This is a genomic window from Phreatobacter stygius (assembly GCF_005144885.1).
GTDB classification, from domain to species: domain Bacteria; phylum Pseudomonadota; class Alphaproteobacteria; order Rhizobiales; family Phreatobacteraceae; genus Phreatobacter; species Phreatobacter stygius.
This window is the reverse complement of the sequence record NZ_CP039690.1, coordinates 5,483,148-5,594,856: the sequence shown is the minus strand read 5'-3', so window position 1 is coordinate 5,594,856 and position 111,709 is coordinate 5,483,148. Positions and strand designations below refer to the sequence as shown.

Sequence of the window (111,709 nt, the reverse complement as noted above, 5' to 3'; positions counted from 1 at the left end):
ACCGCTCGCCCGGCGGCACCGGCACCAGCGCCATGATGGCGATGTATGAGGCGCGCGGGCTGATGAAGCTGCATCAGCCGATCCGTTCGGAAGGCCTGCTCGGCAGCGGCACCTTCGAAGGCTGCCTGATCGGCGAGACCAGCCTCAACGGCACCCGTGCCGTTCGCCCCACCGTCAAGGGCACGGCCGGCCTGCTCGGCACGGCGCGCTGGGTGATCGATCGCAACGATCCGGTCGGCGCCGGCTTCCTCGTCGCCTGATCGTCAATTGTACGTCTCGGTCTCGGCCGGGACAGACGCAAGCGGCGGGCAGCCTCTGCTCGCCGCCTGCGGCGTTCTCGCCTGCCGATCCATTCCGGCTTCGCATGATGCCATGCCGGAACATCGCTTTTCGTGGCGGCAGCGGCCCGATAAGCGCTAGGATCGGACGCGCGAACCGGCCCCTCCGTCCAGGCCGGCACGGCGAAACTCACGCGACGCAGGAACGCTCCATGACTCAGCAAGCAGCAGTGAAGCCGGCCGAGAACGGCCTCGCGCAAGCGGTCGCCCAGATCCTTTCATCGCTCGGGGTCGCGCCTCACGTCTATTCATCCGGTGAACGCCTCGTCCGTTCGCCGCTGACCGGCGAGACCATTGGCCGGGTCAAGGACACGACGCCGGCGGAAGCCCGCGCGGCCATTGCCGAAGCCCATGACGCCTATCTTGCCTGGCGCGCCGTGCCGGCACCCCGCCGCGGCGAATTGGTGCGGCTGCTCGGCGACGCCCTGCGCCAGGACAAGGAAGCGCTTGGCCGGCTCGTCACCATCGAGGTCGGCAAGATCGTCTCCGAAGGCCTCGGCGAGGTCCAGGAAATGATCGACATCTGCGATTTCGCCGTCGGCCTGTCGCGCCAGCTCTACGGCCTGACCATGGGCAGCGAGCGGCCGGACCACCGCCTGATGGAGCAATGGCATCCGATCGGCCCGGTCGGCGTCATCTCGGCCTTCAATTTCCCGGTCGCGGTCTGGTCGTGGAACGCCGCCCTGGCGCTGGTCTGTGGCGACAGCGTCATCTGGAAGCCCTCGGAAAAGACGCCGCTCACCGCCATCGCCGTCACCGCGCTGTTCGAGCGGGTGGCGGCCAAGTTCGACGGCGCGCCGAAGGGTCTCGCCACGCTGTTGATCGGCGGCCGCGACGTCGGCGAGATCTTGGTCGACGATGCGCGCGTGCCGGTCGTCTCGGCCACCGGGTCCACCGCCATGGGCCGCATCGTCGGCGAACGGGTCGCCAAGCGTTTCGGCCGGGCGATCCTCGAGCTCGGCGGCAACAATGCCTCGATCGTCTGCCCCTCGGCGGATCTCGACCTGGCGCTCCGCGCGATCGCCTTCGGCGCCATGGGCACGGCCGGCCAGCGCTGCACGACGCTGCGCCGTCTCATCGTGCACGAAAGCGTCTATGACAAGCTCGTGCCGCGGCTGAAGCAGGTCTATGCCAATGTCTCGGTCGGCAACCCGATCGCAAGCGATGCCCTGGTCGGCCCGCTGATCGACGAGGCGGCCTTTGCCGGCATGCAGAAGGCGCTTGCGGCCGCTCGCGATATCGGCGCCACCGTCCATGGCGGCGAGCGCCATACCGCCGGCCATTCGGCTTCCGCCTATTACGTGCGCCCGGCCCTGGTCGAGGCGCCGGAGCAGACCGGCCCGGTGGTCGAGGAGACCTTCGCGCCGATCCTCTATGTGCTGAAATATTCCGAGTTCGAAGAGGCCATCCGCCTGCAGAACGGCGTGCCGCAGGGCCTGTCCTCGTCGATCTTCACCACCGACATGCGCGAAGCCGACCGGTTCCTGTCGGCCACCGGCTCGGATTGCGGCATCGCCAATATCAACATGGGTTCGTCGGGCGCCGAGATTGGTGGCGCCTTCGGCGGCGAGAAGGAGACCGGCGGCGGCCGCGAATCCGGCTCGGATGCCTGGAAGGCCTATATGCGGCGCATGACCAGCGCGGTGAACTATGGCCGCGCCATGCCGCTCGCCCAGGGCGTCAAGTTCGACATCGACTGAGCCGGCGGCGGGGGGCTCAGGCCCCCTCGCCTGTCCGGCTGCCGTAACGATCGATGTGGTAGGGCTGCCGCGCCAGGCCCACGCAGAACGAGCCGACCGCATCCTGCAGCTTTTCAGCCAGCACCCGCATGGGCTCGTTGGCGGCTGCCAGGCGCTCGCGCGCGGCTTCGGCCTTACCGGCCAGGGCGCGGATGTCGACGGTCAGGAGCTTGCGGTCCTCGACCACGAAACGCCCGCCGATCATGACGCTGTGGACCGCAGTGCCGTCCTCGACATGAACGATCTGGTTGACCGTGCGATTGTGCGGCAGCCAGTTGATGTGGTCGAGGTCGACGAACACCAGGTCAGCCTTGTAGCCGGCCTCGATGCGGCCGATCAGGCCCTGGAAGCCGAGCGCGCGGGCGCCGCCCTCGGTCGCCGCATGCAGCGCCTCCGGCGTGGTCACCCATTCGGTATAGTCGGGGCCGCGCACCTTCGAGGCGAAGGAGGCAAGCCGCACCGCCTCGTACATGTTCTGGTTGTCGCCGCTGTTGGAGCCGTCGGTACCGATGGCGACATTGACCCCGGCCTTCAACATCGCGCGCATGTCGGCAATGCCGCTGCCGAGCCGCATGTTGCTGCCGGGATTGTGCGCTACCGAGGCGCCATGACCGGCGAGCCGCCTCATGTCGTCTTCGTCGAGCCAGACGCCATGCGCCACGGTAAAATGCGGGCCGAGCAGGCCGAGTTCGTCGAGATGTGCCGTCAGGGTGCGCTTGTAGCGCTTCAGGCCGGAGAGCGCCTGGACCTTCGATTCCGCCACGTGGCTGTGCAGGCCGAGACCGAACTGGCGGGCGCAATCCCGGCAGGCGCCGAGAAACCCGTCGGAACAATGCAGCGGAATGGTCGGAGCAAGCGCCAGCTTCAACCGGTCGCCGTCGAAACGCTGGCCTTTCATGAAGGCCTCGACGTCGCGCAGCGTCGCTTCGTAGGGCTGCATGCGCATCTTGTCGACTTCGCGCTGCAGCGCCTCCGGCAAGGCTTCATAGAGCCCGGGGATCGCCTGATAGAGCGACATGTCGGCCACCATGGGTGCGATGGTCGCGCGCATGCCGACGTCGCCATAAGCGCGCGCCACCGCCGCCATGCCGTCGAGGCTCGGCGCCGGCACTTCGAAGAACAGGTCGTAACAGGCGGTGGTGCCCTTCAGCACCATCTCCGCGGCGTTCAGGGAGGCGCTGAGATATTTGTCCTCGAGGCTGCGATTGCCGCTGATCCACGGACCCGCGGCAAGCAACAGCTCGAGCGACCAGCGATCGCCCATGGCCTTGGCGAGCGCGCCGTGGCCATGGGTGTGGGCGTTGACGAGGCCTGGATGGACCAGCCGGCGCGCGCCGTCGACGACGGCCGCCTCCTCGGGCGCCGCCAGGCCCCGCGGGCCGACGTCGCGGATCGTGTCGCCCTCGACCAGGATGTCGAGGGGCTCGGCCTGAAGCTGGCCCGGCCGCAACACCAGCGCGTTGCGAACCACCTGGTAACGTCGATCTTGGCTCATGACTGATATCCCCGTCGATTGCTGTCGCGCGGTCCGTTCAGGTCCGCGGTTCCTCGGCCGCGGCCCAGGGAAAGAACACCCGCTCGACCACCACGATGGCCTGGAACAAAACGATGCCCAGAATGGCCAGGATCAGCATGGCGCCGAAGGCGACCGGCACCTTGAAGAAAGCGGTGGCCGAGGTGATGAGATAGCCGAGCCCTTTTTCGGCGGCGACGAATTCGCCGACCACCGCACCAACCACCGATAGCGCGATGGCGACCTTGAGGCCCGAAAACAGGAACGGAATGGAATAAGGCAGGCGGATGCGTATGAGTTCCTGCAGCTTGCTCGCCCGGCACGAGCGCGACAGCTCGACCAGTTCGGAGGGCACCGCCATCAGGCCCGCGGTGATCGAGATGACCAGCGGGAAGAACGCGACCAGGAAGGTGACGATGACCCGCGGCAGCTCATTGGGGCCGAGCATGACCACCAGGATCGGTGCGATCGCCACTTTCGGCACGGATTGGGTGAGCACCAGAAGCGGATAGATCGCATCGGCGAACAGCTTCGACGAGGAAATCAGCACGGCGAGCGGCAAGCTGACCGCGATCGACAGCAAGAAGCCGAACAGGATGGTCCTGAGCGTCGCCATGGTGTGATCGCCGACCACCCAGCCCATCGCATAGGTGTCTTCGAAGATCCGGCTCGGCGCCGGCAGCAGATATTCCGGGACGGCGAAGAACCGCACGCTCGCTTCCCAGATGACCATGAGAATGACCAGCGCGACCAAGGGAATGACGAATTCCCGGCTGGAATTGAACAGGCGGCGCAAGTCAGTGCTGGACATCGAACCGGGCCCCCTGGTCGCCGAAAATGAGATTGCGGATGCGCTCGGCGCAACGCTGGAATTCCGGGTGCCCGGCCAGCGCGAAATTGCGTGGCCGCGGCAGGTCGACCTCGATGATCTCGGCGATCCTCCCCGGGCGTGGCGACATCACCACCACCCGGTCGGCCAGGATCACCGCCTCGGGGATCGAGTGGGTGACGAACAGGATGGTCTTGGGTGTCGCCGTCCAGATCCGCAGCAGCTCGATGGTCATCACCTCGCGGGTCAAGGCATCGAGCGCACCGAAAGGCTCGTCCATCAGCAGGATCGAGGGATTGTGCACCAGCGCCCGGCAGATGGCGGCGCGCTGCTGCATGCCGCCGGACAATTGCTTCGGCCGCCGATCGGCGAAATCGGCGATGCCGGCGACGCGCAGGAGCTCATGGGCACGCTCACGCGCCGCCGCGTCGTCGCGCTTCATGATGCTCGACGGGAACATGACGTTCTCGAAGATCGTCGCCCAGGGCAGCAGGGTCGGCGCCTGGAACACGATGCCGGTGTCCTGGCGCGGCGCTGTGACCTTGTCGCCATTGATCCGGATGGCCCCTTCGGATGGCGGGATCAGCCCGGAGACCAGGCGCAGAAGGGTGGACTTGCCGCAGCCGGACGGGCCGACGAGCGTGACGATCTCGCGGTCGCGGATGGTCAGGTTGATGCCGTCGAGCGCGCGCACGCCGCCCTCGCCGGCGGGCCCGAAAACCTGGCCCGCATTGCTGATTTCGATCATGGAATGTCCTTGCCCCCACCTCGGCGCAGTGCCTTCGGCAGCGGCTGTTGGTCAGGGGGAGGTCGGCAGCAGGCTCATGTCGACGGCGGTGCGCGGATTGAGGCGGGTGTCGAGGCTCTGCGATGCCGCGACCACCTCGTAGGTCTTGCCCAGGCGCTCGTCATTGATGCCGCCGAGGCCGACCGAGGCCGAGTGGTCGGTGAAGATGAAGCCGAGCGTGGCGTTGAGGCTGCCCAGGCAATCGTCCAGCGCCACTTCCGGCACCAGCTTGACATGGGCTTCGCAGGTCGCCTGCGGATTGGCGCGGGCCGCAACCCAGGCTTCGCGGGTGGCTTTCAGGAAGTTGCGCAGCATCGCGGCGCGGTTCTGGATAGTCGCCTCGGTCGCGTGGAACGACAGCGAATAGATCGAGAAGCCGGCTTCGACGAAGGGCAGGAAAGCCAGTTCCCGGCCGGCGCGCATGGCCTGTTTGTTCTGATAGTAGAAATTGGTCGAATAGAACGGCGCGGCGTCGATGCGGCCGCTGATCAACAGCGCGGCCATGGAGGAACCATCGACCGTCACCCATTCGATCTTGTTCGGATCGGTACGGGCGGCCGCGGCCACGGCCGGGAAGTAGAGCCTATGGCTGTTGCCGGGCGTGATGCCGATGCGCCGCCCCTCGAGCCCGGCGAAACTGGTGATGCCGGAATCCTTGCGCACGAACAGCGAATGCGGCGAATGGGCATAGACCGAGGCGATCATCTTGACCGGCATGTTGCCGCGCTGGCGCGCGGTGAACAGCGCCGAGATGTCGGCCATGCCGATATCGGCGGCGCCGCCGGCGAGCTTGCTCAAGGTATCGCCCGAACCGTTGCCCTTGACGATCCTGAGCTCGATGCCGTTGCGCTGATAGATGCCCGACGCGATCCCCGCATAATAGGGCGCGTAGTCGCCGGTCGGAATCCAGTCGAGCATCAGCGTGACACGTTCGGCGGCCCCGGCAGGCGCGATCGCGGCCAGCGCCAGGCTGGCGGCGACGGCAAGGATGGATGTTTTGAGGCCCGGCATGTTTCTCTCCCATTGCGTTCCCGGCAGGACGCTGGGGCAAGGAGAGATGTAAAATCAAATACCAAGATCAGCCGAAGCTATAACACCTTGTTATGAGGTGAAGGGAGATGTCCTGATAAACCCAGAAAATGCGCGCCGGAGCCACGGCGTAAGGTTGACGAGCCATGTCCTGCGTCAGCCCCTGCCCGGCGGTTCCGCTGGATCGGCGAGCAATTCCTTGAGGTTTGCGACGAAGCTGCGGGCGATACGCGACAGCGGTTCGACACGCGCGGTCAGCAGATGCACCCGGGTGGTCGTCTTCGGCACCAGCGGCCGCGACTGGATATTGGGCCAGGCTCCGTCCATCAGCACGAAATCGTCGACGATGGCGATGCCGGCGCCAGCCTGTACCAGGCTGCAGGCATTCGGCGTGAAGCGCACCTGGGTGTTCACGCGGATAGGCTTGGTGGTGCTCATCAGCACGCGGTTGACGATCATGCCGTAAGGCGTCTGAGGGCCGTAGCTGATGATCGGATAGGGCGCGAGATCCGCTGGCTTGATGATGCGTTTTTCGCCAAGCGGATGGTCGGCCGGGAAAATCACCTGCAGCCGCCCCTCCCCGATGGAGACCGAGGTCACCGTCGGCTCGTCGACGGCAATCGAGGTGACCGCCAGGTCGACTCGGTTGCTGCCGACCTTGGCGATCAGCTCGGACAGCGTCAGGATTTCCAGTTCGATGCGCACTTCGGGAAAGCGCGCACGGAAACGCGCGATCGCCTTGGGCACCAGGACATGGCCGACGCTCGGGCTTGCCACCATGCGCACCGAGCCGGTGCCGCCGCGCCGCAATTCGTCGGCCAGTTCGTTGACCCGCGCCACCCCCTGGTGAACCTGGTCGACCTCGATGAACAGCCGCCGCGCCTCCGGCGTCGGCTGCACCCGCCCCTTGACCCGCTCGAACAGCGTCAGGCCAAGGCGATCCTCGGTATAGGCGAGCAGCCGGCTGATCGCCGGCTGCGACACCGACAAGAGCCGCGCTGCGCCGCTGATCGAGCCGGTCATCATGACCGCGCGGAACATCTCGATCTGCCGAAGATTCATCGTCACGGGCATAACCTCGGATTATAGATGCTCGGAGAATTAGCATGTCCTGGTCTTGACACCAGCCCGCTATGGTCGCGGCCGGAACCGAACCGTCGACCGGTCCGGACGGCAGCGAGCAGACGACCATGAGTGATTTCGACCTCGTTCTCCGGGGCAATATCGTGCTTTCGGATCGCGTCATCGAGAACGGCCACGTGGCGGTGCGCGACGGCAAGGTCGCACTGATTGGCGACGGGACTCCGCCGGGTGCCGACAAGACCGAGGACTTTCGCGGCCAGTGGATCATCCCCGGTGTCATCGACGGACAGGTTCATTCCGGCAGCCAGGCCGGCCAGGAAGGCATTGGCATGGCCTCGCGGGCGGCGGCGGCCGGCGGCATCACCGTGATGGTCGAGATGCCCTATGACGAGCCCGAGCCGGTGACCGGCCGCAGCCAGTTCGAGGCCAAGCGCGCGCGGGTCGAGAGCGAGGCCCAGGTCGATGTCGCGCTTTATGCCACCATCGCCATCGAGAACGGCCTCGGCGCCATTCCCGGACTGATCGAAGCGGGCGCCTGCGCGTTCAAATTCTCGATGTTCGAGGCCAATGCGACGCGCTTTCCGCGCATCGCCGACGACACGCTGTTCGAGGCCTTCCGCCTGATCGCGCCGAGCGGCCTGTTGTGCGGCGTGCACAACCAGGACCAGGCGATGACGCAAGCCCGTATCGCGCGCGCCATAGCCGCGGGCGATACCGGCTGGGACGCCTTCGGCCGCGCCCATACCCCATTGATCGAGAACCTTGCGACCGCCCGCATCTACGAACTCGGCGCGGAGACCGGCGCGCGCGCCCATGCCGTGCACGTCTCGACCTCGCGCGGTTTCGAGATCTGCAACATGTACCGGCAGGCCGGTCACCAGGCGACGATCGAAACCTGCGTGCAATATCTGATGCTCAACGAGGAAGAGCATGTCCGCCGCTTCGGCGCGCGGGCGAAACATTATCCGCCGATCCGGCCCAAGGCCGAGATGGACCGGCTGTGGACCCATATCGCGCGCGGCGAATGCGATTTCGTCTCATCGGACCATGTCTCCTGGGGCCTGGAAAAGAAGGGCAATCCCAATGTCTTCGCCAATGTTTCGGGCGGACCGGGCCTGGAGACCCTGCTGCCGGCGCTGTGGACCGGCTGCGCCGAGCGCGGCATCGCGCCGACCATGGCAGTGAAGCTCCTGTGCGAGGGTCCGGCGCGGGCCTTCCAGCTCGCCGACAAGGGGCGGCTTGCGCCCGGCGCCGATGCCGACGTCGTCGTGCTCGAACCCGGAGCCTTCCCGTTCGACCCGTCGAAAAGCCTGTCGGCGGTGCAGTGGAGCTCGTTCGAGGGCCGGGTCTTCTCGGTGCGGGTGGCGGCAACCTATCTACGCGGCGCGCTCGCCTGGGACGGCACCCGGATCCGCAACCAGGCCGGCGACGGCCGTTTCGTCCCGCCCGCGTCAGCAGGATCACGCCGCCATGCCCATTGACCGCGACAGGTTGTGGCGCCGGATCGAGGCGCTGGCCGGGATCACCGATCCCGACCGGCCCTGGACGCGCCGGTCGTTCAGCCCGCGCTTTATCGAAGGACGGGCCTGGCTCGCAGCGGAATTTAGGGCGAGCGGCCTTGCGACCTCGATCGATGCCGGCGGCAATCTCGTCGGCGAATGGGCCGGCACGGATCCGGCGCTGCCGCCGATCGTCGTCGGCTCGCATTCCGACACGGTGCCGGCGGGCGGCCGTTTCGACGGCATCCTCGGCGTGATCGCCGGCCTGGAAGTCGCGCAAGGCCTCGCCGAACGCGGCGAGCGGCTGCGCCATCCGCTCAAGGTCTATGACTTCCTGGCGGAGGAGCCGAGCGAGTTCGGGCTCTCCTGCATCGGCAGCCGCGCCTATGCCGGCAAGCTCACGCCGGACATGCTGGCACTGAAGCGCGCCGACGGGGTGACCCTGCGCGAAGCCATGCTCGCTGTCGGCGGCCGCCCGGACGAACTCGGCAGCCGCGCCGCGGCGGCACCTGTTGCAGCCTATGTCGAATTGCACATCGAGCAGGGCCGCATCCTGGAGAGCGCCGGCTGCGATATCGGTGTCGTCACCGATATCGTCGGCATTCGCCGCGAGCGCATCACCGTCACCGGCCGCGCCGATCATTCCGGCACCACCCCGATGGCCTATCGGGCGGACGCGCTGGTCGGCGCGGCCGCGATCATCGAGGCGGTGCATGCCAAGGCCCTGGCCTTGCAGGCGGCAGCCCGGCCGGTGATCGGCACGATCGGCCATCTCGTCGTCGTGCCCAACGCAGCCAATGCGGTGCCCGGCGAAGTGGCCCTGTCGCTGGAGGTTCGCTCCGCCGACGAGGATGCCATCGACCGTTTCGGCGCCGAGCTCTTGGAGACCACGCGGGAGCGCACCGAAGCGCTCCGCCTGACGGTCCGGCGCGAGCTCGTCTCGCATGTCGCGCCAACCGCCTGCGCCGCCCTGATCCAGCAGGCGGCGGCCGATGCGGCGCGGCTCGCCGGTTATTCCAGCCAGCCGATCGCCAGCGGCGCCGGCCATGACGGCGTCTTCGTCGCCGCCACCGGGCCGATCGGCATGATCTTCATTCCCTGTCGCGATGGCCGCAGCCACACCCCCGAGGAATGGACCGAGCCGGCCCAGGCCGAAGCCGGCGCCCGCGTGCTCGCCGAGACCGTGCGTCTGCTCGACCACAGGCTCGCCGCTCCGGGACCCATCTCACCCGCCCTTTGACCAGGACCATTTTGCATGCCTCGCATCGTCACCATCGCCGCCGCCCAGCTCGGCCCCATCCAGAAGGCCGAGAGCCGCGCCGATGTCGTCGGCCGGATGATCGCGCTGATGGACGAGGCGCATGCCAGGGGCGCGAATTTCATCGTCTACCCGGAACTGGCGCTGACCACCTTCTTCCCGCGCTGGTACCATGAGGACCGCGCCGAGGCCGACAGCTGGTTCGAGGCCTCCATGCCGAATGCGGCGACCGCGCCGCTGTTCGACAAGGCCAGGGCGCTCGGCATGGCAATGAGCTTCGGTTATGCCGAGCTGACGCCGGAGGGCCGGCACTTCAACACCTCGATCCTGGTCGACCGTTCCGGCAAGATCGCCGGCAAGTACCGCAAGGTCCATTTGCCTGGACATGTCGACTATGACGACACCCGCTCGCACCAGCATCTCGAGAAGCGCTATTTCGAGCCGGGCGATCTCGGCTGGCCGGTGTGGAATTTCGAGGGCGGCCTGGTCGGCATGGCGATCTGCAACGACCGCCGCTGGCCGGAGACCTACCGCGTCATGGGCCTGCAGGGCGTCGAGATGGTGGTGCTCGGCTTCAATACGCCCTCGGTCAATTCACAGCGCAGCGACGAAGGCCTGGAAGACCGGCTGTTCCACCACCGCCTGTCGGTCCAGGCCGGCGCCTATCAGAACTCGACCTTCGTGGTCGCGGTGGCCAAGGCCGGCACCGAAGACGGCCATCACCTGACCGGCGGCACGCTGGTGGTCGATCCCAACGGCAAGATCCTCGGCGAGCTCGACCACGAGCACGACGGTGTGCTGGTGGTGGCCTGCGACCTCGACGACACCCGGTTCGGCAAGGAGACGATCTTCGACTTCGCGCGCCACCGCCGGGTCGAACATTACGGCCTGATCACCGAGCGCACCGGCGCGGGCGAGCCGCTCGGCCGCTGAGCCGACCGCCGCCCGCCTCTTCCGCGCCTCACGCGCGGAGCAGCACCTTGCCCTTGCGGCCGGGCTTGGCATTGGCGGCCGCGGCCTTTGCCGCATCGGCGAGGTCGAACACCGCCTCGACCGGCAGCTTCAAGGCACCGGTCGCGGCCAGGCGCAGCAATTCGCCGATCATCCGCATCTTGTCGGCCGGCGACAGCGCGGCGCCGATCTTGCTGGCCCAGAAACCCTTGACCGTCGCCTGCTTGAAGATGACGTCGCCGGAGCCGATCTGCATGGGCTCGCCGGTCATCGAGCCGAAAGAAACGAGCACGCCGCCCTCGCCGAGCAGCGCCATGAGATCGCCGCTGGCCTTGCCACCGATGGAATCGACCGCCCGGCCGATCGAGGTCTCGCCGACAATGGCGCGCACCTGATCCTGCCAGCCCGCCGCCGCGGTGGACACCGCATTGGCGATGCCGAGTTCGGCCATTTCGGCGACCCCGGCGTCACGGCGCACCAGGTTGATCGTGTTGATGCCGCGCGCCTTGGCCAGCATGGCCAGGGTCTTGCCGACCGCACCATTGGCGGTGTTCTGGATCAGCCACTGGCCCGTTTCGAGCTGCAGGAAGTCGAGCAGCATGACCGCGCTCATCGGCATGGCGATCAGCTGGGCGCCGGTCTGGTCGTCGATGGCGTCGGGCAGCGGTACGACGACCTTGGCCGGGGCGACGAAATATTCGGCCCAGGTCCCATTGACCCCCGCGACCACCACACGCTGGCCGACCTTGACGGTGTCGACCCCTTCGCCCAGCGCGTCGACCACACCGGCGGCTTCCGTGCCGCCAATGGCCGGTAGTTTCGGCTTGTAGCCATAGCTGCCCAGCACGGTCCAAAGGTCGTGATTATGGATCGAGGCGAAGCTCGTCTTGACCCGGATCTGGCCCGCGGCCGGCTGCGGTACCGGCCGGTCGGCCAGGACCAGGACCTCGGTCGGGTCGCCGAAGGTGGAGTGAATGACGCTGCGCATGATTTTTTTCCTCCTGAAAGACCAAATGTTCTGATCACAGTGACGCGCCCCTCCATGGAGGAGTGGAGCTCATGGGATGCTTCGGCGCTCTCCCTTGCGGCCATGCCCCGTCACGGCGGCGGCGTGGCCGATGCCATCATGACAGCACTTCCCGTCCCGGCCGGGGCGGCGCCGAGCAAACGCCGGATCGAAGCCAGCGCCTGATCGAGCGCGCTCCGGTCGTCGCGCAGCCGGTTCAGCATCGCCGCGCCGAGGCCGATGTGATGCAGCATCTGCGCCGTCTCGCGCGGCGGCAAGCCGGCCGGCAGCGAACCGTCGACGAGGCCCTGGCCAAGCACATCGGCGAGCCAGCCGATCCGGCGGTCGATAGCGGCCGCCAGGATGCCACGCATGGCTTCGGAGACATCGGCAACCTCGGCCGCCAGCTTGACCATGAGGCAGCGGTCGGCCCAGCAGCGGCCGTCCACCTCGCCGAGCCAGGCCTGGGCATAGGCAAGCGCACGGTCGCGGCCGGTCCGCCCGTCGGGGGCGAAGGCCAGCGTAATGCCTCGCTCGGTCTGCGCCACATAACGCTCGAACAGCGCGCAGCCGAACTGCTCCTTGGACCGGAAGTAGTGATAGAATGAGCCCTTAGGGACATTCGCCGCGCCGAGGATCTCGTTCAGCCCGGTTCCTGCGAAGCCCTTCCGCAGGATGATCGATTGCCCACAGTCGAGGATGTGGTTGCGGGCGTCTTCGAAGCGTTCGGCCATGGGTTTGTCTAGCGTCAAATTAGACCGGTCGTCTAGTGCCTGTCGCGCGGAGCCGTCCGATATCGGGTTGGACGTGCATCGGCGGCCCGGCGCGCCGGCCCTCCCTGGCTTCGCCGGACAAGGAGTGACGGCGCGCCGGTTCGGGGCGGCGGGTGAATCGGTTAGCTGCGCAGCGGCCGGAAGAATTCCCTGAGATCGCCGGCGAGTGCCTTGGGCTGTGCCATTGGCGCGAAATGCCCGCCGCGCTCTATCACGGTCCAATGGCCGGCATCCCCGACGGCGCGCGCCACCGCCGGCTGCGGCCGCGCATTCTCCTTGGCCGGCCTGGCCTCGCCGGCGGCGCCAGGCACCGGCGCCCCGTGATGGTGGGTGTAATGGGGCCAGAACGACGCCTTGATCGCACCGGTGAACCAGTAGAGCGAAATATTGGCCAGGAGGTCGTCAGGCGTGACGGCCGCCTCGCCGTCCGGCAAGGCGGGGCATGCCCCGGCGATCCCCGCCGCGGGGTCTGTCGCGGGGTCTGCCGGTTCGAAGCCCGGCCCGCCAACCGAGGTTGGCGGCGGCGGCACCCGGACAAAGGCATAGGCCCGACCCTGGCTCTGCCATTCGCCGGTCTCGGCAAGACAGGTCTTCTGCTCCACCGGTGGTGTGCCGGACGGCCGCGCGCCGGCCAGCCCCGACAGCAGGCTCAGGTGCATGGCGACGCGCGGGTCCGGCTGGACATGGCCGAGCCGCGCGGTGACCGCGGCGCCCCAGCCGACGCCATGGGCGGCGAAACCTTGATAGCCCAGGACCTCGGTCATCAGGCGCATCAACAGCCCGGCGGTTTCATTGGCCGAGAAACATGGCTGGCCCGGCGCGTAGGACAGGCCGTAGCCGGGCAGTGACGGCGCGATCACCGTGAAGGCATCGGCGGGGTCGCCACCGAAGCGAGCCGGATCGGTCAGCCGCGGGATCAGGCCGAGGAATTCGAAGACCGAGCCTGGCCAGCCATGGCAGAGGATCAGCGGTGTCGGATCCGGCCCCCGGCCCGGGACGTGCAGGTAATGCAAGTCGACGCCGCCGATCGGCACCTTGAATTGCGGGAAAGCGTTGAGCCGTGCCTCGGCGCTGCGCCAGTCGAAATCATCGCGCCAGTAAGCGACCAGGCGCCCCAGCCCATCGGCATCCCCGTCATCGAAACGATCGGGCTGTCGATCAGGCCAGCGTGTGCGCGCCAGGCGCTCCTTCAAATCCTCGACCGCCCGATCGGAAATGCGCAGGGTGAAGGTTGCCGGTGTGATGCTCATCAAAGGCCCCGAAGTCGATGTTGATGGTCGAGGCGCCAGACGCTAAAACCTCAAGCAAAGTTGAGGTCAAGCGCCCATGGGCAGGATCGATCCCGGCGACTACGGCAAGGGCCTGACGGTCGGCGAACTGGCGGCACGCAGTGGCGTGGCGGTCTCGACCATCCATTTCTATGAAGCCAAGGGGCTGATCCGGAGCTGGCGCAACAGCGGCAACCAGCGCCGCTTTCCGCGCGAGGTGCTGCGCCGGGTCGCGGTCATCAAGGTGGCCCAGCGCACCGGCATTCCGCTCGCCGAGATCAAGCAGGCGCTCGGCGCCCTGCCCGCCGGCCGCACGCCCACCACCGAAGACTGGAGCCTGCTCTCGGCACGCTGGAGGGCCGATCTGGACGCGCGGATCGAGCGACTGACGCGGCTGCGCGACCGGCTCGACGACTGCATCGGCTGCGGTTGCCTGTCGATCAAGACCTGCCCCTTGCGCAATCCGCTGGATGAGTTGTCGGCGGCCGGTCCCGGACCGCGCCTGCTCGACCCGGGCTGAGTGGTATCCCAGACGCTTCGGCCGCGACCGAAACATCGGCGCTCCGCCCCATGCGAAAACGCCGTGGTCAGCTCCATCCACCGAGGCAAGCCATGACCATCACCGTTTTCATCCGCTACCAGATCGACCCGTTCAAGCGCGAAGCCTTCGAGGCCTATGCCAAGAACTGGCTCAGCATCATCCCGAAATGCGGCGGCAATCTCCTGGGCTACTGGATGCCGCACGAGGGCACCAACAACATCGCCTTCGGCCTGATCTCGTTCGACAGCCTGGCGGCCTATGAGGCCTATCGGGCGCGCATCCGGGCCGATGACGAAGGCCGCGCCAATTTCCGCATGGCCGAGGAAGAGCGCTTCATCCTGGGCGAAGAGCGGACTTTCCTGCGCATGGTGGCGTGACGGACCCGCCGGCGCTAGGCCGCATATCGCTTGGCGCCGGCGACGCAGAACACCACGGCCACCGTCACCGCCACCATTGGCCAACTGACCGGCTCGCCGAGCAGCGTCGCTGCGATGGCGAGGCCGAAGAAGGGCTGCAGCAATTGCAACTGGCCGACGGCCGCGATGCCACCCTGGGCAAGGCCGCGATACCAGAAGACGAAGCCGATGAGCATCGAGAACAGCGAGACGTAACCGAGGCTGATCCAGGCCGCGGGGGTGATGCCGGCCCATGTCGCGGGCCAGGCGTAGAGCGCCACCGGCGCCATGACCGGGATCGACAGGACCAGAGCCCAACAGATGACCTGCCAGCCGCCGAGCCGACGCGACAAGACGGCGCCTTCGGCATAAGCGAGCCCGCAGACGATGACGGCGGCAAGCATCATGAGATCGCCGAGGGGCGCCAAGGCGAACCCCTGGGCGAGGGCAAAACCCGCGACCGCCAGGCTGCCGAGACCTGAAAAGACCCAGAAGACGGCACCGGGCTTTTCGCCGCCGCGCAAGACCCCGAACAACGCGGTCGCCAGCGGCAGCAGCCCGATGAACACGATGGAATGGGCCGAAGTGACATGGGTCAGCGCCAGCGCGGTCAACAGGGGAAAGCCGACGACGACGCCGAGCGCCACCACGGCGAGCGAGGCGAGGTCGCGCCGTTCCGGCAGCTTCGTCGCGGTTCCGATCAGAAGCGCCGCCGCCAGCGCGGCCGCAAGGATGGTGCGAGCGCCAGTGAGAAACAAGGGATCGAAGCCACCGACCGCCACACGGGTTGCCGGCAGCGAGCCGCTGAAGATGAGCACGCCCAGAAAGCCGTTGAGCCAACCGCTCAGCGCACCGTTCATCCTGCCGTTTGCCGCCGTGTCCATGCCTGATAGCTCCTCGGATGACGCTTGTGGACCGGTACGGCTTTCCTCTCCAGAGACAGTGCAGTACAATTCGGCCAAACTGTATTGGTGGCTGGAACAGTACGGATGCGGCGCTTCACCCCTGCCCCGGTCGAAGACGGCACCCTGGTCTCGCAGGTCATGCGGACGATCGCCAAGCGCATCGCCAGCCGAACCCTGGAGGCCGGCGCGAAACTGCCGTCGATCCGCGTCAGCGCCGAGGCTCTGGGCGTATCCAAATCGACAGTGGTGGATGCCTATGATCGCCTCGCCGCCGAGGGCCTGATCGAACCGCGACGCGGTTCCGGCTTCTACGTGACCGGCCCCACGGCGCCTTTCTCGCTCGCCGATGCCGGGCCCCGGCTCGACCGTGCGATCGATCCCTTGTGGGTGTCGCGGCAAGCGCTGGAGGCCGGCGACGGGGTCTTGATGCCAGGCTGCGGCTGGCTTCCGGCCTCCTGGATGCCGGAGGCTGGCCTCAGGCGTGCCATGCGCGCCCTGTCGCGCCGTGATCCCGTCAACCTGACCGATTACGGGCCGCCGCTCGGCCTGGCGCCGCTACGCCAGCTGCTGGCGCGCCGCATGGCGGAGCACGGCATCGAGGCCCATCCGAGCCAGATCATGCTGACCGATTCGGGCAGCCAGGCGATCGACCTCGTCTGCCGCCTGCTGATCGAGCCGGGAGACGTCGTGCTGGTCGACGACCCCGGCTATTTCAACTTCCATGCCATGCTGCGGGCCCACCGCGCCAAGGTGGTCGGCGTGCCCTATACGCCCACCGGCCCGGACATCGGCCTGTTCGAGCAGGCGCTGAAGACCCATCGGCCGCGCCTCTACATCACCAATTCCGGGCCGCACAACCCAACCGGCGCCAGCCTGTCCGCGGTGACCGCGCATCGGCTGCTGAAGCTCGCCGAGGCCCATGACCTGACCATTGTCGAGGACGATATCTTCGCCGATTTCGAACATGAGCCGGCGCCCCGGCTTGCCGCCTTCGACGGGTTCGAGCGGGTCGTCCATATCGGCAGTTTTTCCAAGACCCTGTCGGCGGCCGTCCGCTGCGGCTTCGTCGCCGCGCGCCCCGACTGGATCGAGGGCCTGGTCGATCTCAAGGTCGCGACCGCTTTCAGCTCGAGCCCGGTCACGGCCGAACTGGTGCTGGCGCTGTTGACCGACGGCTCCTACCGCAAGCATGTCGAGGCTCTGCGCGACAAGCTGGCGCGGGCGCGCGGCCAGGTGGCGGCCCGCCTTCGGGACTTCGGCCTGACACCCTGGGTCGAGCCGCGCGCCGGCATGCTCCTGTGGATGAGCCTCGCCCCCGGCATCGACGCCGCCGACATCGCGCGGCGCGCGCTTGCCGAAAAGCTGGTGCTGGCGCCCGGCAATGCCTTCAGCCCGAGCCAGAGCGCCAGCGGCTATCTCCGCTTCAACGTGGCGCAATGTCTGGAACCCGCCGTGTTCACCGTACTCGCCGGGATATTCGACAGCTGAAGCCAGACGCCGTTATCGGCTGCTCAATCCACCGTTTCGGTCGCCGGGAAAAGGCCTGGCCAATAGGTTCCATCAGCCGTCGGGCGGCGGCCAAAGATCGCCTGACCGACACGCACGACGCTTGCCCCCTCGGCGATCGCCCATTCGAAATCCCCGGACATTCCCATGGAAAGTTCGTCCAGTGCGACGCCGGCGGGCGCCACATCACGCAGCCGGTCGCGCAGGGCCTTGAGCAGCCGGAAACAGGTGCGCACCCGTGCCTCCTCCGGGGTGAACACCGCAAGCGTCATCAGGCCGCGCACCTTGAGGCAGGAAAAGGTCGGCAGCTCGGCGACGAAACGCTCCACCTCGTCCGGCGGCAGGCCGTATTTGCTCGCCTCGCCCGAGGTATTGACCTGAACGAAGACGTCAAGGCTCCGGCCCTCCACCATCAGCCGCTCGTCCAGCGCGGCGGCGACCTTGAGGCTGTCGAGCGCCTGGAATTCGGACGCGAAGCGCGCGACATATTTTGCCTTGTTGGTCTGCAGGTGGCCGATCACGCTCCAGCTGACCGGCAGATCCGCCAGCGCCTCGGCCTTGAGGCGCGCCTCCTGCACCTTGTTCTCGCCGAATGTGGTGATGCCGGCCGCAACCGCCGACCTGAGCGCCGGGATCGCGACCGTCTTGCTGACCGGCAGCAGCCGGACGTCATCAGGGCGGCGGCCGGCCGCCGCGCAGGCCGCGTCGACGCGCGCCCTGACGGCGGCGAGATTGGCGCGGATCTCGTCGACGGCCATGGCGTCCATGCGGTCGGGGCGCGGAGGAAACATCATGCTTGAACCATTCTGCCGATCGGAGAGCTTTGGCGGGCCCGCGGAGTTTAACCGAAGCATCGGCCGCTCGGACGGCATGGCGGCGCGGCCCTGATTTGCGGTCAGCGAATTGGCCTTGTCCCGATCCGCGAAGCAGTCCTTTCCCAGACGGCCTCGGCAAGCCAGACTGGCCTTGCCCAGGAGACCGATTGCCGCATGCCCTTCAGTGTTGACCTTGCCCGACCGGCCGCGTCGCTGCGAACCGGCCGGGATCGTAATCGCCTTGCCGGCAGGCCGGGCCGGCCGTGCTGAACCGCGAGATCTCCCGGACCACCGCCCTCGTTCTTTTCGCCGTCGTGATCTTCGCCTGGGGTCTCAACTGGCCGGTGACCAAGATCATCGTCGCCGAGGTCACGCCCTTGTGGACGGTGGCGATCCGCACCGGCATCGCCTGCGCCGTGCTGCTCATGCTGCTGTGGTTCAGCGGCCAATTGGCGCTGCCGCGCCCGGGCGACATCCCGGTCATCGTGGCCATCGGCTTCTTCCACATGGTGGCCTTTTCCGCGCTGATGGCGGCCGGCCTCAAATATGTCCCGGCCGGCCGCTCGGTCGTGCTCGGCTACACCACGCCGCTATGGGTGACACCCGGCGCCTGGCTGTTCCTGAAGGAGGACATGCCGCCGAGCCGTCTGATCGGCATCGCGCTCGGCCTCTGCGGCCTCGTCGTCATGTTCAATCCGCTGGCTTTCGACTGGAGCGACCGCCAAGCCCTGATCGGCAACGGCCTGCTGCTCTTGTCGGCGCTCTCCTGGTCGGTCAGCATTCTCTATGTCAGGGCGCATGAGTGGATCTCGACGCCGTTCCAGCTCGGCCTATGGCAAACCCTGCTGGCGACCGTCGTGCTGACCGTCCTGGCGCTCCTTTTCGAGCCGCTGCCCGACATCCGCTGGACCACGCCCCTGGTGTTCGCCTTCGGCTATAACGTGCTGATCGGCACGGTGCTCGGCTTCTGGGCCATGGCGGTGGTCAACCGCAGCGTTCCGGCAACCACCACCTCGCTCGGCATTCTCGGCACGCCGGTCGTCGGCATTGTCGGGTCGGCGCTCTTGCTCGGCGAGACCATCGACCTGCCGCTGATCCTGGCGACCGCGATGATCCTCACCGGGGTGGCGATCGGAACATTCAGCCGGCGATAACCCGTCGGCGCACCCGGCCGTTATGCCGCAGTCGCCCGATCTCGCGAGGCTGGCGCCGGTGTGTAAGATCGCCCGTCCCGACAGGAGCAGCGACCATGGCCCAATCTCCGAGCGATTTTGTCTGGTACGAATTGATGACCACCGATACCGAAGCCGCCGAGGCCTTCTATGCCAAGGTGGTCGGCTGGGGCACCCAGGACGGGTCCAAGCCGGGCATGGCCTATACCCTGTTCACCCAGGGCGAGACCCAGGTCAGCGGCATGATGGAGCTGCCGGCAGAGGCCCGGACCATGGGCGTGCCGCCGCACTGGCTCGGTTATGTCGCGGTCGACGACGTCGATGCCGCAACCGAACAGGTCAAGCGCCTCGGCGGCGCCGTCCATGTTCCGCCGCAGGATATCCCCGACATCGGCCGCTTCTCCGTGGTCGCCGACCCGCAGACGGCGGCGCTCGCCTTGTTCAAGTCGGCCAACCCCGCCCCGATTCCGCCGGTCGCGCCGGGCACGCCCGGCCATATCGGCTGGCACGAGCTCTATGCCGTCGACTGGGAGAAGGAACTTGTCTTCTATGGCGACATGTTCGGCTGGCAGAAGGCCGAGGCGGTCGATATGGGGCCGATGGGGACCTACCAGCTGTTCGGCGCGGGCGGACCGCCGATCGGCGGCATGTTCAACAAGCCGGCGGAGGTTCCCGTGCCGTTCTGGCTCTATTATTTCAATGTCGCTGACATCGATGCCGCGACCGAGCGCCTGAAGACCGCCGGCGGCCAGGTTCTGAACGGGCCCATGGAGGTGCCGGGCGGCGACTGGATCGTCCAGGCGCTCGACCCGCAAGGCGCCATGTTCGCGCTTGCCGGCAAGCGAAGCTGAACGCTCCCAATGGCGCCCGCGTACCGGACACGCGGGCGCCGATATTCCGGTGCACGGCCCAGCGTTTCAGCCGCGCGCTTCTGATCCCTTAGAGGTCACGGCACGCCCGGCAGGAACCAGACGGCCTGCGGCTCGCGGGTTTCCGTAGGGCCAGGCTGCTCCACGAACCTCTCGGCGCGCTGGTCGGCCGGCAATTGCAGGACGGTCGCGCGCTGTCCCTCACGCAGCCGCGTGAGCAGCACGATCGTTCCGTCCGCAAACTCCAGCGCATCGTGATGCGCGCGCGGCACATTCTCGTTGATGTGCCTGAAGCGGGCTGCCCTGGCGCTGATCTTCAAGTTGAAGAGGAAGCCGAGAATGTTTTCCCGGACGACTTCCTTCTCGAAAACCAACTCCGTCCCCGGCAGCAGGCACACCGCCACATCAGGCTCACCGCATGAAGCAAAGCCGCGTGTGAGCGACAGGGCGAAGCGGGTCGAGATAAGCTCGTCGCCCACTTTTGCGGGCCGAGAGGCGACATGTTCAAGACTGTAATCGCACATCGATGCTCCTCCCTCTTCCATTGAATAGGCGGAACGATCACCGTCGGCCCAACACGATAAAGATGCAGAGCGGCGAACTTGAGACCAAGCTGCGCCAATGGCCTCGCCCCTGATCGGCGGTTATCTTGAAAGTTGTCTATATTTGGACTATGTCTAGATCAGGACATGGAGACCATCATGCCGGCCAGCGCCTTGTCATCGGCACAACCCACTCCGGCCGGCCCGCAGCGGCTCGACCCGAAACGTTTCGACACGGCCAGCCGCCGGCGCCTGAGCGCGCCGGGCCTGCGCGCCTTTCTTGTCATCAGCGACCTCTGGGGCCTCACCGAGGCGCAGCGCCGGCTGGCGCTCGGCCTGCCGTCGCGCTCGACCTATCACCACTGGGCCAAGGCGGTCAGGGAACATCGCGACATCACGCTGGATGTCGACGTGCTGCTGCGCATTTCCGCGGTGCTCGGCGTGCATCAGGCTCTCGGCGTGCTCTTTGCCGGCGAACACGATCAGGTCGCCTGGCTGCGCGGCCCGCATCAGGCGCTGGTGTTTGGCGGCCGGCCGCCGCTTGACCTGATCACCAGCGGCACCCAGGACGGCATTCTCACCGTGCGGCGCTTCCTCGATGCCGCGCGCGGTGGCTTCTACATGGCGCCGAACAGTATCGACCAGGGCTTCCGGCTCTATCAGGACGGGGACATCGTGTTCTCGTGAGCGACAAGCATGCCGCGGCACCGGCGCCCTGCCATCGCCTGATCCCGTCGCAATTCCCGCCCATCGGCCTGTTCGACACGGTGGCGACACCGGCCGATCTCGCCGCCGTCATGGAACTCGCCGGCTGGACCAATGACCGGCTGGTGGCCGAACGGCTGGTGCGGCTGCCGGAACGGGAATGGGTCTACGGCCGGCCGAATTCCAGCGTGGTGATGGCGTCGTTCCTGCATGTCGCGCCCGGCGGCATGCGCTTCAACGGCCCGGATCTCGGCGCCTGGTATGCCGCGGCCGAACTCGTGACCGCGGTCGTCGAGGTCAGCCATCACCTGCGGCGGGAGGCGGCGGCACGCGGCATCATCGGGACTGGCCGGCGATACCGCGCCTATTCCTCCGGCCTTGCCGGTTCCTATCTCGACATCCGCGGCGAGCAAGCAAGCCGCCCCGGCGCCTATGCCTTGGACAGCTATGCCACATCGCAGATCCTCGGCGAGGATGTGCGCGCAGCCGGCGGCGCGGGCATCATCTATGACAGCCTGCGCCATGCCGGTGGCGTCAATGTCGCCGCTCACCGCCCTCGCAACGTCGTCGACGTGGTCCAGACCGACCATTACGAGATCACCGTGGAGGCCGCCTCGAACCGGATCGAAGCGAAGAAGCTGGCGCTTTGACCTCGCCCTAGGCCGCGCTGCGCAGCACCTTGATCAGGGCGGCGTGTTCTTCGGCGCCATGGCCGGCATCGATCGCCCGGCGGAACAACCCGGCGGCAAAGCGCGGCAGTTCGGCATTGATGCCGGCCTCGCCCGCCTGCTGCACCAGCCGGCCGATATCTTCGCCGGCGGTCTTCAGCGTGCTTTCGGGATTGCCGTAGCGGCCGGTCTCGATGATCCGGCCCATATTGCGCGCATCCTCGCCGAGAATGCCGGAGAGATCGCCGAGCATGCCGCCGAACGAGGCGACTGAGATGCCTTCGGCCTCGCAGATCAGCGCGCCGTGGCAAATCCCGATCCAGCGCCCGGCGAGATAAGACAGCACCGCGGAGAACAGCGCCGCCGCCAGGCCGACCGGCGCGCCGAGATAGGTGAAATTGCCGGCAAGCGTCGTCAAGAGCGCCTCGTGGCGCCGAAACACGGCCTCGTCGCCGGAGGCGAGGATGGTGGTCGCGGCGCCACCGATCTGGCTCGGCCAGGCGAGGATTGCCCCGTCGACATAATCGGCCCCCTGCCCGCGGATCCAGGCCTCGGTGTCGCGCGCCTCCTGTGGCGTGCCGGTGCTGAGTTGAACCACGGTCCGGCCGGCGAGCGCGGCGACGACCTGCGATCCCTCGAGCACACGGCGCGTCGCCGCATAATCGGAGACGCAGATGACGATGACCGGGCTCGCGCCGACCGCTGCCGCAACGCTCGCGGCAAGCCTCGCGCCGTCTTGCACCAGGCCCTCCGCTTTCGCACCCGTGCGGTTCCAGACCGTCACATCGCGTCCGGCCCGAACCATTGCACCGGCCAGCGCCGATCCCATTTCTCCCAAACCGATGATCGTGACTTCGCTCATCTCGAGTGCTCTATCTGTCGTTGCGCCGTGGCCGGCCAGGTCGTCGCCACGCCGTTCAAATCAGACTATTCATAAATTAATTCAAGTACTTACAATTTTGTAGAGACATCTGAGGAGATCGAAAATGGGACGGGCTGCGAAAAAACCCTGGACCAGCCCCTGCGGCCTGTCGGCGGCGCTCGACGTTGTCAGAGGCAAGTGGAAGGCGGTCATCCTGTGGGAGCTGCATGCCGCCCCGCTCCGCTTCGGCGAGCTGAAGCGGCGCATGCCCGGCATCAGCGAGAAGATCTTGTTCGAGCAACTTCGGGAGATGGAGGCCGACGGCGTCATCCGCCGCGAAGCCTTCGACGGACTGCCGCTCAGGGTGGACTATTCGGTGACGCGGGCCGGCGCCCTGCTCAATGAGGCCGTGCATGCGCTGGCCGAATGGGGCACGGCCTATGCGGTTCCGGGCCAGCCGGCGGCCACGGCCGCGGAATAACAAGCCGGCCTTCTCTGGGGCGGTCCCGCGCTCTCAGCCGCCTTGCCCCAGGACTCCCAAGGCCGTACTTGCTCAGCCGCATGGCAGGCGCATGATGGAGCAAGAGGAGCCCTCATGGCGGAGCAACCGACCCAGGTCATCGTTTTCGGCGCAACCGGCAATATCGGCCGGCGGCTGCTTGCATCCGGCCTCCGCCAGGGTCATCAGGTCACCGCCTTCGTCCGCAGCGGGCAGAAGCTGCTGCAACAGTGGCACGGCATGCTGCCGGACGGCCTGCGGATCGTCGAAGGCGACGCGCTCGACCCGAGTGCTGTCGGCGAGGCGATCGAAGGTCATGACGCGGTGGTCAACGCGGCCGGCCATGCCTCGGAGCCGCAATTGCTCGAGCGCATCTGCAGCCTGATCGTCGGCCAGGCCGAGCGGGTGATGCCGGAGCCGCGGCGGGTCTGGCTGTTCGGCGGCGCTGCGGCCCTGGATATTCCGCAGACGCCCTATCTCGGCGCCGACCTGCCCGGCGTTCCGGCGATCTACCAGGTGCACAAACGCAATTGGCAGATGCTGAAGCGGTCGGCGACGGAGTGGTCGCTGATGTGCCCCGGTCCAATGGTGCCGGCATCCGACGACATGCCACAAGCGGGCCTGAGGATATCGACCGAGGTGCTGCCTTATCCGCTCGGCGCCTGGACGCGCTTTGCGCCACGCATTGCCCTGTCGCTGTCGATGAAGGTCCATCTGCCGGAGATCACCGTCACCTATGAAGATGTCGCCGACATCGTCATGGCCCATCTCGCACCGGGCGGCCCGTTCGCACGAAAGCGTGTAGGGGTGGCGCTGCCCGAGGGCCAGCGCCTGCAAAAGCAGGACTGGCGCCCGGGACGGCAAGGGCCGGAGCAGTGACGCGGGCGGCGCTTCACGTGCCGGTTCCGATCACCGCGCCAACCTGTTGGATTACCCCGATATCTTGCGCCGAAGGTCTTAATCCACCCTGGCTCCGGCGGCCTTGACCACCTCGGCCCAGCGCGGGATTTCGGCGTCGACGCGGGCGCGCAAGACCTCCGGCCCCTTCATGGTCGCGACCGCGCCCATCTGCTCGAAGCGGGCGCGGAAGGCCGGGTCCTGGCCGATCTTGATCAGCTCGGCGGTCAGCCGCCGGGCGATCGGTTCGGGCAGGCCCTTGGGCGCGATCATGCCCGACCAGGAGGTCACGTCGAAATCGGCAATGCCGCTTTCCATCATGGTCGGCACCTCGGGCAGGCCCGGCCAGCGGCGCGCGGTGGAAACCGCCAGCGGCCGGATCTGTCCGCCCTGGATCTGGCCAATGATGGTCGGCAGGTTGTCGAACATCACATCGATACGCCCGGCGATCAGGTCCTGCACCGCCACCGCGCCGGTGCGGTAAGGCACGTGCAGAAGCTCGAGCCCGGCCCGGCGGGCGAAGAACTCGGTGCCGAGATGTGCCGTCGTGCCGATCCCGGGCGTGCCATAGCTGACCTTGCCGGCACCGCGCTGCTTCGCCCAGGCGAGAAACTCCTGCATGTTGCGCACTGGGTTCTGCGCATTGACCACGAAGACGTTGGGGATCTCGTAGATGTCGGCGAGATAGGTGAAATCGGTCAAGGGGTTGAACGGCAGCCTGGCATAGAGCGTCACATGCGCCGACAAGGGCCCGATGGTGGAGACGCCAAAGGTATAACCATCGGCCTCGGCGCGCGCGATGGCGTCGACGCCGACATTGCCGGCGGCGCCCGGCCGGTTCTCGATCACCACCGGCTGGCCGAGGCCAGCGCCAAGCCGCTCGCCGATGACCCGGGCGAGCACGTCGGTCGAACCACCCGGCGGAAACGGCACGATCATGCGCAGCGGTCGATTCGGGAAGGCGTCCTGGGCGGCAGCGCTACGAAGAGCGGGCATGGCAAGCGCGCCGCCGAGGGCGGCGAGCACGGAACGACGGCTCGGCATTCGGGTTTCCTCATCTGCAGTCATTGAGCGGTCTTCTTGGATCGGTGATCAGCCGCTTGAACGCAGCATGGACGAGGCCCGCCGGCTCAGGCAAGCGCCATGGCGTCACGTCAGGCAGCACCGGCGCCGCAGGCTCGGCAATCGGGGCCTCTGCTCCGGGGCATGAGGCGCAAGCAGGTCCGGGATAAGTCCGGCCAAGCTCGCATTGACGACACGGAGCCAGGTCATGGCGCAGCCCGATGCCGCCGGTCGCCCCGCCGAATGCCGGGTCCGCTCGCCTCGGGACTTTCCATCCAACTCACAACCGGTTGCAAATAACAATCAGATAGACTAGAGCTGCCCGGGAGCGTCGCCCGGCGACGCGAAACGGCACGCGGAGGAAGCCACCATGACCACCGACGCCAAGACAACCGATGTCATGACCCAGCCGGCCATCGTATCGCGGGATGAGTGGATCGAGGCGCGCAAGGCCCTGCTCGCCAAGGAAAAGGCACTCACCCGGGCGCTGGACGCGCTGAGCGCCGAACGCCGGACGCTGCCCTGGGTGAGGGTCGAGAAGAGTTATGTCTTCGAGGGGCCGCATGGCCGCGAAACGCTCGCCGACCTGTTCGCCGGGCGCAGCCAGTTGATCATCCAGCATCTGATGTTCGCGCCCGGCGACGACCAGGCCTGCGTCGGCTGTTCCTTCTCCGCCGACCATGTCGATGGCGCGCGCCAGCATTTCGAGCATCACGACGTGAAATTCACCGCGGTATCGCTGGCGCCCTGGCCAAAGCTCGCGGCGTTCAAAGAGCGCATGGGCTGGCGTTTCCACTGGGTATCGTCGGCCGGCTCGCCGTTCAATTACGACTATGGCGTCTCGTTCACCCCTGACCAGGTGGCGACAGGCAATGTCGGCTATAATTACGGCACCTCGTCTTATGCCTATGCGGACCTGCCGGGTGTCAGCGTCTTCGCCAGGGATGCCGTGGGCGATGTCTTCCACACCTATTCGACCTTTACGCGCGGCGTCGACATTCTGCTCGGCGCGCATCATTTCCTGGATCTGACGCCAAAGGGGCGTGCCGACCAGGGCGAAGGCGCCGACTGGGTGCGCTTTCACGACCAGTATGGCGAAGCGCCCGGCACCTGCTGCCACGGCGGCACAGCCTCGGCGTGAGCGGGGCCGGCAGCGATCGTCCGGGCTCCCTCAAAAAAAATTCGCATGGCGTGTCGATCCGGCAAGACGGCCTTCGTCGTGTCATCAAAGCGATGGTTCCAATCCGGCCACGATGGCCCGGATGCCAGGCTTTCCAAACGAGAAGGAACAGGACGATGCGTTTCATGGTGATCGTGAAGGCGACCAAGGACTCCGAAGCCGGCGTCATGCCGAGCGAGCAGTTGCTGACCGAAATGGGCAATTTCAACGAAGAGCTGGTCAAGGCCGGGGTGATGCTGGCAGGCGAAGGCCTGCACCCGAGCAGCAAGGGCGCGCGCATCCGGTTCTCCGGCAAGACCCGCACCGTCATTGACGGCCCCTTCGCCGAGACCAAGGAACTGATCGCTGGCTTCTGGCTGCTGCAGGTCAAGTCGAAAGACGAAGTGATCGAATGGATGAAGCGCTGCCCCAATCCGTTCGAGGGTGAATCCGAGCTCGAGATCCGCCAGGTGTTCGAAGCGGAGGATTTCGGCGCCGAGTTCACGCCTGAACTGCGCGAGCAGGAAGACCGGCTGCGCGCCGAGGCCGCGAAGCAAGCCAACAAGGGCTGACAAACAAAAAACCTGCTGGCCGAAGGCGGCCCCCAGAAAGCAGGCAATTCAGTGGAGACAACCATGCGTTTCATGATGATGTACAAGCCTGCCGACATCAAGAAGCTCGAGGCTGGCCTGCCCCCGGCCCTCGAGGAAATAGCCGAGATGGGCAGGCTGATCGAAGACATGGCGAAGGCGGGCGTGCTGATCGCGACAGATGGTCTCATGCCGACCGCGCTCGGCGCACGCATCAGGCGCACGAACGGCAAGATCACCGTCACCGACGGCCCCTTCACTGAAGCCAAGGAGCTGATCGCCGGCTTCTGCATGGTCAAGGTCAAATCGAAGGACGAGGCCATCGCCTGGGGCAAGCGCTTCTTCGACGTGGTGCGCGAGGACGGCGAGAGCGAGATCCGCCAGATGTATGATGTCGACGATGCGCCTTGCGCGCCCCACCCGCGCGAAGCCGCGACGCCGGCGTAAAAGGCCGCCTGAAGACCTGCTGACAAGCGCCGCCAGGCCGAGGGTTGTCCCCACGTCCTGGCGGCGTTTTTTGCCGGCACCACCGACTTGCGCCACCGGGCCGAAGCTGGTCTGATCCGCCCCCGTGAAGGCACCTGATACGCATAACGCCATCGAGGCGATCTGGCGGATAGAGGCCGCGCGGCTCATTGCGGGCCTCGCGCGGGTGGTGCGCGACGTCGGTCTCGCCGAAGAACTCGCCCAGGACGCGCTGGTCATCGCGCTCGAGCGCTGGCCGGAAACCGGCGTGCCGGACAAGCCGGGCGCCTGGCTGATGGCGACGGCCAAGAACCGGGCCATCGACCGGATCCGCCGCAACAAGCTGTTCGCGCAGAAGCAGGACGAGATCACGCTCGAGATCGAAGGCCAGCTCGAAATGGCCGTTCCCGATATCGACGCAGCCCTCGACGACGATGTCGGCGACAATCTGCTCAGCCTGATCTTCACCGCCTGCCACCCGGTCCTGTCGACCGAAGCGCGGCTGGCGCTGACGCTACGCCTGCTCGGCGGGCTGACCACCGACGAGATCGCACGCGCCTTTCTGGTGCCGGAGCCGACGGTCGCCCAGAGGATCGTTCGGGCCAAGCGGACGCTGGCCGAAGCAAACATTCCCTTCGAGGTGCCGCGCGGGCTCGACCGGGCCGCCCGCCTGTCCTCGGTGCTGCAGGTCGTCTATCTCATCTTCAACGAAGGCTACACGGCAACCGCCGGCGACGACTGGATGCGGCCCCAGCTCTGCGAGGAGGCGATGCGCCTCGGCCGGGTTCTCGCCGGCCTCGTGCCGCAGGAGCCGGAGGTTCACGGCCTGGTGGCCCTGATGGAAATCCAGGCCTCGCGCTTCGGAGCGCGAACCAGCCCGTCGGGAGAGCCCATCCTGCTGCTCGACCAGGACCGCGGCCGCTGGGATCACCTCTTGATCCGCCGCGGGCTTGCCGCGCTCGCCCGCGCCGAGGCGCTGAGCGGAACCCGCGGCCCCTACCTGCTGCAGGCCGCGATCGCCGCCTGTCACGCCCGCGCCCGCACCGGACCGGAAACCGACTGGCAGCGCATCGCCGCGCTCTATGACGAACTCGCCGACAACGCGGGGTCGCCGGTGGTGGAACTCAATCGCGCGGTTGCCCATGCGATGGCCTTTGGCCCCGCCGCCGGCCTGGCGCTCGCCGATGCGCTGACCGACGAGCCGACGCTGAAAAGCTACCATCTGCTGCCGGGCGTGCGCGGCGATTTCCTGTTCAAGCTCGGCCGTTTCGACGAGGCCCGCGCGGCTTTCGAACGGGCGGCGTCGCTGACCCGCAACACCCGCGAGCGCGAGGTGCTGCTCGGCCGCGCCGCCGAAAGCGTCGGCGGGGCGCAAGCGAAGTAAGCCGGCGAGCCGCGCTTTGCTTTTCCCCGCTTGCCGACCCGGCCGCTGCGACGATCGCAGCAATAACCTCCAAGTCACGCACCACCCCCCGGTGCTAGCTTTTGTGCATGGCGCTTCGGCGGCCGCGGTGACCCCATCGGCGGGCTTTGGCCCGGAGATGGCGGCCCGCACGGCAATGGCCGGCGCCGCGACAAACCGGCACGTCGTTCCTGAGCCTGCCGGTGGCGGGGCAGCGTTCGCGCGCCCGGATGACGGCGTCTCATGACCTGATTTGGAGACCATGATGCAGGCCTATCAGCTGGAAACGTTCGGGCGCGTCGACGGCATCGTCCTGCGCCAACAGCCGCAGCCCGAGCCCGGCCCGACCGACATCGTCATCCGCGTCCGTGCCGCCTCGCTCAACCGGCGCGATACGATGATCCTGCAGGAGACCTATCCGCTGCCCGCCAAGCGCAACCTCGTGCCGTTGAGCGACGGCGCCGGTGAGGTCGTTGCCGCCAAGGTCGTCATTCTCGGCGCCTGACCCGGCAGCCCCGGCCGTCGCCCGCTCCCAGAACACCCCAATCAAAGGACCGACAATGACCATTCGTGAGGCCGATGCTGAGTGGCAGGGCTCGTTGAAACAAGGCGCGGGGCGCTTGCGCCTTGGCAGCGGCGCGTTCGAGGGCGCCTATTCCTTCCCGTCGCGGTTCGAGAACGGCCCGGGAACCAATCCCGAAGAGCTGATCGCGGCGGCGCATGCCGGCTGCTTTTCCATGGCGCTGGCCGCCATTCTCGAAGCGGCGGGCCACCCGCCGACATCGATCCACACCATCGCCCGGGTGCATCTCGGCGCCACCGAGGCCGGCCCGACCATCACGCGGATCGCGCTTGAAAGCGCGGGCGCCGTACCCGGCCTCGACGCCCTGGGCTTCCGGCAGCATGCCGAAGCAGCCAGGCAGCGCTGCCTGGTCTCGCGCGCTCTGGCCGGCGTTTCGACCATCACCCTCGAAGCCCGGCTGATCGAACCGGCTGCGTGATCACGACAGGGCGGCCATCCCGCGCCCCGCCGTCCCGGCACACCCTTGGAGCGGACCATGAATGACCACCAGGCCACGCAGATATCCGACCGGACCCGCGACATCATGCGCAGGTTCAACGACGCCTTTCAGCGCCACGACCCGGCCGCTCTGGCCGACCTGGTGGCCGAGGATTGTGTGATCGAGAACACCCAGCCGGCTCCCGACGGCTCGCGCCATGTCGGGCGCGCGGCCTGCCTCGCGGTCTGGCAGGGGCTCGCCTCCGCCGAGGGCACCGGTTTCGATCTCGAGGAGGTCTTCGTCGCCGGCGAGCGGGCGATCATCCGCTGGCGCTATCGCTGGGGCGAAGACGAGGCGAGCTCGGTGCGCGGCGTCAATCTCATGCGCGTCGAGGCCGGCCTCATCGTCGAGGCCATGGGCTACATCAAGGGGCCCTAGATGAGCACCTTACGGAGGCACTGCCGTCGGAGTAGCCTGCGCGCCATGGAATCGTCAGGGACGCTATCGGCGACGACGCTGGCTGAACACCGATCACTTGCGGTCGTCGATATCAGTTGCAACGCGCGGGTCGTCGCCCAGCATGACACGATGTCGCTCTGCTATGTGCGCAAGGGCAGCCTCACCTATCGCGCGGGTGGCGGAACCTTCGACCTCGTGGCCGGAGCGATCCTCGTCGGCCATGCCGGCCAGGACTATTCCTGCGCGCATGAGCACAAGGACGGCGGCGGCGAAGGTCTGGCGTTCCGGTTCTCGCCCGAGCTGATCGAGACGATCGGCGTCGGCCCGTCCTTCGGGCAGATCTCATGCGTGCCGCCGCTGGCCGAGCTGATGGTGGTCGGTGAGCTGGCCCAGGCCGCGGCCGACGGGACGAGCGACATCGGGCTCGACGAGATCGGCATGCTGTTCGCCGCCAGGCTCGTCGACGTGGTGTCCGGGCAAGCCAGGCCGGCAGGCGCGGGAACCGGCAGCGACCGTCGGCGCGCCGTGGACGCAGCGCAGTGGATCGACGCCCACGCCCATGAGGCGATCGATCTGGAGACCGCCGCCGGGATGGCGGGCCTCAGCACCTTTCACTTCTTGCGCATCTTTTCCGGCGTCCTCGGCGTGACACCCCATCAATACCTGGTCCGCTGCCGGCTGCGCCGCGCGGCGCGCCTGCTGGCCGACGACGTCACGCCGATCGGCGACATCGCCTTCGACGTCGGCTTCGGCGATCTCTCCAACTTCATCAGGACCTTCCGCCGCGCCGCCGGCGTCTCGCCGCGACGCTTCCGCCAGGCGGCCAGGGGCGATCGGGCGAAGCCGCGCAACGGCGGCGTGCCGATCGGGATCCTGGCAACAGCCGGTGCCTCGCCCATCGGCCGGCCGTCCGGGCTCAGTTCTCCATGGTCTTCAACAGCGCGGCGATCTTGATGGTCGCGAAGTTGGAGTAGGTATCGGAGACGGCATAAGGCAGGACGATCTGGTCGCCGTGCCGCATGGCCCCGCAGGTATAAACGACATTGGGGACGTAGCCCTCGCGCTCGGATGGCTCCGGACGCAGCAGCGGTTCGCGCGAGCGCGCCAGCACCTTGGACGGGTCGTTCTTGGCGAGCAGCGCCGCGCCGATCGAATATTTGCGCACCGGACCAACCCCGTGGGTCAGCAGGAGCCAACCTTCGTCCAGCTCGATCGGCGAACCGCAATTGCCGATCTGGACGAACTCCCAGGGGAATTCGGGCTTCAGGAGCAGTTCGCCGCCGTCCCAGGAATAGAGGTCGTCCGAGGTGATCAGATAGAGGTTCTCGTTGTCCTGCCGGGCGATCATCGCATAGCGGCCGCCGATCTTGCGGGGGAACAGGGCCATGCCCTTGTTCCTGGCGGCAGAGCCGCGCAAAGGCACCATCTTGAACGAGAGGAAGTCCGAGGTCTCGATCAGTTCGGACCGGATGCCCGTGCCGCTATAGGCCGTATAGGTCGCGTAAAAGGTCTTCCTGCCGTCATCGGCGAATTCAACGAAACGGGCATCCTCGATGCCGTTCGACTGGGCCTGGGTGACCGGGAAGATCACCCGCTCGCTGATATCTTCTTCGGACTTGAAGGCAACCTCGACATGGTCGCCTTCAGGACTTCCGACCCGCCTGACCACTTTCGGCATCGCGGCAAGACGCGCCGTCGGATCGACGCTGACGCTGCCGTCCGCCGCGATCGATCCGGAGCGGAAGGTCAGCGACGACACATGGCCCTCGCCGACCGCGCGCAGGCTGAGGATGAAGCGACGGCCGCCCTCCGGCGCCCCCGACTGATCGGGATGCGAGACGATGCTCGGATTGAACAGGGCCGAAGCCTCGAAGGAATATTCGTTGAGGAAATAGGCGCCGAGCAGTTGCCGTTGGGTCCGGCTGAACGACGCGTGGGCGATCAAAGCCTCTTCCATCTCGTCGGCGCGCGCCTCGAAGATCGCGAGCAGGTTGCGATGGCGGCCCTGGAAATTCTCCAGCACGTCCGCCAGCTGGCTGGCCGCTGCTTCCGGGTCGAGCCCGAGCACCCGGTCGACGATGTGGTTTGCCCGCGTCTTGTCGGTCGGCTTGAGGTCGCGCGGTTCGGTGGTCGGCTTGAACGGGCGAACGATGACCCTTGCCGTGTCGGGGCGCAGGTAGAGAGCTTGCCGGTTCAGGAATGTGACAGAAGACAAAGGGCCCTCGGTTGTTTCAGGTGGGATGTCAGGAGGTTCAGGCGCCCACCGCACGCAGCGGCGCGAGCGCGGCCCGATCGCCGGTCATGCGCGCCAGCTGGCGGATTTCGGCAAGGCTGAGCAGATAGGACACGACCGACTCGCCACCACGGTTCTCGTTGCGGCGATCGGGATGCAGGCCGTCACGGCAGCTGCCGGTGTCGAGGTCGACCAGCGGCAAGGACAGGTCGTTGCTGCCGAGGAACCACGCGAAAGCACTCGCCGCCCCTGCCCGCCATTGAGCGTCGCCATCGGCGCGCCAGGCCGCAAGGCAGGCCGAGATGGTCGCGGTGGCTTCCAGGGGCTGCTGGTCGAAGGGTCTTGGCGGTTGCCTGATATCGCCGAAGCTCTTCGAGCCGACCGGTCTGAACCGCCCCGCCGGCGTGGTCTGCAGTGTCATCAGCCAGCGCAGCGATCGCAGGCCGGCTTCGACCGTCGCCGGCATGCCGGTCGATCTGCCGGTTGCGATCAGCGCCTGCGGCAGGCGCGCATTGTCATAAGCGAGCCCTTCTTCGAACCAGACCCAATCGGCGGTCTCGACGGCAGCCAGGATCGACATCAGCCTGTCGGCGAGCAGCCGCTGGATGCGCAAGGCGACCGAATCCGCGGCGACCGCGGCGCAATAGGCGTCGAGGCCGAGCAGTGCGAAGGCCCAGGCGCGCGGCGAGGCAAAGCCTTCGACCGTCGGCAATGCCTCGGCGAACAAGGCCGCCGCCCAGCGCCGCCGCGACGGGCTGGCATCGCCCCGGGCGCACTCGCCCAAGGCCCAGAGGGTGCGGCCGTGGCTGTCCTCCGAACCCTGGTCTTCGAGCCAGCGCCGATCGAAGCCCATGAAATTGCGGAAGCGCCTGATGTCGGGGTTCCAGGCGTGCTGGATGAAGGCCGCGAAGCGGGTCGTCAGCACGTCGGGCAGGCGCTGCTCGCCCGGCTTGTTCAACGCGCAGGCCACCAGCAAGGCCCGGGCATTGTCGTCGACACAATAACCGTGATGGCGATCGGGCACGGAATGAACCGCATGCTGGAACAGGCCGGTATCGTCGCACATCGACAGAAGATGGCCGATCTGCATCTCCGGCGCGGCCTGGCTGTCGCGCAACGGCGGGCTCGTGTCGGGCCGGGTCACCACCCGCAGCTTGTGGCCGCGCCGGGCGGTTTCGAACACCGAGAGATAACGCTCGGCGGTGCGCTCCCAGGTCATCGACCGGCTTGCCGCATAGGCGCGCTTGCGCATGGCCTGGCGCCGGACATCATTGGTCAGCAGTCCCGCGATCTCCCGGCCGATGGCCTTGGCATCGCCGAACGGCACCAGAATGCCGCGCCCTTCCGACAGGAGTTCCTGGGCGTGCCAATAGGGCGTCGACACGACCGCCTTGCCGAGCCCGAAACTGTAGGCGAGCGTGCCCGAGGTCATCTGCGCCTCGTTGAGGTAAGGCGTGACATAGACGTCGCACATGGCGATGAACTCGAGCAGCGTCGCCTGGTCGACGAACCGGTCGAGAAACACCACGTGGTTCTCGACGCCGATGGCGCGGGCGCGGGTCACCAGGCTCTCGCGATAGGCCTCGCCCTGGTCCCGTACGAGATTGGGATGGGTCGCGCCAAGCACGACATAGACGGCATCGGGCCGGCTCTCGAGGATCGACGGCATGGCGTCGATCATCACCTCGATGCCCTTGTTGGGCGACAGGAGCCCGAAGGTCAGGATGACGGACCGGCCGGCGAAGCCGAGATCGGCCTTGGCCTGGTCCGGCTCGACGAAGGCGAAATCCGGAATTCCATGCGCGATGACCTCGATCTTGTCGGCCGGCACCCGATATCGGGTGCGCAGCAGGTCACGCGCCTTCTCGGCCATGACGACCACCTTGGACGAGGCATCGACGATCTGGTTCATGACGCCGCGCTGCGCCGGCGTCGGCTCGGCCAGCACGGTATGAAGCGTGGTGACCACCGGCATGGTCAGCCGCGAGATCAGCGCCATGATGTGACCACCAGCCTCGCCGCCGAAAATGCCGAATTCGTGCTGGAGGCAGACGACGTCGAATTGACCGGCATTCAGCACGTCGGCCGCCTGCTGGTAGTCCTCGATCAGGTCATCGTGGACCTGCAGGCGAACGGCGGAGGGATAATCGTAGGTCTGGCCGTGGTCGGTCATCGCCACGATGGCGGTCTCGACGTCGGCGCGTGCCTGCGAGACCGCCTGCTGCAGGTCGGTGGTGAAGGTGGCGATGCCGCAGCGGCGCGGCAGCGAATTGCCAACAAAGGCCAGGCGGGTCAGCTGGGTCACGGGCGCATCTCCGTCTTGGCGGCCGGCGGCCCCGCCTTTGCCGGTTGAAAAGGAGCTATCGGCGGCTGACCGGGAACCGGAAAACCGACATTCTGCCCATCGCGATTGTGCAGGAGGCCCGCAACGGGATCGGCGCCCGCATAGGCCAGCAGAGCCCGAAGGCCGTCGCCGCCAACCTGGATGCTGGTGGTCTCCGCCTCCAGGAAGATCGCCTCGCCGACAAAGGCATTCATCGGCCCGACCTGGGCGTGACCTTCCAGGACCAGCAGCCAGGTCTCCTGCCCGGCCGCGATGTCCCAGTTCGATTTCGGTGCGAAGTCGATCCGCTCCAGGACGAAATAGGGGCTGGCGACCAGCAAGGTCCTGGCGTCGGTCAGGCGCTTCGCGGCGGGTTGGCTTTCGGCGGCCGGCCCGGCGAATGCTGCCGCAACGGCGTTGTCGACATGCAGTTCACGGACACGGCCGTGATCGAACAGGCGGAATGTCGCGTCGCTTCGCTGCTGGATCTCGGCGAGCACCAGCCCGGGCCCGATGGCGTGAATGGTGCCGGCCGGGACATAGACGATGTCGTCCTTGCCGACCGCTCGCCATTGCACCAGCCCGGCGATCGAGCCGTCGTCGATGGCGCATCGCAATTCAGCCGCTGTCAGCTGTCGCGTCAGCCCGACGGCAACCTTGGCGTCGGGCGCGGCCGACAGGATATACCAAGCCTCGGTCTTGCCGTTGCCAAGCCCGATCGACTGCGCGAAGGCATCGTCCGGATGGACCTGGATCGACAGCGGCTCCTTGGTGAACAAGAGTTTCAGGAGCAAGGCCGGATCCGGCGCATTCATGTTGGCACGCTGGAACCAGAGTTCGCCGATCGCCGCGCCGTCATGCTGAACCTCGCTCCACGGCAAGAGGTCGGTGTTGCCCCACGGCTTCTGCACCACCCGCACGCAGGCATGTTCGATCGCCATTGACGTCTCCTGGTTCGTGCCGCGCGGATGGGATCGGCATGATGTCGGGCGATGCTCTCCAGAAACGCCGTCCAGCGTCACCGGGAGATCACGCACCAAGAGGTCATGCTGGTTTCGGCCGAGCGGATCGGCCGAGACGATCAGTTGTTTCGGGCAGAATGACGGACGGCGCCGAAAGCCGCGTTCAGTGACTGTTCAGTGGCTCCAGGCGCCGCCAGCGGTCGGCAATTCTCCCGTGACGTCCACATGAGCAACGTCGCTTGCGGTGCGCAGTTCCTTCTCGGAAAATTTGAGATCGAGCAGACGGCCGTCATCGGTGAGGAGTTGGACGTCGTTGCGCCCGAACACGCTCTTGAGCGCGCTGGGCGCCAGCTGGATCTCGCCGCTGCCGGTCACTCCAAGCGGCTCCTTGAAGAAGCCGTCGAAATCATAGGAGGCGCGGGCATGCGCCTTGCCGTCATATTTCAGCACGCCGCTCCCGGAAATTCCGCCGAGATATCGCATGATCGACCAGCCTTCCTGAGTTTGAGACGCGGGGCGCGCGGCTGCTCCTTGAAGCCGATGCAGCGGTCGACAAAATAAAGGCCCCGCGACCTTCACGAGGTGCGGGGCCAATCAAGGCGCCAAAACGCCTTGTTGGGCATCATGCTTGCTGCACCATCAAAACCAAAGCCGCCGGTACATCCGCGGTCGGCTTCATTTGGCGATGCAGAATGCCAGCCGGCTCAGAAAGAGCCGGCGGCAGTGCAATCAGTCCAGAGCCTTGAGATTGTCTGCGGACATCTTGCCGCTCTTGCGGTCGGAGACGAGCTCGAAGTCGAGCTTCTGTCCTTCGCGCAGATCACCGAGCCCGGCGCGCTCAACAGCGCTGATATGGACGAAGGCATCATTGCCGCCGTCATCCGGCTGAATGAAGCCGAAGCCCTTTTGGATATTGAACCATTTAACGGTCCCCGTAGCCATGGGAAACCCTTTCACATCTATAGGTTTTGCTTGCCCACGATGCCGCGGACCGTCGAAATCGCATTTTCGGGTTAGAAAATTATCAGCTTGGCGCGAAATTTCTTCTGCGCAAGGCCAAGTCATCTGGCCGTCTATCGACCTGCCTAATATGGGCGAATGCGATTGGAAATACAAGGCGTCATGATCATTTTCTTTGATCGACGATTTTTCTGCGCCAGCAATATTACCACCAATGCAGAATTGTCTGTCGGATTCATGTGGAAATTGGATGGCAATCTATCGCTCGACAAGGGCGCTCTTCGCTTGGAGCCGCACTGGACCGGCGCCGCGCCATGACCGCGACCGCTTTCGGGGCCTGCCGGCGGACCGTGCTCCTAACCGCTGTTGCGCAAGCCCGCCGAAATGCCGTTGATGGTGAGCTGGATGCCGCGCAGCACCTGCTCGTCGGTGCTTTCCGCGCGGTGCAGCTTGAGCAATTCGACCTGCACGTGGTTGAGCGGGTCGAGATAGGGGAAGCGGTTGCGGATCGAGCGCTCCAGCAAGGGATTGCCGTGCAGCAGCCGGTCGTGCCCCATGATGTCGAGCAAGGCGCGGATCGACGACTGCCATTCGGCGCGGATGCGCTGGAAGATGGTCTCGCGCAAGGTCTCGTCGGGCACCAGTTCGGCATAACGCGAGGCGACCGCAATGCTGCTCTTGGACAGCACCATGTCCATGTTGGACAGGAGCGTGCGGAAGAACGGCCATTCGCGATAGAGCTCCTGAAAGAAGGCGATGCCCTTGTCCGGATGCTCGGCGACCCAGCTTTCCACCGCGCTGCCGAAACCGTACCAGCCCGGCAACATGAGCCGGCATTGCGCCCAGCTGAACACCCAGGGAATGGCGCGCAGATCCTCGATCTTGCGTGTCTTGGTGCGCGAGGCCGGCCGGCTGCCGATGTTCAGCGTGGCGATCTCGGAAATGACCGTGGACGCCCAGAAATAGTCCTGGAACCCCTCGGTCTCGTAGACCAGCCCGCGATAGGCGGCATAGGCCGCGGCCGAGAGCGTTTCCATGGCGGCGAGATATTCCTCGCGCGGCGCGCTGCGCTGCGGTTGCAGCAGGCTCGCCTCCAGCGTGGCGGCGGCCAGGATTTCCAGATTGCTGCGGCCGACCTCGGGGTTCGAATATTTCGACGAGATGATCTCGCCCTGCTCGGTGATGCGGATCTGGCCGTTCACCGCCCCACCCGGCTGAGCCAGGATGGCGTCGTAGCTCGGCCCGCCGCCGCGGCCGACCGAGCCGCCGCGGCCGTGGAACAGCCGGAGCCGCACGCCGTGACGCTCGAACACTTCGATCAGGCCGATCTCGGCCTTGTAGAGCTCCCAGCCCGAGGTGACGAAACCGCCATCCTTGTTGCTGTCGGAATAGCCGAGCATCACCTCCTGGAGGCCGCCCCGGCTGTCGACCAGCCGGCGATATTCCGGCAAGGCCAGCAAGCGGTCCATCACGCCGGCGCAATTCCTGAGATCGGCGATGGTCTCGAACAGCGGCACGATGTTGAGCCGGCTCGACCCCTTCGGGTCGACGAGGCCGACCTCTTTCAGCAGCACCGCGATCTCCAGGAGATCCGAGACGCCCTCGGTCATCGATACGATGCTTTGCGGGATGACCGCCGGTCCGAAGACCCTGTGGGCTTCCGCCGCCGCACGCAGAACCGCCAGCTCGCCCTTGGTTTCCTCGCTGTAGCCAAGAAAGGGCGAGGCCAGCGGCCGGGCGGTCTTCAGTTCGGCCGTCAGCAGCGCAATGCGTTCATCCTCCGCCATGGCGGCATAACGCGTGCCGGGCGCCGCCGCTTCGAGCAGCTCCGCCACGGTGCGCTGGTGAACCACCGAGTTCTGGCGCATGTCGAGCCTTGCCAGATGGAAGCCGAAACAGTCGACCGCCCGGCGCAGCAGGCGCAGGCGGCCGCGGGCGACGACGCCGGACTGATTGGCGTTCAGCGAGCGGTGCAGCACATCGAGATCGGTCTTGAATTCGGCGGCCGTGGCATAGGGCGCGGCGTCCCCCACCGGGTGCCGGCTCACCTCCAGCCCATCGAGTTCGAAGGCGGTCGCCGCGAGCCGCGCATAGATGCCGGAGACGGCCAGCCGATAAGGCTCGCCGCGGCGATGCGGCGAGGGATCGGGCGAGCGCGCCGCGAGTGCCTGCAGATCGGCATCGACAGCGACGAGCTGGGCGGCGAGCGACAATTCGGCGCCGAGCTCGTGCAGTTCGTCGAGATAGAAGCGCAGCACCTGCGTGCTCTGCATGCGCAGCGTGCCGCGCATCACCTCGGCGGTGACGAAGGGATTGCCGTCGCGATCGCCGCCGATCCAGCTGCCCATGCGCAGGAACGAGGCGAGCTCCGCCTCCCCGTCCGGGTCGTCAGGCGGCCGGTCGGCGTTGAGGCGGTCCTCCAGCGCCGAATGCAGGCGGGGCACCTCGCGCAGGAAGGTATAGCCGTAGAAGGACAGGCCGTTGGCGACCTCGTCGAGCACGGTCAGCTTGGTGCGGCGCAGGAGGTTGGTCTGCCATAACGTCAGCACGGCGCGGCGCAACTGCTCCTCGTCGGCCGCGACCTCCTCGGGCGTCAGCCGGGTGCGCTCCGCCCTGTCGAGCAGGGCGGCGATCTCCATCTCGCGATCGATCGTGCTCTTGCGCCGGACTTCGGTCGGGTGGGCGGTCAGGACCGGGCTGACCAGGGCCTCGCCGAAGAACCGGCGGAGCGCCGCCTGGCCGATGCCGGCGGCGCGGGCGCGCGCCACGGCGTTGGCGAGCGTGCCGGCGCGCGGCGCCGCCCCGGCCAGGCTCTGCTGGCGCGTCCGGCGGATATGGTTCTGGTCCTCGGCGATATTGGCAAGGTGCGAGAAATAGCTGAAGGCGCGCACGATCAGCACGGTCTCGGCCGTCGACATGCCGTCGAGGATCGCCTCCAGCTCGCGCCGGGCCGGCTCGTCGTCGTCGCGGTGGAAACGGATCGAGGTCTGGCGGATGCGCTCGACCAGGTCGAACACCGCCTCGCCCTCCTGGTCGCGGACGGTATCGCCGAGGATACGCCCGAGCAGGCGGATATCCGTGCGCAGACGGGCATCCTCTTCGGATGCCGTCGCATCCTGCTCGCGATGGGTGGGTTCGCCTGCCTCGAATGCCATGGATCAGCGCCGCTCCTGGAGTGATGCCCATCCTTCCAGCCACCGTGCTGCAGCGCAAGAGAATGCGACAGCTTCTATGACAACATGGCGCCGTGGCGATGCCGTGGCGCGGCCGTCCGGGCATCGTGTCGCGGGCACTCCGCCGCGACCAACACGGTCCGTTTGAACGAAAGGTTGAGCAGCGCGAAAGTACAACGCAGCCGACATTGCCTGTCGTCTGCGATGGGCGCAATCTTCATTCAACCAAGCCGATCATCGTGCGGAAGTAGGAGGATATCATGCAAGCCATGACCACCGAAACCTTCATCGGCAACATGCGCGGCCCGGTGATTACGCGAATGGATGCCGATTATGACGCTGTGCGAAGCCTCTATAACGGCATGATCGACAAGAGCCCGCAGATGATCGCGCGCTGCACCGACGCGGCCGATGTGGTCACCGCGGTCAATTTCGCCCGTGAGAACGATCTCCGGATCGCCATCCGCGGCGGCGGCCATAGCGGGCCCGGTCTCGGCAGCGTCGATGACGGCCTGGTCATCGATCTCGCCATGATGAAGGGCGTGCGCGTCGATCCCGCCACGCGCACCGTGCGCGTCGGCCCCGGCTGCACCCAGGGCGATGTCGACCATGCCACCCATCTCTATGGGCTCGCCGTGCCCGCCGGTATCGTCTCGACCACCGGCATCGCCGGCCTGACGCTTGGCGGCGGCACCGGCTACCTCACCCGCAAATATGGGCTGACCATCGACAATCTCGTCGAGGCGGATGTCGTGCTCGCCGATGGCCGGATCGTCACCGCGAATGCGACGGACAATTTCGATCTTTACTGGGCGCTGCGCGGTGGCGGCGGCAATTTCGGCGTCGTCACCAGTTTCCTGTTCCAGGCTCATCCGGTGAACATGGTCTATGCCGGTCCGGTCTTCTGGGACATCAAGGATGCCCGCGCGGTCATGCAGGCCTATCGGGATTTCCTGCCCGGCGCCCCCGAGGATCTCGGCACTTTCGTCGGCCTGAAGACCGTACCACCGGTCGACCCGTTCCCGGCCGAGCATCAGGGCAAGCAGGCCTGCGCCATCATCTCCTGTTATGTCGGCCCTGCCGAAAAGGGCCAGGCGATCATGGCCAAGCTGCTCGAAACCCTGCCGCCGCCGCTGTTCAATTGGATGGGCGAGATGCCCTATCCGGCGCTGCAGTCCATGTTCGATCCGTTCTTCCCGAAAGGCCTGCAATGGTACTGGCGCGGCGATTTCGTGAAGGAGCTGACCGACGCGGCGATCGACGCCCATATTGCCGAGGCGCGCAAACTGCCGAGCGCGCTGTCGCTCATGCATCTCTATCCGATCGACGGCGCGGTCCGCCGCATCGGCAAGAATGACACCGCCTGGAACACGCGCGACGCGACCTGGTCGATGGTCATCGCCGGCATCGACGCCAATCCGCAAAACGCCGGGACGATCACCCGCTGGACCAAGGGCTATTGGGAGGCCGTGCATCCCTATTCGGATGGCGGCGCCTATGTGAACTTCATGATGGACGACGGTGACGACACCAGGCTGAAAGCCACCTATGGCGACAATTATGACCGTCTGGTCGCAGTCAAGACCAAATACGACCCGTCCAACCTGTTCCGCGTCAATCAGAACATCAGGCCCATGCACTGACGGAGGCCAGTCGAGCGTCCCGGTTCAGCCGCGAGGGTCTGATGGGGAGGGCCTTCATGAGGCCCTCCCGGTTTGCCGGTGTCGTTCCCGGACGATGCGACGCGGAACCCGGATGACCCGGACGAAACCCCGGGATTAAATTCGGGCGGGACCCGCAGCCAGGCCAGCGGCGGCCTCATTGCGGCGCTGGCGTCGTGTTCCGTTGTCCGCGGCACCAGCCGTCAAACCAGCCTGAGATCAACAAACAATGCGGCCGGCGCGGTCGGCGGTGCGCTGACCTGCGACCGAGAGAAGCCGCCGCGGGCTTCACCGTCCGGGCGGCTTTTTCTGGCGGCTCATTGTCGGCTCGGGGCATACTCGTTCGTCTTACACACGAGACGAGGAACACCCATGCTCTACGCCATCCTCTGCTACAACGATGAGAACGTCGTCGGCTCCTGGACCAAGGAAGAAGACGACGCGGTCATGGCCAAGCTCAATGTGGTCCATGAAAAACTGGCCAAGCAGGGACGGCTCGGGCCGACCGCACGGCTGCTGCCGACCACCGCCGCGACCACCTTCCGGAAAGAGCCGCCGCTGGTCATCGACGGGCCTTTTGCCGAGACCAAGGAACAGCTGCTCGGCTTCTACCTGGTCGACTGCGCTTCGCTCGACGAGGCGCTCGAGGTCGCCAAGGATCTCGCGCGCGCCAATCCGGGGACCGGTTCCTATGAGATCCGCCCGACCTCCATCTTCATTCCGGGGAGCGGCATAACGTGACGGACATCCGATGGATCGACCAGGCCCTGACATCCAGCCGTCCGCAGGTTCTCGGCGCATTGTTGCGTTATTTCCGTGACCTCGACACAGCTGAAGAAGCGTTCCAGGAGGCTTGCCTCCGGGCGCTGCGGACCTGGCCGCAGAACGGCCCGCCGCGCGATCCGGCCGCCTGGCTCATCCTGGTCGGCCGCAACGTCGCGCTCGACGCGACGCGACGGCTGAAGAAGCAGCAGCCGCTGCCGGACGAGGAGGCCATTTCGGATCTCGACGATGCCGAAGAGGCGCTGGCCGAACGGCTCGACGGCGCCCATTACCGCGACGACATCCTGCGGCTGCTGTTCATCTGCTGCCATCCGGACCTGCCCGCGACCCAGCAGATCGCCGTTGCGCTGCGCATCGTCTGCGGCCTGACGGTCAAGCAGATCGCCCGCGCCTTCCTGGTTGGCGACAGCGCCATGGAACAGCGTATCACCCGGGCGAAAGCACGCATCGCCGATGCCGATGTGCCGTTCGAAACGCCCGGCGCGGTGGAACGGGCCGAGCGGCTGGCGGCCGTCGCGGCGATGATCTACCTGATCTTCAACGAAGGCTATTCGGCCGCCGACAGCACGGAGGATCTGCGCCGGTCGTTCTGCGACGAGGCGATCCGGCTCGCCCGTCTGCTGATCCGGCTGTTCCCGGCCGAACCGGAGATCCTCGGCCTCGGCGCCTTGATGCTGCTGCAGCATTCGCGCACCCCTGCCCGCTTCGACGCGGCCGGCGCCATCGTGCTGCTGGAAGCCCAGGACCGCGGCCTGTGGGACCGGACGATGATCACCGAAGGGCTGGCCCTGATCGACAAGGCGACGCGCCACCGGCGCCCCGGCCCTTATCAATTGCAATCGGCGATCGCCGCGCTGCATGCCCGCGCCGCCAGGCCTGAGGACACCGACTGGGCCGGGATCGACCAGCTTTATGCCGGGCTCGAAAGGCTGCAGCCTTCGCCCGTCGTGTCGCTCAACCGGGCGGTGGCCATTGCCAAGCTCAACGGTCCGGAAGCCGCGCTCGCGATGATCGAGCCGCTGGCACCGCGACTATCGGGCTATTTCTATTTCTTCGGCGTGAAGGGCGCGTTCCTGCAACAGCTCGGCCGCATCCCCGAGGCCCGTATCGCCTTCAACCAGGCCATCGCGCTGGCCAATACGGCGGCGGAAGCCGCGCATATCAGGATGCATCTCGACCAGTTGCTGGAAGACGCGACACCGGGCGATGGCGCCAAGGTCTCGCATTAGGGTCCGGACCGGTGTCCCGCCAACCACCCGTCGGAAATATTTCAGCCGTCGTGTCGATCAGCCACAGCCTCGCTCGTCCTTGGGGCATGCCTTCGGGCGCCAAACCCCGCATGCAAACGAACCGCCCGGAGACTTCCCATGCCAGCCGAGACTGACGCTTCCCCGCTTGCGGGGACCATGGATTGGGCCGGCCTGTTTCGTCGCGATGAACGGCTGCATGCGCTGTTTCCCGTGCGAAACTAACATCGAACTTCATATCGGAGAGATCCATGTCCACTATCTCAATCATCCTGCTCGTCCTCGTCGTGCTCATCGCCGCCATCCTCATCTATGCCGCGACCAGACCGGACACGTTCCGCGTCGAGCGCACGGCCACCATCCAGGCGCCGCCGGAGAAGGTCTTCCCGCTGATCAACGATTTCCAGAACTGGGGCGCCTGGTCGCCCTGGGAGAACAAGGACCCGGCGATGAAGCGCAGCCGCTCAGGCCCGCCCGCCGGCAAGGGCACCGTCTATGAGTGGGAAGGCAACAAGCAGGTTGGCCAGGGGCGGATGGAGATCATCGACACCACGCCGCCGTCGCTGATCACCATCAAGCTCGATTTCCTGAAGCCCTTCGAAGCGCACAACACCGCGGAGTTCAGGCTGGAGCCGAAAGGTAACGCGACCCAGGTCACCTGGACCATGCGCGGACCGAGCCCGTTCATGTTCAAGCTCATGGGCTTGTTCATGAACATGGACCAGATGGTCGGCAAAGACTTCGAAGCCGGGCTCGCCAGCATGAAGGCTGCCGCGGAAGCCTGAGCGGCGGGAGGACGCCTTTTCGCCGGCGGCGCATGCGGTCCCGCAGGCCGCCGCCGGTGTCCCCAAAAAATATTCGACTCGCCCTGTCGAATGGCCGTCGGCCCGAACGTCCTTGGAACAGCGTTGGCAGCCGGAAGGCCGCCGCGCACCATCCGAGCGGGAGATCGCCATGGCAGCCGCAGCCCATGCCGGAACGTTTGACGGGTCCGTCGTCACCTTCACCCGTACCTTCAATGCTCCGCGGGACCGCGTCTTCGAGGCCTGGACCGATCCGCGCCATGTGGCCAGGTGGTGGGGGCCGCATGGCTCGATCAATCACGTGCGCGCCCTGGACGTCCGGCCAGGCGGCGCCTGGCGGATCGAGCAGCATGCGCCGGATGGCGCGGTCCACCACTTCAAGGGCATCTATCTCGAAGTCGTTGCGCCCGAACGGATCGTCAACACCTTCCACATGGAAGGTGTCCACCAGAACAAGCTGATGATCGAGACGCATTGTTTCGAGGCGCTCGACGGCCGGACCAGGCTCACCACGGTCTCGCGGCTCGAGGTGATCCCGGCCGGTGAAGCCGGCCCAATGACCGGCCCGTCGCGCACGGCGACGCGCGGCCATGATCGCCCGATGGCACCGGTCATGACGCCATGATCGGCTGGCTCGGCTCGCACCTGCCGGCCCGGGCGGAGGGCGCCGCGCGGTTCGCGTCGAACCACGTAACGATATCGATGGCAACGACATCGATGGCAACGACATCGCTGCAGGCTCCGATCGACGGTTTCAGGACCACGGCCATGTTGAGACGCACCTTCATCGTCAGCGCGGCGGCAGCGGGACTGTCGCTCGGCGCGCCGCGCCTTGGCCGCGCCGAGACGGCGCCGCGCCTGACGCTCGCGCCGGACGCCACGCCACCGACCGGCCCGGCTCCGGCGACCGGCTATGTCTCGGTCAACGGCCTGAAGCACTATTGCGAGAGCCACGGCAGCGGCGAGCCGCTGGTGCTGCTGCATGGCGGGCTCGGCACCATCGGCATGCTGTTCGGCCAGCTTCTGCCGGTTCTCGCCCGGACCCGGCAGGTCATTGCCGTCGAACTGCAGGCCCATGGCCATACCGCCGATATCGACCGGCCGTTGAGCTATGAGGCGATGGCCGACGATATCGCCGCGCTGATTGGGCAGTTCGGGTTCGAAACCGCCGACCTTTTCGGCTTTTCGCTTGGCGGCGGCGTTGCCCTGCAGGCTGCCATTCGGCACCCGGAGGTGGTGCGCAAGCTGGTGGTGGCCTCCACGCCCTACCGGCGCGACGGCTGGTTTCCCGAGGTGCTGGCCGGCATGGCCGCGCTGACATCGGACAATGCCGCGGCGATGACCGGCAGCCTGATGCACCAGTTTTATGTCGAGGTCGCACCGAAACCCGAGGACTGGCCGGTGCTGGTCGCCAAGACCGGCCAGTTGCTGGCCAGGGACTATGACTGGTCGGCGGCGGTCGCCGCGATCACGGCGCCGGTGCTGATCCTGACAGGCGATTGCGATCTCGTCCGCACCGAGCACGCGGTCGAGATGTTCCGGCTGCTCGGCGGCGGCGCCGGCGGCGGGCTCGGTGGCGGATCCGCCGCGGGACTTGGCGGCCTGTCCAGCAGCCGGCTCGCCGTGCTGCCGGACACCACCCATTTCAGCATGCTGACCTGCGGCGACCTGGTCGCGGCGATCACCCGGCCGTTCCTCGACGCGCCGATGCCGCTCTGACGCGAGGTGTCAGCGCTCGGCCGAGCGCTCGCTGCGCCGGGCGATGACCGCCTGTTCCAGGTCGATATCTTCGAGCACCTCGCGCAGGATCTCGTCGTCCAGCCGTTCGGCGTCGCGTTCGGCGATCAAGGCATGGCGCTGACCGGCCAGCACGGCGCGCGCGATCGTCAGGATCTTGTCGCGCCGCTCGTCCATCTTGGCCGTGCCGCCACCGGGCAGGTCCTCGTCATGGGCCTCGGCCGCGCGCCGTGCCCGCCGCAACATCTGGGCGGCGAAGCGGATGTCGACTTCCGGGTTCCGCTGCTCGCGCATGTCGGCCAGCACGGCGACCGTCGCCTCGTCGATCACCTTGCGGGCATAGGCCATTTGCGCCCTGACATAGTCGGCCTCGCGCGCGTCGCCGATGGCGAGCGTCTTGATCAGCCAGGGTAGCGTCAGCCCCTGCAGCAGCAAGGTGGCGATCGCAACGGTGAAGGCGACCGGCAGGATCGCTTCGCGACCGGCGAGCGGCTGGCCAGCGACAGTGAGGAGCGGCGTGCCGGCGGCGGCGGCGAGCGTCACGACGCCCCGCATGCCGGTCCAGGACAGGACCAGGTTCTCGCGCCAGCTCAGCGGCTCGGCCAAGGAACGCGCCATGGCGCGGGCTCTCGCGGTTCCAGCCAGGCGCGCCATCCGCCGCCTGTGACGCTGCCGCGCCAGGACCGCGGTCAGCATGACCCAGGCGATGCGCATGACGATGACCACGGCGAGCACCAGGCCGGCGGCGACCGAGAGTTTGGTCAGATCGAAGCCGCTGGCGCGTGCATCCTCGATCACGAAGGGCAGTTGCAGTCCCATATAGGCGAAGACGAAGGCCTCCAGCAGCGTGTCGATGACGCGCCAGACCTCGCGTTCCTGAATGCGGCCGGCAAAGGTCAGTTCGGTGGCGTTGTGGCCGAGCGTGAAGCCGGCGAAGACCACCGCCATGACCCCGGACGCGTGCAGTTCCTCGGCCAGCGCGTAAGCCGTGAAAGGCACGACGATCGCCAGGGCGGTGATCAGGGTCGGGTTGGCGAGCTGCCGCCTGATCCTGTGCACGACAAGGCCAAGGACGATGCCGACCGCGCTGCCGACGCCGGCGGCATAAAGGAAATAGAGCGTGGCATTGTCGATGAAGTTGTGCCGGCCGGTCGCGGCCGCGACGGCAACGCTGAACAGGGTCAGCGCGGCGGCGTCATTGACCAGGCTTTCGCCCTTGAGAATGGTCATCAGCCGGTTCGGCAGGCCGAGCTTGCGGCCGATCGAAACGGCGCTGACCGCGTCGGGCGGCGCGACCACCGCGCCGAGGATGAAGGCCGCCGGAAGCGACAGGGCCGGCAGCGCCCAACCGAGCGCCAGACCAGCGGCCGCCGTGGTGAGCACGACCAGGGCGACACCCAGATTGAGGATCGACCCGATCCGCTTCATGAAGCTGAAGAACGAGAAGTCGACCGCCGCCGAATAAAGCAGCGGCGGCAGGACCAGGCCGAGAATGATCCCCGGCTCGAGCTGCGTGCGCGGCAGTCCCGGGATGAACGAGGCCGCGAGCCCGACCGCCGCCAGCAGCAAGGGCGCCTGGATCCCGCGCTTGTCGGCGAAGATGGTCAGCGCGATGGCGGCGATGATGACGATGAGAATGTGCGAGGCGGCCATGCCCTGGTGTCTCGGAGATTTCAGGTTTTTTCGCGGGTGCTGGGGCGGCTCGCCCCAGCCTCAGCCTTGCGGCTGGGCGGCGGCGATCGCGGCGATGCCGCCCAGCGAAAAGCGGATGAGATGTTCGACCATGGCGTCCACCGCCTGCTCGTCGCGATCGAGGCCCGGAAACATCTGCGTCACCACCTGCCGGTCGCCGATCAGCAACACGACGAAGGGCGCGGCAATGCTGATGCAGGAGCGCGAGACCGCCGGGTGATCGGCCGGCAGCCCGAGCATTTCGGCAACCAGCCCGGCCAGAAGCTGTTTCTTCGGCAGAAGCTCGCGCTCGCGCAAGACGTGGAACATGGCGGAAGGCGCCAGGATCTCGCGGCTCAGCACGCGCAAGGCCCAGGACGAGCCTTTCGGGCCCATGATCGCCTTGACCACGACCCCGAGCAGCCGGCGCAGCTTGTCCTCCGGCCTGCCCTCGCCCTTGGCCACCGCCGCCAGCACGTCATAGGCGACAAGGCGCCGGTGGGCCTCCACCAGCACCTCGCCATAGAGCTCGTCTATGCCGCCGTAATAATAATTCACCGCGGCCGAATTGGCCTTGGCCCGTTCGGCGATTTCCTTGCCGGTCGCGCGGTCGACGCCCTTCTCGGCAAAGACCTCGCCGGCCACCTCCAGGATCTGCAGGCGCGTGGCGGCGCCGTCGTCGCGGCGCCCGCGCGGCCGCCGGCCTAGTCTCGTGTCATCGGTCATGATGCCAGGATAAGGGTCCAATGCGGATAAATCAAATCTATAATTGAAATTTGAATTTGACAATTATCACACATCGGCCCAAGCTCGGCCCATGAGCACGATCACCCCTGGCCGCATTGCCGTTCTCGTGGTCCTCGCCGCCGGCGCGGCCGGAGCCTGGTGGTTTGTCAAACGCCCGGCCGCCGAGGCCGAGTTCCGGCTTTACGGCAATGTCGACTTTCGCCAGGTGTCGCTGCCGTTCAACGGCAATGACCGCATCAAGGAAATCCTGGTCGAGGAAGGCGCGTCGGTTCGCCAGGGACAGGTGCTGGCCAGGCTCGACAGCGATCGCCTGAAGGCGCAGGTCGATCAGGCACAGGCAGCGGTCGCCGCCCAGCGCTCGGTGGTCGAACGCCTGCGCAACGGCAGCCGGGCCGAAGAGGTTGCCCAGGCCAGGGCCAATCTCGCCTCGGCGAAGGCGGAGGCCACCAATGCCCGCGGCCAATATCAGCGCCGGCGGGTGCTCGCCGACCGCGCCGCGGGAAGCCAGCAGGATCTCGACAGCGCCGAGGCCGCCGCGGCGGTTGCCGACGCCAAGGTCGAGGTCAGCCAGCGTGCGCTGGAACTGACCATTGCCGGCCCACGGCGCGAGGACATCGCGCAGGCCGAAGCCCAGTTGAACGGCAATATCGCGCAGCTCGCCCTGATCCAGCGCCAGTTCGCCGATACCGAGCTCGCCTCGCCGATCGACGGCATCGTGCGTTCCAGGCTGATGGAGCCGGGCGAAATGGCTTCGCCCACCCGCCCGGTGTTCTCGCTCGCCCAGATCCGGCCGAAATGGGTGAGAACCTATGTGCCGGAGACCCGGCTCGGCCAGGTCCGGTCCGGCATGCGCGTTCACGTCAGCTCCGACAGCTTCCCCGGGCAGCGGTTCGAGGGCTGGATCGGTTTCATCTCGCCGGTTGCCGAATTCACGCCGAAGACCGTGCAGACGGAGGATCTGCGCACCAGCCTGGTCTACGAGGTCCGCGCCTTCGTCGAGGATCCCGACGACCAGCTCCGCCTGGGCATGCCGGCGACCGTGCGGTTGACCGCCAATGGCGGAACCGCAAGCAATGAGGCCGCCCAGCGCCCGGCCGTTCCGGCGAGGCAGCCGTGAGCGCCCCGACCGATGACCAGACGTCCCGCCCCTCCCCGGTCATGGCACGCGACATCGCCAAGACCTTCAGGCGCGACACCGGCGAGATCGTCAAGGCGCTGGCCGGCGTTTCGTTCGAGGCCCGCGCCGGCAGCCTGACCGCCCTGGTCGGTCCGGATGGCGCCGGCAAGACGACCTTGCTCCGTCTCATCGCGGGTCTCATGAAGGCCGAGGCCGGCGCGCTCACCGTGGTCGGCATCCAGGTCGCCGCCGATCCTCAAGGCGTGCAGGACCGGATCGGCTACATGCCGCAGAAATTCGGCCTCTACGAGGACCTGACGGTGCAGGAAAACCTCGATCTCTACGCCGATCTGCATGGCGTCACGGCGGCGGCCCGCAGGGACATCTATCCCCGCCTGATGGAGATGACCCAGCTCGGCCGGTTCACCGAACGGCCGGCCGGCAAGCTGTCCGGCGGCATGAAGCAGAAGCTCGGGCTCGCCTGCACGCTGGTGCGCGCACCCGAGCTCCTGCTGCTCGACGAGCCGACTGTCGGCGTCGACCCGTTGTCGCGCCGCGAGCTCTGGGAGATCGTCCTCAAGCTGGTGCGCGAGGATGGGCTCACCGTCATCGTCAGCACCTCCTATCTCGACGAAGCGGAATTCTGCGACCATGCCGTGGTCATGCATGCCGGCCAGGTGCTGGCGCAAGGCGCGCCGGCGGAGGTGACGGCCAAGGCCGAGGGGACGACCTTCCTGGTCGATACGCCCAACGGCATGGCGGCGCGCTCGCTGCAGGCCCGCCTGTTCGTTCAATCCGGCATTGTCGATGCGGTACCCGAGGCCGGCCGGGTGCGGGTGGTGCGCGCCACCGCCAATGACCGGACACCACTCGCGGCGAACGGCGCCACGCTGACGCTCGAGCCGGTTCCACCCCGGTTCGAGGACGGCTTCATGCGGTTGTTCCGGGCGGTTGCCGGCGGCGGCGCCCAGGCTCATGCCATGACGCTCGACCGGCCGCGCGACACCGGCGACGGCGCGGCCGTCGAGGTCAAGGATCTGACCCGCCGCTTCGGCGATTTCATCGCGGTGAACCAGGTCAGCTTCAGCGTTGCCAAGGGCGAGATCTACGGCCTGCTCGGGCCGAACGGCGCGGGCAAAAGCACGACGTTCCGCATGTTGTGCGGCCTTTTGCCGGCATCGGCCGGAACCTTGCGGGTCGCCGGCCAAGATCTGCGCAGCGCCCGCGCCGAGGCCCGCCGCAAGCTCGGTTATGTCGCGCAGAAATTCTCGCTCTATGGCGATCTCAGCGTCGACGAAAATCTCGACTTCTTCGCCAGCGCCTATGGCCTGCGCGGCAGCCGCAAGGCCGGCCGGATCGCCTGGGCCAAGGAGCAGTTCGAGCTCGGTGCATTCTCGCGCCTGCCGAGCGGCCAGCTGCCCGGCGGCTTCAAGCAGCGCCTGGCCATGGCCGCGGCGCTGCTGCACGAACCGGAAATCCTGTTCCTCGACGAGGCGACCAGCGGCGCCGACCCGCTGGCGCGCCGGGAATTCTGGGGCCGCATCACCGCGCTGTCCGAACAGGGCGTGACCGTCATCGTCACCACCCATTTCATGGAAGAGGCCGAATATTGCGACCGGGTCATCATCATGGATGCCGGCGAGGCGCTGGCCGAGGGTACGCCGGCGGAGATCCGTTCGCGCGCCGCACGGCGTGACGACCGCGAGCCGACCATGGAGGATGCCTTCATCGCCATTGTCGAGGCCGCGCGCGAAGCGCGGGCCCAGGCCGACGCGAAGCCGGCCGACAGGAGAGCGGCATGATCGCGCCAGCCAGGTTCGCCGCGCTCGGCCGCATGGCCGCGCTCATCCGCAAGGAGACCTATCAGGTGTTCCGCGACCCGAGCAGCATCGCCATCGGGATCGTCATGCCGCTGGTCCTGCTGGTGCTGTTCGGTTACGGCCTGTCCTTCGACGTCAAGAACCTGCCGGTGGCGATCGTCACCGAGGAAAGCTCGGCGGAGGCCAGCGGGGCGGCGTCGGGCTTTCGCCTGTCGGGCTATTTCAACGCCGTGCCGGTGAAGACCATGGCGGAGGCCGAGCGGCTGATGCTGACGCGCGCGGTCAGCGCGATCGTGCGCATCCCGCCGGATTTTGCCCGCAACGCCGCGCTCGGCCAGGCCGAGATCCAGATTCTCGTGCACGGCACCGACGCCAATACGGCGCGCATCGCGCTCGCCTATGCGCAAGGCGCGGTGGCCAGCTGGCAGGCGCGCGAGGGCGCCCGCGGCAACCTGCAAACCGGTGCGACCATCGCCATCGACAACCGCATCTGGTTCAACGAGGCCAATAACAGCACCTATTTCCTGGTGCCCGGCCTGATCGTGCTGGTCATGACGCTGATCGGCGCGCTGATGACCGCGCTGGTGGTGGCGCGCGAGTGGGAGCGCGGCACCTTCGAGGCGCTGTTCGTCACACCGGTCCGGCCGATCGAAATCCTGGTCGGCAAGACCGTGCCTTATTTCGTGCTCGGCATGGTCGGACTGGCGCTCTGCGTTGCCGGAGCCAAGCTGCTGTTCGGCGTGCCGCTGCGCGGCTCGCTCGTGATCCTGATCGCCGTCTCGACGCTGTATCTGCTGGTGGCGCTGGGCATTGGCCTGCTGATCTCCTCGATCACCAGGAGCCAGTTCGTGGCGAGCCAGATCACCATGATCGTGACCTTCCTGCCGGCCATGATGCTGTCCGGCTTCCTGTTCGACATCGCCAGCATGCCCTGGGCGATCCAGCTGATCACCCACATCTTCCCGGGTCGCTATTTCGTCAGCCTGTTGCAGACGCTGTTCCTCGCCGGCGACATCTGGAGCGTCATCTGGCCCAATGCCGCGGTGCTCGCCGGCATGGCCGCGGTGCTCATGACCCTGTCGGTGCGGGCCACCCGCAAGGAGCTCGGGTGAGGCCATGATCGACACGCTGTTCCGCATCCTCGCTTTGTTCCGCAAGGAACTGCTCGCCATGCTGAAGGACCCGAAAAGCCGGGTCGTGCTGGTGGTGCCGCCGATCCTGCAATGCCTGATCTTCGGTTATGCGGCGACCTATGACCTGAACAACGTGCCTTATGCGCTGGTCGATCTCGACCGCAGCGCCTCGTCCCAGGCCTTCGCGGCCAGGCTCGACGGCTCCGGCGTGTTCGTCCGGGTCGCGACGCTGCTGCGGCCAGGCGACGCCGGCCCGCTGATCGACGACCGGCGCGCCCTTGTCGTGGTGACCATCGGCCGGGATTTCGAGAAACAGCTCTCGGCCGGGCTGGCCGCGCCGCTCCAGGTCATCGTCGACGGGCGCAATTCCAACACCGCCGGCACCGCCCAGGGTTATGTCGGCGCCATTGCCGCCGGCTTTGCCGAGGATTGGCGCATGGCGCGCGGCCTGCCCGGACCGCCGGTCCGGATCTCGACCCGGGCCTGGTTCAATCCGGGCCTGGAAACGCGCTGGAACATGATCCCGTCGATGATCGGCATGATCACCATGATGATGACCATGATGCTCACCGCCATGTCGGTGGCGCGCGAGCGAGAGGCCGGAACCTTCGACCAGTTGCTGGTGACGCCGTTCCGCCCGACCGAGATCATGATCGGCAAGGCCGTGCCGGCCATGCTGGTCGGGCTCAGCCAGTCGACCACCATCCTTTTGGTCGCCCAGCTGTGGTTCCAGATCCCCTTCGCCGGCTCCTACCTCATGCTCTATTCCGGCCTTCTCCTGTTCCTGGCGGCTGCCGTCGGCATCGGCCTGTTCGTCTCGTCGATCGCCGCCAACATGCAGCAGGCCATGATCATGTCCTTCGTGCTGATCATGCCGTTCATGCTGCTCTCCGGGCTCACCGCTCCGGTCGGCAACATGCCGCCGGCGCTGCAATATTTCACCCTGATCAATCCGCTGCGCTACGCCATCAGCATCACCCACCAGGTCTATCTGGAGGGCGCGGGCCTGCGGCAGCTGGCGCCGGAAATGCTGGCGCTGGGCGCCATCGCCTGCATCACCATGCCGATCTCGGCCTGGATGTTCCGCAACCGGCTGAGCTGACGGGCCAGGTTCGCAATCCAGTTCGAAATCCCTTGGGGCCGATCCGCCTCGGCTCAGGGGGAGAGACCGGGTGGCGCGGCTTCGCCCGTGCCACCCGGTTGCCATGATGCGAGCCGAGCCGGGGCGGCCCCCTGCCGGTCGGTGGAACCATGGCCGGGACCGCGGCGTTCGCGACTAAGACCGCGGCCCGCATCGGGCGCGTTCAGGAGGACCCCCATGGCCACGCTCGAAGCGCAGACGATTGCCTTCTTCAAAGCCTATAGCCAGCGCAGCAACGACGCCCTGCAGAGCCCGCCGAAACAGGACGTCGACGGCACCATCGCCGGCTTTGCACCGTTCTTCGTCGGCGCCAGCCCGAAGGGCGTGTTCGGCGGCGCCAGCGAGGCGACCTTCCGCAAGGCCATCCCCCAGGCTTTTCAGCGCTATCGCGACGCCGGCGGCAATCGCTTCGAAATCACCCATATCGCGGTGACCGAACTGGACGACTGCAACGTCATGGCGCGGACCGACTGGGAGTTCGGCTATCGACGGCCGAACGACGGCGTTGTCGGAACGATTGCCTTCCAGAACCTCTATTTCCTCAATTTCGCCGATGGCCGCCCGAAGATCTTCGCCTTCATCACGCCGGACGAAGACCAGGCGATGCGGGAGCACGGGCTGGTCTGAGCCCGGCCTGCGCCGGGCCCTGCCCCGAAGCGGGCTCGAACGGCCGGAGGACGGTAAGGCCGCCCTTCAGGTGCCGCCGCCGGCCTTGACCGGCGCGTTCATGGCCCAGGTGAAACCAAAGGGGTCGCGAAGCTGGCCGTAGCGGTCGCCCCAGAACATCAGCTCCACCGGCATGACCACTTCGGCGCCGGCCTCGACCGCGCGGGTCCACCAGGCGTCGATGTCGTCGACCACCAGCTGCAGCGAAAAGCCCTGCGGCTTCGCCAAGGGCTGGCCGTATTCCGGATAGGCGTCGCTCAGCATCAACGAGCTGCCGTTGATGTGGAGATGAAGGTGCATGGTCCGGCCCTGTGCGTCGACCGGATGCATGAAGACCTCTTTGGCGCCAAAGGCGCGCTTGTAGAATTCGCCGGCCTTCACCGCGCCATCGACCATGAGATAGGGCAACAGGCCACCAAGAACCTGCGGCTTCGGCGGCGTCACTTGGGTCTGTTCGGCTGTCGTTGTCATGAGTGCCTCCGTTTTCCGGCCTTCAGGTAACGCCCACGGCGTGGGCTATTCCGAGGACGAACAAGCGCGGCTTCATTCGACAGGCCCCGACAATTTTTTCGAGCCACACCTTGGTCGGTCGTCGGCCCACGCCCTCGAGCACCCCGTGTGCCGACCCGCCGGTTGACAGCCTGACGCGCTTGATCTTAAACTTAACTGATAAGTTAAGTATCTGACAGACGAGCGCGCCAGCCGCTCAAAGCTCCCAGAGGACCAGACGCATGAAAAGGCTTCGTCACGGCAGTTGCCATTGCGGCACGGTGCGCTTCGAATGCAGTGTCGACCTTGCGCCGGCCGGCCAGCGCTCGGAGCCGGAACGGCCTGGCGTCTGGTGGACCTCCACCTTCCGCTGCAACTGCACGTTCTGCCTGAAGACGCATTACTGGAAGGCTTTCGTGCTGCCGGCCGATCTGCGGGTCACCGCCGGCCAAGAGGCACTGTCGGACTACCAGTTCGGCGAACGGCAGATCCACCACTACTTCTGCAGCCGCTGCGGCATCCATCCGTTCGCGTCAGCCAGTTACGAGCCGATGGGCGGCGCATTCCACGCCGTCAACATCAACACGCTCGACGACGTGACGCCGGAGGAATTCGCCGCGGCACCGATCACCTACGAGGACGGCCGCAATGACGACTGGTCCTCGGCCCCCGCCGTCACCCGCCACCTCTGACGCCACCCGACCAAGGACATTCACCATGAAGCTTTATTATTGCGACACGCTGAACCCGCGGAAGACCTGCGCGGTGGCCCGCTATCTCAACTCCCCGGTCACTTTCGTCCCCGTCGACTTGGGCAAGGGCGAGAACCGGAAACCCGAATTCCTCGCCATCAATCCCAATGGCAAGGTGCCGGTGCTGACCGACGGCGACAGGACGCTGTGGGAGTCCAATGCCATCATGTGTTACCTCGCCGACAAGGTCGGCTCGGATCTCTGGCCACATGACGGCAGGCAGATCGAGATCATGCGCTGGCTGAGCTGGGATGCCCAGCATTTCACCCACCATGGCGGCGCGCTCTATTTCGAATATCTGATCAAGCCGCGTTTCGGGATGGGCGATCCCGACCGCGCCGCGGTTGATGAAGCGACCCGCTATTGGCGCAAATATGCCGGCATCCTGAACGACCACCTGACCGGGCGCGACTGGCTGGTCGGCGACGGCCTGACGGTCGCCGACTTCGCCGTCGCGGTAACCCTGCCTTACGCCGACCGGGCGCACATACCGCTCGGCGAATTTCCCGCCGTCGGCCGCTGGCACGACCGGCTGAACCAGATGGAGGCCTGGCGCATGCCGTTTCCGGCCATGACCGAGCCGGTGGCCTGAATCGCCGGCAGGACATGCCGTGCCGGCGGCGTCCTGGTAGAATGGCGCCATGGAGTCGCCGGACCTCGCAGCGGAGAAGCAACGCAAGATCATCCATGTCGACATGGATGCCTTCTATGCCTCCGTGGAGCAGCGCGACAATCCGGACTTGCGGGGCAAGCCGGTGGCGGTCGGCGGCGCGCGCGAGCGCGGCGTCGTGGCGGCTGCGAGCTATGAAGCCCGCAAGTTCGGCATCCACTCGGCCATGCCGCCCGTCACCGCCCGGCGCAAATGCGCCGAGCTGATCTTCGTCAAGCCGCGCTTCGAGGTCTATCGCGAGGTGTCGCTGCAGATCCGCGCGATCTTCGCCGACTATACCCCGCTGATCGAGCCGCTCTCGCTCGACGAGGCCTATCTCGACGTCACCGCAAACCTCAAGGGCCTGCCGACCGCGACCGCTGTCGCTGAGGAGATCCGCGCCAGGATCCGCGCCGAAACCGCGCTGACGGCGTCGGCCGGGGTGTCCTACAACAAGTTCCTGGCCAAGCTCGCCTCGGACCATCGCAAGCCCGACGGCCTCTTCGTCATTACCCCGAAAATGGGGCCGGCCTTCGTCGAGACGCTGCCGGTCGGCAAGTTCCACGGCATCGGCCCGGCAACCTCGGCCAAGATGAACCGCCTCGGCATCTATACCGGGCTCGATCTCAAGGCCCAGACACTCGCTTTCCTGCGGCAGCACTTCGGCAAGTCGGGGCCCTATTACCATTCCATCGCGCGTGGCATCGACGAACGTCCGGTGCGCCCGGACCGGGTGCGCAAATCGGTCGGCGGCGAAAACACCTTCTTCGACAACCTGCACGACCGGCAGGCCATGCATGAGGCGCTCGCCGGCATCATCGACAAGGTCTGGCGCCATTGCGACAAGGCCAAGGTCCGCGGCCGCACCGTCACCCTGAAGCTGCGCTACCAGGATTTCGAGCAGCTGACCCGCAGCCGCTCGCTGCCCCACGCCATCGGCAGCCAGGACGAACTGGAGCGGGTCAGTTTCGAACTTCTGGACGCGCTCCTGCCGGTCAGCAAGGGCGTGCGCCTGCTGGGCGTGACCCTGTCTTCGCTGGATGAGGACGGCCCGGAGCCGGATGTCCAGATGCAACTGGCGCTCTGAGGGCCAGGCCGGCGGCAGGCGCCCCCGGGTAGGCTCCATCGCCACGGCGCAACTCAGGATCGCGGGAAAATCCTGACCAGTTCCGGGAGATCACCCGATATCTCCAAGCTCCCCGCGCCCTTAATCCGGGCGGCGGGGCAAGGCGCCGCGCCGTCCGCGCCGCCGCCGCCGAGGCCATTGGCCCCGTCATGGCAGGAGCGACATCATGAAGCACAAGTCGCCTTTCGATCAGCTCTACGACCAGTTCAATCAAGAGGTGCCGGAAGACCATTTCCCGCAGGCCGGCATGTCGGCCTTCGCGGCCAAGGCAACGGTCAACAGCGAAGCCTGGATGGACGCCAAGCCCGAGATGAACCTGTCGTCCTTCGTGACGACCTTCACCGAGCCGGAGGCGCTGGAGATCGGCCGCAACAATTTCCTGAAGAACTACATCGATCACGACATGTATCCGCAGCTCTTCGCCATGGAAGGGCGCATGGTCCGCTGGCTGCATCAGCTGTGGAACGGCCCGAAGGGGGTCGAGCCCTATGGCACGGCAACCGTCGGCTCGTCGGAGGCCTGCATGCTGGCGGGGCTCGCCCACAAGTGGAACTGGCGGCAGGCGCGCGAGGCTGCCGGCAAGGACTCCGCCAAGCCGAACATGGTCACCGGCGGCAATGTCCAGATCGTCTGGAAGAAATTCCTGCGCTATTTCGACGTCGAGCCGCGCATCGCGCCGCTGAAGCCCGGCAATTACCGCCTGACGACCGAGCACCTGGACAAGCTCGTCGATGAGAACACCATCGCCATCGTCGCGATCGCGGGCCAGACCTTCACCGGCGAGGATGACGACATCCAGGAGATCCACGACTGGCTCGACGGCTATGAAAAGAAGACCGGTCGCAGCATTCCCATGCATATCGACGCGGCATCCGGCGGCTTCGTCAACCCGTTCCTCTATCCCGACTATGTCTGGGATTTCCGGCTGCCGCGGGTTCAGTCGATCAATGCCTCCGGCCACAAGTTCGGCCTGGTGCCGCCGGGGCTGGGCTGGATCATCTTCCGCGAGCGCAAGATCTTCAACGAAGACCTGGTCTTCTACGTCAATTATCTCGGCGGCGAGATGCCGACGGCGACCTTGAACTTCAGCCGCAACGCGGCGCAGATCGCTTATCAATATTACGCCTTCCTCCGGCTCGGCTTCGACGGCTACCGCGAGATCATGAAGCGCACGGTGGAGAATTCCGAGTTCCTGCGCCAGCGCTTGGTCGACAGCGGCTATTTCGAGATCATGAACAAGACCCAGCGCATCCCGGTCGTGGCGGTGACGTTGAAGGGAAAGCACAAGTTCAACGAATTCGACGTCTCGGCCAAGGTGCGCGAGCGCGGCTGGGTCCTGTCGGCCTATTCCATGCCGCCCAATGCCGAAACCGTGGTCAGCCTGCGCGTGGTCGTGCGCCCGCACCTCAACCACAACGTCATCAACGGCCTGGCCGACGACATCATCCATGCCTGCCAGTGGCTGGACGAACACGGCGGCACGGCCGCCGCGCCGACGTTGCACGCCGCCCACAAGGTCTCACCGAGCAAGTGCTGACAAGCACCGTAGCACGGCTGCCGCGAGCTTTCGGGCCCGCGGCAGCCGTGGTGGACGCGCGGACCTCGCAAGGAGCACGCCGGAATGACCTGGCTCATGCAGTTTCTCGGCAACAACCCTTTTGTCCTGCTGTTCCTGGTGGTCGGCCTCGCGGTCTGGATCGGCAGCTGGACGGTCAAGGGCTACGGGCTCGGAACGGTTGCCGCCGCCATCATCGTCGGCTGCGGTTTCGCCATTCTCGGCTCGCTGTTCGGTGTCCGCTTCCACCTCGACGATTTCACCAAGAGCCTGTTCTATTATCTCTTCATGTATGGCGTCGGCCTGCGCGTCGGCCCGTCCTTCGTCAACGGCCTGAAGGGCGACGGGCTGAAATTCGCCGGCCTCGCCGTGCTCTGCTCCTGCCTCGGCCTCGCCATCGTGGTCGCCGGCGTCCGCCTGCTCGGCCTGCCGGTCGGCGCGGCCGGCGGCATTCTGGCCGGCGCCATGACCATGTCGGCGGCCATCGGCTCGGCCGAACAGGCGGTGACCTCGGGCGCGGTGGCACTACCCGCGGGGACCTCGGCCGAGCAGGCCTCCGGGATGATCGCCCTGTCTTATGGCATCACCTATATCTGGGGCACGGTCGGCATCATTCTCATCTGCAAATATCTGCCGCGCTGGTGGGGCGTCGACGCCAAGGCCGCGGCCCGGCAATACGAGACCGAGCACGGCGTTCCCAATGTCGACGACGCCGGGCTGAGCGGCTACCAGCCGTTCGGCTGGCGCGCCTACCGGGTCGAGAGCGACCAGACCGCCGGCAAGACCATCGCGGACTTCCGCAAGGCCTATCCGGAATATCAGATCGACAATGTCGCGCGCGGCCCGGATCTGCTCGGCGCCGATGCTTCGCTGGTCCTGCAAAAGGGCGACGTCGTCGCTCTCGGCGGCGGCCTCGGGCCGCTGACCGACCACATGGGCATCATCGGGCCGGAAGTGCCCAATGCCCATGTGCTCAACATTCCGCTCGACCAGGCCGAGATCGTGGTCACCAGCAAGCAGGCGATCGGCCGCAAGCTCAGGGACTACCGTCAGACCCCGATCGCCGGCCAGGTGCAACTCACCCGCATCGAGCGTGGTGGCGTGCCGATTCCAATCGGCCTCGATACCGAGTTGCAGCGCTTCGACGTGCTGTTCCTCAGCGGCCTGAAATCGGCCATCGACAAGGCCGGCGAAATGGTCGGCCGGGTCGCCCGGCACAACACCTCGACCGATCTCCTCACGCTGTCCCTCGGCATGATCCTCGGCTTCCTGATCGGCCTGATCGAGATCCCGGCTTTCGGTGCGGCGGTCGGCCTCGGCAATGCCGGCGGCCTGCTGGTCTCCGGCATCATCGTGTCGTCGGTCGTGTCGCGGCTGCGCTTCTTCGGCAATACGCCGAATGCCGCGCGCAATATCCTGGAGGACATGGGCCTCATCGTCTTCGTCGCGATCGTCGGGGTGAATGCCGGCGCCGACCTCTTGTCGCAGCTGACCGGCGCGATCGCGCTGAAGATCTTCATCGTCGGCTTCCTCGCCTGCTCGGTGCCGCCCTTCGTGGTCTGGGCCATCGGCTTCCACGTCTTCAGGATGAACCCGGCGCTGCTGATGGGCGGGGTGGCCGGCGCGCGCAGCCATTCCGGGCCGGCGCGGGAGGCGGCCAAGGAGATCGGCAGCAATGTGCCCTGGATCGCCTTTCCCGTCGGCTATGCGGTCTCCGGCGTGCTGCTCACCGTGTTCGGTTATGTCGCGATGGTGCTGGCGCATTAAGGGGGAAGCGTCATGCCCGAACCGCTGCGCACGGTGGTCGCCTCGCCCGAGGCCATGCTGTTCCTGACCATCGTGCTCGGTGTCCTGTTCGGGCGGCAGAAGCTCGGCGGCTTCTCCTTCGGCAGCGCCGCCGGCACCTTGCTGGTCGGAACGCTCGTCGGCGCCCTGTTCGGTGCGGCCGTGCCCGACCTGTCGCCGACCTTGAAATCGGTCGCCTTCCTGCTCTTCGTCTTCGCGGTCGGCTTCCAGAGCGGGCCGCAATTTTTCGCCTCGCTCGGCCGGAAAACCCTGCCGCTCGCCATCGTCACCCTGGTGGTGGCGGCCGTCGGCCTTGCCGGCACCGTCGCGGTCGTTCGCCTGTTCGGGCTGGACCAGGGCACCGCCATAGGGCTCGCCGCCGGCGCGCTGACCCAGACGGCCATGCTCGGCACGGCCTATGGCGCGCTCGAAGGGCTGGGTCTCCCGGCTGCGGCACTGAACCGGATCCAGGGCCAGGCGGCCGTGGTCTTTGCCCTCACCTATATCTTCGGCACCATTGGCGTCATCCTGTTCTGCACGCAGATCGCGCCCCGCCTGATCGGCGTCGATCTCAAGGCTTCGGCTCGCGCGCTGGATGCCGGCGACGACGGCGCCGAACCCAAGGCGCCATTGCTCGATTTCCGCACGCTGGTCGCCCGGGTGTTCCGTGTCAGCGCCGCCGAGGGCATGACCATCGAAAGCCTCGATGCCGAGATCGGCCCGCTGGCCGCGGTGGCGCGCATCCGCAGGGGCGGCGTCGACATGGAACCCCATTCCCAGCTGGTGGTCAGACGCGGCGATCTCGTCGCCATCCAGGGCTATCGGCCCGCCATGGTCGCTGCCGCCGCCCGGATCGGCGACGAGGTTTCGGCTGACGACCTGGTCATCGACCTCACCGGTCCCGGCACCGAAGTCGTGCTGGCGTCCCGCTTCGCCGGCATGACCCTGCGCGACGCCGTCGCCGAAGTCGGCGAGATGGGCCACGGCCTGTTTCTGCGGCGGATCCGCCGGCAGGCGCACGACATTCCCGCAACCGCCACGACCGTGCTCATGCCCGGCGACGTGCTGACCCTTGCCGGCCCCGCCAATCGGCTTGCCGCGACCGCGCCCCTGATCGGCACGCTCGCCAGCCAGGGCAACCGGGCCGACATCGCCTTTCTCGCAGCGGGCCTTCTGTCCGGTGTGCTGATCGGCCTCGTCAGCCTGACCATCAAGGGCATTCCGGTGACACTGTCGGCCGGTGGCGGGGCGCTCATCGCGGGTCTCGCCTTCGGCTGGTGGCATGCCCGCCGCCCGGCCGCTGCGCCGGTGCCGCCCGCCGCGACCCAGATCATGTGGGATTTCGGCCTCGCCTCGTTCTGCGCCCTGGTCGGCCTGACCGCCGGGCCGCAAGCGGCCTCAGCGCTGGGTACGGCGGGCCTGACGATCCTTGTCGCCGGCGTCGTCGTCACGCTGCTGCCGCAGCTCGTCGGTCTCTATGTCGGGCATTACCTGCTGCGCATTCACCCGGTGCTGCTGGTCGGCGCGCTCGCCGGCGCCCAGACCCAGGACGCAGCCATGCTGGCGGCCTGCGATCTCGCCGAAAGCCCGGCGCCGACCCTCGGTTTCACCGTGCCTTACGCCATTGGCAATATCGTGCTGACCGTGCTCGGGCCGGCCATCGTCGCCCTGACATAGGCTTTTTTCCGGGAACCGGCTGCGCGGGTGACCTCCATCAGCCCCGATTCCGACCCGGCTTGCACCATCAAAATCATGCGCAACGAGTAGCGACCCTCACACTGCAATGCGGTGAAGCACCTGGTTGATACGGACGCGAACGGCATCGTTGCCGAACGGAAAGGCCTCGAAGAACGCCTCGCGCCCCAGGTCGGGCTGCCGCCTGAGCGCCGAGGCGAACCACCTGTTCGCCTGCTCGTCGTCGCCGTTCAGGCCGTGGCTGACCGCAGCGATCAATTCGATGAGGGGATGGGCCCTGGGAGCCCTTGCCGCGCGCTCGCCCCAGATCGCGGCCTCGGCAGTTTCGCCCTGTAGGATATGCGTGAACGCTCTGACGGCAAGCATGGCGTAGAGCAGCGGATCGAGCGGGCTCAACTCCATGGCGGCATCGACCAACCGCCGCCCCCTCGATCCTTCGCCCAGCAGCGTCCGTGTCCAGGCGCTGGCGTATTTGCCTTGGGCGTAGTTCGGGTTGAGCTCGATCGCACGGTCCAGCCAGGGTCGCGCGCCTTCGAGGTCGCCGATCAGCCAGGCCACGCGCCCCGTCACCAAATTGCAGAAGGGATCGAATGGGTCGAGCGCGACGGCCGTCTCCGCCGAGCGCCGTGCCTTGTCGATCGCGGCGGCCCGGTCGGCGGCGAATCTCTGGAACGCCCCCTGGAAATGCGCGAACGAAAGTCCGGCATGAGCTCTCGCGAAGCCTGGCTCCCGCTCGATCGCCTGCTCGAACCGAGCGGCGGCGCGCTCGGCTCCTTCGCGGTCGAATCGATACATCTCGGCAACGCCCAGATGGTAGGCGGCCCAGGCGTCGAGGTTCGACGGCGAGGAGAGCGCCCGGCGGGCCTCCGCGACTGCGATATGCAGATCAAGCGCGGAAGCGACCGAACTGGCGATCTCACTTCGGATTTCGTGCACGGCCCCCAGTGGGCGCCCGTACCTTTCGCTCCAGACCAGCGCGGCGGTGCTCGTGTCGCTGACCTCGACCGTTACGCTGATGCGCGGACCGTCGACTTCGACGTCGCCGGTGACCACATAGCGGACGCCCAGCGCCGCCGCGACCTTCTCCGGCGCCACTGCTGCGCTGCGGAACTGGAACGATGAGCCTCGGGCGATGACGGTCAGCCAGTGCAGGCGCGAGAGCTCGAGGATGAGGTCATGCGGCAATCCATCGGCGACGGCGGCATAGGCCCCGACCGCGCCCACCAGCTCGAAAGGCAGCACTGCAATGGAGGGGCGGGCGGAGGCAGCGCGTTCTCGTGCCTCGCCCACCGCAACGCAATGGTTCGCCATAGCGGATGGCGCGGCCATCGTCCCGACGAATCGGAAGCCGACGCCGTGATGCGTGCGGATCACGCCCTGGCGCTCGCCATCGTCGCCGACCGCCTGGCGGGCCGATTTGACGCGGCTCGACACAGCCGCGTCCGACACCGCGCGTCCATGCCAAATGCGCTCGATCAGTTCTTCTCGGCCGACAACCCTGTGGCGGTTCTCGACGAGCAAGCCGAGCAGGTCGAAGACTTGGGGTTCGAGCCGAACGACAATGCCGCCGCGACGAAGTTCGCGCGCAGCAATATCCATCTCACAGTCGCCGAAGGCGTAGATCATGGGGCGTCGAGGGTAACTCTCCAGCTCATCTTCTGCAAATCTCCACATGCTCTCCAAGCATGACCGCTCGGACCAGCCTACAACACCGGCATCGGCCCGCGGTGAGCCCGCCGGACGAAGAAGACCGAAATGCCGCTGGTGACGATCGATGTGATCAAGGACGTGTTCGCCCCGAAGCGAGACCTGATCGAGAAGGTCACCGTTCTATCGGAACAGAGGAGACTACATCATGTCAGCGACTGCCGTTCCGCAAGCCATGCCGATCCAACCGGACCTCATCGCCGTGAAGGCGCGCCAGCAGGGCGCGTGGTCGTCCGGCGACTACGCCATCGTCGGGACCACGCTGCAGATCGTCGGCGAGAGCCTGTGCGAGGCGCTCGACTTGCGGGCCGGCAGCAAGGTTCTCGACGTTGCAGCTGGGAACGGCAATGCGACGCTCGCTGCCGCGCGGCGCTGGTGTGATGTCACGTCCACCGATTACGTGTCCGCATTGCTCGAGCGCGGGCACGAGCGCGCTGCCGCCGAGCGACTGAAGGTCGACTTTCGCGAGGCGGATGCCGAGGACCTGCCTTTCGCCGACGGGAGCTTCGACGTTGTGCTCTCCACCTTCGGCGTCATGTTCACCGCGGATCAGGACAGGGCCGCTTCCGAATTGCTGCGGGTGTGCAAGAGCGGCGGCAAGATCGGCCTCGCCAACTGGACGCCGGAGGGTTTTATCGGACAGCTCTTCAAGACGCTCGGCAAACACGTCGCGCCGGCCGCAGGCGTCAAGTCGCCCGCCCTGTGGGGCACGCGCGTGCGGCTGGCCGAAATGTTCGGCGAGCATGCCGCCGACATCACGGCGGAGCCGCGGATGTTTGTGTTCCGCTACCGCTCGGCGCAACACTGGCTCGACGTGTTCAAGACCTATTACGGACCGATGTTCAAGGCGTTCGGCGCGCTCGATGCCGGAAAGCAGGAGGCACTCGCAGCCGATCTCATCGCACTCGCAGGCGAGTTCAACCGCGCCGGCAACGGATCGATGGCGGTGCGCAGCGAGTACCTCGAAATCATCATCACCAAGCGCTGAACGCTCAAGCAAGCGGAGGCCCCCATGAAGCACCCGACAGCCATGGCTCTCGCACTCGTCATCGGCGCCGCCACGGCGCCCCTCGTGCTGGCCCAACATCACGGCGCACATCGCATGATCATGTCCGGCGATTTGAGGTGGGGGCCGGTGCCCTCGCTTCCGCCCGGCGCGCAGATCGCCGTGATCGAGGGCCCGATGAACGAGGCCGTGCCCTTCACCATTCGCCTCAAGTTCCCCGCCAACTACGTGATACCCGCGCATTCGCACCCGGCGATCGAGCGTGTCACGGTGCTGTCGGGAACCTTCCACATGGGCACCGGCGACAGCTTCGACAGGGCGAAGACCCATGCGCTGACGCCGGGCGCGATCGGCATCATGCAACCAGGTACCAACCACTATGCCTGGACCGCGGAGGAGACGATCGTGCAGCTCAACGGCAACGGGCCATGGGGCATCACTTACGTCAATCCGGCCGACGATCCGCGCAGGAGGTAGCGGCCGACAGTGGTGGTGCGTACGGCATGCGTCCGTCGCTCATCTGGACGGCGCGTTCCGCTCCGAAGGCAAAGGTCGCACGCTCGTCTCCACGTGGTCCTGCGACGGTCGTTCCGCATGCCGAGGTAGAGCGCTTCGAGCAGGAGTTCGTGAGCCTCGCTGATCTCGTGAGAACCTCCCGGCTGAAGCGCAAGACGATCCAGGATCAACTGATGCATCGTGGGATTCAGCCAGCGTTGGACCAGCACGTTCCGGCGACCTTCTATTGTCGTTCCGAGATCGCCGGAGTCTTTTAGCGACTTTGTTGGCATCATGATTCAACCGAAAGGTCGGGCGCTCGCCCGGCCTTTTTGGTGCTTGCCGCTTCGTTTCTCGCAGGACAGCGAATTCTGGTCCCCAGGGATAGAGGTTTCGATCTGCCCCCGCTAACCCATTGAGATCTCGTTTCGCAGAAACAAAACATTGTGGCCGCCAGCACCGGCGACGTGCTGACCCTTGCCGGCCCCGCCGATCGGCTTGCCGCGACCGTGCCCCTGATCGGCACGCTCGCCAGCCAGGGCAACCGGGCCGACATCGCCTTTCTCGCAGCGGGCCTTCTGTCGGGTGTGCTGATCGGCCTCCTCAGCCTGACCATCAAGGGCCTTCCGGTGACACTCTCGGCCGGTGGCGGGGCGCTCATCGCGGGTCTCGCCTTCGGCTGGTGCCATGCCCGCCGCCCAGCCGATGCGCCGGTGCCGCCCGCCGCGACCCAGATCATGTGGGATTTCGGCCTCGCCTCGTTCTGCGCCCTGGTCGGCCGGACCGCCGGACCGCAAGCGGCTTCAGCGCTGGGTAGGGCGGGCCTGACGATCCTTGTCGCCGGCGTCGTCGTCACGCTGCTGCCGCAGCTCGCCGGCGCCCAGACCCAGGACGCCGCCCATGCTGGCGGCCTGCGATCTCGCCGAAAGCCCGGCGCCGATCCTCGGTTTCACCGTCCTTACGCCATTGGCAATATCGTGCTGACCGTGCTCGGGCCGGCGATCGTCGCCCTGACATAGGCTTTTTTCCGGGAACCGGCTGCACGGATGACCGGGGCGGAACCATGCCCCCGAAAACCGCCTAGGGCCGCGGCTCGCCAAGTAAAGGCGTGGCCATGCAATCATGCCATGCGCCCGCCCCGGCATTCGCGCATGGACGAGACCGCCAAGCTGGGGCCTAATCGACGCGCAAACGTTTGTTGGTGTTGCTGTTCGACTTTTTCGTCTGCGAGAGAGGCCAGGCAATGGGGCAGACCAACCGCGCGCTGAAGGCGCTGACCTTCGCGGCGCCCCTCTTGTTCCTGCTCATGGTCTGGGCCGTGGTCGTGCCGCTGTTCGGCGTCTCGCCGCAGGTCTTCCCCGATATCGTCTCGGTCGCCCAGGCCGGCCTCGACGGCATCCGCGACGGCTCGCTGATCCAGCATGTCGGGGCGAGCCTCTTGCGCGTCGTGCTCGGCACCGCGCTGGCCATCCTGGCCGGCGTGCCGCTCGGCATCGCCATGGGGGTCAGCCAGGGCGTGTCGAATTTCGTGACGCCGCTGCTCCGGTTCTTTTCGGTGCTGGCCGGCATTGCCTGGATCCCGATCGCAACGCTCTGGTTCGGCTATGGCTTCGGCGCGATCATCTTCGTCATCTTCAACGCGGTGTTCTTCGTCGTCGCCTACAACACCCTGCTCGGTGTCTCGACCATTCCGATGCCGCTGCGCCATGCCGCCGCCTCGCTCGGCGCCAAGCCCTTGGCCATGCTCACCGATGTGCTGCTGCCGGGCGCGCTGCCCAATATCGTCACCGGCATCCGCACGGGCCTGGGTTTTGCCTGGCGCGGCCTGATCGCGGCCGAGATGATCGCGACCAATGTCGGCCTCGGCTACATGCTGTTCGTCGCCCGCGACTTCTACCGGACCGAAGTCATCGTCTTCGGCATGATCGTCATCGGCCTGATCTGGCTCGCCATCGACCGACTGGTACTGGCGCCGCTCGAACGGGCGACGATCGAGCGCTGGGGCATGGTGCGGCCGGCATGACCCCCTTGCTCAAAGCCTATGGCGCCTATGTCCGCACGACCGCGCGCTTTCCGGTGCTGCAGAGCATCGTGCCCTTCGTGCCGCTCATCGTGCTCTGGGCCGTGGTCGCCGACGCCGGCCTGTTTCCGCGCGCCTTCTTTCCAGGCCCGATCGACGTCATCCGCGCGTTCGGCGACCTCATGTACAAGGGCATCCTGCCCGACTATCTCGCCGACAGCGTCGGCCGGCTGGTGGTCGGCGCCGCGGCCGGCATGGCCATCGGCATTCCGCTCGGCCTGCTGGTCGGGCTCAATGCGCGCGCCCATGCCCTGCTCTCGCCGATCCTTCTGTTCTTCCAGGCGATCGGCGACATTGCCTGGCTGCCGATCCTGATCATCTGGTTCGGTTTCGGCTTCACCACCATGACCTTCGTCATCGTCTATACCGTGCTGTTCCCGGTGGTGCTGAACACCGTGCTCGGCGTGCGCTCGGTCAAGCAGGACCTGACCCGCGCCGCCCAATGCCTCGGCGCCTCGCCGCCGCGCATCCTGTGGGAGGTGGTGCTGCCCGGCGCGCTGCCGAACATCGTCACCGGCCTGCGCAACGGCCTCGGTTACGGCTGGCGCGCGCTGATCGCCGCCGAGATGATCGTCGGCACCAGCGGCATCGGCTTTCTCATGTTCGACGCCCGGCGTGCCGGTTCGGTGGTCGAGATCGTGCTGGGCATGATCGTGCTCGGCATCCTCTGGTACATTGTCGACGCCTGGGTGCTGGCGCCCATCGAGCGGGCCACCGGACAGCGATGGGGGCTCGTGACGCCGTGAAGCGGTCATCATGAAGACACTCAGCCTGAAAGCCTTGTCGAAGACCTATTTCGATGCCTATGCCGGCGTCCACGTCACCGCCGTGCAGGACGTCAGCTTCGACATTGCCGAGGGCGAATTCGTCTCCATCGTCGGGCCGTCCGGCTGCGGCAAGTCGACCATTCTCAACATGATCGCCGGTTTCATCCCGGCCTCCGGCGGCGAGATCCTGGTCGGCGGCCGGCCGATCAGGGGACCGGGGCCGGACCGCGGCGTGGTGTTCCAGTCCTTTGCCCTGTTTCCCTGGAAGACGGTGATCGACAATGTCGGCTTCGGGCCGAAGATGCGCGGCGTTCCGAAACCCGAGCGCGACGCCATCGCCCGCGAATATCTGGCGCTGGCCGGCTTGACCGAGGCCGCCGGCCGCTATCCGAACGAACTCTCCGGCGGCATGCAGCAGCGCGTCGGCGTGGTCCGCGCGCTGGCCAACGAGCCCGACGTGCTCCTGATGGACGAACCCTTCGCCAGCGTCGACGCGCAGACGCGCATGACGCTGCAGGAGGAGCTGACGCGCATCTGGCAGGAGCGGCGGCCGACCGTGCTGTTCATCACCCACGATGTCGCGGAAGCCGTGTTCCTGGCGAACCGGGTGATCGTGCTGTCCAAGGGCCGGGTGAAGCAAGAGGTCGAGGTCGCCCTGCCCCGCCCGCGCGTCTGGGACGAGCTCGTCCAGAACGACCAGTTCAAGGACCTGTCGGCCCGGGTGCTCAGCCTGGTGAGGTCGGCGTGACCCTGGTGCGCGCCGCGTTGGCCTCGACCAAGGTCCGGATCCTCGCCGGGCTTCTGGTCCTCTGGCTTGTCTGGCAGGCCTGGCTCGCCATCGCGGCACCGGCCAAGATCGCCGAAGGCTTTCCCGAAAGACTTCGCGTCAACGCCCTGATCACCTTGCCGTTTCCGCCCGAGCGCTTCCACATCCTGGTGTTTCAGCGCCATGGCCGGGTGTCCGGCACGGAGGGCAATACCGTCGAACTGAGAGGCATCGCAAAAAGCGATCTCACCGCCATTGCCCGGCTCTATTGGGTCAGGCGGATAGCGCCACTGAGGGAGGGAGCATCATGATCACGCGCAGAACCATCGTTGCCGGCACGCTGATAGCGGCGCCGGGCCTGGTGCCGCATTGGGCGCAGGCGCAGACCATGACCAAGCTCAAGGCCGGCATGGTCACCGGCATCGACCAGATCGGCCTGCCGATCGCGCTCGAACGCGGCTTCTTCGAGAAGGCGGGCCTGGATGTCACCATTGCCCGGCCCTATGCCACCGGCGTCGACGCCTTGAACGCCCTGCAGGCGGGCGAAAGCGAGATCGTCCAGGTCGGCGTTCCCATGATCGGTGCGGTGCTGCGTGGCATGGACCTGGTGGCGCTGGGCAATTACAGCGGCAATGCCACACGGCGCGGTTCGGACGCCACAATGGCTCTGATCGCGCGCGCCGACAGCGGCATCGACAAGGGCAATCTCTCAAGCCTCAAGGGCAAGAAGATCGCCGCCTCCTTCGGCACGATCAACCATCTCTATATCCTGGCGCTCCTGGAAAAGGCCGGGCTGGCGCCAGCCGACGTGACGCTGGTCAACACCCCGCCGCCCGACATGACGGTGGCGCTGCTCGCCCGCGGCATCGATGCTTTCTCCGGCTGGGATCCCTGGCCGATCGTCGCCTTGAAGGACGTGCCCGGCGCCTATGAGGTGGTGCGCGGCGGCAATGTCATTTCTTATGTCGGCTTCAACGTCGCGCTGCGGCCATGGATCGAGCGCAACGGCCCGACGATCGAGAAATTCCTGGCGGCCGTGTCGGAAGCCGACCAGTGGATGCGCAAGAACTCAAAGGCCGCCGCGCAGGTCGCCACCCGCTGGATTCCCGGCCTGAAGGCGGATGTCGCGGAAGCGGCGATGGAGTTCAACATCCAGCAGGCCGACCGCCGGCTCTCAGCCAATAATTACCGCGCCTTGTGGAGCGCGGTCGATCGCCTGCACCGGCTCGGCTTCGTGCGGGCAACCTTCGACGTCAACAAACATATCGAGCCGCGCCACATGCTGAAGGTCATGGCCGAGCAGCCGGGCCTGTTCAGCGACCTGCCGGCGATTCCCGCAGATGCGGCGATCGGACCGGGCTTCGTGTTCACGCCGTAAGGGGAAACCGTTGCGGGGCGCATCGCGCGGTGCGTGTCGCGACGAAAAACGCCGTCGAATCAACCCTCTCCCAAATGGCTACCGGATTCACACATCTCGACAATCCATGTCTTGGCGCGGTGTTTCTCGCTTCGTCATGGCCGTGCTTGTCACGGCCATCCACGTCCTCCGCGGTCAAGGCAATGCGTGGATGGCCGGCACAAGGCCGGCCATGACGAAAAAGGACGGCGCATGCGCTATCCGTGGTTCTCGTGCGAAGCCTTGAGAGGTGGCGAATTCAGGCCCCTTTGAGAGATCTGTGAATGTCGTAGCCCAAACGGAGAGGGTTGTCGGGGCTTCGCAGGAGAGGGAGCGCCGCGCTGTCCGCGTCATCCCCATGCGCTATTCGCCACGCACTATTCGCCATTCAGGTCGGCGTCTGCGAGGTCGCGACCCTGAAGCATGACGCCGTGATCGAGCGCAGATTGTCGTCGACCTTGTATTTCTCGAGCCGGTTCCGCTCTTCGGCTTCACAGGCCTGCACCGATGCCATGCGATCCACCGTATGGACGTATTGCCCATCGGCGAACATCAGAAACATGAAAAGAAAAACCTGCCCTGTTGCCATTGCCACGCCTTCCCCTATCGCGCCGACCCGATTTCTACAGCATGAGCCCGCCATAGTTAATGAGTTCAAGGCAATAACCATGCCGGAGCTGTGGACATCCTTGCCGATACACGCCCGCGACTATGCCAGCCGCCTGGCTTTCAACCAGAGGAAGAGCGGCAGCCGTGTCCACTTCTGACGCGAATCATCATCGGCGGTCACCTGCGGCACCGGCTCGCGCAACCCGGTGATGGCAAGGCCCGCCCGCGTCAGGGCTTCGGCATAGGCCTCGAGCGGCTGCGACCAGCCGGCAAACTCCATGGTCAGGCCGCCGCGCTCTTCGCTGCCTTCGAACCGTTCACGGCCGAAATAGGACCCCTCGACCACGAAGGGCGCGTCCGGCTCGGGGCCGGCGAACCGGCCGCGGTCGCAGAACGGATGAACCAGCGAGATGACGACCTCGCCGCCCGGCGCCAGCACCCGGCTGATTTCGACCAGCGCAGCCGGCACGTCCTCGACATCCATCAGCACGTTATAGGCGACGATCAGGTCGAAGCTGCCGTCCTCGAACGGCAGCGACGCCGCGGGCGCGACGGCATAACGATCGGCCGACCGCGCGGCCGCCGCGGCATCGACCAGTTCGGCCACCGCATCGGTGGCGGTCACGTGATATCCAAGCTCCTTCAGGGTCCGCGACACCCGCCCCTCGCCGCAGCCGACCTCGAGAGCCCGCGCCTCGCCGCGACCGATGAAGGCCAGCAGCGCATCGCGATAGGCCCAGAACGCGTCATGGCCCGGCGCGCGCGCCCAGGCGGTCCATTGCGCGGCGACCCGCGCCCAATGCGCCCGGTCGACAGGCGTCTCGGTCATGGTGGCGTGCTCCTGGTAGGTGTCGAAAGCCGGCGGGCTCTGCATAACCCGATCGGTGGCGGATTCGAACCAGGACGCCCTTGCGGCGTTGTTCGCGCATGGCTGACCCCGCACAGGCTTCGACACCACCCGCCCCGCGCATCGGCGCGCACGCGCCTCACCCCGCGCCGGCGCACCAAACACCATCCGGCCACGGCAGCTTCCGCCTGGCGTTCAGCCAGGCGCTCGACGGCTGGTCGCCGCGCAGCCTCGCCCAGATGGCGGCAACCGTCATCGGCCTTTATCTCTGCTACCTGATCGCCCTGCCTTTCCTGTCGGCCCTGGCCTTTGCCCTGGCGCTGGCCGTGCTCGCGGCCCCCTTGCAGCGCCGGCTCGAAAGCCTGACGCACCGGCCCGGCCTTTCGGCGGCGCTGTCGGTCGCTTTGGTGATCATGGTCGTCGTCGTGCCGTTCCTCGCGGTCGGGCAAAGGCTGGCGGTCGAGGCCGCCAAGGGCGCCGGCCTGCTGCAGGCCGAGGTCCAGGCCGGCAACCTGCAGCACGCGGTTTCGATCCATCCCTGGCTCGGGCCGGTGGTCGCCTGGATCGGCGAGCAGATCGAGCTCACCACGATCCTCGGCAATGCCGCGACCTGGCTGACCAATGCCGGCACGTCGCTGGTCACCGGCTCGATGACCCAATTGCTGGTCGCGTTGGTCACCTTCTATCTGCTGTTCTATTTCCTGCGCGATCGTCGCGCCATCCTCGGCTATCTGCGCAGCCTGTCGCCACTGCGCGAGCCGGCGACGGAACGGCTGTTCCGCAGCGTCGACGACACCATCCACGCAACCGTCTATGGAACCTTCGTCACCGCCCTGCTGCAAGGCGCGCTGGGCGGTCTGATGTTCTGGTTTCTCGGCCTGCCGACACCGCTGCTCTGGGGCCTGGTCATGGCCATCCTGGCGATCGTGCCGGTGCTCGGCGCCTTCATCGTCTGGTTTCCCGCCGCACTTTATCTCGCTATCACCGGCGATTGGGGCAAGGCCGCCATTCTCACGCTTTGGGGCGGCATCGTCATCGGCGGCATCGACAACGTGCTCTATCCCTTGCTGGTCGGCGGCCGCATACGCCTCCACACGGTGCCCATGTTCATTGCCATGATCGGCGGCCTCGCGCTGTTCGGCGCGGCCGGGCTGGTCCTCGGCCCGCTGACGGTCACCATCACCTTGATGCTGATCGAACAGTGGCGGCCCGTGCCGGAGCCGGCCAATAGCCCGCCATGATCCGACGCCTCGCCGCATGCTTGCCCGTCCACATCGCAACCAGTTGCCTCCCGGACATACCGGTGCGATATTGCAAGCAGTTCTTGAGAAGCCATCATCAAGGGGATGATATGGACCACGCCCACCGGTCGGGCTGCCCGATCAATCTGTCGCTGGAAATATTCGGCGACAAATGGAGCCTGCTGATCATCCGTGACGTGATCTTCGGCAACCGGCGGCATTTCCGTGAGCTCATGCGCTCGGAGGAAGGCATCTCCTCCAACATCCTGGCGGATCGGCTGAAGATGCTGGTCGACATGGGCATGCTGACCAAGGCCGACGACCCGAGCCACAAGCAGAAGGCGATCTACAGCCTGACCGAAATGGCGATCAGCGTCCTGCCGATCCTGGCCCATCTTGGCGCCTGGGGCCGCCGCTGGCTGCCGGTGAGCGAAGAGCTGAGCATTCGCGCGCAGCTGCTGGAAGAAGGCGGGCCGGCGCTCTGGGAGCGGTTCATGGCCGAGTTGCGCCTGGAACACCTGGGCCTTCCGGTCGAACCGGACGCGCAAGCGCCACAAACCAGCGTTCGCGCGACCTTGCAGGCAGCCTATGAAGAGGTTGTCGCCCGGACCAGGCAGGCCAGTCCACCGGCCGACATCGTTCCGGCCGTGCTCTGAGCGCAAGGGCGCGTACTCATCTGGACGGTTCCGATGACGGCATTAAGCTCACGGCATGATGCTGGCCGGATCGGCGTCGATCGCGATCCGACTGCGGCCTTGAACCGGGAGCTTGTTCGACCGATGGCGCAGCTGATCAGACGTGAAGACTGGGCCTTCGAGCCCGGCCGCTGGCATGGCGAGTGGCAAGGCGCGGCAGCCGGCGCCGGTGTCTCGGTGATCTTCGTCAGCCAGACCGAGATCGGCGCGGGGCCGAAGCTGCATCGCCACCCCTATCCGGAAACCTTCATCGTGCGCACCGGCCGCGCCCTGTTCACCGTCGGTGAACGGGAGATCGAGGTCGAGGCCGGCCAGATCCTGGTGGCGCCGGCCAACGTGCCGCACAAGTTCGGCAATCTCGGGCCGGGCCTCTTGGAGACCATCGACATTCACGAAAGCGGCGGCTTCATCACCGAATGGCTCGAATGACGCCTGGCGTCCGCCACCGCCGGAGCCCCGCCGTCACGCGAGCGTCACCACCACCGGCTGATGATCCGAGGCCTTGGTGGCGAGGTCATAGGCGATCGCCGTGACCCGCTCGGCGACATCGCCGGTGGCGAAGACGAAATCGCAGCAATGGGCCGGGCCGTAGGTCTGGTCGTAGAGGCAGAACGACGGCGGATGCGGCTCGCCTGGATGCTTCGCCATCCAGAGATCGACCAGGCCCGGCGTGCCGTCCCCGAAAGAGGCTTCCAGCCGCGCCTTCGAGGGATCCGACGGCTTCATGTTGAAATCGCCGCAGAGAATGGCCGACGCGGTCACCGGCTGCGGCGCGAAGGGCGCGATGCCGCCTTCGAGCGGCGGACGCTTCACCCGCGCGGCAGCCTGGCGGTGGGCGTCACGAACGCTTTCCACCTGGGCCGCGCGCAACAGCGTGTGGGAATATTCGAGATGGGTGGTCATCACCCGCACCGGGCCGAACGGTGCCTCGATCATGGCATCGATCGTCAGGCGCGGCATCGAGCGGGCCTCGGCCGCCTCCCAGGCGAGGCTATGGCGGAACACCTGGCCGACCGGCAGCCGCGACAACAAGGCGTTGCCGAAACGGCGGCGGCCGCCCTCGCCGTCAGGCACGTCCACCGCGGCGCCCTCGATCAGGGTGAAGCCCGGCAGCAGCCCGGCCAGCACCGCGAACTGGTTCTCGCCGGAACTGCCTTCGAGCTGAGGGAAGTTGTCGGCCACCTCCTGCAGGCAGAGCACGTCGAAATCGGCGAGCTGGCGGGCATGGTCGACAATGCGCCGGAGGCTGAAGATGCCGTCGACGCCGAGGCCCCATTGGATGTTCCAGGTGATCAGTTTCATAGAATTGAGCTCGTCTGTTCCGGCGAAGACTGCATTGATCTCAATGCCTCGCTATCACTTGATTCCCGCCCGCATGAAGCTCTGCACGAACTGGCGCTGGAACAGCAGGAAGCCGATCAGCAGCGGCGCGGCGGTGAGCAGCGTCGCCGCGCAGATGATCGACCAGTCGACGCCCTGGTCGGTGGAGGAGAACACCTGCAGGCCAACGGTGAGCGGGCGCGCCTCGACCGAATTGGTGACGATCAGCGGCCAGAGGAAATTGTTCCAGTGATAGCTGACCGAGACCAGGCCATAGGCGACATAAACCGGCCGCCCGAGCGGCACATAGACGCGCCAGAGCACCTGGAGCGGGGTTGCACCCTCGACGCGGGCGGCATCGTCGAGCTCCCGGGGCACCGTCTTGAAGGTCTGGCGTAACAGGAAGATGCCGAAGGCCGAGGCCATGTAGGGCAAGCCGATGGCGGGAATCGAATCCAGGATGCCGATGCGGCCCATGGTCCGGTAGTTCTCGACGATCAAGACGTCGGGCATGATCATCAGCTGCGCCAGCACCAGGGCGAAGACCAGCGTCTGTCCGGGAAACGCATAACGGGCGAAGGCGAAGGCCGCGAGCGTGCAGAGCACCAGCTGGCAAGCCAGGATCACCGTCACCAGCACGAAGGTGTTGAGGAAATAGCGGGCGAAGGGAGCGGCTTCCCAGGCCCGGGCGAAGTTTTCGAGGGTGAGCGGCGCGAACAGCTCGAACCGGGTGGAAAATTCCGGCGGATGGAACGCCGTCCACACCGCATAGGCCAGCGGCGCGATCCAAAGCAGCGCGAGCAGCCAGGCGCCAGCCGTCTCCAGGATGCGGGCGAGGCCGCGCGGGGCGTAGACGTCACTCATCGCAGGACTGACTCATCGCAGGACTGACTCATCGCAGGACTGACTCATCGATAATGGATCCGCCGTTCGAGCAGGCCGTATTGGACGAGCGCGATGAGGCCGAGAAGAGCCAGCAGCACGACGGTGAGCGCCGCGGCATAACCGGTGTCCCAGAAGCTGAAGCCAACCTGGTAGATGTAATAGAGCAGGAGCGCGGTGGCGTTGTCGGGACCGCCGCGGGTCATGACGAAGATGTGGTCGATGGTGCGAAAGGCGCCGATCACCGCGTTGACCAGCACGAACAGCGTGGTCGGCATCAACAAGGGAAACTGGACACGCCGAAAATAGGTCCAGCGCGAGGCGCCTTCCAGCGCCGCCGCCTCGGCAAGGCTCGGCGACACGGTCTGCAGGGCGGCGAGATAAAAGATCATGAAGAAGCCCGCCTCCTTCCAGACCGCCACCACGGTGACCGCGAACAGCGCGGTGTCCTTGGAGCCGAGCCAGTTCGGCGAATTCATGCCGAAGGCGCCGAGCACCTGGGCCAGCAGGCCATATTGCGGCGTGTAGAAGAACAGCCAGATATTGGCGACCGCGATCATCGGCAGCACGGTCGGCGTGAAAAAGGCCATGCGCGCCAGGGTCCGCCCGGCGATCTTGTCATTGACCCAGATGGCCATCAGCAGCGCCAGCGCGATCGACACGGGAATAGTGCCGACAGCGAACCAGAAATTGTTCGACATGGCCTGCCAGAACACCGGATCGGTCAGCATCTGCTCAAAATTGTCCATGCCGACGAAGCGCGAGGGCCGGCGCGGCCGGGGCGTCGAATAGAAGCTGTCGATGAAGGTGGCGATGGCAGGCCAATGGGTGAACAGCGCCAGAAGCGCGAGCGAGGGCGCCAGCATCAGCCAGGCATGGGTCCAGGTGCGGTTGGCCGAAGAGGTCATGTTGCCGCGGCCTGCACCGAACCCGAACGGCAGCGTGAATAGCCCTGACGAAACGACCCTCTCCCAGAGGGAGAGGGTTGATTTGCGCTGTTCCCCTTCACCGATAGGCCCTGAGAATCCGCTCGGCCTCGGCCTGCGCGTCCTTCATGGCCGCCTCCGGCGTCTTGGTGCCGGTGAGCGCTGCCTGGAGCCCGTCATTGAGTGCCTTGGTGACGCGCTGGTTCTCGTGGGTGGAGAGCTCGGCGACCGCGAATTCCAGCTGGTCGCGGGCGACCGCCGCGGCCGGGAAGCCGGCGACATAGGCCTTCATCTCAGGCGTGTCCCAGCTGTCCTTGCGGGTCGCGACATAACCGGTGTCGATGCCCCATTTGGCGGCCCGTTCCGGCGTGGTGATCCATTGGATGAACTTGAAGGCGGCCTCCTGCTCGGCCTTGGAGACCTTCTTGGACAGGTAGAAATTGCCGCCGCCGGTCGGGCTGCCGCGCCGCTTGCCGGCCGGCAGCATGCCGACCCCGAAGGGGAATTTGGCGTTGGCGCGCACGCTCGTCAGGTTGCCCGTGGTGGTCCACATCATCGCGCATTTGCGCTCGAAGAAATCGCGCGGCGTGGTGCCCCATTCGACGATGCCGGTGGGGTGAACCTTGTGCTTCCGCGACAGGTCGACCCAATATTGCAGCGCTTCGATGACTTCGGGCGCATCATAGGCGGTGCGATTGCCGGCACTGTTCATCAGGATCGCGCCGGCCTGGGTCGTCAATCCCTGGAACAGCCAATAGGGGAAGCCCGAGGCCGGGATCTGCAGGCCCCACTGGGTGGTGTTGCCGCCGTCGCGCCTGGTCAGCTTCTCGGCGAAGGCGACCTGCTCGGCCCAGGTGGCCGGCGGCTTGTCCGGGTCGAGGCCAGCCTCCTTGAAGGCCTCCTTGTTCCAATAGAGCACCACGGTGGAGCGCTGAAACGGAATGCCCCAGGTCTTGCCCTCGGTCTGGCTGTTTTCCATGAAGCCCGGAAAGAAGCTCTTCAGCCAGGCCTTGTCGGCATCGGTGCGGATGAAATCGTCGAAGGGCACGATGGCCTCTTCGTCGATCAGGGTGAACATGTCGGTGGACAGGAGCACCGAGGTCACCGGCGGCGTGCCGCTCTTATGCGCGGTCAGCGCCTTGACGATGGTTTCCTGATAGGTGCCGGCATAGATCGGCTTCAGCGCGATCGAGGGATTTTCCTTCTCGAAATCGGCGGCGAAGCTGTCGATCAGCCTGGTGATCGGGCCGCCGACGGCGACGGGATAGAAAAACGACACTTCGGTGCGCGCCTGTGCCAAAGCCGGTGCCGCGACGGTAGCGGCAGCGATGGCTGCAGCGCCCTGCAGAACGGCGCGGCGGTCGATGGATCGGGTCATGCTCAGTCCTCCCGTGTTTTTGTTTGCCGGCGAGCTTATCGGGTTTTTCGTCCGAGGCTAGGCGATCCGCCGCCCGCTTGCCGTATCGAAATGGTGGGTGTCGGCCACATCCCAGTCGAGGCCGAGCCTGCCGCCCTCGCCGGCGGCGACCTTGCCCGGCACGCGCACCACAAAGGATGCCGCCAGCGCTCCGTCGCCGATGCGCGCATCGATGAGGCTGTCGGCGCCGAGATATTCGACCGCCGTGACGGTCGCGTGAATGCCGGTGTCGCTCAGGCGGACATGCTCGGGCCTAACCCCGAGCGAGACGGTCGAGGCATCGCGGCCATCGGGCGCGAAGCGCGCGGCCGCCTCGCCCAGCGCCGCCAAGGGCAGCACATTCATCGGCGGCGTGCCAATGAAACGCGCCGTGAAGACGGTCGCCGGCCGGCCATAGAGCTCTTCCGGCGTGCCGTGCTGTTCGACATGGCCCGACCGCATCAGCACGATCCGATCGGCCATGGTCATGGCCTCGACCTGATCATGGGTGACATAGATCATGGTGACGCCGAGCCGGCGCTGCAGCGCGCGGATCTCGCGGCGCATGTCGAGGCGAAGCTGCGCGTCGAGGTTGGACAAGGGCTCGTCCATCAGGCAGACCGGCGTCTCGGCGACGATGGCGCGGCCAAGTGCGACGCGCTGCTGCTGGCCGCCGGACAGTTGCGAGGGTTTGCGGTCGAGCAGCTGGTCGAGGCCGAGGATGCCGACCGCCCGCTTCAGCCGTGCGATACGCTCCGGCTTCGGCACCTTGCGCACCTCGAGGCCGAACAGGATGTTCTGTTCGACGCTCAGATGCGGGAACAGCGCGTAGCTCTGGAACACCATGGAGACGCCGCGCTCGGCGGGCGCCGTATGGGTCACGTCGCGCCCCGAGATCTTGATGGTGCCGGCGGTGGACTGCTCCAGCCCCGCGATCAATCTCAGCGTCGTCGACTTGCCGCAGCCGGATGGCCCGAGCAGGGCGACGAGATGGCCGGCGGCGACCGCAAACGACACGTCGTTCACCGCGGCCTGCCCGCTGAAGGCCTTGGTCACACCCGATAATTCGACCTCGGCCACGGCATCTCCCTTAGAATCTCTGCGGCAGGGAGCCGGACGGTAGAGCATTTCCTGGCGGCTTGGGTACCGGTCGACGCACGGAAAATGCCGCTGGGCCGCGAGAATGAGAAAATTCATTCGCGCGGCCCAATCATCTGCACGGCATTGGATATCCCGCAGGCCCTCAAGCCCCGGCGATGCTGCGGAACTGCAAACAGAGAGACACGGTGAGCGCCGCGGCCGCGGCCAGGCCGGCCCAGGTCCGGACGGTGTTCCACATCGTCCAATCGGTGAGGTAGCGGGTCCACAGCGCCGCACCCTCGGGGCTCTCCGGCTGGACCGCCTCCAGGGCGTCGTTCAACGGCACGTTGAAGACCATCGTCACCACGAAGGTGCCGACGACATAGAGCAGGCAGCCGGCGACGAGCCAGGCCGCGCCAGGCTCGGACCAGCGGAACAGCGCGGTGACCGTCAGCAAGGCGGCGATCACCGCCGTGCCGATGAAGGCGCCCAGGAAAACCGGGTTGATCACGACGATATTGATCGACCGCATCGCCGCCATGCCGGCCAGCGGCGGAATGCGGCCAAGCGCCTGCATGATGAAGGCCGAGAAACCGAAGAAGGTGCCGCCGATCACGCCGCTGCCGAGAGCGGCGGCAAAGGTGAGCGCGAAGAGACTGCGGTCGATCATGGCAATGCTCCATCTCCAAAAGGGTGTCATGTCCAAGAGGGTGTCCGCGCCTGCCGGAACGGAGCGGATCAGGGCGGTGATGTTCAGACGTTCCAAACGCCGCTGGCGGCGGCATTGCGAACATAGTCGGCGAAACGGCGCGGCGGCCGGCCGAGCGCCTGCTCGACCCCGCCGGTCAGATAGGCATTGCGGCCGTCGAGGACGGTCGAGAACAGATAACCCACCAGCCACACGATGTCGGCTGGCAGATTCTGGGCGGCGACCGCGGCGACATAGTCTTCGACGGGCACCTGAACATGGCGGATCTCTCGGCCGACCGTCTTGGCAATGATGGCGATGGCTTCGGCGAAGGTCAGCAGATCCGGCCCGGTCAACTCATAGAGCTTGCCGGCATGCCCGGGTTCGGTGAGCGCCGCCACCGCGGCATCGGCAATATCGTCGGCATCGACGAAGGGCTCCGCCACATCATTTGCCGGCAGCGTCATCTCGCCGGACAGCACGCCCTCGATGAAGGCGCCCTCGCTGAAATTCTGGTTGAACCAGCTCGCCCTGAGGATCGTCCAGTCCGCGCCGGAGGCCTGCAGAATGGCTTCGCAGAGCTGGGCCTCTTCTTCGCCGCGGCCGGAGAGCAGCACCAGCCGGGTGACCCCGCTGGCGACCGCGCGGCCGATAAAGGCCTCGATCGCCGCGGCGGCCCCGGGCACCGCGAGATCCGGATGATAGGCGATATAGGCGGCGGACACGCCCTCGAGCGCTGCGGCCCAGGTCCCCTGGTCGTTCCAGTCGAAGGCCGGCGTCGCCGACCGGGAACCGATGCGCACAGCGACGCCGCGCGCCTCGAGGCCCTCAGCCACCCGCCTGCCGGTCTTGCCGGTGCCGCCCAGGACCAGGACCGGGACCAGGACCGGGACCAGGACCGGGACCAGGACCGGCTCGATCTGCTTGTCTGCTTTCATCGCATTCATGGCCGCTCTCCAACATGAGGGAAACTCACATTTGTAATGTGATAAATCCTCATATTTTGGACGTCAAGCGAAATCGAAACGGCGCAAAGGCAATCCGGCAAATGGCGTAGATCCGCGTGGTTCAGCAGCAGCCCTGCCGTGCCGAATTGACGGCAGACGACGGTGTTCCGCCTTGTTACGCATGGGCATTGTTGCGGGGGTGACGTGAAACAATCTCTGCTTGCAGCTCTTTGCCTCGCGGCCATGACTTCGGCCTTGGCGCCGGAGGATGCGCGGGCAGCCGATCCCCCCGCCTTGCCGGCGCTGCCGCCAGCTGGTGGAACCCCCTGGGCCGGCCCCTATCTCGGTGTTCATTTCGGCGGCATCGGGGGGAGCGGCGGCAGCGGTGTCACCGGCATTCCCGACGTCAACTGGGCGGGTGGGGATCCAGCGGTCCCGGCGGCCCACCAGGCCCGCTCCGCCGGCTTCATCGGCGGCGGCCAGATCGGCGCCCATATCCGGATCGGTCCTGTCGTCCTCGGCCTCGAGCAGGATTTCTCCGTCACGACGCTGAGCCCCGGCAACGGCGCCAGCGGCATGGTCAGCGCCGGGCTCCCCTATGCCTCGTCGTTCCGCCAGAAGCTCGACTGGCTCGCCACGACACGGCTCAGGCTCGGCGTCACGCCGACCGAACGCCTGCTGCTCTATGTCACCGGCGGCCTCGCCTATGGCCAGGTCAATGTCACATCCAGCGTGGCCCTGCCGGATGTGACCGTTGCCGGCGCCGACCGCGACCTGCGGGTCGGCTGGGCCGCCGGCGCGGGTCTCGACTATGCCCTCACCCAGACGCTCTCGGCCCGGCTCGAATATCTCTATTACGATCTCGGCGGCACCGCCTTGTTCGGCTTCGCCTCGCCGGCGGTGCCGCTCGCGACCACCACGCGGTTCGGCCTCACCGGCCATATCCTGCGGGCCGGCCTCAACTATCGTCTCGATCCGGCGGCGATCGGCGCGCGCGCCTTCGGCCCGGCGCGGGCCACGTCCGATTTCGCCGTCGAGACCGGCCTCAGATATTGGTACAGCAGCGGCAGCACGGCCAACGACCTGCACTATTACAGCCGGTCGGACCTCGCATCGCGGCTGACCTATGGCAATCTCGGCGGCCATGCGGCGGAAAGCTTCTTCCGCGTCGACCATCGGCCAAGCGGCTGGTTCGTCAAGGGTTTCGCCGGCACCGGCAAGATCGGCGCGGGCCGGCTGCAGGACGAGGATTTCCCGCCCTTCATCACCCCCTATTCGTCCACCGTCAGCGACCTCAAGGATGGTCGTTTCAGCTATTTCAGCGCCGATATCGGCTACAGCTTTCTTCAAGGCCCAGGCTATCGCCTCGGCGGTTTCGTCGGCTACCACTTCCTCGGTGAACGGCTGAATGCCATGGGCTGCCGGTCGACCACTTCGAACATCTGCCCACCGGGGCAGATTCCCGGCGAGGTGCTGGTGATCACCCAGAAGAGCAACTGGCATTCGCTGAGGCTGGGCCTGACCGGCGACCTGATGTTCACCGACCGCCTGAAGCTGACCGCCGAAGCCGCCTGGCTGCCCTTTGTCGCGCTCAGCGCGACGGATTCCCACTGGCTCCGGATCAATCCCTTCGACCTGTCGGGGCCGATCCCGGAGACCGGCACCGGCCGTTCCGGCCTGCAGCTGGAAGCGGTCCTCAGCTATCAGATGACGCCTGCCTTCAGCATCGGCGTCGGCGGCCGCTACTGGCGCATGGCAACCACAGGCCGTGTCGATGCCGCCAAGGTCGAGGCCGGCGGCTTTGCCCAGCCGCAGGACTTCAGGACCGAGCGCTATGGCGGCTTCGTGCAGGCGGCAGCCCGGTTCTGAGACCTGGCGCGAGCCTCCCGCGCCTTGCCGCGCAATACGGCAAATGGCGTAGAAGCACCCTCTTCAACGGCAGCGCTGCCGCGCCGAAACGGCCGCAGACGTCGCCACTCGCCTTTGATACGCCCAATCGGTGATCATTGCGGGGACCTGTGTGAGATACTCTCGGCTTGCGGCCCTATGCCTCGTCACGCTCGGGACGACGCTTGCGTCGCTGCGCGCTCATGCCAGCGATCTTGAACTCCAGCCGCTCGCAGCCCCGACCAGCTGGACCGGGCCCTATCTCGGCATCCATCTCGGCGGCATGTTCAGCCAGGGCAGAAGCGCGGTCGATGGCTTTCCGTCCGGCTATTGGAGCGGCTGGGAGCCCGCGCTGCCGGCTGGCTACGCCGCCCGCTCCTCTGGTTTCATCGGCGGCGGCCAGCTCGGCACCAATGTCCAGTTCGGCTCATTCGTGGTCGGCGCGGAGCAGGATTTCTCGTTCACCACGGGCACCGCAGCCGCCGGCGCCAGCGGCGTGGACGCCGACGGTTATCCGTTCGTCGCCGCGCACCGCCAGAGGCTCGACTGGTTCGGCACGACGCGGGTGCGGTTCGGCGTCACGCCGACCGACCGGCTGCTGGTCTATCTGACCGGTGGCCTTGCCTATGGCCGGGTGACGTCGTCGCAGAGCCTGACTTATCCTGGGACCGCCTATTCAGGCTCCGACCGCGACCTGCGTGTCGGCTGGGCCGCCGGCGCCGGCATCGAATATGTCCTCACCGACAGGCTCTCGGCCCGGCTCGAATATCTCCATTACAATCTCGGCGCGACCACGGTGGTCGGCTTCCGGTCCGCGCCTTCATGGCGTCAGACCCATGCGCAGCTCGGCCTCGCCGGCCATATCGTGCGGGCTGGCCTGAATTATCGCTTCGGGCCGGCGGCCGCCGCCGGCACCGCCGCGCCCCAGTCCGACTTTACGGTCGAGACCGGCCTGCGCACTTGGTACAGCACTGGCAGCACGCGAAACGACTTGCACATATACGATCGATCCGACCTGGGGTCGCGGCTCGCCTATGGCGGGCTTTCCGGGCTTGCGGCCGAGACGTTCTTCCGCATCGACCACACGCCCAGCGGCTGGTTCATCAAGGGCTTTGCCGGCACCGGCAAGCTCGGCAGCGGCCAGCTCAAGGACGAGGATTTCCCGCCCTTCCAGAATCCCTATTCGGCAACGCTGAGCGATCAGCGCAACGGCCATCTCGGCTATGTCAGCGCCGATATCGGCTACACCTTCCTGCGCGGCTCCAATTATCGGCTCGGCGGCTTCGTCGGCTACCACTATTACGCCGAGCGGACCAATGGGATGGGCTGCGTCTCCATCGCCCTGGACTGGTGCACACCGCCCAATGATCTTGGCCGCACCGTCCAGATGATCTCGCAAAAGAGCCAGTGGCATTCACTGCGGCTCGGCCTCACCGGCGACGTCATGCTCACCGATCGGCTGACGCTGACCGCCGAAGCGGCGTGGCTGGCCTATACCGCGCTCAGCGGAACGGATAGCCACTGGCTCAGGATCGATCAGGTCGATTTCACCGGTCCGACACCACAGGACGGCACCGGCCATTCCGGCATCCAGCTCGAGGCCATCCTCAGCTATCAGGTGACGCGGGCCTTCAGCGTCGGCTTCGGCGCCCGCTATTGGCGCATGGCCACGACAGGCCATGCGCGGTTCGAAAGGAGCACGCCCGATTTCGATCGCGCCGGCTCACAACCACTGGATGTCATGACCGAACGCTATGGCGGCTTCGTGCAGGCGGCAGCTCGGTTCTGATATCGCCATGCGAGGCCGCCGCGCGGCGGGCATGGCCGGAGAGCCCCCTTTACGCTTGTGACAATTCCTCATATTCATGGACTGACGCGAAACCGTCAGGACAAGGATGCCCATGGCCGATGCCACCCCCCTCGCCTCGGCCGAGGCCACACCGCTGCGCCGCCAGCCGAGCCAGAACCGCAGCCGCGAGCGTGTCGAGCGCATGCTGGCGGCGGCGACCGAGCTGATCGCGGCCAAGGGCAGCGACGCCATGCGCATGGGCGAGGTCGCGGAGACCGCGGGCGTCTCGATCGGTTCGCTCTACCAGTATTTTCCAGACAAGGCGGCGATCATCCGCACGCTCGCCGAGCGCTACAATGTCCAGGAGCAGGCCTGCATCAAGACCGAACTGGACAAGGTCCGGACTGTCGCCGGGCTGCGCGCCGCCCTGGCCGGGCTGATCGATACCTATTACGCGCTGTTCCTGGCCGAACCGGTCATGCGCGACATCTGGTCGGGCACCCAGGCCGACAGGACGCTGCAGGACATGGACCTGGCCGAAACCCGCATCCTCGGCGCCATGCTCGCCGAGGCGCTGGCGCGTCTCGACCCCAAGGCCGATCGCGCCGCGCTCGACACGCCGGCCTTCCTCACCATGCATCTTGTCGGCTCCACGGTCCGGCTCGCCATTGGCATGGACCGCGCCGAGGGCGACGCGCTGGTGGAGGCGTTAAAGCAGATGATGCTCAGGGAATTGCTGCCGGTGTGAGACGTCGCCGGCGCTGGATACCAGGCCGCCGCACGTTCAGGCGAGATGTCGCTGCATCGCCGGTGTCTTGGCAAGCTCCGCCCCTTCGCGCGCCAGGATCTTGCTGACCCGCTCGGGCGGAAAGCCGATCGCCACGAAAGTCGGGCCGACATTGGCCACTTCGCGGTATTCGGTGATGAGACCGTCGCGCAGCTTCATCCGGGCGACGCCCTCGAAGCCGACCCGCTTGCCGCCGGCCTCGGGCAGCGTCGAGACATAACTGAAGGTGTAATAGGCGTAGAGCCGCCGGCCATCCGAGACGGGATCGTGCAGGTCCCAGCGGAAATCGCGGGCCGTGCGGTGAAACCAGTCGTCGATCAGTTCGGCGATCCGGGCCCTGCCCTCGAAGGCACCATAGAACAGGTCGTGATAGACCGCGTCCTCGGCGAACAGACGGGCGAAACGCTTGCCGTCGCTTGCCTCCACCGCGGCGCAGAACTCTTTCAGCATGGCCGTCGTGTCCATGGCGTTTCCTCCTCGGCCTGATTTTTCCGCATCAAAGCCCGCATCGCGAGCGTGGTCCACCCGGCCGTTCAGGCCAGGTCCGGCAATTGGTTGGCCATGCGCCATTCATGGAGCAGCGTGCGCCGGGGCCGCGGCAGGCGCCGGTCGGTCAGCCTGACCTGTTCCATCCGCTCGATGCGGAACCGGCGGTAGTCGCCGCGAAGCATGCACCAGGCGACCAGCATCTGGCCGTCGTCGCGATAACCCAAGGCCACGGGATGAATGGTCCGCTCGGTCAATTGCCCTTCGCCGTCGCGATAGCTGAGCTCGACCTGCAATTCGTCGCGCAGCGCCTTGCGCAGGTCGGCGAGCGTATGGTCGGCGGCCTCGGGTGCCCTGCCCGGCACGGCAAACAGCCCGACCGCCTCCATGTCGCCACGCCGGTCCTCCGGCAGCATGGCGGCGATCTTGGCACTGGCATCGCGCGCCGTCTCGGCCATGTCGGCATCCGGGCCATGGATCAGCGAACGCAGGCCGAGAACCAGGGCTTCGACCTCGGCCTCCGAAAACATCAGCGGTGGCATGAAATAATCGGCGCGCAGCTGGAAGCCGAGGCCGGCCGCGCCATCGATCGCCGCGCCGAGCGATTTCAGCGTTTCGATGTCGCGATAGAGCGAGCGGAGCGAAATGCCCATTTCATCGGCCAGCACCTGGCCGGTCGCCGGCCTGCGGCGGCGGCGCAAGGCCTGCATGAGCAGGAGAAGGCGTTCCGACCGCTTGGACATGGTCCCCCCTTCGGGCAGCCTCGGGGGCTCCTGACATTTTTTGACACAGGCCGGCCTTAGCCTGCCGTCATCGCATCATCTGACAAAGGGCGCTCGCCATGACAACCATCGTCACCATCCTGGCCGACGGTTTCGCCGATTGGGAAACCGCCCTGCTCAACGCCGCGGCCCGCAGCTTCTACCGGGCGGACACACGGTTCGTCTCGCCTGGCGGCAAGGCCGTCGTTTCGATGGCCGGCATGACAGTGCAACCCGGCATGGCGGTCGAAGACCTCGACTGCGACAGCCTCGACGCGCTGGTCGTGGCCGGCGGCACGATCTGGCAGTCCGAGCATGCGCCCGACATCTCGGCGGTGCTCCGGCAGGCGCGCGCCAAAGGCAAGCTGGTCGCCGGCATTTGCGACGGTACCCTGCAGCTCGCCAAGGCCGGCCTGCTCGACGACGTTGCCCATACCAGCAATGGCGCCGGCTATCTCGACGCCTCGGGTTATGCCGGCAAGGCCCGCTATCGCGACGTGCCGTTCGCCGTTGCCGACGGCCATATCATCACCGCTCCGGGCACGGCGCCGGTGACCTTCATGGCCGAAGTGATGCGCGCCGTCGGGCTCGGCGACGAAGAACTCGATTCCTACATCGGCATGCATGCCGCCGAGCACCGCAGGGCGGCATGACCAGCCGCGCCGCTAGCGTGTCAGGATGGCCTCGACGACCTCCTGAACGTTGAGCGCCTCGGCAAGCGTCGCGAGATGGTTCGGCTCGCCGCGGGCGAGGCGCGCGACGCCTTCCAGCTGGCGTTTCAGGGCCAGCGGCCGGGCCTGCTCGTTCGGCATGGCGTCGGGCGCGCGCTGCCAGGTGCCGTCGGACAGGCGACGCTCGGCGATCGACCAGTCGCACAGCCTGACCGCACCTTTGTCGCCTTCCAGCGTCCAGATATTGTGATCGTCCTTGGCCGTCGTGCCGACACTGCCGGTCAGCTCGACCGGGATATCGCCGGCGAACAGCCGGGCGCCGATCCGGCGTTCCGACTTGCCCGGCTCGGGGAAGTCCGCGGAGGCGTCGAGCCCGTGCAGGGGGCCGACCAGCCGGCGTGACAGGAACAGGAAATGCGACACGACCTCGCGGGTGAAGCCGCCCTGGGCCGGCCGGTCCAGCCAGCTCGCGGCATCGGCCTGCCAGGAGCGCGGCCAGGTGGCGAAAGCCACCTCGATACCGACCCGCGACACCGCGCCAACCTCGCCCTCCGCGATCCATTTTCGCAGCGACGCGACGGCGGGCGAGGATGCGAAGGGGAAATTGACCGCGCCCCTGGCGCCGGCCTCGGCGACGAAGGCCCTGGAATCGGCGACATCGACGGCCAGCGGCTTCTCGCAGAAGACCGCCTTGCCGGCGGCAAGTGCGGCCCGGGCGTGACCGAGATGGGAGGCTGGGGGCGAGGCAATATAGACGCAGTCGCTGGCCGCCACGATCGCGGCCGCGTCGGCAAGCCGGGGAACCTCGGGCAAGGCAGCCGCGATGCGCTCCAGGGCCGCCGGCGACGGATCCCAGATGCCGCTGACACGAATGAGCTCCGGCGTCTCGGCCAGCATGGCGCGCAGCAGCCGCTCACCCATGATGCCCGCCCCGATGATCCCGATCGATATCCTGCTGTCCGGCATGTCCGTGGCATCCGTTGGTTGTCAGTGGGCCGTCGCGGCGGCGACGTGGCGAACCTGAGCCGCCCGAACGCGATCGGCTCACAGTGTTAGTCGAGCGCAACGGCCGGCGCCAGTTGCCGCCGGTGCGTCGCCGCTTCAGAAAAGCCGCGCGAACAAGACGACCAGCCCCGCGTAAAGGGCGATCACCAGCCCGGTGCCCGCGATATCGCTTCGCCGCCGGTCGCCAGCATCAGGCTGGAGCCACCAGGAGAACCGGCCGCTGACCCAGGGAACCAGGTAGTTGAGCAGGAGAATGCCGGCGACGTTGCCGACGAACAACGCGACCGCGAAAGGCAGGCCCAGGCGTTGCGACAACAGTGGCGTCTGAATGAAATAGCCGAACAGAAACACCACCGGATAGAGCATCAGCAGAACCAGCATGTTCTGCTTCCACATGGCCGGCGGCTTGCCGGCCGGCGACGGAAACCACTGGTCGAAGCCGGTTCGGGCGATGCGGGTGTGGAACTCGACCGTGAAAGGCTTGGCTTCCTCCAGAAGCTTCAGGCGTTCCGGCGAGTCCAGCCAGGCCTGCAGGTGCGCCTCGCTGTCGAAACGGACAATGGCCAGCCAGTGGTCCTGCACGCCCGGCAGCGGCGGTTCGAAACGGTAGCCCTGGAAGCCTGGAGCCTTCGCCTGGACGCCGGCGATTCGCTGCTCCCAGGCGCGATAGGCCGCCTCCGAGCCCGGCTTGATCTGGGTTGCGATGACAGCCGAGACCGGAGCGGGCAGCACGCCCGATCCGCCGTCCGGCACGATATGAACGTCGTCCCGGCCGATCAGCATCGGCTGCGCGCCCGCCACCCGCTCCAGCCGCTCGGCCGAGTTGAGCCAGGCGGTCGCCGCAGCGGTATGGGTGAAGCGTTGCAAGATCACCCAGTCGAGCTGCGCCGGCGGGCTCGGCGGCATGACGGTCTGCTGAATGAAACCGGGGAAGCCGGCGATCGTGTCGCTCATGCCCTTCTGCCAGCGGGCGAATGCGTCTTCCTCGCCGCCGCGCACCCGCGTCTGGGTGACGATGGTAACGCCCCGGTCCGCCGAGGGCGTCGAACTGTCGGTCGTCACGGCGGTCATGGCTGCGGCGACAGGCTGGAGAAGATGCGGTCGGGCGTGAACGGCAGATGCGCGAAACGCACCCCGGTCGCGTCCAGCAGGGCATTCGAGATCGCCGGCGCCACCGGATTGATGGCGCATTCGCCCTGAGCCTTGGCCCCCAGCGGGCCGATCGTATCGAAGGTATCGGCAAAAAGGATCTCGGTGCGCGGCACGTCGGCGAAAGCCGGGATGCGGTAGTTGCGCAGCGCCGGATTGACCATCTTGCCGCCGGCGTCGTGCACCATGTTTTCGGTCAGTGCCCAGCCGAAACCCATGGCGAGCGCGCCGTCGATCTGCCCCCGGCATTGCATGGGATTGATCAGCCGTCCGATATCGGCGGCATGCACGCTGTGCAGGATCCGGATCTCGCCGGTGATGCGATGGACCGCCAGCCGGACGCCCTGCACGTTGAAGGCGACGGTGCGCGGCGAAAGATAGGCCTTGCGCTTGGCTTCGAAGCGATGGCCGGCGGCGCTGCCGGCGGCATGGAGCTCGGCCAGCGCGATGCGCCGGTTGCCGCTGACGACGCTGTCGTCTTCGAGCTTCCAGGCCGAGGCATCGGTTGCGGTATGGCGCGCGGCGAAAGCCAGGATATTGTCGCGCAAGGCGATGGCGGTGAGCTCCACCGCCTGCCCGGCAACCACGGTTCCGGTGCTGGCGAAGGTGCCGCTGTCATAAGGGGTCAGATCGGTATCGGCATTGATGATGGCGATCCGGTCGGCACGCGAGCCGAGCACCGCCGCGGCGATCTGGCGGTGCGAGGTCACCGACCCATTGCCCATCTCGGTCGAGCCGATCGCCAGATGATATTGGCCGGTCGGCAGAAGGCTCATGACGCCGCCCGACCGGTGCTCGGTCGGTGGCCCCGATTCCAGCACCGCGAGCGCGACGCCTGATCCGACCGCCCACTCTTCGCCCGCGGGCGCCGGCGCGCCGCCGCCGTCGTCCAGGCCCTTCTGGACAAGGTCGAGACACTGGTCGAGGCCATAGCTGCCGAAGGCCACGTCGGAGGGATCGCTCCAGACCGACTCGATCCAGTCGTCCGGGCCCACCATGTTCTTGCGGCGGATCACGAAGGGATCGACGCCGATCAGGCGCGCCAGGTCGTCGATGGCACATTCGATGGCGAAGGTGGTCTGCGACGAGCCATAACCGCGAAACCCGCCGGCCGGCACGATATTGGTATAGACCGCATAACCGTCCGCCTTCTTGTTGGCGCAGCGATAGGCGGTCAGCGGACTGCCAAGCGAGGCAGCCAGCGTCTCGCCGCCATGCCCGCCATAAGCGCCGGTGTTCGACACGACGTGGACCTCGAGGGCGGTCAGGCTGCCGTCCTTTTTGGCGCCGAGCTTGACCCGCGTGGTCATCTGGTGACGCGTCGTCGCACCGGTGAACTGCTCCTCGCGGGTGAACTCCCATTTGACCGGCCGGCCGGTCTTCAGCGTGGCGAGCAGGCAGAGGTCTTCCGAGATCATTTCCTGCTTGCCGCCGAAGCCGCCGCCGACACGCTCGGTGAAGACGTGCAGGTTGCGCGGAAACAGGCCGAACAGGTAGCAGAGCTTCTGCTGCACGATGAACGGCGCCTGCGAGCTGGTGCGCACATGCAAGCGCCCGTCTTCGCCGCGCCAGGCGATCGAGCCATGGGTCTCCAGATGGGCGTGCTGCACCCTGGAGGTCGAATAGGTCATCTCATGCACGGTGTCGGCCTCGGCGAAGCCATCCGCCACGCTACCGACCTCGCCATGGATCTCGACATAGATATTGCCGCGCGCCTCGCCGCCCTTCTGGTGCAGGATGGGCGCGTCGGGAGCCATCGCGACGACCGGATCGAAGACCGCGGGAAGCGGTTCATAATCGACCAGAAGCGCCCGGCAGCCGGCCTCCGCCGCGGCTTCGGTCTCGGCGACAACAGCCGCCACGCGCTGGCCGACGAAACGCACGACATTATCGAGAACATAGGTGTCGTCGGGATCGACCAGATGGTCCTCATGGGTCGCCGTGCTGTAGAGCCGGCGCGGCACATCCTCCCAGGTGAACACCTCGACCACCCCAGGCACGGCCAGCGCCGGCGCCCGCTGGATGTCGCGGATGCGGGCATGGGCATGGGGCGAGCGCAGAACCTTCAGGTGCAGCACCTGCTCGACCGCGACATCCATCGTATAGCGCGCGTGGCCGGTGACGATGCCCGGGCCGAACGGATTCCTGAGGCTCGCGCCGCAGGCCTTGCCCGCCACGTCTTCCTCGGCCGAAGCGATGCCGTGGATTGCCTCGTCGATGGCGCGATAACCGGTGCAGCGACAGAGATTGCCTTTCAGCGCGCGCGGCAGGTCGTCCCGTTGCTCATCGTCGAGCGCCGCCGCCGTCATGATCATGCCGGCCGAGCAGAAACCGCACTGGAACGCCTGGGCGTCGAGAAAGGCCTGCTGCATCGGATGCAGCCCGCCGTCGGGCGCCAGGCCCTGGATGGTGGTGACCTGCCGTCCGGCGGCGCGAAAGGCCGGCATCAGGCAGGAATGCACCGGCCGGCCGTCGAGCCAGACCGTGCACGCGCCGCAATCGCCGGCGTCGCAGCCCTTCTTGACGCCGAACACGCCGCGTTCGCGCAGGAAGGTCCTGAGGCATTGGCCGGGGCGCGGCTCGGCGGCAAAATCCTTGGCATCGACCGTGAAGTTCATGCCCGTGCTCCCGGCGCGGCCAGTTCGGCGCGTATCGCTTCGGCGAAATGGTAGGTCAGGTGGCGCTTGTAGGCCGGCGTGCCGTGGACGTCGTCGAAATAGCCATCCGCCGGGATGTGCGCGTCGATCGCCCGGCGCAGCGCCGGCGCATCCGGTGCGCGCTCGAAGCGCAGTTGCACCGGCCGCGGCGTGGCGGCGGTAATGGTCAGCAGCAGGTCGCCGGCGGCGTCGTCGCGGGTGCCGATGACAAGTGCTGCGGAGCGCCCCAGGCGGGTGAGCGAAGCGCGCCGGAAGGCGAAGCGTTTCGACAGGGCCGTGGCCGGGATGTGGATCGCGCGCAGCAATTCGCCGGGGCCGAGAACATTGGCATTGTTGGCGGTGACGAAATCGATCGCCGCCACGCTGCGCGGCGAACCGGTGCGCGGCCAGAGCGTGTAGACCGCCTCCAGCGCCGTGGTCAGCGAGATCATCGCGCCGGCCGGCAGCGACATGCAGATATTGCCGCCGACAGTCGCCTCGTTGGCGATCTTGAACGACATCAGCAAGGCGTGGCTGCATTCGCGCAGAAGCGGCGCGGCAGTCCAGTCCGGCGGCGCGGCGAAACGCTCGAGCTCGCCGATGCGGCAGGTCGCGGCAATGTCGAGGCCGGTGGATGACGCTTCGAGCGACGGCCAGCCGAGGGCTTCGAGGTCGACCAGGGTGTCGACCGCCAGTTGCGGCTCGGAAAACAGCCAGGTGCCGCCGGCAAGCCAGGCATGGCCCGGGCGCCAGCCCGTGACGTCGGCGATCGAGCCGGGCCGCTTGACCTCCGTGATCGTGTTCAGGTCCATCGTGTCTCTTTCGCTCGAAGGCAGCGGGGCGCCGGCCTGAAACATCCATCCTGCCGGCGCCGGGCAGGACAGTATCGACTGCGTGACAGGCGCCGACAGCCGGTGGCCGCGGCGCCCTCGCGAACGCGCCGCTACGGCAACTGGCCGAGCGAAGCCGGACCCGGGCCCGGCGTGATCAGCGTCGGCCATTGTTTCGAGCCGAACGGCACCAGCGGCGGCAGGAACGGCGTCATGCCGCGCTTGCCGGCCTCGGCGACAATGGCGTCGCGGGCATTTCCACCCATCAGTTCGTAGTCCATGACCGCGCTATTGCCGAAGAACAGCGCACCGACGGTGCGGTCGCCGATGATCCGCGTCAGCGATTGCAGCATGTCCTCGGGCGTGGTGGTGAACGAGATCGTTTCGATCAGCATGAGCCGCGAGTTGATCGCCTCGGGCCCGAAAAACTGCGCGAGCACGCTGAACAGGATGTTGTTCTGGCGCGCGACATAGATCGTGTTGCTGGCGGCATAGGCCTTGTCCCAGTCGGCGCCGAGCAAGGTCTTCCATTCGCCGACGACGCCCATCCAATGGGCGACCTGGGTTTCGGCGGCCCAGGCGATGATCTTCTTGAGCCGGGGCCCCTGCTTCTCGGTGAACTCCTTGACCGCCGCGAAGGTGATCACGCCCTTGCTGAAACAGTCGTCGATGAAGGCGATATTGCTCGCCAGGATTTCGCGGCTGACGGGGCGCCAGTCGTCGCGCATGCCGGTCTTGTCGAGCCCGTCGAGGGCTGCCTGCAACTGGGCGCGGAAGGCCGCCATCGGCCCGCGCCAGGACTGCTCCGCCGGCTTGTCGACATGCGGGCCGGCCACCACCGGCAGGACCATGGTGCTGTGGCCGATCGATTTCAGCAGTTGATAGACGACCGGGACCGAAGGCGCCTCGAGCGGCGGCATGCCCGGCCGGTAGAGGATGAAGCGGCCGCCGGCGCCCGAGAACATGGCCAGGATGACTGGATGCTGGGCCAGGATATTGCGGCGGAACACCCGGGACGAGTCGTCATAGAGGCCGAACATGGCCCGGTTCAGGGCCAGCACGTTCTGCCGGGCGGTATCGGCCGGGCCCGGGCCCTCGCCGCCGACGACAATGTTCATGTAGGGCGGCAGTTCGGCGGCGCTCGACCACGAAACCGGGCCCGCCCAAACAGCCAGCGACAACGTCATGCAGCTGACGCTGCGCCAGAATGGGCCGATTGCCATGGATCCCCCGAATGCCCTTCGCCGTCTGCTATTCTGCCGCGCAATTTCTATCACAAGACTGAATCTTCCCTTGGGCAGGGTGGAATATTTCCAAAGAAAAAATTGCGGCGCGAACCGCCTGCGCGAATGCCCCGACCACGCGGTCGATCGCGGTTCCCCTTCGCGGAATTGTTATTCCCACCCACGCCATGGCCGGTTTCGCCGCGCGCGGGTCGGCGCTAACCTGCGCTGACGACGGTTCGACATGCGCAATCGGCAAGCTCCCGCGGAGACGACCCATGGCCATCGTAACGACACCCTGGATTGGTCGCCGCGAGGTGGTGACCGGGCTCGCCGCCGCAGCCACCTCGCTGATCCTGCCGCCTGCCCTGGCGCGGGCGCAGAGCGCCCTGCCGCCGACACCCCGGCAAACCGAAGGCCCGTTCTATCCGACCAACTGGCAGGGCGATGTCGACGCCGATCTGGTCGTGGTGAGGGGCGAGGCCGCCAGAGCCCTCGGGCAGGTCATCCACATCCAAGGCCGCGTGCTCGACCTGTCGGGCCAGCCGGTTGCGGGGGCCGCGGTCGAAATCTGGCAATGCGACAGCCGCGGGATCTATCTCCACCCGCGCGACGAAAGCCGCGACCGGCGACGCGACAGCGGCTTCCAGGGCCGCGGGCGCAGTCTGGCCGATACCGGCGGACGCTATCGTTTCCGCACCATCCGGCCGGTCGCCTACGGCTCGCGCACGCCGCATATCCATTTCAAGGTCGCGCTGCCGGCCGGCCGCAACCTGATTACCCAGATGTATGTCTTCGGCGAGCCGCTGAATGCGCGCGACGGGGTGCTGAACGGCATCCGCGACCCGCGCCAGCGCGACAGCGTGATCGTGCGGCTGGAGCCGGCCAACGGCCTCGAGGCGGGAGCCATGGCCGCGACCTTCGACATCGTCGTCGGCTGACGCGCTCAAGCTCAGTAGCTGCCGCCCCCGCCGCCGCTGCCCGTGGGAATCTCTTGCCGGTCGATCGGCTGGCGTGTGCCGGGCACCGACCTTTGCGGCCGGGGCGTCTCGCGTGGCGCCGCCTGGGGCGAACGGCGCGACCGGACCGTCGGCCGCCGGGCATATTCACGGGGCTTGGCCTCGGCCGCGCGCTGGCGTTCGGCAACTTGAGGTTCGGCAACTTGACGTCCAGCAACCTGGCGACCGGCCAAGTCGACAAGGCCTGATGGGTCTTGGGCGAGGCCTGGAGTGGCGATCGCAAGCGGGGCGACAAATAAGATGGCGAGGGCGAACTTGGTCACCGCACTCCCTCCTTTGACACCTGGCCGGCCCTAACCACCGCCGGCGAAGAAGAAGACGCGCAGCCAGTGCGTATATTCGGATTCGATCACCATCATCGCGACGAAGACCAGCACCAGCACCGGCGGCACCAGGATAGCATAGGACAGGGCCAGCCGCTCCCAGGCCATGTGCATGAAGACCGCGACGATGAGGCCGGCCTTCAGCGTCATGAAGATGAGGATCAGCGTCCAGCGCAGATAGCCCTGAACATGAAAATAATCGACCGCGTAGGAGGCGGCCGAGAGAATGAACAGCCAGCCCCAGACGACCATGTAGAGCTTGATCGGATGCTGCTGGCCTTCGGCATGGCCTGCCGCGGCATCAGCCGGGGTGTCGTGGCCTGTCGTCGCGTGTGCTGTCGCCATGGTCGCTGCTCACCACAGATAGAAGAAGGCGAAGATGAAGACCCAGACGAGGTCGACGAAGTGCCAATAGAGCCCAGTGATCTCGACGATCTCGTAATGGCCCTTGCGGCTGGTGAAAAAGCCGCGGGTGCCGCGGTCGTAGTCGCCGCGCCAGACCTTGCGCGCGACGATCAGCAGGAAGATCACGCCAATGGTCACGTGGGTGCCGTGGAAACCGGTGATCATGAAGAAGCTGGAGCCGAACTGGGCCGCCCCCCACGGGTTCTCCCAGGGCCTGGCGCCTTCCGAGATCAGCTTGGTCCATTCGAAGGCCTGCATGCCGACGAAGGTCGCCCCGAAGATCGCGGTGATCAGCATCAGCACCGCGGTCTTCACGCGGTCGCGGCGATAGCCGAAATTGACCGCCATTGCCATGGTGCCGCTCGATGAGATCAGCACGAAGGTCATGATGGCGATCAGGATCAGCGGCACGTCCTGGCCACCGATATGCAGGGCGAAAACCTCGCTCGGATTGGGCCATGCCACCGTCGTCGACATGCGCGCCGTCATGTAGGACAGCAGGAAGCAGCCGAAGATGAAGGTGTCGCTGAGGAGGAAGATCCACATCATGGCCTTGCCCCAGGAGACGCCCTTGAACGCCCGCTGGTCCGACGACCAGTCGGCGGCAAAGCCGCGCCAGCCCTCGGGCCTGGCAACCGCCCCGGCGGTCGCGGCCGGCTCCATGGTGGTCAGCGTGCTGTCATTCATGCGCCCAGATCCTCTTGAGGTCTGAAATCAGGTTTGCAGTCAGCTCAGCAACGGTCGGCACATCTCGATGAAATCATCGACCCAGCGCATCAGCAGGGCCAGGAGAACCAGCCAGACGACCAGCAGGAAGTGCCAGTAGATGGCGCAGAGATCGACGCTCAGGCGGACACGGCCGGTATCGGCCGTGCGCCATGCCTTGAGCGTGGTGCTGCCGAGCGCCGCCAGCCCGCCGGCGACATGCAGCCCGTGCAGCGCGGTCAGCAGATAGAAGAACGTGTTGGCCGGATTGGTCGCGAGCCAATAGCCGGCCCCGGACAATTGCCGCCAGGCCAGAACCTGGCCGACCAGGAAGCCGAGCGCCGAGACGCCGCCGGTCAGCAAGGCCTGGCGCAGCTCCTTCATGTCGCCGTGGCGCACCGCCAGATGGGCCCAATGCAGCGCCACGCTGGACAGCACGATCAGCCCGGTATTGACCCACAGCACCGGCGGCATCGGCACGGCCCGCCAGTCGGTCGACAGATCGCGGCGCATCAGATAGGCGCTGATCAGCATGGCGAACAAGGCGCCGACCACGGCCAGGAAGATGCCGAGGCCAAGCTTGGCCGCCGGCACCTGCGACGCCTCGGTATGCGGCATGTCGGCAATCGCCCCCTCTTCCAGCCAGGGCTTCGACATCAGCCGCTGGTGCGACAGCCACCAGCCGACGATGACGGCCAGGCCGGCCAGGAAGATGAGGGTGACGCTCACGGGTGGCCCCCTTCGGCCGCCAGGCCGAGCGGCGGGGTGTTCTGCGGGATGAAGTCCTCCGGCGCGCCGGGCACGCTGTAGTCATAGGCCCAGCGATAGACCACCGGCAGCTCCTTGCCCCAATTGCCGTGGCCCGGCGGCGTCTCCGGGGTCTGCCATTCCAGCGTCGTCGCCCGCCAGGGATTGCTGCCGGCCTCTTTGCCCTTGCGCAGGCTCCAGACCATGTTGAACAGGAACACCAGCTGGGCGAAGCCGACGATCAGCGCCATCACCGAGATGAAGGCGTTGAGGGTGTGGGCCGAGTCCGGCACGAAGGACAGCTGGCCGATGTCGTGGTAGCGCCGGGGCATGCCGATCAGCCCGAGATAATGCATCGGGAAGAAGATGGCATAGGCGCCGAGGAAGGTGACCCAGAAGTGGAACTTGCCGAGCCAGTCGTTGAACATCCGGCCGGTGATCTTCGGGTACCAGTGATAGATCGCCCCGAACACCACCATGATCGGCGCCACTCCCATCACCATGTGGAAATGGGCGACGACGAACATGGTGTCCGACAAGGGCACGTCGACCACGACATTGCCGAGGAACAGGCCGGTCAGGCCGCCATTGACGAAGGTGACGATGAAACCCAGCGCGAACAGCATCGGCACGGTCAGATGGATATCGCCGCGCCACAGCGTCAGCACCCAGTTATAGACCTTGATGGCGGTCGGCACGGCGATGATCAGCGTCGTGGTCGCGAAGAAGAAGCCGAAATAGGGATGCATGCCGCTGACATACATGTGGTGCGCCCAGACCACGAAGCTGAGCGCGCCGATGCCGACGATCGCCCAGACCATCATCCGGTAGCCGAAGATGTTCTTGCGGGCATGGGTGCTGATCAGGTCCGACACCATGCCGAAGGCCGGCAGCGCGACGATATAGACTTCCGGATGGCCGAAGAACCAGAACAGGTGCTGGAACAGGATCGGGCTGCCGCCGCGATGGGCCATGCGCTCGCCCATCGAGATCAGCGACGGCATGAAGAAGCTGGTGCCGAGCAGCCGGTCGAACAGCAGCATCACCGAGGCCACGAACAGCGCCGGGAAGGCCAGCAGGGCCATGACGGTGGCGGTGAAGATGCCCCAGACCGTCAGCGGCATGCGCATCAGCGTCATGCCGCGGGCCCGCGCCTGCAGCACGGTGACGACATAGTTCAGCCCGCCCATGGTGAAGCCGATGATGAACAGGATCAGCGAGACGAGCATCAGCACGATGCCCCATTCCTGTCCCGGCGTGCCGGCGGTGATCGCCTGCGGCGGATAGAGCGTCCAGCCGGCGCCGGTCGGCCCGCCCGGCACGAAGAAGCTCGCGGCCAGCACCAGGACCGCCAGCAGATAGATCCAGTAGCTCAGCATGTTGGCGTAAGGGAACACCATGTCCCGGGCGCCGACCATCAAGGGAATGAGGTAGTTGCCGAAGCCGCCGAGGAACAGCGCGGTGAGCAGATAGACCACCATGATCATGCCGTGCATGGTGATGAACTGCAGATACATATTGGCGTCGATGAACGAGAACAGGCCGGGAAAGCCGAGCTGCAGGCGCATCAGCCAGGACAACACCAGCGCCACCATGCCGATCGCCAGCGCGGTCAGCGAATATTGGATCGCAATGACCTTGGCGTCCTGCGAGAAGACGTATTTCGTTATCCAGCTATGCGGATGGTAGAGGTCGACCTCGGGAACTTCGGCCGCCGGAACGGCGCCAGCCGGGCCATCGCCCATCGGTATGTCGGTCATCGCCATGCGCTCCGCTTTTGCTGCGCGCCCGGCTTTTTTCGCGACGAGGCCGGGCTTCAATCTCCCCATGCACTGCCTGTTCGACGCCGATCCCCCGGGGGCTCACCGGCCCGGGCGCGCGCGCTCCTGGTCCGGCTGGCGTTCGGCCGCGGCGGTTCTCGACCGCGCGGACATTTCGGCAAAGGTCTTCTGCTGGGCGAGCCAGGCGTTGTAGGCCTGGGCGCTCTCGACGATCACCTTGCCGCGCATCTGCGAATGGGCAAGGCCGCAAAGCTCGGCGCACAGCACGTCGAACTCGCCCGCACGTATCGGGGTGAACCAGAAATAGGTCACCGAGCCGGGCACCATGTCCATCTTGGCGCGGAACTCCGGCACGTAGAAATTATGCAGGACGTCGACCGAGCGCAGCAGGACCTTGATCGGCCGGCCGATCTGGAAATGCAGGTCGCCGCCGTCGATGATGACGTCGTCCTTGCCGTTCGGGTCGTTCGGGTTCAGCCCGAGCGGATTTTCCGCGCTGATATACTGGACATCGGACGTGCCGAGCCGGCCGTCGGCGCCGGGCAGGCGATAGCTCCAGCGCCATTGCTGGCCCATCACCTCGACCTGGGCGGCGCCGGCCGGCACCGTGATGAACTGGTGCCAGACGAACAGGCCGGGAACCAGCATGGCGGTGACGCCGATCGCGGTTGCCACCGTCAGCCAGCTTTCGAGCTTGCGGTTTTCCGGTTCGTAGTCGGCCTTGCGGCCTTCGACATGGCGGAAGCGGAAGATGCAATAGGCCATGAAGGCCACGACCGCGAAGAACACCGCACCGGTGATCCAGAAGGTCGCGGTCAGGGTGTGGTCGATATAGCTCCAGTTGGACGCAATCGGTGTCCACCACCACGGACTGACGATGTGGAACAGCACCGAGCCAACGGCCACGAGCAGCAGAATGATCGCAGTAGGCATCGCCCATCCATCCTTGGCCAGAGGCTGCGGATTTCATTTTCAAGGACGTCATGCACATCTGCAGCGATGGCGGACTTCGCACCGACCGTCGTCGTGCCCCTGTCTCCGCCCGCCTAGCCGGCCGTGACCTCAAGATTGACGCAAAAAAGGCCTTCTCACCGCCAGCGTCATCGAGCGCAGCTCAGGGTCTCGGATGATGAGGCCGGCCCGGCCGAATTGTCAATCGATTCCGTTGTCTTAGCGGCAACTTGCTGCATTGCGCCCGGTTCCACCACGAATACTTGTGAAAAGGATCGCAAGAGGCGTGGCGACCATTTTTGCAACTGCGAATTTAGTGCCAGGGCCTCGCTGCGCTGCGGCAAGCAGGCCCTGTCCCAAAAGCCCGTCGATCGGTGCCTCAGCCGGCGCCCCGTGCCGCGTCGGCGGCGATCTCCTCGAACAGCCAGTCGCGAAAGGCGCCCGAGGCTGGCCGCACCGGCCCCGGCGGCAGGACGAGCCAGAAGTCGTGGCCGGTCGGCACGGTCCCCGGGACGATCTGCACGAGGCGGCGGCGGCGCACCTCGTCGGCCACATAGATCGGCGAGACGATGACGACGCCAAGTCCTTCGATCGCCGCCTGGATCGCCAGCGAGGTGCTCTCGAACATCAGCGGCGCGCCCGGCAGCGCAATTCCCGTGGCGGCGCTCCAGATCGCCCAGTCGTCCGGCCGAGCCCGGCTGCCGAGCAAGGTCAATCCACCGAAACCCTGCTTCCTGGCAACCCGCGCCGGTCCCGGCGCGCCGAAAGCCGCGGCCATAGCCGCCTGCAGCCGCACGGCCGTCGGCGTCGGCGGCGTCTCGGCCGCGCGGATCGCCACATCGACCTTGTCACGGGCGAAATCCACCGGCTCGACGGATGTGGTCAGTTCCACCTCCTGGCCGGGATGGCGCGCGCGAAAGTGCGGCAGGCGCGGGATCAGCCAGCGCATCCCCCAGGTCGTGTAGGCGCGCACCCGCAGCGGCCGCGCCGCGCGCGTGTCGAGCCTGGCGGTCGCCTCGTCGATGGCGCGAAAGGCGACACCGAGCGAGGCGGCGTAGCCGCGGCCCAGCTCGGTCAACCGCACGGCATTGGCGCCGCGGGCGATCAGGGCGACGCCGAGCTGGTCCTCCAAGCCGCGGATCCGCTTGCTGATGGCCGGCTGAGTGACGTTCAGCCGGCCGGCCGCCGCCGCCAGGCTGCCGGTTTCGGCGACCAGGGCGAAGGCATAGAGGCTGACCAGGGGCGGCGGTGTTTCGGACATGCCGCAGCCTAACCTGGAGTTGGCCTACCCCACAAATTCCTCGCCTGACAGCAGCGCCGAGACGTGGACAACTCCGGCGCAGCGGGACGGCCGAAACCATCCCGATCGTGCCGCCGGCCTTGCCGGCCGGCCCAGGACATCGGGGAAATGCCAAGCGCCATGTCAATCCACACACCCATTGCCGCGCCGGCGCTGAACGCGCCCTGGCCGCTGCGCGACAAGATCGCCTTCGCCGGGATCGGCACGACCGCCTATGGCAACTTCCCGGACACCGACAGCTACGGTCTCGGCTGCGAGGCGTTGAACGGCGCGCTCGATGACGCCGGGCTGAAGCCCTCCGACATCGACGGGCTCATCGTCAACCGCATTCCGTCCTACGAGCGGTTCGCCGAGATCATGGGCATCGACCCGCAATATTGCCTGATGACCGAGGCGCCCGGGCGCTTCGCCTCGGTGTCGCTGGCGCTCGCAGCGCAGGCGATCGCGACCGGCGCCGCCAAACATGTGGCGCTCGTCTATGGCAATAACGGCCGTTCCGTGCGCATGCAATATGGCGGCGGCGACAGCCAGTGGGCGCCCTGGGGCATGACCAGCCCGGGCGCCATCCACGCCATGATGTGGCGTCGGCACATGCATCAGTTCGGCACGACCCATGCCGATCTCGGCGCGGTCTCGACCGCCTTCCGCCATCACGCCTGCCTCAATCCGGATGCGGTCATGCACGGCCGGCCGATGACCACGGCCGATCACGCCGAGGCGCGGCCGATCTGCGAGCCGCTCAAGCTGCTGGACTATTGCCTGATCAATGATGGTGCCGTCGCCTGGATCGTCACCAGCGCCGAGCGCGCGAGGGACCTGAAACGCCCGCCGGTGCTGCTTTCCGGTTACACCCGCCAGGATGCCTTCCACTATGGCAGCAGCCCGGCGGATGATTTCTGGTACGGCAATCTCAGCGCCTGCCGCAGCGTCTATGACCGCGCCGGGATCGGCCGCGACGACCTGTCGGGGCTCGGCATCTACGACAATTTCTCGCCGACCGTACTGTTCAGCCTGGAGGGCCTGGGCTTCTGCGCGCAGGGGGAAGGCGGCGAATTCGTCAAGGACGGCACGCTGCAGCTCGGCCGCGGCCGCTGGCCGACCAACACCTCGGGCGGCCATCTGTCGGACAGCTACATGCAGGGGTGGGGGATCATCGCCGAATGCGTCCGGCAGCTCCGCCACGACTGCGACGCCCGGCAGATCCCGGACGCCCAGGCGCTGCAATATATCTGCGCTACCAATATCGCCCAAAGCCTGATCCTGCGGAGGGCCGCATGAGCCTCGCCACCCGCCCAAGACCCGTCGTCGACGTCTGGAGCCGGCCGTTCTGGGAGGCCTGCCGGGAACACAAGCTGATCCTGCAGCGCTGCCGCGCCACCGGCCAATGTTTCTTCCCGCCGGCGCCGGTCTCGCCCTTCACCGGCAAGCCCGCCTGGGACTGGGTCACCGCCTCGGGCCAGGGCGAGCTCTGGTCCTTCGTTGTGTTCCATCAGAGCTATTTCGAGGGAATGAAGGACGAGATGCCTTACCCCGTCGCCATGGTGAAGCTCGACGAGGGGCCATATCTCTTGACCAACCTCGCCGGCATCGATGCCGCGGACGCGACCATCGGCATGCGGCTTGCCGTCGGCTTTCCCGGCGGCCCCGACGGCTTCGTGCTGCCGCAGTTCGGCCCGGCGGAGCAGGCGTCATGACCGGCCCCGTCGCCGTCACCCGTCACGTCGGCTGGGCGGAGCTGCGCCTCGACCGCGCGGACAAGCGCAACGCCGTGGACCGGGCAGCCCGCCGGGCCCTGCTGCAGGCCTTCGACGCATTGCGCGGCGAAGCCAAGTCCATCGTCCTGACCGGCACGGGCACAAGCTTCTGTGCCGGCATGGACCTGAAGGAACACGAGCTCGATCGCCAGCAGGGCATCGAAGGTGCCGGCGCGGAATGGATCGCCGTCAACCTGGCGATCCGCGCCCATCCCGCCATCTTCATCGCCGCGGTCAACGGCCTGGCGCTCGGCGGCGGCGCGACGCTGATCAATGTCTGCGACCTGGCGATCGCCAGCACGGCTGCGTCGATCGGCTGCCCGGAAATGGGCTTCGCCACCTATCCCGGCATGGCGGGTCCGGCCATCCAGCTGGCCGGCATGACGCGCAAGCGGGCCGCCTGGCTGGTGCTGACCACCAACCGCATCGACGGCGCGACCGCCGAACGCTGGGGCATGGTGAACGCCTCTGTCGAACCAGATCAGCTTCTGCCGCGCGCCCGTGAACTGGCCGCCCAGATCGCCGGTTTCGACGCCGTCGCGCTGGCCGAAAGCAAGAAGGCGCTGGACCGCATTCCGGCTGAGATCACCGGCTGGCAACAGGCCATGGATCACGGCCAGCGGGTCAACGAGATCATCCGCGCGAACACCACGGCACAGGCCGAGGGCGGCGCGCGCTTCGCCGCCGGCCGGAAAAACCCCGGCCAGGGGGTTTGACCATGACCGCCCCGCTTGCCGGCCTCACGGTCCTGGATCTCGGCGCGCTCTGCGCGCAGCCACCGCATGCCCTCGCCGTTTCGATGGCCGCCAAGCTCTGCGCCGGTTTCGGTGCGATCGTGGTCCGGCCAGTCCCGGAGGCCGGCGAGCCCTTCGCAACCATGCCGCCGCTGCTGCCGGCCGGCGGCTCGGCGCTGGATCGTTTCCTCAATGCGGACAAGCGCGCGGGCGGCACCGATGGCTGCTTCGCCGCGGTCATTGGCGACACGACCGCGCTTTCCCGTCATGCCGCCGGCATTGCCGTCAAGGTGCGGGTCTCGGTGTTCGGTCCCGGCGAGGATCCGCCGATGAGCGAACTCGGCCTGCAGGCGCTCTCCGGACTGCTCGACATCGTCGGCCAGGGAGCGGGCATACCGACCCGCCTGCCCGGCCACCAGGCCGCTTATGCCGCCGGTCTTGCCGCCTGCACCGGCCTGTTGGCGGCGCTCAAGGCGGGCGGCGCCGAAATCGTCGACGTCTCGCTGTTCGACGTCTCGGCCTGGCTCAACTGGAAGGTCGCGGCGCGCGTCGCGGTGCTCGGCGAGACCGGCCGCCCCGGGCCGAGCGACTGGCTGACATTGCCGGCCAGGGACGGCCACATTGCGCTGGTCTATCAGGACAAGGACTGGCCGGCGCTCTGCGCGATGATCGGCGACCCGCGCCTCCTGGGCGACGACTTGACGACCGCCGCGGGCCGGCGCGCCGGCCGTGATCGCGTCACGGCGATCCTCGGTCCCTGGTTCGCCGCGCGGACCCGGGCCGAGATCGGCGCCGCGGCCGAGGCCCGGCGCCTGCCGATCGGGCCGGTGCTGTGGCCAGCCGAATTGCTGCATGACCGGCAGCACCAGGCGCGCGGTTTCCTCGCCGCGGACGGCACGCCGCTGATGCCGTTGCGCGCCGATGGACAGCGAATTGCGCGGGAGTTCGATCATGCCGCCTGAAACCGCCCTGCCGCTGGCCGGCATCCGCGTGGTCGATCTCGGCTGGATCACCGCCGGGGCCGGCACTTCGGCTTTGCTGCTCGATCTCGGCGCCGAGGTGACCAAGGTCGAAGGCCCGGGCGCCGTCGACCCGTTCCGCCTCTGGGACGAGCCGGGGCCGGACACCGACTGGTGGAACCGCTCGCCCTTCTTCGCCTTCACCAATCGCGGCAAGCGCTCGCTTTGCCTCGACCTCAAGGATCCGGACGGCCAGCAGGCTCTGTTCCGCTTGCTCGAACAGGCCGATGTCCTGGTGGAGAATTACCGGCGCGGCGTGCTCGTTCAACTGGGGCTCGATGCCGCCGGCCTGCGCCGCCGGTTTCCGCGGCTGGTGATCGCCAGCATCTCGAGCCAGGGCGAGGACGGCCCGGAGCGCGACATGATTTCTTTCGGCTCGACGCTGGAGGCAACCGCCGGTCTCGCGGCCTTGACCGGAGCCGGCCAAGCGCCGGTCGTCACCGGCCGGGACATGAATTATCCCGACCAGGTCGTCTGTCTTTTCGCTGCCGGCGCCATCGTCGCGGCGCTGATCGAACGGGACCGGACCGGCCAGGGCAGCCATCTTGATCTGTCGCAGCGCGAGCTGACGACATTTCTGATCGGCGAGGAACTGATCGCCGCTGCCGCCGGCGCCGCCTCGCCGCGGTTCGGCAATGCCAATCCCGCCGAGCCGGCGGAGCGGCTGGTCCGCGACACGCAAGGCTGGCAGGCCGAATGGCCCGGCGGCCAGGCCCCGGTGCGCGACGGCCGGGCGCTGGTCGCATCGAGCGAGTTCGGGCGCGGCACCGCCATGCTGCACGATCCGGACGGGCGCCCCGTGAAGGGCATTCCTTTTCGCCTCGCCAATCGCCGGCTGTCGGTCAAGGGCGCTTGCCACAAGCTCGGCGCCGACAACCGCGCCGTGCTGGCGGAGGCCGGACTGACCGATCGGCACATCACCATGCTGGAGGACAAGGGCGCGCTTGCAACCGCGCCGCGTCGCATCGCAGCCCGCTGAGGCGGAACCGCGCCAAGATCAGTTCAGCGCGACAAACACGAGGACGGCGCCTCCACGAGAGGCCCGCGACAGGGAGGAATACGCCATGAGGACAGCCCGATACTGGCAGGCAACCGGCATCACGATGCTGGGCTTGATGCTGCTTTCGCTCGCAGCGAGCCTGCCGGCCCGCGCCGCCTTTCCGGACCGCGCCTTGCGCATCGTCGTCGGCTTTGCCCCCGGCGGCTCGACCGACATCATCGCGCGCCTGGTGGCTGACGGCCTGAGCACCCGGCTCGGCCAGCCGGTCGTGGTCGAGAACCGCGGCGGCGCCGGTGGCGTGCTGGCCGCCCAGCTCGTCGCCCAGCAGCCGGCCGACGGCTATACCTTGATGCTTCATACCGACGGGTTGAATCAGGCCGCCGCCGTCGGCACGGCCATGGTCTTCGACCCGGTCGATGCCTTCGCACCGGTCGGGCTTGCCGCCAAAAGCTCGCTGGTTCTGGTGGTGCACCCGTCCATTCCCGCGCAGAACCTCAACGAGTTCCTCGCCTATGCCCGCAAGTCGCCGCACCCGCTGCGCTTCGGGTCGCCCGGATCCGGCCTCTCGGGGCAGCTCTTTGCGCAAGGCCTGGGCATTCCGATCGAGGAGGTGCGCTACCGCGGCACCTCGGCCGTGCTGAACGACCTGCTGGCGGCGCGGATCGACGCCTATACCATCGCCTTTCCCGGCATTCTCTCCTATGTCCAGGCGGGCGCCCTGCGGGCACTGGCGATCGCTTCCGCCGAGCGCAGCCGCGTCATGCCGGATCTGCCGACCGGCCCCGAGCAGGGATTTCCCGAAGTCATCGCGACCGGCTGGTTCGGCATCGTCGTCAAGGCGGGAACCCCGCCCGAGGTGATCGCCAAGCTGCACCGGGCGCTGAACGAGACGCTCGACGACGCCGTGGTGCGGCGGCGCATCGGCGAAATCGGGCTGGACATCGCGCCGAGCGCCAAACCCGAGGATTTCGGCCAGTTGATCCGCGACGACCGTGTGGTCTGGGAGCGCGTGGCGACGCGCGGCAACCTGCGGCAGTGAGCCGTCGGCAGCGGACCATGCGGCGGCGCCGACCTCGCACCGCCGTGCCGGCCCGGCTGCAACCGCGCAAACTGGCCGGCTCCGTTTCCGGACGCCCGGTCAAGCGCTCCGGACGCCGGGGCTAACGCCTGGCGGCGGCGCGCGGCTAACAGCGGGCCAGGGCTCGGCAAATGGCCGAACGCCAGTCCCCTGGAGGTCCGCCATGGACGGCATTCTTCACACCAATCCCTATCTCGACGGTAATTTCGCGCCCGTGCGATCCGAAGACGATTTCGCCTTGGCGGTCACCGGCGAGATCCCTCGGGAACTCCAGGGAACGCTCTACCGCATCGGTCCCAATCCGCAATTCGCGCCGATCGGTCCCGACTATCGCTGGTTCACCGGCGACGGCATGGTCCATGCGTTCCGCATCGAAGACGGCCGGGTGACCTGCCGCAACCGCTATGTGCGGACGCCGAAGTGGCAATTGGAACATGGTGCCGGGCGCGCGCTGTTCGCCGGCTTCAATCCGCGGCTCAACGATCCCCTGGCGCAGGGCCGGGACGCCGGCATCCGCGCCGCGCCGACACTGCCGGCGCCTCTCCTCGCCCGCGCGACCCAGCAGATGATCGCCGCCTGCCTCGGTCCGGCGCGCGACGGCATGGCCGACGCCCGGCCGCAGATCGAGGCGACGCTGATAGCGCGGGCCAGGCGCCATATCGACGCCAACCTGATGGATCCGGATCTTTCGTCGGCGCGGCTCGCCACGGCGCTCGGCCTGTCGCGATCGGCGCTCTACCAGCTGTTCACGCCCCATAACGGCGTCGCACGTTACATCCAGGGCCGCCGCCTCGGGCGCATCCATGCCATGCTGGCCGACCCCGCCGAGCACCGCCGCGTCGCCGACATCGCTCATGACCATGGCATGGCCAGCGAAGCCCATTTCAGCCGGGCCTTCCGCAAGCGGTTCGGTTACGCGCCCCGGGAGATCCGCGGCATCGGGCTCACGACACCGGTGCGCGGCGCGCCGGCCGCCAGGGCACCAGGGGCTGTCACGGAACGCCTCGCCTTCCCGGTCTGGCTGCAGCAATTGCGCGACTAGATCTCGACCAAGTCGGACGCCAGTGTACTCTGCGCCCCTCGCAATCATGCGTGGGCAGGTCACGCCACATGAGGCGCAACGCGATAAGAAGCCGGCTCGGACCACAACCCTCTGTCCCTGATCCGCGGCGTCATCTGCTGGAGGCCGTGCTCGCCTTCGCGCGTGCGGCGCAATCGTCGCCGGGCGTCCAGCGGATCGCCCTCCTCGGGTCGCTGACCACCGACAAGCCCGTACCGAAGGATGCCGACGTGCTCGTCACCATCGAGGCCGCCATGGATCTTTCGGGCCTCGCCCGCCTGGGCCGGCGCCTCAAAGGCACGGCGCAGACGATCAACCTGGGTGCCGACATCTTCCTTGCCGACCGGGCGGACCGCTACCTTGGGCGCATCTGCCACTATCGGGAGTGCCACACTCGCGTCGCCTGCCGGGCGTCCCATTGCGGCCAGCGGCAGCACCTGAACGACGACCTCCAGATCATCACGCTGAGCCCCGCGCTCATCAGCGCTCCGCCTGTCGATCTGTGGCCGCGCATCGTCAGGCGCGGTGCCGTGCCGGCCGACACCGAGGCACTGTTGCTGGCGAAGCTGGAAATGGACGAGACGCTTCGCGATGGCAAGCGAGCGCCGGATATGTCCTGACGATCCGGTCGAGATCGGCAGTCATCCGTCGTCGCCGTGGTTCGTGTCGCGCAGCCGTGACGCGCGAGGAAACAAGGTAGAACTGGCCGATCCATTTCACTGGCCAATTCGGCATCGTCTACACAAGATTCCAAATCTCTGCGATCATGTGCACGCGCCTCGAGAACTCGGGCGCCTGCGACAGGTCGGAGGAAACGACCATGGTTGACCAACAATATGCGCCCTACGCTGCCCTTCTGCTGCGCGTGAGCATGGGCATTTTGTTTATCCTGCACGGCCTTTACCTCAAGGTCTTCGTATTCTCGATGGCGGGGGCCTCGGGTTACTTCGGCTCGCTCGGCCTGCCGGGATGGTTCGCATGGGTCGTCATGATCTATGAGACAATCGGCGGGATCATGTTGATCCTTGGCATATATGCGCGCCCTGTTGCCGTCTTTCTCGGCGTACACCTTCTGGCCGCCGCCTATCTCGGCCACGGCAATGCCGGTTGGCAGTTTACAAATCGGGGGGGAGGCTATGAGTTCCCGGTATTCTGGGCGATCGCCTGCTTTGCGCTTGCCCTTCTCGGCGACGGCATTCATGCAATGAAACGTTCGGTGATGCCGCAATCGAATTGATGCCTTCGAGCGCAGGTCGAGCGAACGTTGCTGCATTTCCCGCCGGCTGACGGGGTACCGCGCCGGAGCGCCCATTCGCGCAAGACGACGACGCGGGTGAAGCCTGCCCTCATTGCCAGCCCTTAGTGTGGCCTAAGCCCTTGCCCTGATCTCCGAGATCGTCTGCGCGATCAGCTTCGCCACCGCCCTGCGGTCCGCCTCGCTGACATAGCGGCCGGCCAGGGTCTCGAAGGTCAGGCGCTCAGTGACTTCGAGGGCGGCGACCGCAAGCGCGCGATCGGATGTCGCGACGGCCTCGGCGAATTGGCGGAAGGCCACCGCGACGGCGACGGCAACCGTCTGGCCGCTGTCAAAATGGGGTCGGTTTCGCTGCATGGGTCGAACTGCCTTCGCCGGGTCGCGGGAGCGCCATTACAGCCTGGTCATTCCATCAAAAATCAGGCCGCACGCGCGATCGACGGTTTTGACATGGCAGAGGGGAGGACCAACCGCAAGCAGCGGCCTGAGCCGAACCGGCATGATCACGTTTCGGATCGAACCCGATCCGAAACAGCAACGGCGGAGCCAAAGGCCCCGCCGAACTCATCCCCGATTGAAGCTCTTGCGCAATTGAAGCACGCGCGCCGTCAGGCGCGGGTACGCCTGTAACGCCGACGCCGTGTCGCACGGCGCGTGCCGCGCACCACGCTCGGTCCAGTCACGGCACCGGCGACACCGCCGACGACCGCGCCGACCGGACCGGCAACCACCGCGCCGGTACCAGCGCCGACGGCGGCGCCACCGATACGCTGCTCGGTGGTCGTCGTGCCTGCGCAGGCCGCCAAGGGAACGGCGATCGCGCCTAGAATCAGAGCTCGACGATGCATGGTCAGCCTCCGTTGTGTGAGAGCAATCCGGTATTCTCAATGGAATCCCAGATCAGGAACGCGTCGACAACTCACTAAGTTCCTGCGACCTCGGGATATTTCGACCGGCAGGACCGGCGCTTGCGGCCTGTCGTCATGACAACAACAAAAGCCGGGCCGCCAGGAGCGCCATGGAATCGGCCCGGCACTATCAGGCGGTCCTCCCTATCGCCTGGAACCGCGCGCCACAACAACCGCCGATTGGGCGCCAAAGCGGAAATGCAGATGTTGCAATTGAAGACTTCTCGACGCGGCCCGTTGGGTCGAGAATGCTATGGTTGCGGGCGATGGCGGGAATTTTCGCCTGCGTGAATGGGAGACGGGAGATGAACAGGCCTGTTGTCGGCGTCATCGGGAATTCGCATCTCGTCGACAATCGTTTCGTCGTGCAGCACGTCGGAGAGCGCAATCTGCGCGCGGTCACCGAGGTCGCCAAAGCCTTGCCGCTGATGTTCGCCGGGGCGCCAGACATCACCGATATCGGCGCATTGCTCGAGGTGGTCGACGGGATCTTGCTGACCGGCGCGCGCGCCAATGTTCACCCGGCCCATTTCCGCACCGAACCGGATCCGCGGCACGAGCCCTATGACAATGCCCGCGACGCCATGGCGCTGGCACTGACCGAGATCTGCGTCGCCGAGGGCATCCCGATCTTCGGCATCTGTCGCGGCTTTCAGGAGATGAACGTCGCCTTCGGCGGTTCGTTGCATCCGGAGATCCGCGACCTGCCCGGCCGCATGAACCATCGCATGCCGCGGCTGGAGACCGGCGAAGTTCATCCGGATCCCGCCGTGGTCTTTGCCG

Annotated in this window: 113 protein-coding genes (2 of these 113 only partly in view); 66 read left to right on the top strand and 47 right to left on the bottom strand. The window is 66.8% G+C overall.

The genetic code is table 11. The annotated features are described in order from the left end of the window. Nucleotides 1-260 carry the 3' portion of a proline racemase family protein gene (locus E8M01_RS26480; RefSeq protein WP_136962891.1) on the top strand. It extends 754 nt beyond the left edge of the window, so the window shows 260 of its 1,014 coding nt (coding positions 755-1,014); its start codon lies off the left edge, out of view; the stop codon is at nt 258-260. Between the two features lie 230 nt (nt 261-490). Continuing rightward, nucleotides 491-2,038 carry an L-piperidine-6-carboxylate dehydrogenase gene (gene amaB, locus E8M01_RS26475; protein ID WP_136962890.1) on the top strand — a complete coding sequence of 516 codons (1,548 nt, stop codon included), beginning with the start codon at nt 491-493 and terminating at the stop codon, nt 2,036-2,038. 16 nt (nt 2,039-2,054) lie between these two features. Here amaB and E8M01_RS26470 read toward each other — a convergent pair whose 3' ends face one another. From E8M01_RS26470 to E8M01_RS26450, 5 genes are all read right to left on the bottom strand, one after another. Beyond that, the gene (locus tag E8M01_RS26470) at nt 2,055-3,572 is read right to left on the bottom strand and encodes an amidohydrolase family protein (RefSeq protein ID WP_136962889.1); all 1,518 of its coding nucleotides are present in this window, start codon (nt 3,570-3,572) and stop codon (nt 2,055-2,057) included. A gap of 37 nt (nt 3,573-3,609) precedes the next feature. Further along, nucleotides 3,610-4,401 (bottom strand): ABC transporter permease, encoded by a 792-nt coding sequence (locus E8M01_RS26465; RefSeq protein WP_136962888.1) that lies wholly within the window; start codon nt 4,399-4,401, stop codon nt 3,610-3,612. Next, complete coding sequence (locus E8M01_RS26460) at nt 4,388-5,167, bottom strand: ABC transporter ATP-binding protein (RefSeq protein WP_136962887.1); 780 nt, start codon at nt 5,165-5,167, stop codon at nt 4,388-4,390. Before E8M01_RS26460 ends, E8M01_RS26465 begins: the two co-directional genes overlap by 14 nt. Nucleotides 5,168-5,218: 51 nt before the next feature. Then, the gene (locus tag E8M01_RS26455) at nt 5,219-6,217 is read right to left on the bottom strand and encodes an ABC transporter substrate-binding protein (RefSeq protein ID WP_136962886.1); all 999 of its coding nucleotides are present in this window, start codon (nt 6,215-6,217) and stop codon (nt 5,219-5,221) included. Between the two features lie 174 nt (nt 6,218-6,391). Next, the gene (locus E8M01_RS26450; RefSeq protein WP_342778715.1) at nt 6,392-7,297 is read right to left on the bottom strand and encodes a LysR family transcriptional regulator; all 906 of its coding nucleotides are present in this window, start codon (nt 7,295-7,297) and stop codon (nt 6,392-6,394) included. A gap of 128 nt (nt 7,298-7,425) precedes the next feature. Between E8M01_RS26450 and E8M01_RS26445 the strand changes: the two genes are divergently transcribed. The 3 genes from E8M01_RS26445 to E8M01_RS26435 are packed head-to-tail and all read left to right on the top strand — an operon-like array spanning nt 7,426 to nt 11,008. Next, on the top strand, nt 7,426-8,799 hold the full coding sequence (locus tag E8M01_RS26445) for a dihydroorotase (RefSeq protein ID WP_136962884.1): 1,374 nt from the start codon (nt 7,426-7,428) through the stop codon (nt 8,797-8,799). Beyond that, nucleotides 8,789-10,057, top strand: coding sequence for a Zn-dependent hydrolase (locus tag E8M01_RS26440; protein WP_136962883.1), 1,269 nt, complete (start codon nt 8,789-8,791; stop codon nt 10,055-10,057). Before E8M01_RS26445 ends, E8M01_RS26440 begins: the two co-directional genes overlap by 11 nt. Before the next feature lie 15 nt (nt 10,058-10,072). Continuing rightward, nucleotides 10,073-11,008, top strand: coding sequence for an N-carbamoyl-D-amino-acid hydrolase (locus tag E8M01_RS26435; protein ID WP_136962882.1), 936 nt, complete (start codon nt 10,073-10,075; stop codon nt 11,006-11,008). 28 nt (nt 11,009-11,036) lie between these two features. On the opposite strand, the gene E8M01_RS26430 is transcribed toward E8M01_RS26435, so the two are convergent. From E8M01_RS26430 to E8M01_RS26420, 3 genes are all read right to left on the bottom strand, one after another. Beyond that, on the bottom strand, nt 11,037-12,014 hold the full coding sequence (locus E8M01_RS26430) for a zinc-binding dehydrogenase (RefSeq protein ID WP_136962881.1): 978 nt from the start codon (nt 12,012-12,014) through the stop codon (nt 11,037-11,039). Between the two features lie 110 nt (nt 12,015-12,124). Further along, nucleotides 12,125-12,766, bottom strand: a complete 642-nt coding sequence (locus E8M01_RS26425) for a TetR/AcrR family transcriptional regulator (protein WP_136962880.1) — start codon at nt 12,764-12,766, stop codon at nt 12,125-12,127. Between the two features lie 161 nt (nt 12,767-12,927). Continuing rightward, a complete protein-coding gene (locus E8M01_RS26420) occupies nt 12,928-14,055 on the bottom strand; it encodes an epoxide hydrolase family protein (protein ID WP_136962879.1) in 1,128 nt (375 codons plus the stop codon). Nucleotides 14,056-14,131: 76 nt separating this feature from the next. Between E8M01_RS26420 and soxR the strand changes: the two genes are divergently transcribed. Then, the gene (gene soxR, locus E8M01_RS26415) at nt 14,132-14,593 is read left to right on the top strand and encodes a redox-sensitive transcriptional activator SoxR (RefSeq protein ID WP_136962878.1); all 462 of its coding nucleotides are present in this window, start codon (nt 14,132-14,134) and stop codon (nt 14,591-14,593) included. Nucleotides 14,594-14,685: 92 nt separating this feature from the next. Further along, a complete protein-coding gene (locus tag E8M01_RS26410) occupies nt 14,686-14,991 on the top strand; it encodes an NIPSNAP family protein (RefSeq protein WP_136962877.1) in 306 nt (101 codons plus the stop codon). Nucleotides 14,992-15,005: 14 nt separating this feature from the next. Here the strand turns inward: E8M01_RS26410 and E8M01_RS26405 are convergent, their stop codons facing one another. After that, nucleotides 15,006-15,869 carry a DMT family transporter gene (locus tag E8M01_RS26405; protein WP_136964846.1) on the bottom strand — a complete coding sequence of 288 codons (864 nt, stop codon included), beginning with the start codon at nt 15,867-15,869 and terminating at the stop codon, nt 15,006-15,008. A gap of 129 nt (nt 15,870-15,998) precedes the next feature. Here E8M01_RS26405 and E8M01_RS26400 point away from each other — a divergent pair, with 129 nt between their 5' ends. Then, nucleotides 15,999-17,402: an aminotransferase-like domain-containing protein gene (locus E8M01_RS26400; RefSeq protein WP_170182087.1), complete on the top strand. Its 1,404-nt coding sequence runs from the start codon at nt 15,999-16,001 to the stop codon at nt 17,400-17,402. A gap of 23 nt (nt 17,403-17,425) precedes the next feature. On the opposite strand, the gene E8M01_RS26395 is transcribed toward E8M01_RS26400, so the two are convergent. Beyond that, nucleotides 17,426-18,211 carry a YggS family pyridoxal phosphate-dependent enzyme gene (locus E8M01_RS26395; protein WP_136964844.1) on the bottom strand — a complete coding sequence of 262 codons (786 nt, stop codon included), beginning with the start codon at nt 18,209-18,211 and terminating at the stop codon, nt 17,426-17,428. 287 nt (nt 18,212-18,498) lie between these two features. Between E8M01_RS26395 and E8M01_RS26390 the strand changes: the two genes are divergently transcribed. Together E8M01_RS26390 and E8M01_RS26385 are read left to right on the top strand one after the other, a co-directional pair. Next, nucleotides 18,499-19,389, top strand: coding sequence for a DMT family transporter (locus E8M01_RS26390; protein ID WP_136962876.1), 891 nt, complete (start codon nt 18,499-18,501; stop codon nt 19,387-19,389). A gap of 95 nt (nt 19,390-19,484) precedes the next feature. Continuing rightward, entirely contained in the window at nt 19,485-20,258 is a 774-nt protein-coding gene (locus E8M01_RS26385; RefSeq protein WP_136962875.1) for a VOC family protein, read from the top strand. 95 nt (nt 20,259-20,353) lie between these two features. Here the strand turns inward: E8M01_RS26385 and E8M01_RS26380 are convergent, their stop codons facing one another. Then, a complete protein-coding gene (locus E8M01_RS26380; protein ID WP_136962874.1) occupies nt 20,354-20,800 on the bottom strand; it encodes a hypothetical protein in 447 nt (148 codons plus the stop codon). Between the two features lie 165 nt (nt 20,801-20,965). On the opposite strand from E8M01_RS26380, the gene E8M01_RS26375 reads away from it, so the two are divergent. Continuing rightward, nucleotides 20,966-21,505 (top strand): MbcA/ParS/Xre antitoxin family protein, encoded by a 540-nt coding sequence (locus tag E8M01_RS26375; protein WP_136962873.1) that lies wholly within the window; start codon nt 20,966-20,968, stop codon nt 21,503-21,505. Continuing rightward, nucleotides 21,502-22,173: an RES family NAD+ phosphorylase gene (locus tag E8M01_RS26370; RefSeq protein WP_136962872.1), complete on the top strand. Its 672-nt coding sequence runs from the start codon at nt 21,502-21,504 to the stop codon at nt 22,171-22,173. The genes E8M01_RS26375 and E8M01_RS26370 overlap by 4 nt, the downstream gene beginning before the upstream one ends. A gap of 7 nt (nt 22,174-22,180) precedes the next feature. Here E8M01_RS26370 and E8M01_RS26365 read toward each other — a convergent pair whose 3' ends face one another. Further along, a complete protein-coding gene (locus E8M01_RS26365) occupies nt 22,181-23,092 on the bottom strand; it encodes an NAD(P)-dependent oxidoreductase (RefSeq protein WP_425467752.1) in 912 nt (303 codons plus the stop codon). A gap of 85 nt (nt 23,093-23,177) precedes the next feature. On the opposite strand from E8M01_RS26365, the gene E8M01_RS26360 reads away from it, so the two are divergent. Both E8M01_RS26360 and E8M01_RS26355 read left to right on the top strand, forming a co-directional pair. Then, on the top strand, nt 23,178-23,534 hold the full coding sequence (locus tag E8M01_RS26360; protein ID WP_136962870.1) for a winged helix-turn-helix transcriptional regulator: 357 nt from the start codon (nt 23,178-23,180) through the stop codon (nt 23,532-23,534). A 114-nt stretch (nt 23,535-23,648) separates the two neighbouring features. Further along, a complete protein-coding gene (locus tag E8M01_RS26355; protein WP_136962869.1) occupies nt 23,649-24,431 on the top strand; it encodes an NAD(P)-dependent oxidoreductase in 783 nt (260 codons plus the stop codon). A gap of 78 nt (nt 24,432-24,509) precedes the next feature. Here the strand turns inward: E8M01_RS26355 and E8M01_RS26350 are convergent, their stop codons facing one another. After that, nucleotides 24,510-25,493, bottom strand: coding sequence for a Bug family tripartite tricarboxylate transporter substrate binding protein (locus E8M01_RS26350; protein ID WP_170182086.1), 984 nt, complete (start codon nt 25,491-25,493; stop codon nt 24,510-24,512). Nucleotides 25,494-25,881: 388 nt separating this feature from the next. On the opposite strand from E8M01_RS26350, the gene E8M01_RS26345 reads away from it, so the two are divergent. The 8 genes from E8M01_RS26345 (at nt 25,882) to E8M01_RS26310 (ending at nt 31,541) form a co-directional block, all read left to right on the top strand. After that, complete coding sequence (locus tag E8M01_RS26345) at nt 25,882-26,652, top strand: DUF899 domain-containing protein (RefSeq protein ID WP_246088439.1); 771 nt, start codon at nt 25,882-25,884, stop codon at nt 26,650-26,652. A gap of 155 nt (nt 26,653-26,807) precedes the next feature. Continuing rightward, the gene (locus E8M01_RS26340; RefSeq protein ID WP_136962867.1) at nt 26,808-27,242 is read left to right on the top strand and encodes a YciI family protein; all 435 of its coding nucleotides are present in this window, start codon (nt 26,808-26,810) and stop codon (nt 27,240-27,242) included. A gap of 63 nt (nt 27,243-27,305) precedes the next feature. Next, nucleotides 27,306-27,707, top strand: a complete 402-nt coding sequence (locus E8M01_RS26335) for a YciI family protein (RefSeq protein WP_136962866.1) — start codon at nt 27,306-27,308, stop codon at nt 27,705-27,707. 124 nt (nt 27,708-27,831) lie between these two features. Further along, nucleotides 27,832-29,109 (top strand): RNA polymerase sigma factor, encoded by a 1,278-nt coding sequence (locus E8M01_RS26330; RefSeq protein WP_136962865.1) that lies wholly within the window; start codon nt 27,832-27,834, stop codon nt 29,107-29,109. Between the two features lie 283 nt (nt 29,110-29,392). After that, on the top strand, nt 29,393-29,632 hold the full coding sequence (locus tag E8M01_RS26325; protein WP_136962864.1) for an alcohol dehydrogenase catalytic domain-containing protein: 240 nt from the start codon (nt 29,393-29,395) through the stop codon (nt 29,630-29,632). Nucleotides 29,633-29,687: 55 nt separating this feature from the next. Then, nucleotides 29,688-30,128 (top strand): OsmC family protein, encoded by a 441-nt coding sequence (locus E8M01_RS26320; RefSeq protein WP_136962863.1) that lies wholly within the window; start codon nt 29,688-29,690, stop codon nt 30,126-30,128. A 57-nt stretch (nt 30,129-30,185) separates the two neighbouring features. Further along, the gene (locus tag E8M01_RS26315; RefSeq protein WP_136962862.1) at nt 30,186-30,566 is read left to right on the top strand and encodes a nuclear transport factor 2 family protein; all 381 of its coding nucleotides are present in this window, start codon (nt 30,186-30,188) and stop codon (nt 30,564-30,566) included. Between the two features lie 45 nt (nt 30,567-30,611). After that, nucleotides 30,612-31,541, top strand: a complete 930-nt coding sequence (locus E8M01_RS26310) for a helix-turn-helix domain-containing protein (RefSeq protein WP_136962861.1) — start codon at nt 30,612-30,614, stop codon at nt 31,539-31,541. On the opposite strand, the gene E8M01_RS26305 is transcribed toward E8M01_RS26310, so the two are convergent. From E8M01_RS26305 to E8M01_RS26285, 5 genes are all read right to left on the bottom strand, one after another. After that, entirely contained in the window at nt 31,504-32,802 is a 1,299-nt protein-coding gene (locus E8M01_RS26305; protein WP_136962860.1) for a glycoside hydrolase family 130 protein, read from the bottom strand. The two genes, E8M01_RS26310 and E8M01_RS26305, sit on opposite strands and share 38 nt — an antisense overlap. A 37-nt stretch (nt 32,803-32,839) precedes the next feature. Then, nucleotides 32,840-35,125 carry a glycosyltransferase family 4 protein gene (locus E8M01_RS26300; RefSeq protein WP_136962859.1) on the bottom strand — a complete coding sequence of 762 codons (2,286 nt, stop codon included), beginning with the start codon at nt 35,123-35,125 and terminating at the stop codon, nt 32,840-32,842. Beyond that, nucleotides 35,122-36,084, bottom strand: coding sequence for a class I mannose-6-phosphate isomerase (locus E8M01_RS26295; RefSeq protein ID WP_136962858.1), 963 nt, complete (start codon nt 36,082-36,084; stop codon nt 35,122-35,124). The genes E8M01_RS26300 and E8M01_RS26295 overlap by 4 nt, the downstream gene beginning before the upstream one ends. Nucleotides 36,085-36,279: 195 nt before the next feature. Then, entirely contained in the window at nt 36,280-36,699 is a 420-nt protein-coding gene (locus E8M01_RS26290; protein WP_246088438.1) for a hypothetical protein, read from the bottom strand. Nucleotides 36,700-36,834: 135 nt separating this feature from the next. Further along, complete coding sequence (locus tag E8M01_RS26285; protein WP_136962857.1) at nt 36,835-37,047, bottom strand: cold-shock protein; 213 nt, start codon at nt 37,045-37,047, stop codon at nt 36,835-36,837. A 180-nt stretch (nt 37,048-37,227) separates the two neighbouring features. On the opposite strand from E8M01_RS26285, the gene E8M01_RS35150 reads away from it, so the two are divergent. Beyond that, nucleotides 37,228-37,383, top strand: a complete 156-nt coding sequence (locus E8M01_RS35150) for a hypothetical protein (protein ID WP_170182084.1) — start codon at nt 37,228-37,230, stop codon at nt 37,381-37,383. A gap of 38 nt (nt 37,384-37,421) precedes the next feature. Here E8M01_RS35150 and ppc read toward each other — a convergent pair whose 3' ends face one another. Next, nucleotides 37,422-40,220, bottom strand: coding sequence for a phosphoenolpyruvate carboxylase (ppc, locus tag E8M01_RS26280; protein ID WP_136962856.1), 2,799 nt, complete (start codon nt 40,218-40,220; stop codon nt 37,422-37,424). Nucleotides 40,221-40,498: 278 nt separating this feature from the next. Here ppc and E8M01_RS26275 point away from each other — a divergent pair, with 278 nt between their 5' ends. From E8M01_RS26275 to E8M01_RS26250, 6 genes are all read left to right on the top strand, one after another. Continuing rightward, complete coding sequence (locus tag E8M01_RS26275) at nt 40,499-41,881, top strand: FAD-binding oxidoreductase (RefSeq protein WP_136962855.1); 1,383 nt, start codon at nt 40,499-40,501, stop codon at nt 41,879-41,881. Nucleotides 41,882-42,271: 390 nt separating this feature from the next. After that, on the top strand, nt 42,272-42,640 hold the full coding sequence (locus E8M01_RS26270) for a YciI family protein (RefSeq protein ID WP_136962854.1): 369 nt from the start codon (nt 42,272-42,274) through the stop codon (nt 42,638-42,640). Further along, nucleotides 42,637-43,911 carry an RNA polymerase sigma factor gene (locus E8M01_RS26265; protein WP_136962853.1) on the top strand — a complete coding sequence of 425 codons (1,275 nt, stop codon included), beginning with the start codon at nt 42,637-42,639 and terminating at the stop codon, nt 43,909-43,911. The genes E8M01_RS26270 and E8M01_RS26265 overlap by 4 nt, the downstream gene beginning before the upstream one ends. A 269-nt stretch (nt 43,912-44,180) precedes the next feature. Then, on the top strand, nt 44,181-44,714 hold the full coding sequence (locus E8M01_RS26260; protein WP_136962852.1) for an SRPBCC family protein: 534 nt from the start codon (nt 44,181-44,183) through the stop codon (nt 44,712-44,714). Nucleotides 44,715-44,883: 169 nt separating this feature from the next. Continuing rightward, nucleotides 44,884-45,357, top strand: a complete 474-nt coding sequence (locus E8M01_RS26255) for an SRPBCC domain-containing protein (protein ID WP_136962851.1) — start codon at nt 44,884-44,886, stop codon at nt 45,355-45,357. Nucleotides 45,358-45,500: 143 nt separating this feature from the next. Then, entirely contained in the window at nt 45,501-46,451 is a 951-nt protein-coding gene (locus tag E8M01_RS26250; RefSeq protein ID WP_136962850.1) for an alpha/beta fold hydrolase, read from the top strand. 9 nt (nt 46,452-46,460) lie between these two features. Here E8M01_RS26250 and E8M01_RS26245 read toward each other — a convergent pair whose 3' ends face one another. Together E8M01_RS26245 and E8M01_RS26240 are read right to left on the bottom strand one after the other, a co-directional pair. Then, nucleotides 46,461-48,122 (bottom strand): cation:proton antiporter, encoded by a 1,662-nt coding sequence (locus E8M01_RS26245; RefSeq protein WP_136962849.1) that lies wholly within the window; start codon nt 48,120-48,122, stop codon nt 46,461-46,463. A 60-nt stretch (nt 48,123-48,182) separates the two neighbouring features. Next, the gene (locus tag E8M01_RS26240) at nt 48,183-48,866 is read right to left on the bottom strand and encodes a TetR/AcrR family transcriptional regulator (RefSeq protein WP_136962848.1); all 684 of its coding nucleotides are present in this window, start codon (nt 48,864-48,866) and stop codon (nt 48,183-48,185) included. Between the two features lie 91 nt (nt 48,867-48,957). Here E8M01_RS26240 and E8M01_RS26235 point away from each other — a divergent pair, with 91 nt between their 5' ends. The 5 genes from E8M01_RS26235 (at nt 48,958) to E8M01_RS26215 (ending at nt 54,725) form a co-directional block, all read left to right on the top strand. Beyond that, nucleotides 48,958-50,004: an HlyD family secretion protein gene (locus E8M01_RS26235; protein ID WP_136962847.1), complete on the top strand. Its 1,047-nt coding sequence runs from the start codon at nt 48,958-48,960 to the stop codon at nt 50,002-50,004. A gap of 41 nt (nt 50,005-50,045) precedes the next feature. Then, nucleotides 50,046-51,806: an ATP-binding cassette domain-containing protein gene (locus E8M01_RS26230; RefSeq protein WP_136964841.1), complete on the top strand. Its 1,761-nt coding sequence runs from the start codon at nt 50,046-50,048 to the stop codon at nt 51,804-51,806. After that, entirely contained in the window at nt 51,803-52,936 is a 1,134-nt protein-coding gene (locus tag E8M01_RS26225; RefSeq protein ID WP_136962846.1) for an ABC transporter permease, read from the top strand. Before E8M01_RS26230 ends, E8M01_RS26225 begins: the two co-directional genes overlap by 4 nt. Before the next feature lie 4 nt (nt 52,937-52,940). Further along, nucleotides 52,941-54,059, top strand: coding sequence for an ABC transporter permease (locus E8M01_RS26220; protein ID WP_136962845.1), 1,119 nt, complete (start codon nt 52,941-52,943; stop codon nt 54,057-54,059). A 216-nt stretch (nt 54,060-54,275) separates the two neighbouring features. Further along, nucleotides 54,276-54,725 carry a hypothetical protein gene (locus E8M01_RS26215; RefSeq protein WP_136962844.1) on the top strand — a complete coding sequence of 150 codons (450 nt, stop codon included), beginning with the start codon at nt 54,276-54,278 and terminating at the stop codon, nt 54,723-54,725. Between the two features lie 66 nt (nt 54,726-54,791). Here the strand turns inward: E8M01_RS26215 and E8M01_RS26210 are convergent, their stop codons facing one another. Then, nucleotides 54,792-55,235: a VOC family protein gene (locus E8M01_RS26210; protein WP_136962843.1), complete on the bottom strand. Its 444-nt coding sequence runs from the start codon at nt 55,233-55,235 to the stop codon at nt 54,792-54,794. A 260-nt stretch (nt 55,236-55,495) separates the two neighbouring features. Between E8M01_RS26210 and E8M01_RS26205 the strand changes: the two genes are divergently transcribed. The 6 genes from E8M01_RS26205 (at nt 55,496) to E8M01_RS26180 (ending at nt 62,797) form a co-directional block, all read left to right on the top strand. Next, complete coding sequence (locus tag E8M01_RS26205; protein WP_136962842.1) at nt 55,496-55,945, top strand: GFA family protein; 450 nt, start codon at nt 55,496-55,498, stop codon at nt 55,943-55,945. Between the two features lie 25 nt (nt 55,946-55,970). Then, on the top strand, nt 55,971-56,597 hold the full coding sequence (locus tag E8M01_RS26200; RefSeq protein ID WP_136962841.1) for a glutathione S-transferase family protein: 627 nt from the start codon (nt 55,971-55,973) through the stop codon (nt 56,595-56,597). A 49-nt stretch (nt 56,598-56,646) separates the two neighbouring features. Further along, nucleotides 56,647-57,741, top strand: a complete 1,095-nt coding sequence (gene dinB / locus E8M01_RS26195; protein ID WP_136962840.1) for a DNA polymerase IV — start codon at nt 56,647-56,649, stop codon at nt 57,739-57,741. A gap of 205 nt (nt 57,742-57,946) precedes the next feature. Beyond that, nucleotides 57,947-59,317, top strand: coding sequence for a glutamate decarboxylase (gad, locus tag E8M01_RS26190; RefSeq protein ID WP_136962839.1), 1,371 nt, complete (start codon nt 57,947-57,949; stop codon nt 59,315-59,317). 84 nt (nt 59,318-59,401) lie between these two features. Continuing rightward, nucleotides 59,402-61,102: an aspartate:alanine exchanger family transporter gene (locus E8M01_RS26185; RefSeq protein ID WP_136962838.1), complete on the top strand. Its 1,701-nt coding sequence runs from the start codon at nt 59,402-59,404 to the stop codon at nt 61,100-61,102. 12 nt (nt 61,103-61,114) lie between these two features. Next, a complete protein-coding gene (locus E8M01_RS26180; RefSeq protein WP_136962837.1) occupies nt 61,115-62,797 on the top strand; it encodes an aspartate-alanine antiporter-like transporter in 1,683 nt (560 codons plus the stop codon). A 96-nt stretch (nt 62,798-62,893) separates the two neighbouring features. Here E8M01_RS26180 and E8M01_RS26175 read toward each other — a convergent pair whose 3' ends face one another. Further along, the gene (locus E8M01_RS26175) at nt 62,894-64,441 is read right to left on the bottom strand and encodes a winged helix-turn-helix domain-containing tetratricopeptide repeat protein (protein ID WP_136962836.1); all 1,548 of its coding nucleotides are present in this window, start codon (nt 64,439-64,441) and stop codon (nt 62,894-62,896) included. 229 nt (nt 64,442-64,670) lie between these two features. On the opposite strand from E8M01_RS26175, the gene E8M01_RS26165 reads away from it, so the two are divergent. The 8 genes from E8M01_RS26165 (at nt 64,671) to E8M01_RS26130 (ending at nt 71,014) form a co-directional block, all read left to right on the top strand. Then, a complete protein-coding gene (locus E8M01_RS26165; protein ID WP_136962835.1) occupies nt 64,671-65,510 on the top strand; it encodes a class I SAM-dependent methyltransferase in 840 nt (279 codons plus the stop codon). Nucleotides 65,511-65,534: 24 nt separating this feature from the next. After that, complete coding sequence (locus tag E8M01_RS26160) at nt 65,535-66,005, top strand: cupin domain-containing protein (RefSeq protein WP_136962834.1); 471 nt, start codon at nt 65,535-65,537, stop codon at nt 66,003-66,005. A gap of 464 nt (nt 66,006-66,469) precedes the next feature. Beyond that, complete coding sequence (locus E8M01_RS26155) at nt 66,470-67,042, top strand: aspartate-alanine antiporter-like transporter (protein WP_170182083.1); 573 nt, start codon at nt 66,470-66,472, stop codon at nt 67,040-67,042. A 224-nt stretch (nt 67,043-67,266) separates the two neighbouring features. Further along, nucleotides 67,267-68,046: an ABC transporter permease gene (locus E8M01_RS26150; RefSeq protein ID WP_136962832.1), complete on the top strand. Its 780-nt coding sequence runs from the start codon at nt 67,267-67,269 to the stop codon at nt 68,044-68,046. Continuing rightward, the gene (locus E8M01_RS26145; RefSeq protein ID WP_136962831.1) at nt 68,043-68,849 is read left to right on the top strand and encodes an ABC transporter permease; all 807 of its coding nucleotides are present in this window, start codon (nt 68,043-68,045) and stop codon (nt 68,847-68,849) included. Before E8M01_RS26150 ends, E8M01_RS26145 begins: the two co-directional genes overlap by 4 nt. 10 nt (nt 68,850-68,859) lie before the next feature. After that, nucleotides 68,860-69,618, top strand: coding sequence for an ABC transporter ATP-binding protein (locus E8M01_RS26140; RefSeq protein ID WP_136962830.1), 759 nt, complete (start codon nt 68,860-68,862; stop codon nt 69,616-69,618). Next, nucleotides 69,615-69,947 carry a hypothetical protein gene (locus E8M01_RS26135; protein ID WP_136962829.1) on the top strand — a complete coding sequence of 111 codons (333 nt, stop codon included), beginning with the start codon at nt 69,615-69,617 and terminating at the stop codon, nt 69,945-69,947. Before E8M01_RS26140 ends, E8M01_RS26135 begins: the two co-directional genes overlap by 4 nt. Beyond that, a complete protein-coding gene (locus E8M01_RS26130; RefSeq protein WP_136962828.1) occupies nt 69,944-71,014 on the top strand; it encodes an ABC transporter substrate-binding protein in 1,071 nt (356 codons plus the stop codon). Before E8M01_RS26135 ends, E8M01_RS26130 begins: the two co-directional genes overlap by 4 nt. Nucleotides 71,015-71,420: 406 nt before the next feature. On the opposite strand, the gene E8M01_RS35145 is transcribed toward E8M01_RS26130, so the two are convergent. Both E8M01_RS35145 and E8M01_RS26125 read right to left on the bottom strand, forming a co-directional pair. Next, the gene (locus E8M01_RS35145) at nt 71,421-71,594 is read right to left on the bottom strand and encodes a hypothetical protein (RefSeq protein ID WP_170182082.1); all 174 of its coding nucleotides are present in this window, start codon (nt 71,592-71,594) and stop codon (nt 71,421-71,423) included. A 147-nt stretch (nt 71,595-71,741) separates the two neighbouring features. Beyond that, nucleotides 71,742-72,470, bottom strand: coding sequence for a class I SAM-dependent methyltransferase (locus E8M01_RS26125; protein WP_136962827.1), 729 nt, complete (start codon nt 72,468-72,470; stop codon nt 71,742-71,744). Between the two features lie 98 nt (nt 72,471-72,568). Between E8M01_RS26125 and E8M01_RS26120 the strand changes: the two genes are divergently transcribed. The 3 genes from E8M01_RS26120 (at nt 72,569) to E8M01_RS26110 (ending at nt 74,853) form a co-directional block, all read left to right on the top strand. Further along, nucleotides 72,569-73,729: an AI-2E family transporter gene (locus E8M01_RS26120; RefSeq protein ID WP_136962826.1), complete on the top strand. Its 1,161-nt coding sequence runs from the start codon at nt 72,569-72,571 to the stop codon at nt 73,727-73,729. A 110-nt stretch (nt 73,730-73,839) separates the two neighbouring features. After that, entirely contained in the window at nt 73,840-74,385 is a 546-nt protein-coding gene (locus E8M01_RS26115) for a winged helix-turn-helix transcriptional regulator (RefSeq protein ID WP_136962825.1), read from the top strand. 123 nt (nt 74,386-74,508) lie between these two features. Beyond that, entirely contained in the window at nt 74,509-74,853 is a 345-nt protein-coding gene (locus tag E8M01_RS26110; protein ID WP_136962824.1) for a cupin domain-containing protein, read from the top strand. A gap of 33 nt (nt 74,854-74,886) precedes the next feature. Here the strand turns inward: E8M01_RS26110 and E8M01_RS26105 are convergent, their stop codons facing one another. The 7 genes from E8M01_RS26105 to E8M01_RS26075 form a co-directional block, all read right to left on the bottom strand. Beyond that, a complete protein-coding gene (locus tag E8M01_RS26105) occupies nt 74,887-75,726 on the bottom strand; it encodes an endonuclease/exonuclease/phosphatase family protein (protein WP_136962823.1) in 840 nt (279 codons plus the stop codon). Between the two features lie 54 nt (nt 75,727-75,780). Then, nucleotides 75,781-76,608: a carbohydrate ABC transporter permease gene (locus E8M01_RS26100; RefSeq protein WP_136962822.1), complete on the bottom strand. Its 828-nt coding sequence runs from the start codon at nt 76,606-76,608 to the stop codon at nt 75,781-75,783. Nucleotides 76,609-76,652: 44 nt separating this feature from the next. Next, nucleotides 76,653-77,534: a carbohydrate ABC transporter permease gene (locus E8M01_RS26095; protein ID WP_136962821.1), complete on the bottom strand. Its 882-nt coding sequence runs from the start codon at nt 77,532-77,534 to the stop codon at nt 76,653-76,655. Between the two features lie 97 nt (nt 77,535-77,631). Then, nucleotides 77,632-78,930 (bottom strand): ABC transporter substrate-binding protein, encoded by a 1,299-nt coding sequence (locus E8M01_RS26090; protein WP_136962820.1) that lies wholly within the window; start codon nt 78,928-78,930, stop codon nt 77,632-77,634. Nucleotides 78,931-78,987: 57 nt separating this feature from the next. Further along, nucleotides 78,988-80,028: an ABC transporter ATP-binding protein gene (locus tag E8M01_RS26085; RefSeq protein ID WP_136962819.1), complete on the bottom strand. Its 1,041-nt coding sequence runs from the start codon at nt 80,026-80,028 to the stop codon at nt 78,988-78,990. A 163-nt stretch (nt 80,029-80,191) separates the two neighbouring features. Continuing rightward, entirely contained in the window at nt 80,192-80,698 is a 507-nt protein-coding gene (locus E8M01_RS26080; RefSeq protein WP_136962818.1) for an anthrone oxygenase family protein, read from the bottom strand. An 83-nt stretch (nt 80,699-80,781) separates the two neighbouring features. Next, complete coding sequence (locus E8M01_RS26075) at nt 80,782-81,654, bottom strand: NmrA family NAD(P)-binding protein (RefSeq protein WP_136964840.1); 873 nt, start codon at nt 81,652-81,654, stop codon at nt 80,782-80,784. A 264-nt stretch (nt 81,655-81,918) separates the two neighbouring features. Between E8M01_RS26075 and E8M01_RS26070 the strand changes: the two genes are divergently transcribed. The 3 genes from E8M01_RS26070 to E8M01_RS26060 all read left to right on the top strand — a co-directional run bounded on the left by E8M01_RS26070 (nt 81,919) and on the right by E8M01_RS26060 (nt 86,087). After that, on the top strand, nt 81,919-83,532 hold the full coding sequence (locus tag E8M01_RS26070) for an outer membrane beta-barrel protein (RefSeq protein WP_170182081.1): 1,614 nt from the start codon (nt 81,919-81,921) through the stop codon (nt 83,530-83,532). Between the two features lie 151 nt (nt 83,533-83,683). Beyond that, complete coding sequence (locus E8M01_RS26065) at nt 83,684-85,339, top strand: outer membrane protein (protein ID WP_170182080.1); 1,656 nt, start codon at nt 83,684-83,686, stop codon at nt 85,337-85,339. A 112-nt stretch (nt 85,340-85,451) separates the two neighbouring features. Next, entirely contained in the window at nt 85,452-86,087 is a 636-nt protein-coding gene (locus tag E8M01_RS26060) for a TetR/AcrR family transcriptional regulator (RefSeq protein WP_136962815.1), read from the top strand. 36 nt (nt 86,088-86,123) lie between these two features. Here the strand turns inward: E8M01_RS26060 and E8M01_RS26055 are convergent, their stop codons facing one another. Continuing rightward, nucleotides 86,124-86,591, bottom strand: a complete 468-nt coding sequence (locus E8M01_RS26055) for a nuclear transport factor 2 family protein (RefSeq protein WP_136962814.1) — start codon at nt 86,589-86,591, stop codon at nt 86,124-86,126. Between the two features lie 68 nt (nt 86,592-86,659). Further along, a complete protein-coding gene (locus E8M01_RS26050; RefSeq protein WP_136962813.1) occupies nt 86,660-87,355 on the bottom strand; it encodes a helix-turn-helix transcriptional regulator in 696 nt (231 codons plus the stop codon). Nucleotides 87,356-87,453: 98 nt separating this feature from the next. Between E8M01_RS26050 and E8M01_RS26045 the strand changes: the two genes are divergently transcribed. After that, nucleotides 87,454-88,026: a DJ-1/PfpI family protein gene (locus E8M01_RS26045; RefSeq protein ID WP_136962812.1), complete on the top strand. Its 573-nt coding sequence runs from the start codon at nt 87,454-87,456 to the stop codon at nt 88,024-88,026. A gap of 12 nt (nt 88,027-88,038) precedes the next feature. Here the strand turns inward: E8M01_RS26045 and E8M01_RS26040 are convergent, their stop codons facing one another. The 5 genes from E8M01_RS26040 to E8M01_RS26020 all read right to left on the bottom strand — a co-directional run bounded on the left by E8M01_RS26040 (nt 88,039) and on the right by E8M01_RS26020 (nt 94,887). Beyond that, nucleotides 88,039-89,010, bottom strand: coding sequence for a Gfo/Idh/MocA family protein (locus E8M01_RS26040; protein WP_136962811.1), 972 nt, complete (start codon nt 89,008-89,010; stop codon nt 88,039-88,041). A gap of 135 nt (nt 89,011-89,145) precedes the next feature. Then, entirely contained in the window at nt 89,146-90,120 is a 975-nt protein-coding gene (locus E8M01_RS26035) for an antibiotic biosynthesis monooxygenase (protein WP_136962810.1), read from the bottom strand. Next, on the bottom strand, nt 90,117-92,816 hold the full coding sequence (locus tag E8M01_RS26030) for a molybdopterin-dependent oxidoreductase (protein WP_136962809.1): 2,700 nt from the start codon (nt 92,814-92,816) through the stop codon (nt 90,117-90,119). The genes E8M01_RS26035 and E8M01_RS26030 overlap by 4 nt, the downstream gene beginning before the upstream one ends. After that, complete coding sequence (locus E8M01_RS26025; RefSeq protein ID WP_136962808.1) at nt 92,813-93,646, bottom strand: FAD binding domain-containing protein; 834 nt, start codon at nt 93,644-93,646, stop codon at nt 92,813-92,815. Before E8M01_RS26025 ends, E8M01_RS26030 begins: the two co-directional genes overlap by 4 nt. 131 nt (nt 93,647-93,777) lie before the next feature. Then, the gene (locus E8M01_RS26020) at nt 93,778-94,887 is read right to left on the bottom strand and encodes a hypothetical protein (protein WP_246088436.1); all 1,110 of its coding nucleotides are present in this window, start codon (nt 94,885-94,887) and stop codon (nt 93,778-93,780) included. A gap of 278 nt (nt 94,888-95,165) precedes the next feature. Between E8M01_RS26020 and E8M01_RS26015 the strand changes: the two genes are divergently transcribed. After that, entirely contained in the window at nt 95,166-95,828 is a 663-nt protein-coding gene (locus E8M01_RS26015) for a dioxygenase family protein (protein ID WP_136962807.1), read from the top strand. A gap of 371 nt (nt 95,829-96,199) precedes the next feature. Here E8M01_RS26015 and E8M01_RS26010 read toward each other — a convergent pair whose 3' ends face one another. The 6 genes from E8M01_RS26010 to E8M01_RS25985 all read right to left on the bottom strand — a co-directional run bounded on the left by E8M01_RS26010 (nt 96,200) and on the right by E8M01_RS25985 (nt 102,079). After that, nucleotides 96,200-96,574 (bottom strand): cytochrome C oxidase subunit IV family protein, encoded by a 375-nt coding sequence (locus E8M01_RS26010; RefSeq protein ID WP_136962806.1) that lies wholly within the window; start codon nt 96,572-96,574, stop codon nt 96,200-96,202. Between the two features lie 9 nt (nt 96,575-96,583). Next, entirely contained in the window at nt 96,584-97,321 is a 738-nt protein-coding gene (locus E8M01_RS26005; RefSeq protein ID WP_425467683.1) for a heme-copper oxidase subunit III family protein, read from the bottom strand. A 39-nt stretch (nt 97,322-97,360) separates the two neighbouring features. Continuing rightward, nucleotides 97,361-98,068, bottom strand: a complete 708-nt coding sequence (locus E8M01_RS26000) for a cytochrome c oxidase subunit 3 (RefSeq protein ID WP_136962805.1) — start codon at nt 98,066-98,068, stop codon at nt 97,361-97,363. After that, entirely contained in the window at nt 98,065-99,846 is a 1,782-nt protein-coding gene (gene ctaD / locus E8M01_RS25995; RefSeq protein WP_136962804.1) for a cytochrome c oxidase subunit I, read from the bottom strand. The genes E8M01_RS26000 and ctaD overlap by 4 nt, the downstream gene beginning before the upstream one ends. A gap of 102 nt (nt 99,847-99,948) precedes the next feature. Further along, a complete protein-coding gene (locus tag E8M01_RS25990; RefSeq protein ID WP_136962803.1) occupies nt 99,949-100,800 on the bottom strand; it encodes a cytochrome c oxidase subunit II in 852 nt (283 codons plus the stop codon). Nucleotides 100,801-101,197: 397 nt separating this feature from the next. Then, a complete protein-coding gene (locus E8M01_RS25985; RefSeq protein ID WP_136962802.1) occupies nt 101,198-102,079 on the bottom strand; it encodes a LysR substrate-binding domain-containing protein in 882 nt (293 codons plus the stop codon). Nucleotides 102,080-102,238: 159 nt separating this feature from the next. Between E8M01_RS25985 and E8M01_RS25980 the strand changes: the two genes are divergently transcribed. From E8M01_RS25980 to E8M01_RS25940, 9 genes are all read left to right on the top strand, one after another. After that, on the top strand, nt 102,239-103,396 hold the full coding sequence (locus E8M01_RS25980; RefSeq protein WP_136962801.1) for a thiolase family protein: 1,158 nt from the start codon (nt 102,239-102,241) through the stop codon (nt 103,394-103,396). Beyond that, nucleotides 103,393-103,812, top strand: coding sequence for a Zn-ribbon domain-containing OB-fold protein (locus E8M01_RS25975; protein ID WP_170182078.1), 420 nt, complete (start codon nt 103,393-103,395; stop codon nt 103,810-103,812). The genes E8M01_RS25980 and E8M01_RS25975 overlap by 4 nt, the downstream gene beginning before the upstream one ends. Continuing rightward, nucleotides 103,809-104,588: an enoyl-CoA hydratase/isomerase family protein gene (locus tag E8M01_RS25970; RefSeq protein ID WP_136962799.1), complete on the top strand. Its 780-nt coding sequence runs from the start codon at nt 103,809-103,811 to the stop codon at nt 104,586-104,588. The genes E8M01_RS25975 and E8M01_RS25970 overlap by 4 nt, the downstream gene beginning before the upstream one ends. Nucleotides 104,589-104,590: 2 nt before the next feature. Further along, nucleotides 104,591-105,568, top strand: coding sequence for a CoA transferase (locus tag E8M01_RS25965; protein ID WP_136962798.1), 978 nt, complete (start codon nt 104,591-104,593; stop codon nt 105,566-105,568). Then, nucleotides 105,558-106,604, top strand: a complete 1,047-nt coding sequence (locus E8M01_RS25960) for a CaiB/BaiF CoA transferase family protein (protein WP_170182077.1) — start codon at nt 105,558-105,560, stop codon at nt 106,602-106,604. The genes E8M01_RS25965 and E8M01_RS25960 overlap by 11 nt, the downstream gene beginning before the upstream one ends. A gap of 85 nt (nt 106,605-106,689) precedes the next feature. Then, nucleotides 106,690-107,664: a Bug family tripartite tricarboxylate transporter substrate binding protein gene (locus tag E8M01_RS25955; protein ID WP_136962796.1), complete on the top strand. Its 975-nt coding sequence runs from the start codon at nt 106,690-106,692 to the stop codon at nt 107,662-107,664. Between the two features lie 202 nt (nt 107,665-107,866). Continuing rightward, nucleotides 107,867-108,745, top strand: a complete 879-nt coding sequence (locus tag E8M01_RS35900; protein ID WP_136962795.1) for a carotenoid oxygenase family protein — start codon at nt 107,867-107,869, stop codon at nt 108,743-108,745. Between the two features lie 68 nt (nt 108,746-108,813). Then, the gene (locus E8M01_RS25945) at nt 108,814-109,383 is read left to right on the top strand and encodes a DUF6932 family protein (RefSeq protein ID WP_136962794.1); all 570 of its coding nucleotides are present in this window, start codon (nt 108,814-108,816) and stop codon (nt 109,381-109,383) included. Between the two features lie 200 nt (nt 109,384-109,583). After that, complete coding sequence (locus E8M01_RS25940) at nt 109,584-110,000, top strand: DoxX family protein (protein ID WP_136962793.1); 417 nt, start codon at nt 109,584-109,586, stop codon at nt 109,998-110,000. A 132-nt stretch (nt 110,001-110,132) separates the two neighbouring features. Here the strand turns inward: E8M01_RS25940 and E8M01_RS25935 are convergent, their stop codons facing one another. Further along, nucleotides 110,133-110,375, bottom strand: coding sequence for a hypothetical protein (locus E8M01_RS25935; RefSeq protein WP_136962792.1), 243 nt, complete (start codon nt 110,373-110,375; stop codon nt 110,133-110,135). 251 nt (nt 110,376-110,626) lie between these two features. Next, nucleotides 110,627-110,866: a hypothetical protein gene (locus tag E8M01_RS25930; protein ID WP_136962791.1), complete on the bottom strand. Its 240-nt coding sequence runs from the start codon at nt 110,864-110,866 to the stop codon at nt 110,627-110,629. A gap of 365 nt (nt 110,867-111,231) precedes the next feature. Between E8M01_RS25930 and E8M01_RS25925 the strand changes: the two genes are divergently transcribed. Beyond that, nucleotides 111,232-111,709, top strand: partial view of a gamma-glutamyl-gamma-aminobutyrate hydrolase family protein gene (locus E8M01_RS25925; protein WP_136964837.1) — the 5' portion only. 338 nt of this gene lie beyond the right edge of the window; the window shows 478 of its 816 coding nt (coding positions 1-478); its start codon is at nt 111,232-111,234; its stop codon lies off the right edge, out of view.

Bases quoted from the DNA above. Each gene is read 5' to 3' on its own strand.
- amaB (WP_136962890.1), top strand. From the start codon at position 491: ATGACTCAGCAAGCAGCAGTGAAGCCGGCCGAGAACGGCCTCGCGCAA.
- E8M01_RS26470 (WP_136962889.1), bottom strand. From the start codon at position 3,572: ATGAGCCAAGATCGACGTTACCAGGTGGTTCGCAACGCGCTGGTGTTG.
- E8M01_RS26465 (WP_136962888.1), bottom strand. From the start codon at position 4,401: ATGTCCAGCACTGACTTGCGCCGCCTGTTCAATTCCAGCCGGGAATTC.
- E8M01_RS26460 (WP_136962887.1), bottom strand. From the start codon at position 5,167: ATGATCGAAATCAGCAATGCGGGCCAGGTTTTCGGGCCCGCCGGCGAG.
- E8M01_RS26455 (WP_136962886.1), bottom strand. From the start codon at position 6,217: ATGCCGGGCCTCAAAACATCCATCCTTGCCGTCGCCGCCAGCCTGGCG.
- E8M01_RS26450 (WP_342778715.1), bottom strand. From the start codon at position 7,297: ATGAATCTTCGGCAGATCGAGATGTTCCGCGCGGTCATGATGACCGGC.
- E8M01_RS26445 (WP_136962884.1), top strand. From the start codon at position 7,426: ATGAGTGATTTCGACCTCGTTCTCCGGGGCAATATCGTGCTTTCGGAT.
- E8M01_RS26440 (WP_136962883.1), top strand. From the start codon at position 8,789: ATGCCCATTGACCGCGACAGGTTGTGGCGCCGGATCGAGGCGCTGGCC.
- E8M01_RS26435 (WP_136962882.1), top strand. From the start codon at position 10,073: ATGCCTCGCATCGTCACCATCGCCGCCGCCCAGCTCGGCCCCATCCAG.
- E8M01_RS26430 (WP_136962881.1), bottom strand. From the start codon at position 12,014: ATGCGCAGCGTCATTCACTCCACCTTCGGCGACCCGACCGAGGTCCTG.
- E8M01_RS26425 (WP_136962880.1), bottom strand. From the start codon at position 12,766: ATGGCCGAACGCTTCGAAGACGCCCGCAACCACATCCTCGACTGTGGG.
- E8M01_RS26420 (WP_136962879.1), bottom strand. From the start codon at position 14,055: ATGAGCATCACACCGGCAACCTTCACCCTGCGCATTTCCGATCGGGCG.
- soxR (WP_136962878.1), top strand. From the start codon at position 14,132: ATGGGCAGGATCGATCCCGGCGACTACGGCAAGGGCCTGACGGTCGGC.
- E8M01_RS26410 (WP_136962877.1), top strand. From the start codon at position 14,686: ATGACCATCACCGTTTTCATCCGCTACCAGATCGACCCGTTCAAGCGC.
- E8M01_RS26405 (WP_136964846.1), bottom strand. From the start codon at position 15,869: ATGAACGGTGCGCTGAGCGGTTGGCTCAACGGCTTTCTGGGCGTGCTC.
- E8M01_RS26400 (WP_170182087.1), top strand. From the start codon at position 15,999: ATGCGGCGCTTCACCCCTGCCCCGGTCGAAGACGGCACCCTGGTCTCG.
- E8M01_RS26395 (WP_136964844.1), bottom strand. From the start codon at position 18,211: ATGTTTCCTCCGCGCCCCGACCGCATGGACGCCATGGCCGTCGACGAG.
- E8M01_RS26385 (WP_136962875.1), top strand. From the start codon at position 19,485: ATGGCCCAATCTCCGAGCGATTTTGTCTGGTACGAATTGATGACCACC.
- E8M01_RS26380 (WP_136962874.1), bottom strand. From the start codon at position 20,800: ATGTGCGATTACAGTCTTGAACATGTCGCCTCTCGGCCCGCAAAAGTG.
- E8M01_RS26375 (WP_136962873.1), top strand. From the start codon at position 20,966: ATGGAGACCATCATGCCGGCCAGCGCCTTGTCATCGGCACAACCCACT.
- E8M01_RS26360 (WP_136962870.1), top strand. From the start codon at position 23,178: ATGGGACGGGCTGCGAAAAAACCCTGGACCAGCCCCTGCGGCCTGTCG.
- E8M01_RS26355 (WP_136962869.1), top strand. From the start codon at position 23,649: ATGGCGGAGCAACCGACCCAGGTCATCGTTTTCGGCGCAACCGGCAAT.
- E8M01_RS26350 (WP_170182086.1), bottom strand. From the start codon at position 25,493: ATGCCGAGCCGTCGTTCCGTGCTCGCCGCCCTCGGCGGCGCGCTTGCC.
- E8M01_RS26345 (WP_246088439.1), top strand. From the start codon at position 25,882: ATGACCACCGACGCCAAGACAACCGATGTCATGACCCAGCCGGCCATC.
- E8M01_RS26340 (WP_136962867.1), top strand. From the start codon at position 26,808: ATGCGTTTCATGGTGATCGTGAAGGCGACCAAGGACTCCGAAGCCGGC.
- E8M01_RS26335 (WP_136962866.1), top strand. From the start codon at position 27,306: ATGCGTTTCATGATGATGTACAAGCCTGCCGACATCAAGAAGCTCGAG.
- E8M01_RS26325 (WP_136962864.1), top strand. From the start codon at position 29,393: ATGCAGGCCTATCAGCTGGAAACGTTCGGGCGCGTCGACGGCATCGTC.
- E8M01_RS26320 (WP_136962863.1), top strand. From the start codon at position 29,688: ATGACCATTCGTGAGGCCGATGCTGAGTGGCAGGGCTCGTTGAAACAA.
- E8M01_RS26315 (WP_136962862.1), top strand. From the start codon at position 30,186: ATGAATGACCACCAGGCCACGCAGATATCCGACCGGACCCGCGACATC.
- E8M01_RS26310 (WP_136962861.1), top strand. From the start codon at position 30,612: ATGGAATCGTCAGGGACGCTATCGGCGACGACGCTGGCTGAACACCGA.
- E8M01_RS26295 (WP_136962858.1), bottom strand. From the start codon at position 36,084: ATGGCGATCGAACATGCCTGCGTGCGGGTGGTGCAGAAGCCGTGGGGC.
- E8M01_RS26285 (WP_136962857.1), bottom strand. From the start codon at position 37,047: ATGGCTACGGGGACCGTTAAATGGTTCAATATCCAAAAGGGCTTCGGC.
- E8M01_RS35150 (WP_170182084.1), top strand. From the start codon at position 37,228: ATGATCATTTTCTTTGATCGACGATTTTTCTGCGCCAGCAATATTACC.
- ppc (WP_136962856.1), bottom strand. From the start codon at position 40,220: ATGGCATTCGAGGCAGGCGAACCCACCCATCGCGAGCAGGATGCGACG.
- E8M01_RS26275 (WP_136962855.1), top strand. From the start codon at position 40,499: ATGCAAGCCATGACCACCGAAACCTTCATCGGCAACATGCGCGGCCCG.
- E8M01_RS26270 (WP_136962854.1), top strand. From the start codon at position 42,272: ATGCTCTACGCCATCCTCTGCTACAACGATGAGAACGTCGTCGGCTCC.
- E8M01_RS26260 (WP_136962852.1), top strand. From the start codon at position 44,181: ATGTCCACTATCTCAATCATCCTGCTCGTCCTCGTCGTGCTCATCGCC.
- E8M01_RS26255 (WP_136962851.1), top strand. From the start codon at position 44,884: ATGGCAGCCGCAGCCCATGCCGGAACGTTTGACGGGTCCGTCGTCACC.
- E8M01_RS26250 (WP_136962850.1), top strand. From the start codon at position 45,501: ATGTTGAGACGCACCTTCATCGTCAGCGCGGCGGCAGCGGGACTGTCG.
- E8M01_RS26245 (WP_136962849.1), bottom strand. From the start codon at position 48,122: ATGGCCGCCTCGCACATTCTCATCGTCATCATCGCCGCCATCGCGCTG.
- E8M01_RS26240 (WP_136962848.1), bottom strand. From the start codon at position 48,866: ATGACCGATGACACGAGACTAGGCCGGCGGCCGCGCGGGCGCCGCGAC.
- E8M01_RS26235 (WP_136962847.1), top strand. From the start codon at position 48,958: ATGAGCACGATCACCCCTGGCCGCATTGCCGTTCTCGTGGTCCTCGCC.
- E8M01_RS26230 (WP_136964841.1), top strand. From the start codon at position 50,046: ATGGCACGCGACATCGCCAAGACCTTCAGGCGCGACACCGGCGAGATC.
- E8M01_RS26225 (WP_136962846.1), top strand. From the start codon at position 51,803: ATGATCGCGCCAGCCAGGTTCGCCGCGCTCGGCCGCATGGCCGCGCTC.
- E8M01_RS26220 (WP_136962845.1), top strand. From the start codon at position 52,941: ATGATCGACACGCTGTTCCGCATCCTCGCTTTGTTCCGCAAGGAACTG.
- E8M01_RS26215 (WP_136962844.1), top strand. From the start codon at position 54,276: ATGGCCACGCTCGAAGCGCAGACGATTGCCTTCTTCAAAGCCTATAGC.
- E8M01_RS26210 (WP_136962843.1), bottom strand. From the start codon at position 55,235: ATGACAACGACAGCCGAACAGACCCAAGTGACGCCGCCGAAGCCGCAG.
- E8M01_RS26205 (WP_136962842.1), top strand. From the start codon at position 55,496: ATGAAAAGGCTTCGTCACGGCAGTTGCCATTGCGGCACGGTGCGCTTC.
- E8M01_RS26200 (WP_136962841.1), top strand. From the start codon at position 55,971: ATGAAGCTTTATTATTGCGACACGCTGAACCCGCGGAAGACCTGCGCG.
- dinB (WP_136962840.1), top strand. From the start codon at position 56,647: ATGGAGTCGCCGGACCTCGCAGCGGAGAAGCAACGCAAGATCATCCAT.
- gad (WP_136962839.1), top strand. From the start codon at position 57,947: ATGAAGCACAAGTCGCCTTTCGATCAGCTCTACGACCAGTTCAATCAA.
- E8M01_RS26185 (WP_136962838.1), top strand. From the start codon at position 59,402: ATGACCTGGCTCATGCAGTTTCTCGGCAACAACCCTTTTGTCCTGCTG.
- E8M01_RS26180 (WP_136962837.1), top strand. From the start codon at position 61,115: ATGCCCGAACCGCTGCGCACGGTGGTCGCCTCGCCCGAGGCCATGCTG.
- E8M01_RS26175 (WP_136962836.1), bottom strand. From the start codon at position 64,441: ATGATCTACGCCTTCGGCGACTGTGAGATGGATATTGCTGCGCGCGAA.
- E8M01_RS26165 (WP_136962835.1), top strand. From the start codon at position 64,671: ATGTCAGCGACTGCCGTTCCGCAAGCCATGCCGATCCAACCGGACCTC.
- E8M01_RS26160 (WP_136962834.1), top strand. From the start codon at position 65,535: ATGAAGCACCCGACAGCCATGGCTCTCGCACTCGTCATCGGCGCCGCC.
- E8M01_RS26150 (WP_136962832.1), top strand. From the start codon at position 67,267: ATGGGGCAGACCAACCGCGCGCTGAAGGCGCTGACCTTCGCGGCGCCC.
- E8M01_RS26145 (WP_136962831.1), top strand. From the start codon at position 68,043: ATGACCCCCTTGCTCAAAGCCTATGGCGCCTATGTCCGCACGACCGCG.
- E8M01_RS26140 (WP_136962830.1), top strand. From the start codon at position 68,860: ATGAAGACACTCAGCCTGAAAGCCTTGTCGAAGACCTATTTCGATGCC.
- E8M01_RS26130 (WP_136962828.1), top strand. From the start codon at position 69,944: ATGATCACGCGCAGAACCATCGTTGCCGGCACGCTGATAGCGGCGCCG.
- E8M01_RS35145 (WP_170182082.1), bottom strand. From the start codon at position 71,594: ATGTTTCTGATGTTCGCCGATGGGCAATACGTCCATACGGTGGATCGC.
- E8M01_RS26125 (WP_136962827.1), bottom strand. From the start codon at position 72,470: ATGACCGAGACGCCTGTCGACCGGGCGCATTGGGCGCGGGTCGCCGCG.
- E8M01_RS26120 (WP_136962826.1), top strand. From the start codon at position 72,569: ATGGCTGACCCCGCACAGGCTTCGACACCACCCGCCCCGCGCATCGGC.
- E8M01_RS26115 (WP_136962825.1), top strand. From the start codon at position 73,840: ATGGACCACGCCCACCGGTCGGGCTGCCCGATCAATCTGTCGCTGGAA.
- E8M01_RS26110 (WP_136962824.1), top strand. From the start codon at position 74,509: ATGGCGCAGCTGATCAGACGTGAAGACTGGGCCTTCGAGCCCGGCCGC.
- E8M01_RS26105 (WP_136962823.1), bottom strand. From the start codon at position 75,726: ATGAAACTGATCACCTGGAACATCCAATGGGGCCTCGGCGTCGACGGC.
- E8M01_RS26100 (WP_136962822.1), bottom strand. From the start codon at position 76,608: ATGAGTGACGTCTACGCCCCGCGCGGCCTCGCCCGCATCCTGGAGACG.
- E8M01_RS26095 (WP_136962821.1), bottom strand. From the start codon at position 77,534: ATGACCTCTTCGGCCAACCGCACCTGGACCCATGCCTGGCTGATGCTG.
- E8M01_RS26090 (WP_136962820.1), bottom strand. From the start codon at position 78,930: ATGACCCGATCCATCGACCGCCGCGCCGTTCTGCAGGGCGCTGCAGCC.
- E8M01_RS26080 (WP_136962818.1), bottom strand. From the start codon at position 80,698: ATGATCGACCGCAGTCTCTTCGCGCTCACCTTTGCCGCCGCTCTCGGC.
- E8M01_RS26075 (WP_136964840.1), bottom strand. From the start codon at position 81,654: ATGAAAGCAGACAAGCAGATCGAGCCGGTCCTGGTCCCGGTCCTGGTC.
- E8M01_RS26060 (WP_136962815.1), top strand. From the start codon at position 85,452: ATGGCCGATGCCACCCCCCTCGCCTCGGCCGAGGCCACACCGCTGCGC.
- E8M01_RS26055 (WP_136962814.1), bottom strand. From the start codon at position 86,591: ATGGACACGACGGCCATGCTGAAAGAGTTCTGCGCCGCGGTGGAGGCA.
- E8M01_RS26050 (WP_136962813.1), bottom strand. From the start codon at position 87,355: ATGTCCAAGCGGTCGGAACGCCTTCTCCTGCTCATGCAGGCCTTGCGC.
- E8M01_RS26045 (WP_136962812.1), top strand. From the start codon at position 87,454: ATGACAACCATCGTCACCATCCTGGCCGACGGTTTCGCCGATTGGGAA.
- E8M01_RS26040 (WP_136962811.1), bottom strand. From the start codon at position 89,010: ATGCCGGACAGCAGGATATCGATCGGGATCATCGGGGCGGGCATCATG.
- E8M01_RS26035 (WP_136962810.1), bottom strand. From the start codon at position 90,120: ATGACCGCCGTGACGACCGACAGTTCGACGCCCTCGGCGGACCGGGGC.
- E8M01_RS26030 (WP_136962809.1), bottom strand. From the start codon at position 92,816: ATGAACTTCACGGTCGATGCCAAGGATTTTGCCGCCGAGCCGCGCCCC.
- E8M01_RS26025 (WP_136962808.1), bottom strand. From the start codon at position 93,646: ATGGACCTGAACACGATCACGGAGGTCAAGCGGCCCGGCTCGATCGCC.
- E8M01_RS26020 (WP_246088436.1), bottom strand. From the start codon at position 94,887: ATGGCAATCGGCCCATTCTGGCGCAGCGTCAGCTGCATGACGTTGTCG.
- E8M01_RS26015 (WP_136962807.1), top strand. From the start codon at position 95,166: ATGGCCATCGTAACGACACCCTGGATTGGTCGCCGCGAGGTGGTGACC.
- E8M01_RS26010 (WP_136962806.1), bottom strand. From the start codon at position 96,574: ATGGCGACAGCACACGCGACGACAGGCCACGACACCCCGGCTGATGCC.
- E8M01_RS26005 (WP_425467683.1), bottom strand. From the start codon at position 97,321: ATGAATGACAGCACGCTGACCACCATGGAGCCGGCCGCGACCGCCGGG.
- ctaD (WP_136962804.1), bottom strand. From the start codon at position 99,846: ATGACCGACATACCGATGGGCGATGGCCCGGCTGGCGCCGTTCCGGCG.
- E8M01_RS25990 (WP_136962803.1), bottom strand. From the start codon at position 100,800: ATGCCTACTGCGATCATTCTGCTGCTCGTGGCCGTTGGCTCGGTGCTG.
- E8M01_RS25985 (WP_136962802.1), bottom strand. From the start codon at position 102,079: ATGTCCGAAACACCGCCGCCCCTGGTCAGCCTCTATGCCTTCGCCCTG.
- E8M01_RS25980 (WP_136962801.1), top strand. From the start codon at position 102,239: ATGTCAATCCACACACCCATTGCCGCGCCGGCGCTGAACGCGCCCTGG.
- E8M01_RS25975 (WP_170182078.1), top strand. From the start codon at position 103,393: ATGAGCCTCGCCACCCGCCCAAGACCCGTCGTCGACGTCTGGAGCCGG.
- E8M01_RS25970 (WP_136962799.1), top strand. From the start codon at position 103,809: ATGACCGGCCCCGTCGCCGTCACCCGTCACGTCGGCTGGGCGGAGCTG.
- E8M01_RS25965 (WP_136962798.1), top strand. From the start codon at position 104,591: ATGACCGCCCCGCTTGCCGGCCTCACGGTCCTGGATCTCGGCGCGCTC.
- E8M01_RS25960 (WP_170182077.1), top strand. From the start codon at position 105,558: ATGCCGCCTGAAACCGCCCTGCCGCTGGCCGGCATCCGCGTGGTCGAT.
- E8M01_RS25955 (WP_136962796.1), top strand. From the start codon at position 106,690: ATGAGGACAGCCCGATACTGGCAGGCAACCGGCATCACGATGCTGGGC.
- E8M01_RS35900 (WP_136962795.1), top strand. From the start codon at position 107,867: ATGGACGGCATTCTTCACACCAATCCCTATCTCGACGGTAATTTCGCG.
- E8M01_RS25945 (WP_136962794.1), top strand. From the start codon at position 108,814: ATGAGGCGCAACGCGATAAGAAGCCGGCTCGGACCACAACCCTCTGTC.
- E8M01_RS25940 (WP_136962793.1), top strand. From the start codon at position 109,584: ATGGTTGACCAACAATATGCGCCCTACGCTGCCCTTCTGCTGCGCGTG.
- E8M01_RS25935 (WP_136962792.1), bottom strand. From the start codon at position 110,375: ATGCAGCGAAACCGACCCCATTTTGACAGCGGCCAGACGGTTGCCGTC.
- E8M01_RS25930 (WP_136962791.1), bottom strand. From the start codon at position 110,866: ATGCATCGTCGAGCTCTGATTCTAGGCGCGATCGCCGTTCCCTTGGCG.